This is a genomic window from Herbidospora daliensis (assembly GCF_001570585.1).
GTDB classification, from domain to species: Bacteria; Actinomycetota; Actinomycetes; order Streptosporangiales; family Streptosporangiaceae; genus Herbidospora; species Herbidospora daliensis.
Genome location: NZ_BBXF01000006.1, coordinates 266,383 through 381,725 on the forward strand (window position 1 = coordinate 266,383; position 115,343 = coordinate 381,725).

The window sequence follows — 115,343 nt, forward strand, 5'->3', positions numbered from 1 at the left end:
GGAATGGCCTTCTTGTCCTGGGGGGAGTTGGGCGGGGCGGGTGACAGATTGGGGGGCGGTTGTTTTGGGTGGAAGCCGCGAGTCTGTCACTCTTTGGGTGTTTTGTCATGATTTGCGTTCGTATGGTGTTATTTCGCATTTTCCGGTTGGCTGGGAATGGGGTGTCGGCCGCTCTCCTGCGCTTTCTTGGCGGGGCTCGGGTGCCGCTTGAGCGTTCCTCGGTGGGCTGAGGGTGGAGTGCGATGCTCGCCCGCACGCATTTCCCTGGGTGAGCGGAGGGTGAGGTCGGTCGCTCGCACGCCTCCGGGCCGGGGAAGCCAGAGTCGGTTTCTTCTTGTGCCCAGGCTGTGGAAGCGAGGTTGGCCTCGATCCGCGCAGGAGGAACGCTGGGCCGGTTCGCTGCCGGACAGCTGGCAGGAGGGGTTCGCTGGCGCTGGGGTGTAGGCGAGGGGGAGACCGCCATCGGCGGGAGCCTCGCGAGAGCCTGCAATGGCGCAGGAAGCTCACGGAGAACCCCGGGAACGCCAGGGCCTCCTGGGGTCGGGGGTCAGGAAAGGGAGCCTAGGAGGCCGGAAGGTCAAGAGTCCGGGAGCGCGGGAGGTTGGGAGACCCTGAAGATCGAGGCCAAGGGGCCAGAAGGTTCAGAAGGCCGGGCGGCCGAGAGCCTTAGGCCAGGAGACCTCGGAAGGTCGAGCCGTCAGGTACTTGGAGCCTGGAAGGCCGAGAGGCCAGGAAATCAGAGGGGTCAGAAGTCTCCGGAGGCCGAGAGCCTAGAGGGCCAGTAACCCAGGAGGCTGGGGGAGCCGGAAAGTCGAGACGTCAGTGGCTCGGGAGCTCGAAAATCCGGGAGGGCCGGGAATGCCGAGATGGCGGGGGTGGAGATGCCTGGGAGCCGCGAGCTCGGAAGGTCGGGACACCAGAGCCCCGGAGGCCGAGAGCCCTGAAAGTCGGGAAGCCAGGGGCTCGGGAGACCTGGGGTCGGGAGAGCCCGGAAGGCCGGAGAGCCAAGGGCTCAGGAGCCTGGGAGCCACGAGCCCGGCAGGTCGACTGGACAGAAGGCCCGAGGGTTCAGAAGTCCGCGAGCCCAGGAGCCCCGGAGGCCAACAGCCCATAGGGCTATGAGCCCAGGAAGGCGGAAATCGGGAGGCTGATAGAGCCCGGAGGGTAGAGACGGTGAGCGCTCAGGAGCCCGGGAGCCGCGAGCCCGGCAGGTCAAGTGGCCAGAAGGCCAGTGGCGCAAGAGCCCGCGAGGCCGAGAGCCCGACAGTCAAGTGCCCGGGAGCTCAGGAGCTCAGGAGGCCGGGAGGCCAGGAGCACGGCAGGTCAGGTGGCCAGGAGGCCACAGGGTTCAGAAGTCCGTGAGCCCAGGAGCCCAGGAGCCCAGGAGCCCAGGAGCTCAGGAGGCCGGGAGGCCGGGAGGCCGGGAGGCCGGGAGCACGGCAGGTCAGGTGGCCAGGAGGCCACAGGGTTCAGAAGTCCGTGAGCCCAGGAGCCCAGGAGCTCAGGAGGCCGGGAGGCCGGGAGGCCGGGAGGCCGGGAGCACGGGAGCACGGCAGGTCAGGTGGCCAGGAGGCCACAGGGTTCAGAAGTCCGTGAGCCTAGGAGCCCGGGAGCTCAGGAGGCCGGGAGGCCGGGAGGCCGGGAGGCCGGGAGGTCAGGAGCACGGCAGGTCAGGAGGCCAGGAGCCCCAGCGGCCAATAGCCCAAGAGGCTATGAGTCCAAGAGGGCGGAAATCGGGAGGCCGGTAGAGCCCGGGGGGGTAGAGACGGTGAGCGCTCAGGAGCCCGGGAGCCGCGAGCCTGGCAGGTCAAGTGGCCAGCAGGCCAGCGGCCCAAGAGGCCAGGAGCCAGGAGCCAAGAGCTGGCGAGGCGGAGAGCCCGGGAGCCCGGCAGATCAAGTGGCCAGGAGCCCAGGAGCCCAGGAGTCCAGGAAACGGGAGGCCGGGGAACGGGAGGCCGGGGAACGGGAGGCCGGGGAACGGGAGGCGGGGGAACGGGAGGCGGGGGAACGGGAGGCTGTGAGAGCCCGGAAGGGTCGAGACGTCGAGGGCTCAAGAGCCCGCGAGCCGCGAGCCCGGGAGTTTGGGAGACCAGAAGTCCGGAGGCCAGGAGGACCGCCCGTGTGTGGGCCGCAGCAGGCCGCCGGCATATCGGCCAGTAGGCACGCACCCAGGTCACGCGGCTGGTGCGTCGCAGCTTCTTCGTCGAGGAGTAGGCAGGTGGTGTGCGAGGCACCGCCGCTGCTGACCCCCCGAGAGCTCGCCGGAGCCTCTGCAGGAGCCTCGAAGCCCAGAAAATCCGAAACTGGGAGCCTTGGAAGAACCCGCAAGCCTCGCGGAGGTTTTGGCGCGCGTCGGCAGAGCTTTAGGTGGGCTCTCGGCGGGGGGTTTTGGGGCATGGAGGATGGTCTCCACAGGAGGTGGATGACCGGAAGAGTCCCTGGAAACCGTGAAAGGCCGGGGAAACCATTCTGATTGGCCTCAGGTCTAGCGGCAGTTTTTGCGCTAAGAGAGGCTGTATGGCCCGCCCACCCGGGGCCCAACCATCGTCCCCCGCGCCGCAGACACTCCGTCCACAAACCCTCATGCCCTGTGGATATCGCCGCGTCGCCGCCGGGCTCAGTGCGGGCAGGCTCCGAACCTCAGGTCCCCTTGGCCGCGAAGGCTGCTGACAGCCGGTCCAGGGCCCTTTCCAGGCGGGTCTTGAAAGCGGGCGTGAGGACCTGTTCCCTGAGTCGGTCGTCGAGTTTGGTGCGCAGGTTGCCGATCGCGTTCGCGTCGTTGTTGGCGATCATGTTGCGGAGTTCCAGCCGCAGGTCGTCGGCCGCCAGTACGCCGATGTGCCCCGCGTGCCTCCCCTCCGCCACCAGCCGGTCGAACTCCGCCGCCGCCGTCTTCACGGAAGGGGCGCCCGGCGGCGGGCTCGCGAGCGGGATGGGGCCCAGCGTCGACCCCGGGCGCGGGGTGGGCCGGGGTGGCGGGCTCTTCGGCGGGGGTTTGGGCTCGGCTTCCACGATCGGCGGGGAGCCCGCGTCGGTCGCCTTCGGCTCCTCGGTTTCCGGGGCCGGGTCGAGGACCGGGACGCTGTGGTCGGCCGGGGCGCGGGCGGTGGCCTGGCTCGTGGGGGTCACGTTCAGGGTGATGTCGGCGGCCAGGCCGGCGGGGGTGCCGGGTTGCTGGACGAGCAGGACGCCCAGCGCCAGCACCCCGGCCACCGCCGCTCCCCATTTCACCCAGCCGGGCTCGCGCTGGGCCTCGCCGGGGGTCAGGGCGGCGGCGACCTCGCGGGCACTGGGCCGTTCTGTCGGGTCAGGCGACAGACAGCGGCGGCAGAGGGCGGCGATCTCGTGGGGGAGGCCGGGTACGCCGTCGGGCCCCGGTGGGGGGCCGTCTCGGCGGGCCTGTTCGATGCCTTCCCAGGTCGTCTCGGGATAGGGCGGGCGGCCCTTGAGCATCTCGTACAGGAGGACACCCAGGGAGTAGACGTCGACCGCGGGGGCGGCGGGCAACTCCTTGAGGCGTTCGGGGGCGACGTACGGTGGCGTGCCGAAGTCCTTGACCAGCTCGTCGTCGGCCTCGCCGGCGAAGGCGGCGATGCCGAAGTCGAGCAGTTTGGCGCCCTCCGGGGTGAGGAGGACGTTCTCCGGCGTGACGTCGCGGTGCACGATGCCGCGTTCGTGGGCGGCGGCGAGCACCAGGGCCAGGCGGGCCGCCGTGGCGGCGGCCTCCTCCCAGTGGAGGGGGCCGTCGGCCAGGCGGTCGGCCAGGGAGCGGCCTTCGAGCAGGCGCATGACGACGTAGGCGGCCAGGCGTCCCCGGGGGGTGACCGTTTCGCCGTAGTCGTAGACCTCGATGGCGTCGGGGTGGATCAGCCGGGCCGTCGCCCTGGCCTCCCGGCGGATGAGTTCCCGGCCGGGGTTGTCGCCGTCGAGGGACGAATCGAGCAGCTTGATGGCGACGGTCCGCTGGAGAGACTGGTCGAACGCCTTCCAGATGACCGACATGCCGCCCGTCGCTATCCGCTCCTGGAGCAGATAGCGACGGGTCAGGACATCGCCTTCGGCCAGCTCAGGTCGATTCACGGACGATCAGTTCCGTGGGCAGGACGGGGTTCCCCTTGGGCGACTCGCCTTCGGCGAGCGCCATGAGGAGCATCCGGGCGGCCAGGGCCGCCTGTTCCTCTACGGGCTGGCGGACCGTGGTGAGCGTCGGCGAGGTGTGCCGGGCTATGGGGGCGTCGTCGAACCCGACCACCGCGACGTCGTCGGGCACCTTGCGCCCGGCTCGCCGCAGCGCCTGGATCGCGCCGGCCGCCATCACGTCGGACGCGGCGAACACCGCGTCCAGCCTGGGTGCGCGTTGGAGCAGCCATTGCATGGCGTGCGCGCCCGAGGCGTGGGTGAAGTCGCCGTACGCGACGGGCATGTCGGTGACCCCCGCGTCGCGGAGGGTCTCCCTGAACCCGTCGAGCCGGTCTCTGGCCGCCGGGAGAGTCGGCGGCCCCGCGATCGTGGCGATCACCCGGCGGTTGCCGAGCAGCAGGTGCTCGGCGGCCTGGCGGCCTCCGTCGCGATTGTCCATGTCGACGTACGGGAGGTCCACGCCGTCCGGCGGACGCCCGGCACTGCGGACCGGGATCCCCGAGGCGGCGAGCGTCACGGCGAGCGGGTGGCGGGCCCGCGCCCCGATCAGGAGCACCCCGTCGACGGCCCCCGCCACCAGCGGCGGAGCGGCGATCGCGGCGGTCGCCGGAGTGGCCGTCATGACCATGAGGGGGACCCCGTGGCCGGCGAAGACCTCTTCGGCGGCCGACAGCAGCCGTGCGTAGTACGGCTCGGTGAACAACCGAGGCGTCTGCTCACAGACCACTGCGGCGACGATCTGGTCCGTACGGCGCGCGGTGGAACCCCGGGGGGCTCTCCGGCGGACGTACCCCAGGCGCGACATGGCGTCGTGGACCTGTCGCCTGGTGCTTGTTGTCACTCTGACCGAGCCCGTCAGGACTCGGGAAGCGGTTGCCGGGGAGACGCCAGCAGCGGCGGCTACCTCTGCGAGGGTGGGAAGATCGGCCATCCGGTCTCCTCAGGCCCGAAGTGTGTTACGCGGCGGCTTGGGAGCGCTCCCAAGAACGTATCACTGTTTCGTGCGTGTCAACAGAGGTTTCAAGTGGATGAAACCTTTCATCGATTTTCCGCCCACTTGCGCATGATCGCAGGCTAGAACACGTGCACCGGAAGCGCATCATGGTTTGACCGAAAGAGTTAGGAGAGTTCGGTGAGTGGCACGATACGGGCGTTCCGTAACCGTTCGCCCTTTAGCTGAACACTCCCTTATGCGGGTTTCGGTAGGGTCTCGCCCCATGACGACCTTCCACCGGATCGCCCTGCCCGCCGTCGCGGTCATGGCGCTGATCTCCGGGTGCTCCTCCGAGGGTGGCACCGACGCCACGCCGCCCCCGGCCGCCGCTTCCTCCGCAGCTCCCATCCCCACCGTGACGGCGTCGCAGGAGCCCCAGGCGAGCGAGCCGGCCGAGGAGCCCACGGCCACCGAGGAGCCGGAAGCCGTCGCCGAGACCGGTCCGAACGAGACCGACAAGGCCTTCGCCTCGACCTTGATCACCCACAACCTGCAGGCCTACGACCTGACCGGCCTGGCCGGGACCGCCGCCGGCGACCAGTGGATCCGCGACTTCGCCGCCGAGATCCGGGCCGCCCGCGAGCCCGAGGTGGAGACCCTGAAGGGCTGGCTGGCCGACTGGAAGGTGGAGCCGCTGCCGCGCGGCAAGCCGATGCCGGGGCTGATCTCCGACAAGGACATGGCCGACCTGGCCGCGTCGGCGGGAGCCGTGTTCGACGAGCGTTTCGTGGCGTTGATGATCAAGCACCAGAAGGGCGCGCTCGCCCTGGCGCAGGAGGAGACGGCCGGCGGGGCCTACGGGCCGGGGGTCCAGATGGCGAACGCGATCATCGAAGCGGGCCAGAAGCACCTGAAGGAACTGCAGAAGTACCAGAAGTCGCTGAAGTAACTCATCGAATGACGAAAGGGGCGGCTCGGGCCGCCCCTTTTTTTATGCTTTGTTTTTGTACGCCACCACAAGACTCCTATGTCTCGTAGGTGTCGAGCCTCGGCGGCAGGGCGTTCCAGGTGCAGAAGGCCGAGGACTCCTTGCCGTCCTTCAGGAACGTGATGCGCAACCAGTAGGGCTCCGTCCACGTCTGGAGTTCCCAGCCCTCGGCCGGGGTGGCCGACACGATCCGGCAGTCGGTCTCGCCCACGGCGACCGTCGCCCGGCCGCCCTTGAGGGTGAAGGTGTGCATCTTCTCGTCCGCGACCGGAGAAGGAGACGCGCCCGCGGTCTGCTGGGCGCTGGGGGTCCGCGTCGCCGCCGGCTTCTTCCCCGCTCCGGGAGTCGGTGTGGACGTCGGCCCGGAAGTCGGAGCGGAGGCCGGTTCAGAGGTCGGCTTGGACGTCGGCCGGGGAGTCGGCCCCGGAGTTCGTCCGGGAGCCGGTCCGGGAGTCGTTCCGGGAGCCGAGGACTCGGAAGGACGAGAGGCGGACGACGCGGGGGTCGGGGTGGGCGCCGAAAGGAGCGGCTCGTCCTCCGGTGCGACGGGACGGTCACGCCCGACGCCCGACGCCAGGTCCGGGGCCGCGACCACCAGCGGGGTCAGCGGCTCCCCGTCGCCGAGGGCGGTCCGCAGGACGTCGCTCACGCCGAACCAGGCCACTCCCACGGCGAGGGCGGTGGCCCCGCACCAGGCCACGGTGTACCCGATCGCACGCATATGGCGGCATTATCCCCGAAAGACCATTGATCCGTGTCGTAACGTGTGGGGCCATGGCGACGGTTCTGGTGGTGGAGGACGACGAGTTCGTCCGGTCGGCGATCATCCGCGATCTGGGAGGCCGCAGCCACGCCGTGCGCAGCGCGGGCGGCGCGCTCGACGCGCTGCGCGACATCGCGCACTTCCCGCCCGACGTGGTCGTGCTCGACCTGGGCTTACCCGACCTCGACGGGGCCGAGGCGCTGAAGATGCTGCGGGCCATCTCCGACGTGCCGGTCATCATCGCCACGGCGCGCGACGACGAGGCCGAGATCGTCCGGCTGCTGCAGGACGGCGCCGACGACTACCTCGTGAAGCCGTTCTCCGGCGACCACCTCAACGCCCGAATCGAGGCGGTGCTGCGGCGGGCCCGGACCGTCCCGGCGTCGGCGGCGATCCGCGTCGGCGGGCTGACCGTCGACACGGCTCGGCGGGAGGCGGCGCTCGACGGGCGGCCGCTGGAGCTGACCCGCCGCGAGTTCGACCTGCTGGCCTATCTGGGAGCGAGGCCCGACCGGGTCGTCTCGCGCAAGGAACTGCTGACCGAGGTCTGGCGGCAGTCGTACGGCGACGACCAGACGATCGACGTCCATTTGTCGTGGTTGCGGCGCAAGCTCGGCGAGAGCGCGTCGAGCCCGCGTTACCTGCACACGGTGCGGGGGGTCGGGGTCCGGCTGAGCGCACCTCAGTAGGCGCACCGCACCGTGGCGTCGTTGAGTTCGACGTGGGCGCGGTGCGCGTGGGTGAACCGTTCGACCACGGCGAACCGCAAACGACGTTGGTGCGGTGCGCCGTCCAGGTGACCGTGTGGAGCTGCCGGGGCGATGTACTGCCAGGTGCCGGGGTCGATGAGCTCCAGGTTGAACCGGGTCGGCTCGTTCCAGAGTTGCGCGGGTGACGGTCCGGCCGAGCGCGCACCAGTTGTCGCTGTGGGAGTTGGCGATGTGCGCCGCAAGGAGGGCCTCCAGACGGGGTCGGCGTCTGCCTTATATTCCTGTCTCATGCGCAGGAGCCTGGCGCTCGTCGCCGTCGCCGTGACGGCCATGGTCGCGCTCGCGTTCCTGATCCCGCTGGCCGCCGCCGTCAAGCAGGCCGCCGAGAGCCGGGCGCTGAACGACGCCGAACGCCAGGCCAGCATGATCGTGCCGGCGCTCGTCGTCACCACCGACCCCGAACGCCTCGAACCGGCGCTGGCCAGCACCGCCGCCGGGGGTGCGAGCCGGCTGGCCGTGCACCTCGACGGCGGCTCGGTCGGGGTCAGCCGGGTCGGCGGGCTCGACCCCGCCACCGCGCGGGCGCAGACGATCAGGGTCGCGGGCGGGTTCGCGCTGCTCCGCCCGGTCGCGCTCGACCGGGGAGGCAGGGCGGTCATCGAGGTGTACGTCCCCGACGCCGCCCTCAGCAGGGGAGTGGCGGCCTCGTGGGCGGTGCTCACGGGGGTGGCCGTCGCGCTGGTCGCGGGCTCGGTCGTGGTGGCCGACCGGCTGGGGTCGCGGATGGTGCGGGCGACCCGGTCGCTGGGCGCTGCCGCGAGCGCCCTGGGCGCGGGAGACCTGTCGGTGCGCATTGCCCCGGCCGGGCCGCCGGAGCTGGTGGCCGCCGGGCAGGCGTTCAACACCATGGCCGACCAGGTCGCCGGGCTGCTCGCGGCCGAGCGGGAGCTCGCCGCCGACCTGTCCCATAGGCTGCGCACCCCGCTCACCGCCCTGCGCCTGCACGTCGGCAGCCACGGCCCGGCCGCCGAGCAGGTCGACCGGCTCGAACGCGAGGTCGACGCCATCATCGAGACCGCGCGACGGCCCTCCCGCCCGGTGCAGGGCTGCGACGCCGCCGCGGTGCTGACGGAGCGGCTGGCCTTCTGGTCGGCGCTGGCCGAAGACCAGGGCCGGCCGTGGGATCTGTACGGCGCCGAGGAGCCCGCCAAGGTGCCCGTCGCGGCGGCCGACCTGAGCGCCGTCATCGACGCCACCCTCGGCAACGTGTTCCGGCACACCCCCGAACGCACCGCGTTCACCGTCACCCTCCACCAGGGCTCCGGCATGGTCGGCATCCTGATCGCCGACGCCGGGCCGGGCATCGACGATCCGGCGGGCGCGCTGGAGCGCGGCCACAGCGGCGCGGGGTCGACGGGTCTGGGGCTCGACATCGCCCGCCGGCTGGCCGAGTCGACCGGCGGCCACCTCAAGGTCGACCGGTCGCCGCTCGGCGGCGCGGCCATCCAGATCTGGTTGCGCACGACCGGTCCGCGACCGGCGCGCCGCCTGCTTCGCAGAGCCGGACATTAGCCCTATTTTCGGTAGCATCCCCCAATGGAATTCCGGGTGCTCGGGCCCATCTCGGTGATCGGCGCCGACGGCGCCGCCCTTGACATCGGACCGCTCCAACAGCGGTCGGTGCTGGCGTTGTGCCTGCTGGCCTCACCCCGGCCGGTGACCGTGACGCGGATCATCGACGCCCTGTGGGACGAGGACCCGCCGGTCAGCGCGGTGAACACGGTGCAGGCGTACATCTCGAAGTTGCGGCGGGTGCTCGAACCGGGCCGGTCGCGCCGGGGGGCCGCGGCCGTGCTGGTCGGGCGGGCCGGCGGCTACGCGCTCGACATCCCCGACGGCGACGTCGACCTGCGCCGGGTCAACGGGCGGGTCGACGAGGGGCGGCGGCTGCTCGCGGCGGGCGACGCCGCGAAGGCGGCCCGGGAGTTCCGGCTGGCCCTGAGCGAGTGGCGCGGCGACGCGCTGACCGGGTTCGAGAACCTCCCCTGGGCGCGGGAGGAGCGCGTGGCGCTCGACGAACTGCGGCTGACGGTCGTCGAGGAGGCCAACGAGGCCGACCTGGCTCTGGGCCGGGGCTCGGAGCTGGTCCCCGGGCTGGTGCGGCTGGTGGCGGCGTACCCGACGAGAGAACGGGTCAGGAGACACGCCGCGCACGCCCTCTACCAGGCGGGCCGCCAGGCCGACGCGCTCGCCCTGCTGGCCGAGGGGCGGCGGCTGCTGATCGACGAACTGGGCCTCGACCCCGAGCCGCGCACCCGCGAGCTGGAGGCGCGCATCCTGGCCCAGGACGCCGCGCTCTCGCCGACGATCGCCGTGCGGGTGGCCGCGCCGCCCCCCGCGGCGGAGATCCTGGGCCGCTCGGCCGAACTGGCCCGGCTGGCGGCCGCCGTCGAGGCGCCGGGCCACCGGATCGTGCTGGTCGCCGGGGAGCCCGGCATCGGCAAGACGAGCCTGGTGGAGGCCGCCGCCCACCAGGCGACGAGTGCGACGGGCGCGCGGGCGGTCGTCGGCCGGTGCTGGGACGGCGGCGGCGCGCCGCCGTTCTGGCCGTGGGTGACGGCGCTGCGCGAACTGACCGGCCGCGACGGCGAGCTCGCCGAGATCACCGCCGCCACCGGCGAGTTCCCCATGTACGAGGCCGTCGCCCGCCTGGTCAACGCGGCCGGCCCGGCGGTGGTCGTGCTCGACGACCTCCAGTGGGCCGACGCCGCCTCGTTGCGCCTGCTCGACTTCCTGGCCACCACGCGTTCGTGCCCGGGGCTGACCGTGCTGGCGACCTACCGCGACACCGAGGTGGGCGAGCCGCTGGCCCGCGCGCTGGCGGCGCTGCGCCGGCTGCCCCACGTCGAGGGCGTGACCCTGGGCGGGCTGCCCGAGGACGCGGTGGCCGAATACCTGGCCCGCTCGGGCGGCGACCCGCTGCGGGCCGGGGTGGAGCTGCGGCGGACCGGCGGCAACCCGTTCTTCCTGGGCCTGGGCGACTCCCCGGGCGCGATGGCCGAGGTGCTGCGCGGACGGCTGGCCGCGCTGCCGCCGGGCGCCCACGACGTGCTGAGCGCCGCTGCGCTGATCGGCCGGGAGACCGAGCTGGGCGTGCTGCTCGACGTGCTGGACCTGCCGCAGGACCAGGTGCTCGACGTGCTCGACGCGGCGGTGCAGGCCCGGCTGCTGACCGAGCGGCAGTTCTTCCCGGAGACGACTCGCCTGGGCTACACCTTCAGCCACGACATCGTGCGCGACGTGCTGCGCGACGGGCTGGCCCCGCTGCGCCGCCGCCGCATGCACGCCCGGGTCGCGGCCGTGCTCGAAGCCCGCGGCACCCAGCCCGGGGAGCTGGCCTACCACTACCGCGAGGGCCTGGTCATCTCGGGCCTGGCCGCCAAGGCCGTCACCTACGCCCGCGCCGCCGCCCGGCACGCCGCCGGCCAGTTCGCCCACGAGGACGCCGCCGTCCACCTGGAGCACGCCGTGGCCCTCACGGGCCAGCTGCCCGTCACCGACCTGGCGCTCCGCTGCGACCTGCTGATCGAGCTGGCCGAGGCGCTGACCGTGGCGGGCCTCAACTCCCGGGTCCACCCGGTATTGGACGAGGCCGTCGCCGTCGCCGACGAACTGGGCGACGGCGAACGCCTCGCCCGCGCCGCGCTGGGCTTCTCCGACCCGCTGGTCTGGGCCATGTACGAGGAGCTGAACGCCACCGCCGTCCTGGTCGAGCGCATCGACCGGGCCCTGGCCGGGGCGGGCGCGCGCTGGCGCTCCATGCTCCTGTCGGCCTCGGCGATCATCGGCGCCTTCACCCGCCCGATGGACGACAGCCGCGCCCTGGCCGCCCAGGCCATCGAGGAGGCCCCCGACGACCGTTCGCTGCTGCGGGCGCTGAGCGCGGCCGAACTCCTGTCCCGAGGCGTCGCCCCCGTCGAGGAGCGGGCCGTGCTGCTCGACCGGATGCGCGGCGTCGGCGTCGACCTGGTCGACGAGTGGCTGGTCCAGGAGGCCTGGTACGTCGAGCTGTTCACCCAGGGCCGCTTCGACGAGGGCCGGCCGATCCTCGACTGGCTGCGCCGGACCGCCGCCGACCTGCGCCGCCCCGCCCTGGTGGGCCTGGCGGCCTGGCAGGCGGCGATCCGGGCGTACATGCTCGGCGACCTGGCCCTGGCCGAGGCCGAGGCGGCGGAGGCCGCCCGCGCCCACCCGGAGGGCGGCCGGGGCCCGAAGTCCCGCGCCGACCTGATGCGCGCCCTGCGGCTGCGCGCCGAGGGCGACTCGGCGGGGGCGCTGAAGATCGAGCACGAAGAGCAGATGTGGACGATCCTGCGCTGCGCCCTGCTGCTCGACGTCGGCCGGGAGGAGGAGTCGAGGGAGCTGTTCGCCGCCCTGTCGCGCGACGGCTTCGCCGTGCTGGTCGGCGACCTCGCCTACCGGATCGTGCCCGACATGCTCACCGAGCTCATCGTGGCCTTCGACGACCGGGAGGCGGCCCGCGCCCTCTACCCGCACCTGGAGGTCTGCGCCGGGCGGGTGCTCGGCTGGGCGGTGGCCGACCGCTGCCTGGCCCGCCTGGCCGACGTGCTGGGCCGCGACTCCGCCGCGTTGCGGAGGTCGGCCGACGAGTTCGCCCGCCGGGCCGGCATGCCGCACTGAGCGCCCGGCGGCCAAGTGCCCGGCAAGAAACGGCCAAGCCGGAGCCGCGACGCTGGACCCCATGCTCGAACCGCATCGCATCGCCCCCGACACCACGCTGGTGCCACGCCTCGTCCCGGCCGCCGACGGGTTCGGCTTCGTCAACACGATGGTGATCACGGGCCGGGAGCCGGTGCTGGTGGACACCGGCTCGGCCGTCCACGCCGACCAGTGGCGCGAGGACGTGTTCTCCGTGGTCGACCCGGGAGACGTCCGCTGGATCTTCGTCAGCCACGACGACGCCGACCACGTCGGCAACCTGACCGCCGCCCTGGAGACCTGCCCCCGCGCCACCCTGGTGACCGGCCGCCTGCGCCACCCGCCGCTCGACCCGCGCCGCCGGATCCGGCACATCCGCGACGGCGAGACCTGGACGGTGGCCGGCCGCACCCTGACGGCGGTCCGCCCGCCCCTCTACGACGCCTCGGCCACCCTGGGCCTCTACGACGGCCGCACCGGCGTCTACTGGTCGGCCGACTGCTTCGGCGCGGTGGTGCCCCACCCCACGGCCAACGCCGCCGACCTGCCCGCCGACGAGCACCTGGAGTCGGTCGACCGCTTCGCGTCGGGCCTGAGCCCCTGGCGGGCGTGGCTCGACCCGGTGGTCTTCGGCGGGTACGTCGACCAGCTCGCCGCCATGGAGCTGACCGCCCTCGCGACCGCCCACGGCCCGACGATCACCGGGCGGCGGATCAGGCTCGCCCTCGACGTGCTGCGCTAGCTGCCGCTGGAGGTCTCCGGGGGGAAGGTGTGGCCGGTGCGCAGGAACTCGCGCCACTTCTCCTGGTCGTACCGCTGGGGGTGGGTCGTCTTGACGAAGTCGACGACCGTCTCGACGAAACGCTCGGGCTGGTCGTGGTGGGGGAAGTGGCCGGTCTGGGGGAAGACGGCCAGCCTGCTGCCGGGCATGGCCTGGTGGGCGACCGACGCGTGGGTCGCCGGGATCACCGTGTCGTTGGCGCCCCAGATGATCAGGGTGGGCATGCCGGCCGTCAGGTAGCAGCGGTCGAGCATGGTGATCACCTGCCCGCGCATGTCGACGCCGGCCCGCAGGGTGCGCAGGAACGCCTGCCGGGCGGTCATGCTGGTCAGCCCCTGGTAGCGGGCCAGCACGTGATCGAAGTCGGGGCCCATCCGCAGGCCGCGCTTCAGCAGGGGGGCGGCCAGGCGTACCAGCTGCTGGACGGGGGGCGAGGTGGCGACGGCGAGGCCGGTCTCGGCGGCGAGCGGGCCGGTGGCGAGCCGGAGCAGGGGGTGGACCTCGCGGCCGACGCCGCCGCTGCTCACCAGGACCATGCGCTCGCAGCGTTCGGGGAACTGGTAGGCGAACTGCATCGCGATGCCGCCGCCGAGGGAGTGGCCGACCACGGTCACCTCGTCGACGCCCAGGACGCCGAGCAGGTCGCGCATGCCGCAGGCGTAGGCGGCCACGGAGTAGTCGGCGCGGGGGCGGTCGGAGTCGCCGTGGCCGAGGAGGTCGGGGGCGATCACGGTGTGGTGCTCGGCCAGCATGTCGATGACGGGCTTCCACGTCTCGGAGCTGTCGGCGATGCCGTGGATCAGCAGCAGAGGCGGCCCCGCCCCGGCTATCCGGTAGGCCCGCCTGTATCCGTGGACTTCAAGGAAGCGCACCTCGCTACTGTCCATACAAGATTGTTCTGCCAGGTTGTTGCTGGTTTGTAACGCGTCCGTTTCCCCACGAAACCGAGGTTTTCCCGGCCCGTGGGAGTAACTCGCGATATGCGGGCAAAGAGAGTCCCCGCGATGGAGCATATGAAGATGCGAGAGATCTGGCCGGGGGATCCTTATCCGCTCGGCGCGACATATGACGGCGCGGGCACCAACTTCGCGCTCTTCTCCGAGGTCGCCGATCGGGTCGACCTCTGCCTGTTCGACGACGACGGCAACGAGGAGTGCGTGACCCTCTCCGAGGTCGAGGGCCACGTCTGGCACTGCTACCTGCCGGGCATCCAGCCGGGGCAGCGCTACGGCTACCGCGTCCACGGCCCCTACGACCCCAAGCAGGGGCAACGCTGCAACCCGCGCAAACTGCTGATCGACCCCTACGCCAAGGCCATCGAGGGCTCGGTGACCTGGGACCAGGCGGTCTACGGCTACACCTTCGGCGACCCGGCCAGCCGCGACGACAGCGACTCGGCGCCCTACGTGCCGCGCAGCGTCGTCATCAACCCGTTCTTCGGCTGGGGCCACGACCGGCCGCCGCAGACGCCCTACCACGACACGGTCATCTACGAGGCCCACGTCAGGGGCCTGACGATCCGCCACCCGGGGGTGCCCGACCGGATCAAGGGCAGCTACGCCGCCATCGGCCACCCGGCGATCATCGACCACCTGACCTCGCTCGGGGTCACCGCGATCGAGCTGATGCCGATCCACCAGTTCGTCACCGACCACATCCTCGAGAAGCGCGGCCTGTCGAACTACTGGGGCTACAACACCATCGGGTTCTTCGCCCCCCACAACGCCTACTCCTCCTCGGGGGAGCGCGGCGGGCAGGTGCTGGAGTTCAAGGCCATGGTCAAGGCGCTGCACGAGGCCGGCATCGAGGTCATCCTCGACGTCGTCTACAACCACACGGCCGAGGGCAACCACCTCGGGCCGACGCTCAGCATGCGCGGCATCGACAACGCCAACTACTACCGGCTGGTCGAGAGCGACAACCGCTACTACATGGACACCACGGGCACCGGCAACAGCCTGCTCATGCGCTCGCCCCACGCCCTCCAGTTGATCATGGACTCGCTGCGCTACTGGGTCACCGAGATGCACGTCGACGGCTTCCGCTTCGACCTCGCCTCCTCGCTCGCCCGGGAGCTGCACGACGTCGACCGGCTGTCGGCGTTCTTCGACCTCGTCCAGCAGGACCCGGTGCTCTCGCAGGTCAAGCTGATCGCCGAGCCCTGGGACGTCGGCCCCGGCGGCTACCAGGTCGGCAACTTCCCGGCCCGCTGGACCGAGTGGAACGGGCAGTACCGCGACACCATCCGCGACGTCTGGCGCGGCGAGCCCGCCCGGCTGCCCGAGTTCGCCTCCCGGCTCACCGGGTCGAGCGACCTCTACCAGCTCGACTCCCGCCGCCCGGCGGCCTCCATCAACTTCGTCACGTGCCACGACGGGTTCACGCTGGAGGACCTGGTCTCGTACAACGACAAGCACAACGAGGCCAACGGCGAGGAGAACCGCGACGGCGCGAACGACAACCGGTCGTGGAACTGCGGGGTCGAGGGCCCCGCGACCGGGCCGGTCGCGCAGCTGCGCGAGCAGCAGAAACGCAACTTCCTGGCGACGCTGTTCCTGTCGCAGGGCGTGCCGATGCTCTCCCACGGCGACGAGCTCGGCCGCACGCAGGGCGGCAACAACAACGCCTACTGCCAGGACAACGAGATCGCCTGGGTCGACTGGACCGAGAACTGGCTCTTCCTCGACTTCACCCGGCGCATCTCCAAGCTGCGCCGCGAGCACCCGGTGTTCCGGCGGCGGCGGTTCTTCTACGGCCGCCCGGTCCGCGGCTCCGGCGACTCCCTGTCGGACATCGCCTGGCTGACCCCCTCGGGCACCGAGATGGAGGATCAGGACTGGAACAACGGCTACGCCAAGGCGCTGGCGGTGTTCCTCAACGGCGAGGCGATCACCGAGCCCGACAGCCGGGGCCGGCGCATCGTCGACGACTCGTTCCTGCTGCTCTTCAACGCCCACTACGAGGCGATCGAGTTCACCATCCCCAGCGACTACGGCGAGATGTGGGAGACCGAACTCGACACCGCGATGCCGATCGCGACCGGCACCCGGATGTGCCGGGCCGGCGAGGCGGTGCCGGTCGCCGGACGGTCCGTGCGGGTTCTGCGCCGCTTGTGACGTTTCTGCCCGCTGAGGAGCGGGGTAAGGGGCCATTCGTGACGTCGACCTACCGTGTCCAGCTCACGCCTGAATTCGGCTTCGGCGAGCTGTCCGAGCTGACCGGTTACCTGCGCCGTCTCGGCGTCGGCGGACTCTACCTGTCGCCGACGCTCCAGGCGGTCGCCGGGTCGCAGCACGGCTACGACGTCACCGACCACTCGCGCGTGCGCGCCGAGTTCGGCGGCGCCGACGGGCTGCGCAAGCTGGCCGGGCAGGGCTTCCGCATCGTCGCCGACATCGTGCCCAACCACATGACGGTGCCGGTGCCCGAGTCGGGCAACGCCCAGCTCTGGTCGGTGCTCCGGCTCGGCCCCGAGTCGCCGTACGCCGCCTGGTTCGACCTGACCTTCCCGGTCGCGCTGCCGGTGCTGGGCGAGAACCCCGAGTTCACCGTCGACGGCGAGGTGCTGCGCTACTGGGACCACGAGTTCCCGCTGCGGCCCGGCACCGAGGGGCTGCCGCTCGGCGAGCTGCTCGCCGCGCAGCACTACCGCCTCGTCCCGTGGACCGAGCCGCCGGGCTACCGGCGGTTCTTCGACGTCTCGTCGCTGATCGGCCTGCGGGTCGAGGACAACGAGGTGTTCGAGGCCACCCACCGGGTCACCCTCGACCTGATCGACGAGGGGGTGATCGACGGGCTGCGGGTCGACCACCCCGACGGCCTCGCCGACCCCCGCGGCTACCTGCGGCGGCTGCGCGACTTCACCGACGTGCCCGTGTGGGTGGAGAAGATCGTCATCGGCCGCGAGCGGCTGCCCGCCGACTGGCCCTGCGAGGGCACCACCGGCTACGAGGCCCTCAACGCGATCACCCGGCTGTTCGTCGACCCGGCGGGCGCCGACAAGCTGGTCAAGACCTTCACCCAGCGCACCGGCGTCTCCGCCGACTACGACGCGGTCCGCTACGAGGCCAAGAAGCACGTGTTGTCGCTGTTCTTCACGGGCGAGGTCGACCGCCTCGAAAGCGCCCTCGGCGAGCCGGGCCTGCGCGAGGCGGTCGTCGAGATGCTGGCCGCGATGCCCGTCTACCGCGCCTACGTCAACCCCGGCGAACCCCCGTCGGCCGAGGCGGTCAGGATCGTCGAGTCGGCCGCCGCCGAGGCGGGCCGCCGCACCGACCCCGGCGCCGTCGCCCGCGTCGCCCACCAGGTGTTGTACGGCCCCGCCGAGGCCGTGACCCGCTTCCAGCAGACCTGCGGCCCCGTCATGGCCAAGGGCGTGGAAGACACCGCCCTCTACCGCTGGTTCCCGCTGGCCTGCCTCAACGAGGTCGGCGGCGAACCCGACCACTTCTCGGTCACCCCCGAGGAGTTCCACGCCTTCTGCGCCGTGATGACCCCGACCGCCATGACCACCCTGTCGACCCACGACACCAAACGGTCCGAAGACGTGCGGGCGCGGCTGGCCGTGTTGTCGGAGCTGCCCGACGTGTGGGCCGACGCGGTCGAGTCGTGGAGCGGCCAGGTCAGGTTCGACCCGGCCCTCGACTACCTGGCCTGGCAGTCGCTCATGGCGGCCTGGCCGATCGACGTCGACCGGTTCACGAACTACCTGCTCAAGGCCGCCCGCGAGGCGAAGACCACGATCTCGTGGGTCAAGCCCGACCCGGTCTACGAGGCCGGGCTGCGCGACTTCTGCCGCAAGGCCGTCGAGGTCTGCGGCTTCTCGGTGGCCTCCTTCACCGCCGTCGTCGACCGCTACGCCCGCGCCAACTCGCTGGGCCAGAAGGTCGTCCAGCTGCTGATGCCGGGCGTGCCCGACCTCTACCAGGGCAACGAGACCACCGACTTCTCCCTCGTCGACCCTGACAACCGCCGGCCCGTCGACTACGCGTACCGGCGCGCCCTGCTGGAGGACCCCGACGACACCTGGGACGGGCAGAAACTCCAGACCGTGACCGCCTGCCTACGTGTGAGAAGCCGGTTCACGGCGAACGAGTCCTATACACCGATCGAGGCCGGCGGTAACGCCATCGCCTTCGCACGCGGTGACAAGGCGGTGGCCGTGGCGACGCGGCTGCCCGCCGCACTGGAGCGGCGCGGCGGGTTCGGCGGCGACACCCTCATGTTGCCGCCCGGCCGATGGAGGTGCCTGCTGACCGGTGCCGAACACACCGGCCGGGTGCCCCTGGCCCACCTGCTCTCCCGATTCCCCGTCGCCGTCCTGGAAGGCAGCTGAAACATGTTCGAGGTGTGGGCCCCCGCGGCGGGACGGGTCGAGATCGAGTACGACGGCGAACGCCGCGACCTGACCGCCGACGGCGAGTGGTGGCGCGGCCCCGACCTGCCCCACGGCGCCGACTACACCCTCTACGTCGACGGCGACGGCCCCTTCCCCGACCCGCGCACCCTCCGCCAGCCCTACGGCGTCGAAGGGGCCAGCCGGGCCTACGACCACGACCACTTTTTGTGGGGCGACCAGAACTGGCGCGGCCGCGACCTGCGCGGCGCGGTCGTCTACGAACTGCACATCGGCACGTTCACCCCCGGCGGCACCTTCGAGTCGGCCGTCGCCAAGCTCGACCACCTCATCGACCTGGGCGTCGACTTCATCGAGATCATGCCGGTGGCGCCCGTACCGGGAAAGCGGAACTGGGGCTACGACGGCGTCGACCTGTGGGCGGTGCGGGAGGACTACGGCGGCCCCGACGGCCTGAAGACCCTCGTCGACGCCTGCCACCGCAACGGCATCGGCGTCATCCTCGACGTCGTCTACAACCACCTCGGCCCCTCGGGCAACTACCTGAGCCGGTTCGGGCCCTATTTACACGACTACAAGGGCTCCTACTGGGGCGACGCGGTCAACCTCGACGGGCCCCGCTCCGACGAGGTGCGCCGCTACTTCATCGGCAACGCCCTCCAGTGGCTGCGCGACTACCACGTCGACGGCCTGCGGCTCGACGCCGTGCACGCCCTGCACGACAAGCGGGCCGTGCACTTCCTGGAGGAGCTGGCCGGCGAGGTCGAGCTGCTGTCGGCCATCCAGGGCCGCCCGCTCACCCTCATCGCCGAGTCCGACCTCAACGACCCCGGGCTGATCACCCGCTTCGGCCTGCACGCGACCTGGAACGACGACGTCCACCACGCCGTCCACGCCAACGTGACCGGCGAGACCCACGCCTACTACGCCGACTTCGGCGGCCCGGCCTCGCTGGCCAAGGTGCTGACCTCGGCCTACTTCCACGACGGGTCCTACTCGTCGTTCCGCGGCCGCTCGCACGGCCGCCCGGCGACCGGCCTGCCCGGCTGGCGGTTCGTCGTGTGCGCGCAGAACCACGACCAGATCGGCAACCGCCCCGCCGGCGACCGCATGACCGTCGACCAGCTGTGGGTCGCCTCGGGCCTGGTGCTGACCTCGCCCTTCACCCCCATGCTCTTCATGGGCGAGGAGTGGGGCGCCTCGACCCCGTTCTACTTCTTCACCGACCACTTCGACCCGGCCCTCTCCTCGACCGAGGGAGAACGCCGGGAGAAGGAGTTCGTCGACTTCGGCTACGACTGGAAGGCCCCCGACCCCCAGGACGAACAGACCTTCCTGCGCTCGAAACTCGACTGGGCCGAGAACACCGAGGAGGAACACGCCGCCCTGCTCGGCTGGTACCGCGACCTGATCGCCCTGCGCAAGTCCCACCCCGACCTGGCCGACCCCCGCTTCGAGCTGGTCCGGGTCGACTACGACGCCGACCGCAACTGGGTGGTCATCGAACGCGGCTCGATCCGCGTCGCGGCCAACCTGGGCGAGACCTCGGTACCGGTCAGGGTGCCGCCGGGCCGGATCCTGCTGGCCTCCGACGACGCGATCATGCTGACCGGCCAGGACCTCTACCTCCCGCCGCTGTCCCTGGCCGTCATCCAGGTGTCCTAAGGCTGGCATCACAGGATCGAATGTTCGTGCGATTTGGGTTGTGCGCTGTGGCACAGACAAGTACCGCTTCTACCCGTCTCCCGGGCAGGCTGAAGAGCTGTCGCGGACGTTCGGCTGTGTTCGCCTGGTTTACAACAAGGCGTTGGAGGCGCGGACCCGTGCCTACGAGGAAGGCCGAAGAGTCTCCTATGGGCAGAGCTCGGCAGCGCTCACCGCATGGAAGCGGACGGCGGAACTGGGCTTTTTGAATGAGGTGTCCTGCGTGCCTCTACAGCAGGCGTTGCGGCATCTGCAGGCGGCGTTTGAGAACTTCTTCGCCCGCAGGGCCCGGCGTCCGGTCTTCAAGTCGCGGAAGAAGTCTCGGGCTTCGGCTGAGTACACCCGCTCGGCGTTCCGTTGGCGCGAGGGCCGGCTGACGCTCGCGAAGATGGACGGGCCGCTGGACATCGTGTGGTCGCGGCCTCTTCCTGAAGGGGCGGAGCCGTCCATGATCACCGTATCCAGAGACGCGGCGGGGCGCTGGTACGTGTCGATCCGGGTGGAGGAGAAGATCGAGCCCCTGCCCGCGATCGAGGCCATGGTCGGTGTCGACATGGGCATCACCGCCCTGGTGACGTTCTCCACCGGGGAGAAGATTCTCAACCCCCAGTACGAGCGGGCCGACCGGAGGAAACTCGCCAGAGCCCAGCGGGCACTCGCCCGTAAGATCAAGGGCAGTGGCAATCGGGCCAAGGCCAGGTCCGTCGTCGCGCGAATCCATGCTCGGATGAGCGATCGCAGGCGAGACCATCTCCACAAGATCACGACACGGCTTGTTCGCGAGAATCAAGTGATCGCCGTGGAAGATCTGACCGTCCGGCACATGGTCAAGAATCGAAACCTGGCTCGCGCCATCAGCGATGCGAGCTGGCGGGAACTGCGGTCCATGTTGGCGTACAAGACAACCTGGTACGGGCGCGAGCTGCTGGTCGTCGACCGGTGGTTTCCGTCCAGCAAGTTGTGCTCGGAGTGCGGCGCCCGCGCCGCCTCGATGCCGCTGAGCGTCCGCGAGTGGGTGTGCGTGTGCGGCGCATCCCTCGACCGGGACGTCAACGCCGCTGAGAACATCCTCGCCGCAGGGCTTGCGGAGAGGCGAAACGCCTGCGGAGCCGGTGTAGGACCTTGATGAGATCTCTCTGACGGGCGACCGGCGGTGAACCAGGAACGTTCACGGGTGACCGTGATACCCCTTCCGCGTGGACGGGGCATGTCAACCAGGTGTGACGATGGCGAACCCCGGGTCGGGGTCGTCGAGCAGGCCCAGCAACCGGGTGAGCACGCCCAGGTCGCCCTCGTGGTCGGCCGGTTGCCGGCCGTTCAGGACCGCCAGGAACTCCGGTTTGGTGAGGCGGAGGCTGAGGTCGGCCGGGCCGCCCGGGCCGATGATCAGGGCGCCGTTCGACAACGTCGTGCGGCGCAGTTCGCCGGTGTCGGTGAGGTTCCAGTCGATCGACAGGGTCTCGTTCCACGCCTTCGGGCCGTTGACCCTGATCGCGACCGCGTCGAGGAGCTGGTCGAGGGTGAGGGCGGTCAGGACGTCGGGCGAGGCGGTCTCCGGGCCTGATCCGAGGGCCCGTTTGGCGGTCAGTTCGAGGGCGCCGGTCAGGTAGAAGTTGCGCCAGGTGCCGTTCTCGGCGCCCTGGCCGAGGCGGGTGTAGACCTCGGTCAGCCGGCGGCGGGCCTCGTGGTGGCCGGGGGCGGCGAAGACGGCGTGGTTGAGCAGGGTGGCGGCGAACCTGAGGTCGCCGTCCTGGATGTAGCGGGTGGCGCGGGCGACGGTGGCGTCGGGGCCGCCGAGGCACTCGACGTAGCGTCTGGCCTGTTCGACGGGCGGGTGTTCCCACAGGTGGGCGGGGTTGCCGTCGAACCAGCCGAGGTAGCGCTGGTAGATGGCCTTCACGTTGTGGCTGACCGAGCCGTAGTAGCCGCGGGCGCTCCAGGTGGTCTCCAGGGCGGGCGGCAGTTCGATGCGTTCGGCGATCTCCGGGCCGGTGAGGCCCTGGTTGATCATTCTGAGGGTCTGGTCGTGCAGGTACGCGTACAGGTCGCGCTGGGCGGTGAGGAAGGCGGCGATCTCGGCGCGGCCCCAGGTCGGCCAGTGGTGGGAGGCGAAGGCGACGTCGGCGTGGTCGCCGAACAGGTCGAGGGCCTGGGCGAGGTAGCGCGACCAGGTGCGGGCGTCGCGGACGACCGCGCCGCGCAGGGTCAGCACGTTGTGCAGGTTGTGGGTGGCGTTCTCGGCCAGGCAGAGCGCCCGTTTCTCGGGGAACAGGAAGTTCATCTCGGCCGGGGCCTCGGTGCCGGGGGTGAGCTGGAAGACGATCCTGACCCCGTCGACCGTTTCGAGCTGGCCCGTGGTCGTGACGTCGATCGTCGGCGGGAGCAGGCTGACGGTGCCCTGCGAGGCGGTCAGGCCGAGGCCGCAGCCGATTTGGCCCTCGGGGGAGGCGGGCAGCGGGGTGCCGTACATGTAGACGCTGCGGCGGGCCATGGCCGGGCCGGCGTAGACGTTCTCGGCGACGGCGTGTTCCATGAACCCGGCCGGGGCGATGATCGGGATGTCGCGGCCGTCGGTGACGCCGCGGACGCCGCCGTAGTGGTCGGCGTGGGAGTGGGTGTAGATCACGCCGGTGACCGGGCGGTCGCCTCGGTGGGCGCGGTAGAGGCCGAGGGCCGCCGCGGCGCATTCGGTGGAGATCAGCGGGTCGACGACGATCACGCCGCGCTCGCCCTCGACGACGGTCATGTTCGACAGGTCGAGGCCGCGTACCTGGTAGAGGCCCTCGGCGACCTCGTAGAGGCCCTGCTTGGCGCACAACCGGCCCTGCCGCCACAGGCTCGGGTTGGCCGAGTCGGGGGGTTCGCCGTCGAGGAACCGGTAGGCGTCGGAGTTCCAGACGATCCGGCCGTCGGCGGACCTGATCACCCCGGGTTCGAGCCGGGCCACGAAACCCCGGTCGGCGTTGTCGAAGTCGGTCTGGTCGTGGAAGGGAAGGTCGGCCATGAAACCGGCCATTCCCCGACAAAAGTAACGCTAGAGGTTCAATTCGGTACGTGGTTGCGGAGCCGCAGATCCGCCGGGAACGGCGCGAAGAAGGTCTGGTCGCGGACGTAGTCGGCCGCCTCGCCCTTGGCGTGGTGCAGCAGCAGGGTCATCGGCACGGTGATCGCCACCTGGTGCTCCTGGTAGGCCGCGATGACCTCCCGCAGGTCGGCCCGCCGGGCGTCGTCGAGCGCGTGGCCGACCATGCCCAGGCAGTGGTGCAGGGCGTTGACGTTGCGGCCGATCGACGACTTGCGCGACAGCGCGCCCTGGAAGGCGACCGTGTAGTCGCGCTCCAGCTCCTCGCGCGGGGCGCTGCCCGCCCGGGAGACCACCCGCCCGGCCGCCCGGTAGCCCTCGGGGTCGTGGGCGAGCAGCTGCATCTTGTGGCACGAGTGGAAGGCGACCAGGTCACGCGGCTTCCAGTCGCTCTCGAACAGGACGCGCAGCCGGGCGTGCGCGAAGATCCGCTCGACGAACTGCTCGCGCAGCACGGCGTCGTTGAGGCGGCCCTCGTCCTCGACGGGCAGCAGGGGGTAGGCGTCGATGATCCGCTGCGCGAACACGCCCTTGACCCGGCGGACGGGGTGGTCGTTCTCGTACACGGGGATGCCGTGGATGCCGCACGAGGGGCTCTTGGACTTGAAGACGTAGCCGTCGACCTCCAGGGTGGCGATGCGGCGGTCGGCGACCTCGCGCATGGTGGCGGTCAGGTCGACGCGGCTCTTGCGGAGCATCAGCCGTTCGGCCTCCTCCGGCCGCTGCTCCAGGCGGAGGGTCTCGCGCGGGGTGCCCAGGCCCGCCTCGACCTCGGGGCAGAACGGCACCCAGTCGACGTGGTCGGTCAGCTCGCCGGCCAGGAAACGGTCGCGGCTGTGCCCGCCGTTGAACCGGACCGGCTCCCCGATGAGACAGCTCGACACGCCGACCCGGGGTCTCATGCGGCCTCGGTCAGCACGGACGAGAGCTTGTGCAGCGCCCGCGCGGTGCGCGCCTTGACGGTGCCCAGCGGCACGTCGAGGCGTTCGGCGATCTCCCGCTGGGTCAGGTCGCCGTAGTAGGCCAGGGTGATCGCCTCACGCTGCACCTCGGGCAGGTGCCGCAGGGCGCGGCGGACCTGGTCGAGGTCGTCGAGCCGGCGGGCCGGGTCGACGTGGTCGCTCGGCTCGGGCACCCCGTCGAGCGGCACCGTCGCCGGGTGGCGGGCCCGCAGGTAGTCGATGGCCCGGTTGCGGGCGATGCCCAGCACCCAGCCTTCGAGGCTGCGGCTCGGGTCGTAGCGCCGGCGCGAGCGCCAGACCTCGCCGAACACGACCTGGAGCACATCCTCGACGTCCTGCTGCGGGATGAAATGCCGGAGATATCCGCGGACCAGCGGCGCGTGGCTTCGATAGCACTCCGTCACCGCCATCTCCTCGCCGTCCATGAGACCTCCCCGATTGAGAACTTACTCAAAACCTATTCACTCTCGGCCGTGAGGTGCAAGTAGTTCGACGGGAATATGCCCTGCTCAGCGCAGGACAGCGCAGATCGACGTGATGGCGTCGTCAAGAGATCGCAGGTGGACGACACCTGCGGGGAGATCACGCCACCCCGGCCCGCCCGTGAAAAGGGCGGACGCGGGGCGTAGCCGGGGCAGCTCGGCCAGCGGCGCGGGGTCGCCGGTGTCGGCCTGCTGCGACCACAGGAACACCGCGACCGGGGCGAGGCGCCTGATGGCGTCGCCGAGGGCGTCGTAGGGCATCCGGGCCCCCATGACGCGGCACTCCACGTGGTGTTCCACCGTCAGCGCGGCGGCCAGCGCGAACAGCGGGAGGCTGTGCTGCTCCTCCTCGGCGCAGGCCAGCAGGACCGGGCGCGGGCAGACCGGCGCGGCGGGCCGCTCGACCAGCGGGGCCAGGGCGGCCAGCACCCGTTCGGAGAACAGGTGCTCCAGGTCGATGCCCGCCCCGGTGTCGTCTTGACGGCGGGAGATCGCGGCGAAGACCGGGATCACGAGGTGGTCCCAGGTGCCGGCGACCCCGCGTTCGCGCAGCCAGTTCTCCAGGGCGGCGGTGACGAACCACGAGTCGAGGGAGAGCGCGGCCCGCGCGACCTGGGCGACGGAGTAGAGGGGCTCCTCCCACCCGGCGGGCGAGCGCCGGGTCTCCCGGGCCTTGGCCGTCGTGCCGGGCCGCAAGATCTTGAGCGCCACCTCGGCGGCCTCGGCCGCCGGCGCGCCCGACCGGACCAGGCGGTGCATCTCCTCGATCCGGCGCACGTCGAGTTCGGTGTAGCGCCGGTGGCCGCCCGCGGTGCGCAGGCTCGGCCCGAGGCCGTAACGCTGGTCCCAGGTGCGGAGGGTGGGGGCGGGCAGGCCGAAACGCCGGGCTACCGCGCCGATGCCGTAGCTCGGGGCTGTCGGTTCCCGTTCCGGCACAGTCCCGTACCTCCTCACCCGTGCTTTCGGGGGCGGTCGTCGTTCGGATGCAACCGGTCACGTGGAGTTCACGAAGGTACGGTCGTGCCGGACGTCATCATTCTCCTCTTCAACCGGGATCTCCGGGTCACCGACCATCCCGCGCTGCAGCAGGCGTGCCAGGACGCGCGCCAGGTGGTGCCCCTGTTCGTGATCGATCCGGCCATCCCGCCGCGCGGGCGGGCGGGCTTCCTGATCGAGTGCCTGAACGACCTGCGCGAGTCGCTCCGGGAGAGGGGCGCCGACCTGGTGGTCCGGCGCGGCGACGTGGTCGCCGAGACGATGAAGATCGCGGCCGAGACCGGCGCCACCGCGATCTACACCAGCGGCGACGTCAGCGCGCTGGCCCGCAGGCGGGAGGGCCGCTTCCGGCGGGAGAACATCGAGCTCCGCACCTTCCCCGGCATCACGATCGTGCCGCCCGCCCAGCTCAAGCCCGCGAGCGGCGACCACTACAAGGTCTTCACCCCCTACTTCCGCGCCTGGTCCGACGTCCGCTGGCGGCAGATCGTGCCGACCCCCGACACGATCGCGATGCCCGAGGTGCGGCCCGGCGACATCCCCCGGCCCCGCCGCAAGCCCCACCTGCCCGGCGGCGAACGCGAGGTGCGCCGCCGCCTCGACCTGTGGCTGCGCCACTGCCTGCGCGACTACGCCGCCGGCCACGACGACCTGGCCGGCGACCACACCTCCCGGCTCAGCCCCTACCTGCGGTTCGGCTGCGTCTCGCCGCTGGAGCTGGCGACCCGGTCGGGGGCCTCGGAGGAGTTCGTCCGCCAGCTCTGCTGGCGCGACTTCTACGCCCAGGTCGCGCTCGCCTTCCCGAACCTGCCGCGCGACGACTACCGCCCCGGCCGCCGCGAGTGGCGGCACGACAAGGAGGCCGAGGACGCCTGGCGCGAGGGCATGACCGGCGTGCCCATCGTCGACGCCGGGATGCGCCAGCTCGCCGCCGAGGGCTGGATGCACAACCGGGCCCGCATGATCGTCGCCTCGTTCCTGACCAAGACGCTGGGCCTCGACTGGCGCGTCGGGGCCGACCACTTCGAAGAGCTGCTCCTGGACGCCGACGTACCGAACAACTACGGGAACTGGCAGTGGGTGGCCGGCACCGGCAACGACACCCGGCCCAACCGGGTGCTCAACCCCGTCCGCCAGGCCAAGAAGTTCGACAAGGACGGCGAGTACATCCGCCGCTACGTCCCCGAGCTGGAGAACATCCCGGCGATGATGCTGCACGAACCCTGGCGCGCGCCGTCGCCGATCCTCGGGTACACCGCCCCCATCTGGCACGGTTAACGCCTGATGAATATCGGGTCATTGACTGTCTTTGACGCATAGTTCAAACGCTCCGACATATATGTCGGACTATGACTGGTGACCTGATTCTCCTGATCGTGGTTGTGATCACCGCGCTGTCGTTCGACTTCACGAACGGGTTCCACGACACCGCGAACGCGATGGCCACCTCGATCGCCACCGGAGCGCTGAAGCCCAAGATCGCGGTCGCCTTGTCTGCGGTGCTGAACTTCGTCGGCGCCTTCCTGTCCCTGAAGGTGGCGGCCACGATCGCCAACGGGATCGTCGAGAGCGGAGCGATCACCCTCACGGTCGTCTTCGCCGGGCTCGTCGGCGGCCTCGCCTGGAATCTGGTGACCTGGTACTACGGCATCCCGTCGAGCTCCTCGCACGCCCTGATCGGCGGCGTCGTCGGCGCCACCCTGCTCGCCTCGGGAATCAACGCCGTCAAAGGAGAAGGGCTGGTCTCCCACGTCATCATCCCGGCCGTGCTCGCGCCGCTCGCCGCCGTCCTCGTGGCGACCGTCGGCACCTACCTCGTGTACGTCCTGACCAGGAAGGTCGACGAGAAGACCCGCACCAGGGGCTTCCGGATCGGCCAGATCGGCTCGGCCTCGCTGGTGTCGCTCGCCCACGGCACCAACGACGCCCAGAAGACCATGGGCGTCATCACCCTCGCCCTGATCGCCAACGGCACCATCACCCAGCAGGACGGCACCCCCTTCTGGGTGATCGTGTGCAGCGCCACCGCCATCGCCGCCGGCACCTACGTCGGCGGCTGGCGGGTCATCCGCACCCTCGGCAAGGGCCTGACCGAGATCGAGACCCCGCAGGGCTTCGCCGCCGAGGCGTCGTCGGCCACGGTCATCCTGACCTCGACCCACTTCGGCTTCCCGCTCTCCACCACCCAGGTGTGCACCGGCTCGGTCATCGGCGCCGGCCTCGGCAAGCGCCTCGCCCAGGTGCGCTGGGGCGTCGCGGCCCGCATGGGGGTCGCCTGGCTGATCACCCTCCCGGCCGCCGCCCTCGTCGGCGCGGTCGCCTTCGGCGCGGCCCAGCTCATCGGCGGCGCCCTCGGCGTGATCGTCGTCTTCACGGCGGCCGTGGTCTTCGCCGCCCTGCTCTACCTGGCGTCCAGGAAGACGGCCGTGCACGCCGGCAACGTCAACGACGACTGGGTCGGGCGAGGCACGCCCACCCAGGTGAGGACCCCGGTATGAGCTACGTCGACGGCGACGCCCTGTGGCGGGTCCTGGTCGCCTCGCTGATCGGCGGCGTGGGGATCGCGGCGCTGTTCTCGGTCGGCCTCATCGGCGTCTCCTCCGGCAGGGTCGTCGGCCGCGTCGCGGGCGGCGTCTGCTTCCTGCTCGTGGTCGCGGGCGTCCTGCTGGGCGTGTACGTCATGCTGGACAAGTAGTCGGTCTTCAAGGGGAAGGACGCCGGGTGGGATCCATCGAAGCGGTCAGCAGATCGCAGCAGTACACCTTCAGCAAACCCAACGAGGGTGTCATCAGGCTGGTCCCCGGGCTCGGCGTCGAAGGCGACGCCCACTACGGCGAGAAGGTGCGCCACCGCAGCCGGGTGGCCCGCACCCCCGACGCGCCCAACCTGCGCCAGGTCCACCTCATCCACGCCGAACTCTTCGAGGAGCTCGCCGGCCGGGGCTTCGCCGTGGCCCCCGGCCAGATCGGCGAGAACGTCACCACCCGCGGCCTCGACCTGCTCGGCCTGCCCACCGGCACCCTGCTGCACCTGGGCCCGGAGGCGGTCGTCGAGGTCACCGGCCTGCGCAACCCCTGCGTCCAGCTCGACGGATTCCGGCCGGGCCTGATGAAGGCCGTGCTCGACCGCGACGACGAGGGCGGGCTCGTGCGCAAGGCGGGGATCATGGGGGTGGTCGTGACGGGCGGCGAGATCCGCCCGGGAGATCAGATCAGGGTGACCCTGCCCGACGGGCCCCATCGAAAGCTGGAGCCCGTCTGACAGGGAGTGGCTCACACGTGGTCGTGATCGTGGTCGTGCTCGTCCTCTTCGTCTTCAAGGGCGCCGTCTGACGGCTCGACACCCAGCATCGCCTCACGCGGCTCGACCTCGTCGATGTGCTCGACGAGGCTGAGCACGTGGTCGGGCTCGATCAGCCACTGCAGGGCGGCGGCGCCCGTCTCGTCCGCGTTCACCAGGTCGATCTGCTCCTGGCGCTCGGACTCCTCGAGGTCGGACTCCGGGCTGCGGATCTCCTTCAGCGCGGCGGCCTGGAGGGCGCCGACATCGGTGACTTCAACCACGAGATCCACCGTGAGACGGAGATAGCGTGCGGTATCCGTAACATCGCTCATGGTCGCAGATCCTAGGGGAGTTTCCAGTCGACAGGGGTCGCGCCCTGCCGCTCCAGCATCTCGTTGGCCTTGCTGAACGGCTTGGAGCCGAAGAAGCCGCTCCGGGCCGACAGCGGGCTCGGGTGGGCCGACTCGATGCACGGGACCTGGCCCAGCATCGGGCGCAGGTTCCGGGCGTCGCGGCCCCACAGGATGGCCACGAGCGGGCCGCCGCGCTCGACGAGCGCCTTGATGGCCTGTTCGGTGACCTCCTCCCAGCCCTTGCCCCGGTGGGAGGCCGGCTTGCCCGGCATCACCGTGAGGACGCGGTTGAGGAGCAGGACCCCGTTCTCGGTCCACGGGGTCAGGTCGCCGTTGGAGGGCTTGGGCAGGCCCAGGTCCTCCATCAGCTCGGTGTAGATGTTGCGGAGGCTTCCCGGGATCGGCCGGACGTCTTCGGCCACCGAGAAGCTGAGTCCGATGGGGTGCCCGGGGGTCGGGTAGGGATCCTGACCCATGATGAGCACCCGCACGTCGGCGAAGGGCTGTTTGAAGGCCCGCAGCACGTTCTCGCCCGCGGGCAGGTACTGCCTGCCTTCCGCGATCTCATTCCGGAGGAAGTCGCCCATCTCGGCGATCTTGTCCGCGACCGGTTCGAGGGCCTTCGCCCACCCCGGTTCCACTAGCTCGTTTAAGGGACGGCCTGCCATGGCGCGAAAGCCTAGTCCTCCCGCTCGGTGAGCGAGAACCAGAAGAAGCCGTGGGAGGGCAGCGTCAGCAGGTAGGGCAGGTCGCCGATCACCGGGAACGGCACGCCGCCGCGGCACTCGACGGGGGTCAGGCCCATGAAACGGCGCAGGTCGAGCTCGACCGGCTGCGGGTGGCGGGACATGTTGTTGACGCACAGCACCCGGTCGTCGCCGTCTTCGCGGAGGAAGGCGAGGATGGCGGGGTTGTGCGACCAGAGCTCGATGTACTCGCCGGTGCCGAAGACGGGGTGCTCGCGGCGGATCTGCAGCATGCGGCGGGTGAAGTGGAGCAGCGAGCTGGGGTTCTTGAGCTGGGCCTCGACGTTGACGGCCTGGAAGCCGTAGATCGGGTCCATGACCGTCGGCAGGTAGAGGCGGCCGGGGTCGGCCTTGGAGAAGCCGGCGTTGCGGTCGGGGCTCCACTGCATCGGGGTCCGGACCGCGTCGCGGTCCTCCAGCCAGATGTTGTCGCCCATGCCGATCTCGTCGCCGTAGTACATGACCGGGCTGCCCGGCATCGACAGCAGCAGGGCGGTGAACAGCTCGATCTGGTCGCGGTCGTTCTCCAGCAGCGGGGCGAGGCGGCGCCGGATGCCGAGGTAGGCCCGCATGCGCGGGTCCTTGGCGTATTCGGCGTGCATGTAGTCGCGCTCTTCCTCGGTGACCGTTTCGAGGGTGAGCTCGTCGTGGTTGCGCAGGAAGATGCCCCACTGGGCCGTCTCGGGCAGCTTCGGGGTGCGCGACATGATCTCGGAGATCGGCTCGCGCGACTCGCGCCGCACCGCCATGAAGATGCGCGGCATGAGCGGGAAGTGGAAGGCCATGTGGCACTCGTCGCCGCCGACCGACGGGTCGCCGAAGTACTCGACGACGTCCTCGGGCCAGCCGTTGGCCTCGGCCAGCAGCACCCGGTCGGGGTAGAGGCGGTCGACCTCGGCGCGGACCCGCTTGAGGTAGGCGTGGGTCTCGGGCAGGCCGGAGCACTGGGTGCCCTCGCGCTCGAACAGGTAGGGGACCGCGTCGAGCCGGAAGCCGTCGACGCCGAGGTCGAGCCAGAAGCGCAGGACCTCCAGCATGGCCTCCTGGACGGCCGGGTTGTCGTAGTTGAGGTCGGGCTGGTGGTGGAAGAAGCGATGCCAGTAGTACTGGCCGCGGACCGGGTCGTAGGTCCAGTTGGAGTCTTCGGCGCCGACGAAGATGATCGGCACGCCCTCGTACGTCGTGGGGTCGTCGGTCCAGACGTAGAAGTCGCCGTAGGGGCCCGTGGGGTCGTGGCGGGAGGCCTGGAACCAGGGGTGCTTGTCGCTGGTGTGGTTCATCACCAGGTCGGTGATGACGCGCAGGCCGCGCTCGTGGGCCGCCTCGATCATGGCCACGAAGTCGGACAGGTCGCCGAACTCCGGGAGGATCTTGAGGTAGTCGCTGATGTCGTAGCCGCCGTCGCGGAGCGGGGACTCGTACAGGGGCAGGAGCCACAGGCAGTCGACGCCGAGCCACTGGAGGTAGTCGAGCTTGCCGACCAGGCCGCGCAGGTCGCCGGTGCCGTCGCCGTTGGAATCGTGGAAGCCGCGGACGAGGATCTCGTAGAAGACGGCCTTCTTGTACCAGGCGGGGTCCTGGACCTCGAATTCCTCAATCGGCTCTGACACGGGTTCAGGGCAGGGCGCAGCCGCAGTCATCAGACCTCGCTCCACGGGGAAAGAATCGGGTATGTCCGCAGCTCAGCGCGGCCTTCCGCAGAAGGTACCACCCGGTAGCCCCTGACAAAGAACGGTTACGTAGCCCTTACTGCGCGCTTTCCATCGGTTGTCGTGCGGACACGTACCGTGACCTAACGAGAGCTCCACGGAGGTGTGAGGTCGCCGAGGACCTCGTCGTAGTCGGTGAGCCAGGCGCCGAAGAGCGCCAGCCCGCGCAGCCAGAACCGGGAGTTCCACGACCCGAACGCGGCCAGCGCGTCGGGGCCGCCCTCGACCACCTCGGCCATCTGGGGCGACAGCAGGCCGGGCACCCGGGCGACCCGGCGGAGCATGGCGTGGTTCCACTCGCGGGCCCAGACCGAGGCCGAGCGCAGCGGCACGCGGCGGTGCGGCAGGCCGCCGTTGGTCGACGGAAGCGAGGCGACCCGGGGGTTGGCGGCCCACAGGATCTCGCGGTAGAACCTGCCGCCCTCCTTGCGGGCGACCGGCACCGACAGGGCGGCGTCGAAGAAGCCGGGGTGCAGGAACGGGAAGACCGGGGTGGCCTCGGGGCCGACGAGGTTGACGGGGGAGCGGGCGATGCCCCGGGCGGTGCGGGTGTGCAGCACGCTCAGGGCGAGTTCGCTGCGGTGGCCGTTGAGCATCGAGGTGGCCTGCGCGAACGTGGTCTCGACGACGTCGTCCATCCAGGCCAGCGCGCCCTCGCCGAGCACCGGGATGTGGGCGTCGCCGGTGGTCATCGACTTCAGCAGCGCCTGGCGGCGTTCCAGCGGGGTCGTGGCGGCTGCGGCGGCCGACATCAGGAAGTTCTTCATCAGCGGGCCGCCGGCCAGGCCGTCGACCACCGGACGGCCGCCCTCGTGGACCTCGCGGGCGAACGGCGAGTACCAGGCGTGGTGGCTGGTCAGGAACTCCAGCCTGCGGGCGGCCCACAGGGCCTCGGCCGGGAAGTCGGCCGCGTTCTGGTCGACGACCCGGTGAGGGATGCCGAGCTCGCGGGTGACCGCGACGGCGAAGTCGATGTCGTTGTCGAGGCCGTCGTCGGGGCTGGTCGTCCACGAGACGACGTCCTTGCCCTGGGCCACGGCCACGCTGGCCAGCAGCCGCGAGTCGTAGCCGCCGCTGACGGGCACCAGCACCTGCTCGTACGGCTTCAGCGACTCGTGCAGCAGGCTGACGATGTCGTGGGCGGTGACCCCGTGGTCGAACGGCTCCTCGCGCACCCAGCGGGGGGCCCGCTTGTCGACCGACAACCGCCGCCGGTCGCGCGACCACGACAGGGCGGTCGCCCCGGGGAGGCGCTTGACCTCGGCGTAGGGGGTGTCCTCGAGCAGCGGGTACGTCAGCTTGAGGATCGCCGCCCAGGCGTTCCAGTTCACCACGTAGGGCTTGCGCGCCAGCGCGAGCAGCGGCTCGATCAGGCCCGAGAAGTAGACCGCGTCGCCGTCGGTCAGGTAGTAGACGTCGATCAGGCCGAACGCGCCGGTGTGCAGGGTGACGGAGGCGGGCTCGTCGATGAAGCCGGGGGCCTCGTAGTGCTCGGCCACGTGGAGCCAGTCGCCGCCGGCGATCGGGGTGCGGTCGCCCCACGAGAAGGCGGCCATGGTGGGCGAGGAGTCGTACATGGTGAGCGGGCCCGACGACAACACGGCGGCGTCACGCGTGACGTAGGCGGTCTCCACATGGGGCCCCGACCTGGCCAGCAGGTCGAGCCGCTCCTGGGAGAACGGCCCGAAGGCGCCACAGACGTACGGCCTCGCCCGGAACGACGGCCACTCTCCCTTGCGCACCCCAGGTCCCTCCCCGATCGGTGGTTTCCGACGAGTTTACGGACGTCAGGTGGACTCTTGGTGCCTTAATGACGGTTTCCATGCAGGTAGACCATGATCTGAGAATATGGTGACTGTCGCCGTTACCTGGAGGAGTGGGCGTTTATGAGTGAGCTGGAGAGCCTGCGGCGGGCGCTGGCACAGGCCGTGGAGAAGGCCGAGGGCGCCGCCGAACTGGCCCGCCTGCTCGCCGACTACCAGGCCCGGCTGGACGAGGCCGCCCGCACCGAGGCCGAGGCCCTCACCCGGGCCCGCGACGCCGAGACGGCCCGCAGAGCGGCCGAGAAGCAGGCCGACCGCCAGATCACCCAGCTCGCCAAGCAACTGGCCGAGCAGAGGTACCAGACCGCGGTGGCCGAGTGGAAACTGGCCAAGCTCCAGGGCAACCGGTGGATCAAGATAGGGGAGGCCGTCCAGGCGAAGAAGCCCGGTTCGGTGGCTCGCGCGGTGCGGGCCTCCTCCCCGAACGCGGGCAAGGCCCCCAAGCGCACCGACTTCCCGGTCGAGAAGCCCGCCGCCCCGGAGAAGCCGGCCGCCGAGAAGGCCCCGCCGGTCGAGCCCGACCCCCGCGCGCCGCTGTTCTCCACGCCGCTCACCGAGTACTTCGCGGTGCCGAAGGGGCCGCTGACCCGGCCGTACATGACCGTCGCGGCGATCGTCGACCGGCGCACCGAGGCCCTGCTCCGCTACGAATGGCGGCAGGTCACCAACTTCGGCCCGGACGACTGGCCGAAGATGCTCGACTCCTACCGGCCCTCGATGTTGTTCGTCGAATCGGTGCACGCCGGGCCGCGCCAGGGCAACGGCGGTCGCTGGCTCGACTCGATGGCGGGCAAGGACCGGGCGCTGCGCGACCTGGTGGAGGCGTGCAAGAAGCGCGGGATCAAGACCGTCTTCTGGCACTCGGGCGGCTCGCTCGGCAAGGCGGTGCCGGTCGCCGAGCTGTTCGACCTGGTGCTGGCCACCACCGAGCAGCGGGCCCGCGAGTGGCGGGCGGCCCTGCGGCACGACCGCGTCGAGGTGCTGCCGCACAGCGTGCAGCCCCGGGTGCACAACACCTTCCGCGCCGAGGGCGGCCGGACGGCGGGCGTGGCCACGCTCGGCACCGCCGAGGGCGGCGACCCGCTGCCGGCCCAGGGCGACGACAAGACCGGCTACGACGACTTCCTGACCGCCGTGCGCAGGGTCGAGGTGGTCGTCGCGGGGCCCGACGCGAACGACCGCGAGATCGCCGAGATCGAGGCGTGCGGCACCCCGGTCGTCGCCACCGGCGCGGCCGAACTGGCCGCCGACCCGCAGGAGCGCGACCGCCGCGCCCACCTGGCCTGGCGGGCGACCGTCCCGGTCACCGCGCGCCTGGAGCCGGTGTTCTCCGCCGTCGGGCTGCCCGACGTGCGCAACACCCAGGTGGTGACGGCGCTGGTGGCCGTACGCGACCAGATGGAGCTCGACCAGGCGATCACCCAGATCGTGGGGCAGCGCCGGCGGCCCGACCAGCTGGTCGTGGTGGCCGAGGGCGTCGACGCGGGGGTGGTCGAGAAGACCGCGCGGCAGGCCGTCGAGGCTCGCGAGGAGGGTTACAACAAGGGCGTGCTGCCCGAGCTCGTGGTGCGGTCGGCGTCGTTGTCGACGCGGGGGGCCGCGCTGGCCCACGCGCTGCTGCTGGCCGACGGCGACTACGTGGCGATCGTCGACCCGCGCGACCTCTACGGGGAGCACTACCTGGCCGACTCGCTGCGCCGGTTCGCCGAGGTCGAGACCGAGATCGTCGGCAAGGCCGCGTTCTACGCCCACGCGGCCGGGGCGACCCTGCTGCGCCAGCCCGACGCCGAATACCGCTTCCTGCCCGAACTCGGCGGCGGCACCGTCGTGGCCCGCCGGTCGGTGCTGGTCGACCTGGGCATCGCCGACCTCAGCGAGGAGTGGGACGAGACGCTGATGCGGCAGTGCCGCTCCGGCGGGATCCGGGTCTACTCGGGCGACCGCTTCTCCTACGTGTGCGTGCGCGCCCGCGCGGAGGGCCGCCTGTTCGGCTCAGCTCGTCTGGAGGGGTACGTCCCCGCCGGTCCCCTCGCCCTGATCTAGCCGGCCGTCTTGATCGGCGGAGGCCGACCCGACCATGATGGGTTGTCCGTCGCCGCTCCAGCCCGCCACGACGTCGGCCACGACACACGTGATGTTGTCGGGGCCGCCGCCCCGGTTGGCCAGGTCGACGAGGGTCGTGACCAGCTGGTCGAGGTCGGCGACGGAGGTGAGCAACTCGTGCAGCGTCTCGGGCGACACCACGCCCGCCAGGCCGTCGGAGCACAGCAGGTAGCGGTCGCCCGCGAAGGCGGCCCGGTGCGACACGTCGGGGCTCACGTTGCCGGTGCTTTCGAGCGCCCTCATCAGCATCGACCGGCGCGGGTGCTCGGCCGCCTGCTCGGGGGTCATCCGGCCGTCGTCGACGAGCGACTGCACCAGCGTGTGGTCGTGGGTGATCTGGTAGAGCACGCCGTCGCGCAGCATGTAGCCGCGCGAGTCGCCCACGTGGGCCAGGGCGAAGCCGCTGCCGTCCCACAACATCGCGGTCAGGGTGGTGCCCATGCCGTTGAGCGCCGGGTTGGCGTCGGCCATGCCCTTCAGGGTCTGCGCCGCCTGCTGGATGGCGCCTTCGAGCGCGACCACGGGGTCGCCCTCCAGATGTGCGCCGGACAGCACGCGGATCGCGGTCGCGCTGGCCACCTGGCCGTAGTTGTGGCCGCCCATGCCGTCGGCGACGACGAGCAGCCGAGGACTGGCGTAGGCGGCGTCCTCGTTCTCCGGGCGGCGCTGGCCGACGTCGGATCGGGCGGCGTACCGGAGGCCCAGCGTGCTGTGGTTCATGTCCACAGTAAAACATTGGTTGAAGCACTTCACAAGTGGACGCTTCGTGTAGAGTAACCACGTGACTTACGTGAACGCCGGTGACATCGCTCGCCTCGCCGACGTCGGCCGGGCCGCGGTGTCCAACTGGCGTCGCCGTCACGACGACTTCCCCCAGCCGGTCGGCGGAACCGCCGCCAGCCCGCTGTTCTCGCTCACCGAGGTCGAAGAATGGCTGCGCCGCAACGGCAAGCCGTTCTCGTTGTCGGCCGCCGATCTGGCCTGGCAGCGCCTCCGGGCCAGCGGCGATGACCTGAGGCTAGGGGAGCTGGTGGCGGCCGCGGGCGATTTCCTCGAAGGGCGCCCCTCGGCGTTGCCCCGCGAGGTCACCCAGCTGGTCGCCGGGCTGGCCGAGGAACGCGGGCGGCTGGAGGCCTTCGAGTTCCTCTGCGAGCGCTACGTCGAGGCCCACTCCCGCCAGCTCGCGATCACCCCGCCCGAGCTGGCCGACCTGATGGTGCGCCTGTCGGGCGGCGGGGTGCTGCTCGACCCCGCCTGCGGCCTGGGCACCCTGCTGCTCACCGCCAAGGCCGCCCGTGGCCAGGACGTCTCGGGCTCCGCCGCCCGCATCGCCGCCACCCGGCTGCGGATGCGCGGCGTCGCCGCCACCGTCGCGACCGGCGACTCGCTGCGCGCCGACCGGCTGCCCGGCGGGGCCGACGCGGTCGTCTGCGACCCGCCCTTCAACGAGCGCACCTGGGGCTACGAGGAGCTCACCGCCGACCCCCGCTGGGAGTTCGGCCTGCCGCCGCGCGGCGAGTCCGAGCTGGCCTGGGTGCAGCACTGCCTGTCGCGGGTGCGTCCCGGCGGGACCGTCACCGTCCTGATGCCCCCGGCCGCCGCCGCGCGCCGTCCGGGCCGCCGCATCCGGTCGAACCTGCTGCGGGCGGGCGCGCTGCGGGCCGTGATCGCGGCCGGGACCAGCGACGTCTGGCTGCTGCGCCGCCCCGAGCCGGGGGAGCGCGCGCCGTCGCGGGTGCTGCTCTTCGACGCCGCCGGCGACCTCGGGTCGGTCGAACCGGCCTGGCGCGAGTTCCAGCGGACCGGCCGGGGCGGCACCAGCGTGCTCGACCTGCTCGACGACGAGGTCGACGTCAGCCCGCTGCGCTTCGGCGCCGCCGCCGGGCCGCCCGACTACGCGGGCGCCCGCGCCCGCTTCACCTCCGCCCTCGACGCCCTGACCGGCACGCTGCCCGCCCTCGACCCGGTCGACCCGCCGCGCGAGCCGCCCATGACGACCATCGCCGAGCTGGCCAGGGGAGGTTCGGTGGCGATCCACCACTCCGCGGCCCGCCTCGGGTCGGGCGAGCAGCCCGTGCTGACCGCCGACGACCTTGTCGCCGGCGGCCCCCCGACCGGCTGGACCGAACCCGGCCCCGGCCTGGTCATGATCGAGCCCGGCGACGTGGTCGCCACCCCGACCGGCGCGGTCCGCGTCGTCGAGGAGCCCGGCTGGGCCCTCGGGCCCCAGCTCACCCTCTACCGGGTCGACCCCGCCCGCCTGGACGCCGACTTCCTGGCCGGATTCCTGCGCGCCGGTTCGAGCGTGTCCCGGGGCGCCAGCCGCCTCGACGCCCGCCGCACCAAGGTCCCCCGGCTGCCCCTGGCCGAACAGCACGAATACGGCCGGTCCTTCCGCCGCCTCGCCGACCTCGACACCGCCCTGAACGAGGCCGGGAGAAGAGGCCAGGAACTGATCCGCCTCGCCTTGGACGGTCTGGCGGCCGGACATCTGCGATAGAACAGGCGCGGCATGCCGAAGGGACCGACGGGGCGGACATCTGCAATAAAGTTGCGGCATGGTCATCGGTGACCGCTATGAACTGGACGACCTCCCGCTCGGCCAGGGCGGGATGGGCGCCGTGTACGGCGGCCACGACAGACATCTCGACCGCAAGGTGGCGGTCAAGTTCCTCCGTCCCCCCGGCGGCCCCGACCGGGAGCTGGAGCGCCGGTTCATCCGCGAGGCCCGCATCCTGGCCCGGCTCGACCATCCCGGCGCGCCCGTCCTCTACGACTTCGGCACCCACGAGCAGCGGCTCTTCCAGGTGATGCAGTTCATCGAGGGCGTCACCGTGGCCGACGTGGTCAGCGAGCACGGGCCGCTGCCCGTCCCGTGGGCCGCCGCCATCGCCGCCCAGGCGTGCGCCGTGTTGTCGGCCGCCCACGCGTTGTCGATCTGCCACCGCGACCTCAAGCCGACCAACCTGATGCTCTGCCCCGACGGCACGGTCAAGGTGCTCGACTTCGGCCTGGCCATCCTGCGCGAGGCCGACGCCGGGCAGTTCACCCGGACCGGCCAGATCCTCGGCACCCCCGCCTACATGGCCCCCGAGCAGATCAAGCGCGGCCTGGCCGACCCGCGCAGCGACCTCTACGCCCTGGGCTGCGTGCTGCACGAGATGCTCACCGGCCGCCAGCTCTTCACCGGCCCGACCGACTACGCCGTCTACGAACGCCAGGTCAAGGAGCGCCCGCCGAGGGTGCGCGACATCCCGGCCGGGCTGGCCGACCTGGTCGGGGCGCTGCTGGAGAAGTCGCCCGCGCAGCGCCCGCAGACCGCCGACGCGCTCTACACCGACCTCCAGCGCTACGCCGTCGACCTGCCGGCCCTGCCGGGCTTCCTGACGGCCGCGGTGGCGCCGACCCGGATGTACGCCCGCGTGGTCGGCCGGGTGCCCGGATGATCCCGGTCGGCGACTGGGCGGGCCAGGCGACCTATCTCGTCCGGGGCGAGCTGGTCATCGGGGAGTATCCCTGGGACCAACTCGCCAAGGTTCCGGAAAATCTGGCCGCCGAGACCTGGCCCGACTTCCCCCGCACCTGGGCCAACCCCGGCTTCGTGGTCCGCTACGCGTATGCCCGCGCCCGCTGGGCCCATCGGTGGGCGCAGGCCGCCGAGCCCGACTGGGAGTCGCTGCCGGTCGAGTGGCGGGCCGTGGTGCGGCTGCTCGCGGAACTGCCCAGTCGTTCGCGGAGCCGTAAAGGAAAGTGGAGGACCTTCGCCGAGCACCTCGCCGAGCGCTATCACGACGCGTTCGAGGCCGCGAACCCCCTGCCAAGGGGGGACGCGCCGGTCACGGGAGCGTCGGCGGCGCGGGTGGCGACGGGCGACGCGGTCGCGGCGGTGCTCGCGGCGATCAGCGCGGAGCGGCTGTCCGAGAGGATCTAGGAGATCTTCCGGACATGATGGGCTCAGACGACCGTATTTCCACTTTTCGTCACGTCTCGCTACGTGAGCACCTGTCTCGGGAGACACCCCGAGTCGGATAGCCTGCTTCGGGTGAGTCGATTCGCCCATCCCGCCGGTGACCGGCATGCCGAGGTGCTCCCGGAGGACCGTCCTCCCCATGCGCCCGCCGACCTGAACTCCATCGACCCGGTCATCTGGCCGCGAACGTCCGAACGGATTGCGGGATCGCTCACGATCGGCGGGCTCGACGTCCGTGACCTGGCCAAAGAGTTCGGAACACCGCTCTACGTCCTCGACGAGCACGACTTCCGCGCCCACGCCGTCGACTTCCGGCAGGCCTTCCACGACGGCGACGTCCACTACGCCGGCAAGGCGTTCCTGTGCCGCGAGGTCGCCCGGTGGATCATGCAGGAGGGCCTCGGCCTCGACGTGTGCAGCGCCGGTGAGCTCGCCGTCGCGCTGAGCGTCGGCTTCCCGCCCGACCGGATCACCATGCACGGCAACAACAAGTCGATCGCCGAGCTCGAGAAGGCCGTCACGGTCGGGGTCGGCCACGTCGTCGTCGACTCCTTCGAGGAGATCGCCCGCCTCGGCTACCTGGCCGAGAAGCACGGCGCGCGGCCCAAGGTCCTCATCCGCGTCACGGTCGGCGTCGAGGCCCACACCCACGAGTTCATCGCCACCGCCCACGACGACCAGAAGTTCGGCCTGTCGCTGAGCAGCGGCGCCGCCGCCGAGGCCGCCCGCCGCATCCTCGCGATGCCGTCGCTGGAGCTCGTCGGCCTCCACAGCCACATCGGCTCCCAGATCACCGACACCGCCGGCTTCGAGGTCGCCGCCCGGCGGCTGGCCACCCTGCTGGTGCAGATCCGCGACGAGCACGGCGTCGTGCTGCCCGAGCTCGACCTCGGCGGCGGCTACGGCATCCCCTACGTCGACGGCGACGAGTCGCCCGACATGAAGGTCATCGCCGACGCGCTGCGCGAGATCGTCTCGACCGTCTGCCGGGGCAAGGGCCTGCCGGTCCCGCGCCTCACCGTCGAGCCCGGCCGCTCGATCGTCGGCACCGCCGGGGTGACGCTCTACGAGGTCGGCACGGTCAAGGACGTCGAAGGTCTGCGCACCTACGTCTCGGTCGACGGCGGCATGAGCGACAACGTCCGCACCGCCCTCTACGGCGCCGACTACACCGCCCGCCTGGCCTCCCGCGAGAGCGCCGCCGCGCCGATGTTGTCGCGCCTGGTCGGCAAGCACTGCGAGAGCGGCGACATCGTGGTCCGCGACCTCTACCTGCCCGCCGACCTGGTGCCCGGCGACCTGATCGCGGTGGCCGGGACCGGCGCCTACTGCCGGTCGCTGGCCAGCAACTACAACTACCTGCCCAAGCCCGCGGTCGTCGCGGTCGCCGGCGGCAAGGCACGAGTCATCGTGGCGCGCGAGACCGAAGAAGATTTGCTCAGGGGGCAGTTGTGAGTAAACCCGTCAAAGTGGCGCTCCTGGGCTGCGGCGTCGTCGGCTCCCAGGTCGCCCGCCTGCTCCAGGAGCAGGCCGACGACCTGGCCGCCCGGGTGGGCGCGCCGCTGGAGCTCGCCGGGGTGGCCGTCCGCAAGATGAGCCGCAAACGCGACGTCGAGCTCGACCCGGCGTTGCTCACCACCGACGCCCACGCCCTGGTCACCCGCCCCGACGTCGACGTCGTCGTCGAGGTGATCGGCGGCATCGAGCCCGCCCGCGGCCTGATCCTGGCCGCCATGGCCGAGGGCAAGTCGATCGTCTCGGCCAACAAGGCCCTGCTCGCCGAAGACGGCGCGACCCTCCACGCCGCCAACAAGGCCGACCTCTACTTCGAGGCGGCCGTCGCCGGGGCGATCCCGCTGATCCGCCCGCTGCGCGAGTCGCTGGCCGGCGACCGGGTCCACCGGGTGCTCGGCATCGTCAACGGCACGACCAACTACATCCTCGACAAGATGGACTCCACCGGCGCCTCGTTCACCGACGCGCTGGAGGAGGCCCAGTCGCTCGGCTACGCCGAGGCCGACCCGACCGCCGACATCGAGGGCTTCGACGCCGCCGCCAAGGCCGCCATCCTGGCCGGCATCGCCTTCCACAGCCGGGTCACCGCCGCCGACGTCCACCGCGAGGGCATCACCGAGGTGTCCGCCTCCGACGTCGCCTCGGCCAAGGCCATGGGCTACGTCATCAAGCTGCTGGCCATCTGCGCCCGCTCCGACGACGGCCGCACGATCGGCGTCCGGGTGCATCCCGCGATGATCCCGCGCACCCACCCGCTGGCCGGGGTGCGCGAGGCCTACAACGCCGTGTTCGTCGAGGCCGAGTCGGCGGGCCGCCTCATGTTCTACGGCGCCGGCGCCGGTGGCGCGCCGACCGCCTCCGCGGTCCTGGGCGACATCGTCGCGGTCGCGCGCAACCGCATCGCCGGCACCCGCGGCCCGTCCGAGTCCGTGTACGCCTCCCTCTCGGTCCACCCCATGGGCGAGACGGTGACGCGCTACCACGTGTCGCTCGACGTGGCCGACAAGCCGGGCGTGCTCGCGACCGTGGCCGAGATGTTCTCCCGCCACGACGTGTCGATCCAGACGGTCCGCCAGGAGGGCCGCGGCGACGACGCCCAGCTGGTCCTGGTCACCCACCGGGCCTCCGACGCGGCGTTGTCGTCGACGGTCGAGGGCCTGCGCGAGCTCGACATCGTGCGCGCGGTGGCCAGCGTCATGCGGGTCGAAGGCGACGAAGCGCCCTGACCGCCTCGACCAGCGCCTCTTCGGGGTCGCCGGCGTGGTAGCGGCGCTCGGAGGGCTCGATGCCGTCCAGGAACTCCTGGTACCGCACGGCCTGCCCGAGCATCGCCAACGGCGCGGCGACCTCCAGCGCCCTGCGCGGGTCGGCCCCCGGCAGTGACCAGGCCGCGACCCACGCTTCGGCGTCGCCGGTCCACTCCCGCAGCCTGATGCCGTCGGCGGCCGGATGACCGAGGTGCGCGTCGGCGAAGTCCAGCACCACGGCGGGCCCGGTGGGTGCCGCCCGCCAGTTGCCGGGGTGGAAATCCCCATGAACCAGCGTGTACGGAACCCCGCAGGCCGCCAGCTCCTCCTCCAGGGCAGGAACCCGTTCGAGCAGCTCATCTGACCCAGGGACCCGGGGGAGCCGCCCGGTGGCGGCGAGAACGCTCCGCCGATCGATAAGCCCGGGTAGGGCCGGTTCTGCGCCGATCGCCCCAGACATCCGGATGCCGAGCTCCCGCTGGGCCCGCGCGAACCTTGTGACCGTGTCGGTCACCAGATCAGGGGCCGCTTTCCAGCAGTCCTGGCCCGGGATGTGCTCCAGCAACGTCCAGCCACGACCGGGATCGGCGCCCAGCACCTTCGGGACGAGCGTCGGATCCACCTCCGCCAGGGCGGCGATGACCGACGCCTCGGGGGCGGCGAACGGGGGAGTGGTCTTCAACCAGGCGTTCGCGCCCGGCAGATGGAAGAGCCCGGCCAGATTCCAGGTCTTGACCTGCCGGATCTCACTCGGCCCGGTGATGCCCAGCGCCCAGTCGAGGGCCGCGCGCAGCCCGTCGCGGGTCGCCCACGATGCCCGGAGCGGCTCGTCGTCCCAGAGCTCGGCCGGAAGGCCCGACGGGTGTTCGCGCGTGCCGACGTCAGGAAGGCCCACTGGCACCGGTGGAACTGGTTTTTCCCTCCGCTCATCGGCCGGAAAGCCCGCCTGTAGATTCGGCGGAAGGCCGGCTCGCAGATTTGGCAGCAGGTCTGTCCGCAGGTTCGGCGCAAGATAGGCCGGGGGTTCTTCCAGGGCTTCCGCGTGGTAGGTCGCGTGGCCGTCTCGCATCATCGCGCCGCCCTCGACGTCGAGCAGCCGTAGGACCACGACCGGTGCGCCCACCGCCTCCGAGAGCCAGGTCGTCACCGGTCCCACGTCGTTCCACCATGGGGAGGGCATCTCCGCCGGGCCGTACCGGCCGTGGGTTCGGTCGCCGCAGGTCACCACCGCGCTCGCCTGACGCATCCGGACAGTCTGTCATTTGCACCTCTTGCTGGCCTTACGCCAAGGTAAGACGGTGCTTGCCCGACCTGTCCCCCTGCTCGGCCTGGTTGCGCTGGGTTATCTCGTGCTGCAGGCCCTGCTGGTCCCGGCGGACATGACGCTCGAATGGGACGAGGCCGTCTACACGAGCCAGGTCGCCCCCGGGGTGCCCGACGCCGTCTTCTCCGCCCCCCGCGCCAGGGGCGTCACCTGGCTGGTCGCGCCGATCGTCCAGGTCACCACCGATCCGGCCGCGATCCGCTGGTGGATGATGGTCCTCGCGGCGGCGGGGCTGTTCCTGGCCTTCCTGCCGTGGACGAAGCTGCTCAGGCCACCCGTGCTCGTGCTGGCCGCCGGGTTGTTCGCCACCTTGTGGGTGACCGTCTGGTACGGCCCCCAGGTCATGCCCAACCTCTGGGTCGCCTACGGCGCGGTGCTGGCGATCGGGTCGTTGCTGATCGTCCGGGAGTCGGCGTGGGCCTATGCCGGGCTCGCGGCCGGGTTCGCCGGGGTGGCGATGTTGCGGCCGAGCGACGTGTTGTGGCTCGGGGTGGTCGCCGGGCCGGCCGCGCTGCTCTGGCGGAGGTGGGCCGCCGCCGCGACCATCCTCGTCGCGGCGGCGCTCGGGTCGGTGCCGTGGGTGGTGGAGGCGTACACGAGCTTCGGGTCGCTGCTCCAGCGGTGGGCGGCGGCGGGGGAGGTGCAGGGCGGCATCGCGCCCGCGCCCGGATTCTGGTACGAGTTCAAGGCCGCCAACGGGCCCGCCTTCTGCCGCCCGTGCGACATCCCGCTCGACCGGCCCTACCTGCTGATCTGGTGGCTCGCCCTGCCGGTGCTGGCGCTGGTCTCGGCCAGACGGCACCCCGTCCCGCTGCTGGCGGGGCTGGCGATGGCCGCGCCGTACCTGTTCCTGGTCGACTACGCCGCACCCCGGTTCCTGCTGCCCGCCTACGCCCTGCTGATGATCCCGGCCGCGGCGACGGCGGCGCGGTTCCGGCCGCCGTTCGCGGTGCTGCTGGCCGCCTACCTGGTCGTGCAGTTCGTGGCGTTCACCGGGGTGAAGGGGCAGGACTACCCGCTGCGGCAGTTCCAGGCCGCGTTCGTGCGGAAGATGATCGACGCCGGGGTGACCCGGCCCTGCACCCTCGTGGGCGTCTCGGTCAACCCGGCCCACCAGTTCCTGACCGGCTGCGACGTGCGGATCGTGAAACGCGGGGAGTCGGTCGCCGAGGCGGTCGAGGGCATCCCCGGCGTCGTCGCGACCCTCAGCCAGAAGACGCCGCCGACCGGCGCAGAAGGATGGGACCGGCACGTCCTGGCCAGTAGTGGTGGCAATCCGACCTGGATCGCCATGATCCGCCCCACCCGATGAACCGGACCGACCTCGCGATCCCGCTCGCGGCGGGCGCGGCAGGCACGGCGGCGATGGTCGCGGGCATCTCCACGCCCTCGCTCTGGAACGACGAACTGGCCACCTACAGCGCGATCACCCGGTCGTTCGGCGGCCTGTGGCAGCTGGCGCAGAACGTCGACGCGCACTTCCTGCCCTACTACGCGGTCATGCACGTCTGGGCGGAGTTCGGCGACGCCCTGTGGTGGTTGCGGCTGCCCGCCGCCCTCGCCGTCGGGGCCACCGCCGGGCTGCTGGCCGACCTGGGCCGCCGCCTGGGCTCCCGGGCCGCCGGGATCTGGGCGGCGGCCGCCTTCCTGCTGCTGCCGTTCGCCTCCTACCACGGGCAGAACGCCCGCCCCTACGCCTTCGCCGCCCTGGCGGCCGTGCTCTCCTGCTGGGCCCTGCACCGGGCGGTCGAGGGGAGGGGGCGGCGGCCGTGGCTGACGTACACGCTGACCGTGCTTTTCCTGGGCTGCACCCACCTGATGGCGGTGCTGGTGCTGCCGGCACACCTGCTGGTGGCCTGGCGCACCGGGCTGCTGCGGCGGTTCCTGCCCGCCGTCGCGGCCGGGCTGGTGCCGTGGGCGGGGCTGGCCGTGCTGGGCGTCATGCAGAGCGAGGCGGTCAGCTGGATCGAACGGCCCGAATGGACGGCGCTCACCGGCCTGCCCAGCGCGCTGACCGGGTCGGCCACGTTGTCGCTGCTGCTGGTCGGCGCGGCCGTGGCCGGGTCGGGGGCGGCGCCGAAACCGTGGCTCGCCGGGCTCTGGACGTGGCTGCTGCTGCCCCCGCTGCTGCTGTTCGCGGTCTCCCGGGTGGCGATGCCCCTGTACGTCGACCGTTACTTCTTCGCCGCCGCCCCCGCCCTCGCCCTGCTGGCCGGCCTCGCCCTGGCCCGCGTCAGGCCACCGGCCGCGCTGGCGCTGCTGCTGTTCGGGGGCGTGCTCGCGCTGCCCGAGCTCACCCTCAACCGGTCGCCGGACGGCCGCCGGGAGAACTATCCCCTCGTCGTCGAGACCATCGCCCGCGAGTACCGGCCGGGCGACGTGCTGATCTACGGCGCGGCCCCGCAGCGGGAGGGCGTGCTCTACTACCGGCGCACGCCGGAGGGCTTCCCGCCCGACGTGCTGCGGCGCGGCACCGGGAACTACCCCGGCACGTTCGGCTTCGTCGAACGCGGCGACCTCAACCACGTGCTGAGTCAGGCCACCCGCGTGTGGGCGGTCTGGCGCGGCAACCCCGCGCTGGGCGTCGACGACCTCGGCCGGGCCGCCCCGGCCAAGCTGAAGTCGCTGAAGGTGCTCGGCTTCGAACCGGTCCGGACGTGGGAGCCGGACCGGTCCCCGGGTCTGGTTCTGGTGCTGTTCGGCCGAAAGTGATGCGTGTGTACCGATTGGGTCTAGCAGCCGGTTTCCGGGGCAGGAGCCGCTAGCCTGGTCACCTTCCCCTCCACATTTGAAGACAGGAGTCGGTCATGCGGTCTTCGCTCCGGTTAGGAGCAGTGGGCGTCCTTTTGGGAACGCTCCTTCCGATGCTGCTGGTCACCACGCCCGCGCAGGCCGCTCGCCCGAAAGCCAAGGTCAAGACGGTGGTCGCGCTCGGTTTCGACGACGGCGACGCCACCCACTTCACCGCCGCGAAGATCCTGAATTCACACGGCGTACGCGGAACGTTCTACATCAACAGCGGCGACCTGAACACCAAGGGAAAACTGAGCGTCGGCCAGGTCCGCACGCTCGCCCGGCAGGGCCACAAGATCGGCGGGCACACCCTCCACCACGTGCGGCTGACCGACCTGACCGCCATCGACCAGCGGGTCGACATCTGCGCCGACCGCGCCGCCCTCCTCAAGCTGAAGATCCCGGTCACCACGTTCGCCTACCCCTTCGGCGCGAACAACGGCGACTCCCAGGCCGCCGCCCGCTTCTGCGGCTACAACGCCGCCCGCACCGTCGGCGGCCTGGCCCTCGGCAGCGCCCCCGTCGAGTCGACGCGACCGGCCCTGCTCTACTCGGTCCGCACCTACGGCTCGGTCAACCACGACACCACCCTGAACGACCTCAAGAAGCAGGTCACCGCGGCCGAACGGGCCGGCGGCGGGCTGCTCCCCGTCGTGGTCCACAAGGTGTGCGTGCGCGTCTGCGGCGACTACTCGACCACCGAGAAGCTGCTCGACGAGTTCCTGACCTGGCTCGACTCCCGCAAGAAGCACGGCACGACGGTCCGCCCGCTCGAAGACGTGATCGGCGGCCGGTCGCGCCCGGTGCCCCCCGAGTCGGCCTGGCAGGAGTTCTAGGGCCTGCTTCTAGGGCCGGCGCAGCACCACGAAGCCGCCCTCGTCGAAGACCGTCACGTAGCCGGTGGCGCGCAGCCGCGCCACCTCGGCCACCTGCTGTTCGACGCTGTCGAACGGCGTGGTCTTCCAGCGGGTGAAGGCCACGATCCACGGCGGGTTCTCGTAGCCGGGCTCCGGCTCCCACAGGATCACCGGGTTGCGCGCCGTCAGGCTCGCGCCCACCCCCAGCGCCGCCGCGACCGCCGGTCCCGGCGGCACCGCCGCGACCGCGCGGCGGGCGACCGCGACATAGGCCGGCTCGGGGCCCAGTTCGGTCTTCACGATCGTCCCGTACGCGAACATCGGCGCCGTGACCAGCCCGGTCACCAGCACCCCGGCCGCCCACGTCACCCGGGTGCGGGGCCCGAAGCGGGCGATCCCGTCGACGGCGGCCAGGAACAGCGGGATCGCCAGGAACGCGTTGTAGTGGAACGGCACCCCCCACCAGTGGGGATACGACGACAACATGCGCTCCGCGAGCAACGGCAGCGACAGCAGGGCCAGCGGCGACAGCAGGCACGCCCCCAAGACCATCAGCAGCAGCCAGCCCATCGTGACCAGCTTGTCGGGCGGGCTGCCGAGCAGGGCCAGCGTCTGCACCGGGTGCGTCAGCACGTGGGCGAGCGCGGAGAACGGGCCGTCGCCGAGGTCCTCGTAACGCCAGTAGAAGCCGTCGCGCCCGCCGAAGAACGGGATGAGCACCTTGGTCGCCACCAGCACGGCCGCGACCCCGCCGCCGACCAGCAGCGCCCCGGCCCGGAACCGCCCTCTGGCCGCCAGGTAGAGGCCGAAGCCCGCGACGACCAGGCCCATGTCCTCCTTGGTCAGCAAAAGCAGGCCGCCCATGACCACGGCGGTGCGGATCCGCCCGGCGTCGTACCGCTCGACCATCCAGGCGATCAGCGGCGGCGCGAACGCCACCTCGTGGAAGTCGAACTCGACCGCCTGCGCGACCGGCCAGCAGACGACGTACGCGAGCGACACCAGATACGCCGCGGCGGGCCCGAGGCGGCGGCGGGTGAACAACCAGAGCGGCGGCACCGCCAGCGCGAAGAGCACCCCCTGCGCGAACAGCAGCGACATCGGGCCGTCGTTGATCCAGTAGAGCGGCGCGAGCAGGGCGAGGATCGGCGACCAGTGGTCGCCCAGCAGCGAGAACCCCTCGTCGTGGAAGCCGTCGAGGTACTCCTTGGTGACCGACTCGGGCAGCCGGAACTCCGAGTAGCTGCGCACCCCCTGGTCGAAGATGGCCAGGTCGAGCACCCCGGCGCGCATGCCGCGCAGCTCCAGGTAGCCGACCAGGGTGTAACCGGCGGCCGCGACCGCCACGATCAGGCCGACCCACGGGCCGTGAACACGAGCGGCCCCCCGCACCGGGAGGCCGCGACTCGCCGTCAGGGTCATCAGCCGAGCAGCCGCCGGGCCTTGCGCAACGCCCGCTTGAACACCGTGCGCTCACCGCGCCGCTGCAACCGCACCGTCTGCACCCGCCAGTTCTCCGCCTTCGCCTGCCAGCGCGCCGTGTCGGCGCTGCCCTTGGCGGCCTTCTTCTCCAGGAGCGCGACCTGCCGTTCGAGCGCGTGGACCTGCTTCTCCAGCCGTCCGGCGGCGATCTTACGGTCGATGGCCAGCGCCCGCCAGTGGGCGGCCTCGGTGTTCCGGCTCACGATGGGCGGCTTGACGCGGGGGTCGACCGGGGCGAAGCCGAGTTCCTCGCCGTCGAGCCATTCGGAGCCGTAGAGCTCGTGGACGACGTCGTCGAACTCCTCGCCGTCCTTGATCACGTGGAGGGCGCGGGCGATGGCGGCGGTGCGTTCGAGCCGGGCGGTGACGATGCCCTCGTGGGTCTCGGTCAGCGCGATGTGCAACAGCCCCAGGTCGGCCTTGTCGGCCTTCTCGATGAGGGTGGCCAGGGTCTCGGCGGCGATCGTCCAGCCGGGCGGGCAGACCAGCCGGAACGGGACCGGGGCCGACGTCGGACCGGCGTCCTCGACGAGGCGGACGCGGCCGTCGTGCTGGTAGCCGCCCTTGATCAGGCGGGCGTCGAGGCGGGGGTCGTCGAAGGCCGAGCGGCGGCCGTCGTGCAGTTCCGGCCAGTCGCCCACCAGGCTCACCCGCACGTCGGGCAGCGTGCTGACCAGCGCCGCGTCGGCGCCGCCGCGTACGTTCTCGTAGCTCGCGCCCCGGGTGTCGACGACCACGTCGACGTAGGGCACCAGCCACTGGCGGCCGCCCTCGGTGCGCAGGAAACGCCGGTAGGGGATGCGGTCGGCGACGAACGGCGCGTTGTAGCGCTTCACCTCGGCCTGGCGCCGCATCAGGGTCGACCGGCCCAGGTGCCAGGCCGGCGCCTCCAGTTCGGGCACGAACACCGCGCCCGCCTGGGTGAGCCGGTAGCCGAGGTCGGTGTCCTCGGCCAGCACGAGCGAGGTGTCGATGCCGCCGGCCTGCGTCCACAGGTCGTGGTGCTGGGAGACGCTCGCCCCGACGTGCAGCCGGTGCAGGACCGGGCTGGGGGCCCGCCGGAGGCCGTCGTGCTCGCCGATGAGCTTGTGCCACCAGGCGTGGCCCTCGCACTCCTCGAACAGCGCGGCCTCGCGCCCCGCGCGCACGGCCTCGCCGAGCGCCCCCGGCGACGGCAGGTCGGTCTCGGACGCGGTGAACCGCAGGTCGCCCAGGACCACCAGGTAGTCGGCCGCGTGGTGCCAGCGCATGTGGGCGCTCACGTGGCCGCGCGAGGGCACCACGTCGGCGTCGAGCCGCAGCACGACCTCGCCGGTCGCCTGGCCGAACCCGGTCTTGACCGCCCACGCGATGCCCCAGCCCTCGTTGGGCACCAGGCGTACGCCCGGCGGCACCGCGAGCGGCCCGCCGTCGTTGACGACGATCACCTCCACGAGGTGGGCCGGGTAGTCCTGCTCGGCCAGCGCGGCCAGCGTCAGGTCGAGTTTGCGCTGGCAGTCGCGGGCGGGGATGACGACCGACACGGTCTTGGCGGGCCGCCAGGAGCCGGGACACGGCGGCACCAGCACGCCGTAGTCGTTGCGGGGTACGCGAGCCGTCATGACCTGCCTCCCGGGAGCTCCATCAGCGCGTTGGGCCGGAACCCGCGCCACTGCCGCTTGTTGCGTTTGAGGAAGGTGCCGATCGGCTCCCGCCAGGTGTGCTCGGCGGCCTTGCCGCGCCGCAGGATGTAGCCCAGGCCGTGACCCCGGTAGATGGTGCCCCCGGCGACCTGGACCGCGTGCTGGAACTGGGTGTCGACCGAGCGGGGCAGCGGACGGAAGCCGCCCACCGCGTCGAAGGCCGAGCGGGTGGTCAGGATGGTCCCGCCGGCGATGAAGTTGGTGACCTGTTCGGTGATCTGCTGGTGGTGGACGGTGACGTCGATGGCCGCCAGGTAGACGAACTCGGGCGAGGTGCCCAGCACGTCGGCGCCGGTGTAGGAGTGGGCGAGCAGCAGGTCGGCCAGGAAGTCGGGGCCGTACCAGTCGTCGTCGTCCATCTTCAGCAACATCGACCCCGACGCCCGTTCGGCGGCGGCGTTCAGCACCGACCCGAAGACCTGGGCGTGCGGCGCCTGGTAGACGGTCAGCGGCCGGTCGAACTTCTCGATCGCCGCCGCGACCCCGGGGTGCTCGCGGGGCACGCCGTGCAGCGCCAGCACCACTTCGAGGTCGGCCTCGCGCTGCCGGCCGGCCTGTTCGAGCGCGAACGCGACCTGGTCGGGCCGCCGCGTGGCCAGCAGGATCGAGGTCGTCGGCAGGTACGACCCGACCGCGCCCATTCGCGCCCAGCGTTCCTTCACCCCGTGGTCGCGCAGGGCGCGCCGCCGCAGCCGGATGCTGTGCTCCTCGCGGGTGAGGTCGTCGTCGAGCACGCTTGCGGGAGCCGCGTCGAGCAGGGCGACCAGCCCGGGGCCGAGCGCCCCGGCCCAGGCCGGGACGTGGTCGCACACCAGCGGCACCCCGGCCGCCGCCAGCCCGGCCACCACTCTCACGGCGGTCAGCGGGCCGGTGTGGCCGCGCCGCCAGTCGATCGTGACGCCGCGCAGCTTGCGGACCCGGTTGACGTCCATGACCGTCACCGCGCCCGACGCGGCGATCCGGGTGAGCACCGCGCCGTCGTACCGGATCACCCAGGCGTCGTCGACCACGGTGAGCTCGCCGACCCCCTGGGTCGGCACGCTGACGAACCCGATCGGGTTGACCGACCGGTCGTCGACCGGGGGCACCAGCGCGGGGTCGGTCAGCCCGGCGGCCAGCAGCTTCTCGCCGCCCGGACGCCCGATCTCCTCCCAGCTCGGCGAGCCCGACCGGTCGGCGAGCACGGCGTCGCCCGCCCAGGGGACCGACACGTCGGTGCGCACCACGAGATCGCCCGCGGGGGCCCCGATGCGGATCGGCATCGGGCCCGCCGGGTCGGCGACGGCCGCGTTGGGGTCGCCCGGCCGCCAGTGGGCCGCGCCCGGACCGGCCACCACCGGCACCGGCGAGGCGATGGCCTCCAGCCGGTTCCCGGAGAACGCGCGGGCCACCGCCGTGACCACCCGGCCCGAAGGCGTCGGGGCGTTGAAGGTGACGTCGACCTGCCAGCCCGACCCCTTCTTGAACGTGCGGACCTCGGTCAGCGCCCGCCACCGGTGGGCCGGGGTGAGCGACGGGTTCGGCGCGGTGAACCAGTAGGGGGCCTCCGCGATCACCACCGACACCTTCGACGCCTTGGGCAGCGTCGACTGCAGGGTCATCGCCCGGCGCAGGTCGGTGGGGGTCTTGGCGACCACCGTCACCTCGGCGACCTCGGCCTCGGGATCGAGGCGGAGCCCGCCGTCGAGGTCGTCGCCGCCGTCCTCGAAGCCGATCGTGTACGTCGTCATCGGCCCCTCCATCGGCGCTTGGCCGGCGGCTGGGCGGCGAGCTTCTCGGCCTCCGCCTTCCACCGCTCGGCCTCGGCCCGGTGCTTGCGCGCCTCGGCCTTGTGCTTCTCGGCCAGCGCCCGCCAGGTCTGGGCGTCGCCCTTGATCGGCTCGGCCGCCGCCGGCGGCACGATTCCGAACTCGGCCCCGTCGACCCAGTGGGCGCCGAACAGCTCGTCGACCACGTCGTCGAGGTCCTCCCCGGGGAACAGCCGGGCCCGGTTGTAGGCGGCGGTCTTCTCCAGCCGGGCCGTCGCCACGCCGTCGGGCGTCTCGGCGAGGGCGGCGCAGAGCAGGCCGTACCCCTGGGTCTCGGCGAGCTTGACCAGCCGGGCGACGCTGTCGGCGCCGAGCGACCAGCCCGCCGGGAGGGTCAGCCGGTAGGGGGCCTGCACCACGCGGTTGACGCGGGGTTCGCCGGCGTAGAGGTTGCCGAGCAGCCGCAGGTCGAGCATCGGCTCGTCGAGCGAGGCCCGGCGGCCGGTGGGCAGCTCGTGCCAGGGGCCCTCGATCGTGACCGAGAGGTCGTGGACGGTCTGGGCCAGGGCGCTGTCGACGGTTCCCCTGGTCTCCTCGTAGGTGGTGGCGGCGACGACCACCTCGACGTACGGGACCGAATAGACCCGCCGAGGATGGGTGCGCAACCAGCGAAGATCCGGGATGCGGTCGGCGAACAGGGTCCAGTTGTGCCGGTGCACCTCCTTCTCGCGCACCATCACGGTCGACTTGCCGACGTGCCAGCTCAGCGCTTCGGCGTCGGGGACGAACACGGCCCCCGCCTGGGTCAGCCGATAGCCGAGCTCGGTGTCCTCGCCCATGTTCATCGTCACGTCGACCCCGCCCGCCCGCGCCAGCATGGCGGCCCGCACCGACGTGGTCGCGCCCGAGTGGAGCCGCGACGGGTTCGACCGCGCGTCGCGCAGGTGCCGCGTCTCGGCGAGCGTCTTCTCCAGCCACACATGAGGGTGGACGTCCGCCCCCGGGAACAGGTTGGCCGACCGTCCGGCCGAGACCTCGGCGTAGACGTGGCCGGGGGAGGGCTGCTCGGCCGAGACGAACCTGATCGTGCCGTGCACGACCACGTATTCGGCCAGGTGGTGCCAGCGCATGTGGGCCTCGACGTGCTCGCGGTCGAGCAGCATGTCGGCGTCGAGCCAGTGGATCACGTCGCCGGAGGCGGCCGAGGCCCCGGTCTGCCGGGCGGCGCCGCGCCCCCACGAACCGGCGGGCACCCGGACGATCCTGGTGTTGTGGGGGGCCAGCGGCGGGAGCCGCAGCGCGGGCGTGCTGCCGTCGTCGGCGACGACGACCTCGGTCAGGTCGGCGGGGTAGCTCTGCGCCGCGAGCGCGGCGAGGGTGCGGTCGAGCGCGTCCTGGCACTGGTAGGCGGGGACGACCACGCTGACCGACAGGCGCGGGGTCCAGGCGCCCAGCGGCGCCGGGCGCAGGGAGCCCCAGTCGTTGTGCCTGATCCGCGCCGTCAACGCTCGCCCACATCGGTCCGCACCCGGGGCGGCGCCCCGGTGATGCGGCGGATCTCCTTGATCTCGGCCTCGACCTCGTTGCGCAGGAACATCGCGTTGACGCGGTCTTCGCCCAGGGCGGCCAGCACGGCGCGCAGGTCGTCGTCGCGGCGGGCGGCGCCCTCGGCCAGCAGCCGGGAGGCGCCCGCCAGCTCGGCGGAGACGGTGCCCAGCGTCTCGGTGACGCGGGCGAGGTTGGTCTCGAGCTTCTTCACGCGGGTGTCGATGCGCTGGGTCTTGCCGTCGAGCCGCCGCACGCTGAACAGCAGCAGCGCGAGCGCGGCGAGGGTTCCCCCCGACAACACCAGTATCAGGGCGTCGACCACGGGGAGCACGCCCATCAGGACGAGGGCGGCGAGGGCGGCCAGCGCGACCGTTCCGGCTGCTGCGCCGAGCATCGCCAGACGGCGGAGCGTGGGCATCTTTTGTCAGCCTCCGTGTCAACAAGGAATGGATCGGGATTCTATTGGAAGATCTCTCACGATTCGTTGGCCGGAATACCGACATCTTGCCGTCGAATCGACATGTCATGACGTCAAACGGCGAAACAACCCTAGCCCTCGACGCTTCTCCTCCGGCCTGTCCGAACCGGGATCGGGGCCCGGCCAGAACAGCCCGGGGGCGGCCCGTCTGACTCCATGTGTCTGGCGGATGACATCGTGTGGAGTTTCGCCGGGACCGGCCAGCAACAAGGCGCGCGAAACCGCTTCGGTACGTTCCATGACGGCCTCGGTCCCGGCCGGCGATTCGGTCACCAGAACGCCCAGCCGGCCGTCGGTCATCGTGCGTGTCATACGTTCGAGGGTCTCGGGGGCGAGCGGCGCGTGCACCGATCCGCGGTAGCGGAACGGGACGGGGAAGGCCGTCGCCGGGGCCCGGTCGGCCAGGTGGACGCGGGGGTCGCCGCGCATGCTCTCGCTGATCAGCCGCAGCTCGAACTCCTGGCCCGCCATGGCCTCGCCGCGCCCCCTCTTGACCGACGACCACGGGGCGGTGAGCACCACCCGCACGTCGGTGATCGACCCGGTCAGCGCCGACTCGACCGCGTCGCGCACCTCCCGCTCGCTCGCCTTCGCCACGTCGAACACCACCTCTATGTACGGCGTGTGCCACGTACGCCCCCGCTGTTTGCGCAGATCGCGCCGGAGCGGGATGCGCTGGGCGTGATAGGGCTCCACGGCCTTCACGGTGGCGGTCCGGTTCCGCTTCTGGGCCGGCACCCCCATGTGGACGGCCCGCGCCGACAGGTCGGGCACGAACACCGCGCCACCCTGGGCCAGCCGGTAGGCGAACTCGGTGTCCTCGCCCCGGTGCACCTCGGCGTCGAGCCCGCCGACCGCCTCCAGCAGGTCGCGGTGGAGCGACAGGGTCGGGCCGGTCACCACGTGGTAGGGGTTGCGGCTCTTCTTCATGCCGTCGAGCCGCAGGATGGTGCGCTCGGTGCTGCTCGGCGTCGCCGCCGACAGGTCGATCAGGTCGCTGAGCCGGTCGTTCGCCACGGCGTCGACGATCTGCGCGGGGGTGAGCGCGGGCGGCTCGACGAAGACCTTGGCGCCGATCGTGACCAGGTAGTCGGTGAGGTGGTGCCAGCGCAGCAGGCGTTCGAGATGGTCGCGGTAGACGACCATGTCGGCGTCGAGCCGCTGGACGACCGTGCCCTCGGTCGCCGCGATGCCGGCGTTCAGCGCGAAGGCGGGCCCCCACCCGCCGGGCCCCGAGCGGATGACCCGGGTGTTCTCCGGCCTGATCTTCGGCAGCCGCAGCGGTGGCAGGCTGCCGTCGTCGACCACGACGACCTCGGTCAGGTGGGCGGGATAGGTCTGCGCAGACAGGGCGGCCAGGGTGAGGTCGACGAGCGGCTGGTTGCCGTGGGCCGGGATGACCACGCTCACCGGCAGGCGCGGCGTCCAGTGACCGGGCTCCGGCGGCGACAGCGGCGAGTAGTCGTTGTGGCGGATCCGGGGCCGGGCGGCGGTGCCCGTCACGATGCCTTCTCCTTCGCGCGATCGCCGGTCTTCTGCGGAACGGTGATCGACAATAGTCAACCTCCCTGGCAGATTCCTGAGAGCGTATTAGGCGGACAAAAAGGGCGTGCTACCCCGTATTCGGGGGTCTGTCCCACCTGGCGGACGCCGAATCCCGGATCTCGAACGTTTGCCCGTAGACTCGGTGCCCGATAACGCAGGTGACATGGAGGATCCGCATGTCCAGGGTTTGGCGTGGACTCATCGAGGAATACCGCGACCGGCTTCCCGTGAGCGCGACGACGCCCGTGGTCACCCTTCTCGAAGGTGGCACCCCGCTGGTTCCGGCGCCGAAGGTCTCCGCGCTGGTCGGCTGCGACGTGTTCCTCAAGGTCGAGGGCCTCAATCCGACGGGCAGCTTCAAAGACCGCGGCATGACCGTGGCGATCAGCAAGGCCGTCGAAGAGGGCGCCCAGGCCGTCATCTGCGCCTCCACCGGCAACACCTCGGCCTCGGCGGCGGCCTACGCCGTACGCGCCGGGCTGACCTGCGCCGTGCTCGTGCCGCGCGGCAAGATCGCGATGGGCAAGCTGGCCCAGGCGCTCGTCCACGGCGCGAAGCTGCTCCAGGTCGAGGGGTCCTTCGACGACTGCCTCGAGATGACCAAGAAGCTGGCCGAGAACTACCCGATCGCGCTGGTCAACTCGGTCAACCCGCACCGCCTCCAGGGCCAGAAGACGGCCGCCTTCGAGATCGTCGACGCCCTGGGCTCCGCCCCCGACGTCCACTGCATCCCGGTCGGCAACGCGGGCAACATCTCCGCCTACTGGATGGGCTACCAGGAATACGCCGCCAAGCCGCCGAAGATGTTCGGCTTCCAGGCCAGCGGCTCGGCGCCGATCGTCAACGGCGCCCCGGTCACCCACCCCCACACCATCGCCACCGCCATCCGCATCGGCAACCCGGCGTCGTGGAAGCTCGCCGAGGCCGCCCGCGACGAGTCGGGCGGCGTCATCCAGGCCGTCACCGACCGCCAGATCGCCGCCGCCTACAAGCTGCTGGCCCAGGGCGAGGGCGTGTTCGTCGAGCTGGCCTCGGCCGCCAGCGTCGCCGGCCTCCTCCAGGCCCACGAGCAGGGCCTGCTCCAGCCGGGCCAGCGGGTGGTCTGCACCGTCACCGGCAACGGCCTCAAAGACCCCGACTGGGCCATCTCGGGCGCCCCGGCCCCCGTGACCATCCCGATCGACGCCTACGCGGCGGCGGCCGCACTCGAACTCGCCTGACCTGCGGGAGCACCCTTTGACCGTTCTGGTGCGCACACCGGCGACCAGCGCCAACCTCGGCCCCGGATTCGACACCCTCGGCCTGGCCCTCGACCTCCACGACGAGGTGACGGCCTCGATCGGCGCTCACCAGACGGTCGTCGAGGTCGACGGGGCGGGCGCCGGCGAGGTCGACACCGGCGAGGGGCACCTGATCGTGCGGACCATGCGCCGCACCTTCGACGAGATGGGCGTCGCGCAGCCCGAGGGAATCCGGCTGACCTGCGTCAACCGGATCCCCCACGCGCGCGGCCTGGGCTCGTCGTCGGCCGCGATCGTGGCCGGCATCCTGGCCGCCCGCGCCCTCTCGGGGGCCGCCTTCGACGACGACAAGACCCTCGCGCTGGCGACGGCCATCGAGGGCCACCCCGACAACGTCGCGCCCTGCCTGCGCGGCGGGCTGACCATCTCCTGGGACTCCGGCGTGTGCCGGCTGCTGCCCCATCCCGGCATCCGGCCGGTGGTCCTGATACCCCCGTTCCGGTTGTCCACAGAAGAGGCGCGTGGGCTGCTCCCGGAGAAGGTGCCCCATTCCGACGCCGCCGCGAACGCCGGCCGGGCCGCGCTGCTCGTCGCCGCGCTGACCGGAAAGCCGGAGAACGCGGTGCTCCTGGCGGCGACGGAAGATCGTCTCCACCAGGGATACCGCGCGCCCGCCATGCCGCAGACCGCGGATCTGGTAGAACGTCTGCGGTCCAAGGGGGTGCCCGCGGTCGTTTCGGGAGCGGGCCCCACGGTTCTTGCGTTTTCCACGCCGGATACGCAGGATTTGATCGAGCCCGAAGTGGGTATCGACTGGCAAATCCAGCCACTGAACGTCGACCCTTCCGGTGCGACCGTTCAGTTTCCCGAGACACGCTGATGCCTCTTCGACCTTCAGGGAATAGCTGTGTGCGCCGGTGATGTTAGGCTGATAGCCGCACCAGGTGCCCCCGTGTTGGGTGCGTGCTTGTCATTCGTACATCGCGGTTCCTCGCACAGCCGAAGCCGCCGTGGCGATTTCCCTGAACCCACCTCCTCCATCCGCCGACGCGGCAGGGGGCGGCGTGTTCGGAGACATGCGCGTTCGAGCCACCTCGACATCTGGTCGGTCGTGGCATCCCAGGGGGTCTCCCCTGGAAGCCTGCCGCTCGTGATTCTCGGCACCCGGCTCGACCGCACGAGATCCACGAAGCCCGACCCGGTCTGTCCCGCCGGGTCGCATAACCGGGACGGCGGAATCAGACAGTCCGGCGCCCGACCCCTGGGAAGGACCCTTAGTTGAGCGACACCACCGAACTCCTCGCCGACGCACCCGTCGGCGACGCCCCCACGACCGCGCGCCGTCGCCGCTCCGGCACCGGCCTGTCGGCCATGGTTCTCCCCGAGCTGCAGGCGATGGCCTCCGGTCTCGGCATCAGCGGCACCGGCCGCATGCGGAAGAGCCAGCTCATCGCGGCCATCCAGGAGAAGCAGGGGGCGACGGCCCAGCCCGCCGCGGAGAGCAAGCCCGAGCCCAAGAGCGAGCCCAAGGCGGAAGCCGCCCCGGCTGAGCGGCCCACCAGAGCCCGTCGGGAACGTTCCTCCGCCCGCGCCGCCGCCGCGGCGCCCGCCGAGGCCCCGGCCGAGGCTCCCGCAGAGCGTGTCGAGTCCGCCCCGCCGGCAACCCTCGAGCCTACGGTGCAGACGACCCCGACCGTCGTGGAGCAGTCCGAGGCCCCGTCCGAAGGCCGTGAGCAGCGCGGCGACCGCCGCGAGCGTCGTGGCCGAGGTGAGCGTGGCGAGCGCGGCGAGCGCCGTGAGCGCGGCGACCGTCAAGACCGCGGCGACCGCCAGGACCGTCAGGACCGCGGCGACCGCAACGAGCGTGGCGACCGTGGGGGCCGCAACGACCGTCAGGACAGCCGGCCCGACAACCGCCAGGACCGGCAGGACCGTCAGGACAGCCGGCAGGACGGCCGTCCCGACAACCAGGGCCAGAACCAGGGCGGTCCCGGCCAGGGCGGCCCGCAGGACGACGACCCGCGCGGCCGTCGTGGCCGCTTCCGCGAGCGCAACCGCCGCGGCCGCGACCGTTTCGGCGACGCCAACGAGCCCGTGGTCAGCGACGACGACGTCCTGATCCCGATCGCCGGCATCCTCGACATCCTCGACAACTACGCGTTCGTGCGCACCAGCGGCTACCTGCCCGGCGCCAACGACGTCTATGTGTCGCTGGCCCAGATCCGCCGCAACGGCCTGCGCAAGGGCGACGTCATCACCGGCGCCGTCCGCCAGCCGCGCGACGGCGAGCGCCGCGAGAAGTTCAACGCGCTGGTCCGCCTCGACACCGTCAACGGCATGGAGCCCGACCAGGCCCGCCAGCGCCCCGACTTCAACAAGCTCACGCCCCTCTACCCGCAGGAGCGCCTGCGGCTGGAGACCGAGCCGAACATCATGACCACGCGGATCATCGACCTGGTCAGCCCGATCGGCAAGGGCCAGCGTGGCCTGATCGTGTCGCCGCCGAAGGCCGGCAAGACGATGGTCCTCCAGGCCATCGCCAACGCGATCACCCGCAACAACCCCGAGTGCCACCTGATGGTCGTCCTGGTCGACGAGCGTCCCGAAGAGGTCACCGACATGCAGCGGTCGGTCAAGGGCGAGGTCATCCACTCGACCTTCGACCGTCCGGCCGAAGACCACACCACCGTCGCCGAGCTGGCCATCGAGCGCGCCAAGCGCCTCGTGGAGCTGGGCCACGACGTGGTCGTCCTGCTCGACTCGATCACCCGCCTGGGCCGCGCCTACAACCTGGCCGCCCCCGCGTCGGGCCGCATCCTGTCGGGTGGTGTCGACTCCACGGCCCTCTACCCGCCCAAGCGCTTCTTCGGCGCCGCCCGCAACATCGAGAACGGCGGCTCGCTGACGATCCTCGCGACGGCCCTGGTCGAGACCGGCTCGAAGATGGACGAGGTCATCTTCGAGGAGTTCAAGGGCACCGGCAACATGGAGCTCAAGCTCAACCGCTCCCTGGCCGACAAGCGCATCTTCCCCGCGGTCGACGTCGACGCGTCCGGCACCCGCAAGGAAGAGATCCTCATGGGCAAGGACGAACTCCAGGTCATCTGGAAGCTGCGCCGTGTGCTCCACGCACTCGACATGCAGCAGGCCCTTGAGCTCCTCCTGGAGAAGATGAAGGAGACCAAGAGCAACGTCGAGTTCCTGATGCAGGTCCAGAAGACCACCGTCAGCAACGACCGCGACTAGCACCTCTTACGGCGATCTCCACGATCGCCGGGCGAAAGACCCCGGGCACCGTCCGGGGTCTTTTTCTTGCTTCCGTTACGGCTCCCGCCTACCCCGGCCCCGCCCGCCGTCTCCGCCCCTGTGCCGCATCCGGCGCCAACCGGCCGCACCCGGCCCACACCGCAACGACCGCAGATCAGCGGTATTCGTTGGCGGCCTGCTCCCGAAACGCGTCTTCGGTGACGGTGTTTCGACAGGCGTCCATTAAGACGCCCTTATGCGCACCGCCCCGGCGCCCATTTCCGGCTTCACCCGACATCACCGGGCAAACCGGGGGGTTACCCCCACCCCGTTCGCTCCATACCCCCGGCACGCTGCCCTTTGGCATCCTCGACCCCATGGAGCGAAGGTTGCGGGACAGGGTCCCCTTCGGCCCGTGGGGCCCTCTGGGCATCGCCGTCGACCCGGACACGTGGAAGGCGGCGCCCTACTTCATCGTCGCCCCCGCCCTCGGCACCGCCTGTTTCGTCGGCCTCGGCCTGGCGTTGCCGCTTTCCCTGGTCCTGGTCCTGGTCTGGGTCGGACTGCCCATGCTCGCGGTGCTGATCCTGCTCTGGCGGGCGGTCGCCTTCGCCGAGCGCCGGCTGGTCCGCTGGACGCTCGGCGTCGACATCCCCGACCCCTACCGCCCCCGCCCCGACGGCGGCCTCTACGCCCACCTGCGGTGGCTCTTCGTCGACCTGGCCACCTGGAAGGACCTGGGTTACGTCCTGCTGCTCTGCCCCCTGGGCCTCCTGGAGTTCCTCGTCGTCTTCGGCCTGTGGTCACTGGGCCTGGAACTGCTGTTCCTCCCGCTGCCGATGGTGCTGACCGACCGCACGATGACCGCCTGGTTCGTCGAGGTCTCGACGGTCCCGGAGGCCGTGCTGGTCATGCTGATCGGCGTGGTCACCCTGGTGGCGGCCCTGTACGCCCTCAAAGCCGCCGCACTGGCCCACGGCTGGGTGGCCAGGGCGCTCCTGGGCACCGACGACCGCAAGCTGCTCCTGGCCCGCAACGAGGATCTGAGGGCCAGCCGAGCCCGGGGCGTCAACGCCGCCGAGTCCGAACGCCGCCGCATCGAACGCGACCTCCACGACGGCGCCCAGCAGCGCCTCCTCGCGGTCGCCCTCGACCTCGGCCGCGCCCAGGCCAAGTTCGACGACGACCCCCAGCAGGCCAGAATCCTGGTCGAAAGCGCGGCGGCGGGCGCGAAGGCGGCCATAGCCGAACTGAGAGACCTGGCCAGAGGCATCTACCCGGCGATTCTCACCGACCGCGGCCTCGACGCCGCCCTCTCATCCCTGGCCGCCCGCGCCCCGGTGAGGGTCGAGGTGACCGTGGAGATCACCGACCGCCCCCCGGCGGCGGTCGAGAGCATCGCCTACTTCGTCGTGGCCGAAGCGCTCACCAACATGGCCAAATACTCCGAAGCCACCGAGGCGAGCGTGAAGGTGAGCAGAGCGGTCGACAGGGTGGTCGTGGAGATCGCCGACAACGGCATCGGTGGCGCGGTCGTCCGCCCAGGTGGGGGCCTCAACGGCCTGGCCGACCGCGCGGCCACCATCGACGGCGTCCTGACCGTCGACAGCCCGCCCGGCGGTCCCACCCGCATCAGAGCCGAGCTGCCGTGCGTATGGTGACCGCATGCGTGTCGTGATCGCCGAAGACTCGGTCCTGCTGCGCGAGGGCCTGTCGCGGCTCCTGGCCGACGGCGGAATCGAAACCGTGGCGGCGGTGGGCGACGGCCCTTCGCTGGTGGAGGCGGTGGACGTACACAACCCCGACCTGGCCGTCGTCGACGTGCGCATGCCCCCTTCCCACACCGACGAGGGCCTGCGCGCCGCCCTGGAGATCAGATCCCGGCGTCCGGCCTTCCCGATCCTGGTCCTGTCGCAGTACGTGGAGGAGCGCTACGCCACCGACCTGCTCGGCGCCGGCGCCCAGGCGGTCGGCTACCTGCTGAAGGAGCGCGTGGCCGAAGTGGCCGAGTTCCTCGACGCCGTCCGCCGCGTCGCGTCGGGCGGAGCGGTGATCGACCCCGACGTGGTAGTCCAGCTCCTGGGCCGCCGCCGACTCCCACACGAACGCCTGACCGCCCGCGAAACCGACGTATTGGCCTTGATGGCCGAAGGCCGCTCCAACAGCGCCATCGCGGCCCGCCTGGTCGTCTCGGAGGGCGCCGTCGAGAAGCACATCTCCAGCATCTTCCTCAAACTGGCCCTCGACCCGGCGCCCGACGACCACCGGCGCGTCCTGGCAGTACTGGCCTATCTCGGGCACCGTCCCTGAAAATCCTTCTTCCGTTACGGCTCCGCCCACCCCGGCACCGCCCGCCGTCTTCACCGCGCCCCGCATCCGGCGCCACCCGGCCGCGCACGGCAGACCCCGAAACGCCGCGGAACTTTGGCGCGAAACGGCAATACGGACGGGCGTGGATGATTACGCCCAAGAATGCGCCCGAACGACAGACCCGACCATGCCCGGCGACCAAGACGATCCACTCGTGATTGCTTGTAGCGGACACGGGTCAAAGCGCCTGCCAAAGCGACTCGCGCCGAGTTTCTGCGACAGAGGCGATCAGGCGCGGCGAAGACGATTCGCCCCGAGCGACTGCGGCGAATCCGGGCCATGGACGCCAGGGACTATCTGGGGCAAGTGCGATCTTGTTTAGCGGCGAAAAACGATTCGCATCGAACAGTTCTGGCGGGCACGGGTTACATGCGCGGCCGCCAAAGCGACTCGGTCACCGCGGCGACCGGGAGCGGCCCGTAGATGTGCGTGAACTCGAAGATTTTGCGTGGCAGAGGCGTTGGAGTCGTGACCAGTGCGACTTGCGAAGTTCCTGCTGCAGACGGCGTCGTGAGCAGACATCGAGGTGAGTCGTCGGGAGTTGTGCGGCGGACATGGTCGTGTGCATAGGCGAACGCGACTTGCCCGGAGTCCCGGACCGGACCCGGTCATGCGCGGCTGCTGAGTCGATCCTGCGGCCGACCTGTTCAGGGAAGCCGGCTGAGGCGGCTCACGTGAAAATCTGGGGCGACCCGGTCGAGCGCAGCCGTTGAGGCGACCCGCGTGGGGGACCCTGCGATGACCGGAGCGAAGACAGCTGTAGACGCGACCGGTGCGGGGTTTCTGCGGCGGATGCGGTCATGCGGCTGCTTGAGCGGCTTGCCGGGAGACTCAAGGGCGAACCAGGTGCTGTGCGGCGAATCAGGTGACCCGCCCGGAGTATCTGTGGCGGACATGTATAGGGCGGCGAATGAGGTGTCCGCCCGGTCTCTGCGGTGGGCAAGGTCATGGGCGGCTGCTGAGGTGCTTCACCCTGAGCTTCTACGACGGCCGTGGCCGAGTGCGACCGCTGAGGCGGCCCGCCCGAGCCCGCCCACCCGGGAGCCGGATCAGCTTCGCCCACAGGACCGACGTTTCCGCGCCGCTCACCCAGGTCTGTGGAAAACCCCTCAGCACCGGCTCAGGCACCAAGCCGTCCCACTGCAAGGCTGCAGGTGGCGATGCCGTGTCGCCCACGCCTCGCCCTCCAACCTGCTCCCGCGCAGTCGCGTCGGTCCTCGGGCTCAGGACCCCCGGAGGCGTGTCGGCCTTCGGCTCAGGATTCGCGCAGGCGCGCCGCCTTCAGGCACAAGACCCACGCAGGCGCGCCGCCCTTCAGGCACAAGACCCGCGCTGGCACGCCGGCCACCCGCTCTGGCACGCCGGCTTTCGGGCACAAGACCCGCGCAGGCAAGGCCGCCCTTCGGGCGCGAGAAAGGGGCGCCCCTTCCGGGACGCCCCTTTCGCATGAAGCCTTATGCGTGCCTAGGACGACGTCAGCGGACGTCGACCAGCTTGTACGCCGACAGCGACGAGTTGGTCGCGCTGGTGCTGGTCGCCTGAAGGCGCCAGTAGCCGTCGTACTTGGGCTTGACGGTCTTGCTGTACTTGCCCGTCGAGTTGGCGCCCACGTAGCCGACGAACTTCCAGGTCTTGGTGCCCTTCTTCTTGAAGTAGAGCTTGAGGATCTTCTTGGACCACGCGCCCCACTTGCTGGTGCCGCGGTAGACCTTGCCGTAGATCTTGACCGTCTTGCCCTTCTTCACCTTCGAGGGCGAGACGGCGATGGTGATCTTCGACTTGGCCTTGGCGGCCTTGGTGAAGCCGTCGACCGAGAAGCCCTTGACGAAGCTGTAGCTCTTCGAGCCGCGGGTCACGTTGACCTTGAGCTGCCAGCTGCCGGTCGGCGCCTGGTCGTCGAACGAGGCCGAGCCGTGGTAGCTGTCGTCGGCCTCGAGGCCGCTGCTCAGCGAGTAGTAGTCGCCGGAGGAGGCGTGCTCGAAGCGGACGCCGGTGACCTTCTCGTCGCCGTACTTCTCGAGCTTGAAGTTGGCGAAGACGTCGACCTCGTCGCCCTTCTTCAGCTTGACCGGGTCGGGGTCGACGTTCGCCGAGCTCACCCGGGTCGCCGCGACGACGGTGATCGTCTGCCAGGTGGCCGGGTAGTTCGGTGCGGTGGTCACGCCGTTCTCGGTGTAGGCCGTGCGGTACTTCCAGGTGCCCGGCTTGTCGTTCGACGCGACCGGGATGGAGGCGGCGACCTCAACGCTGCTGGCCGGAGCGGGCGTCGCGCTGACGACCGGGATGTCGGCAGCGGTGCCCGCGTGGGCGCTGGCGTCGGCCTCGTCCGGCTTGAGGAACTGGACGTGCACCTTGCCCGGCTTGTCGCCGCCCTTGTCGTAAGGGTTGGTCACCTTCAGCTTGAAGGGGATCTTGTCGCTGCCCGACGGCGGAATGAACAAGTCGGTGAAACCGGTGCCGACCGCGTCGACGGATCCGTCGGCGGCGTAGGCGGGTGCGGCGATGACGGCGCCGGTGGCGAAGAGAGCCGCCCCCGTGGCGGCCGCGACCATGAGCCGCAGGCTCTTGCGCATGTAAGGCCCCTTACATGAGTGATTATTGGGAGAAATGTAGCTTGTGAGAATAACGTGACATGGGCCCACGTGTGCACACGTGGGCCCATTCGTCACCTATACGGCTTGCGTCAGGGGTTGATGGCGCGAGCCGTACAGATCAGCGAACGTCGACGAGCTTGTACGGCGAGTACGAGGACTTCGTCAGGGAGGTGGCGGTCGCCGCCATCCGGAAGTAGCCGTCGTACTTGGGCTTGATCGTCTTGCTGTACTTCCCGGAGTTGTTGGCACCGACGTAGCCGACGAACTTCCAGCTCTTGGTGCCCTTCTTCTTGAAGTAGAGCTTGAGGACCTTCTTCTTCCAGACGCCCCACGACTTAACGCCGCGGTAGACCTTGCCGTAGATCTTGATCGACTTGCCCTTCTTCACCTTGGTGGGTGCGATGGACATCGTGATCTTCGACTTGGCCTTCGCCGCCGGAGCGGAGGTCTTGCTGACGGTGAAGCCCTTGGTGAAGGCGTAGGTCTTCGTGCCGCGCGTGATCGTGAACTTGATCTGCCAGGAGCCGGCCGGAGCGTCGGTTCCCATCGTCACGAAGTTGTAGTAGCTCTTGTCGTCGCCCTCGAGCGAGGTGCCGAGCGAGTAGTACTCGCCGCTCGACGGGTGCAGCGCGCGGACCTGCTTGAGCGTCTCGCCGCCGAACTTCTCGATCGTCGCGCTGAAGCCGACGTCGGTCGCGCCCTTGAGCACGACGGGGTTCGGGTCGATGCCGACGTTCGTGACCCTGGTGGCCGGGGTGACCGTGAAGGTCTTCACTTCCTGCCAGGTGTCCGGCGCGGCCGTCGCGGTGGGAGAAGGCGACGGAGACGCCGTCGTCGGGGCCGCGATCGGCTCCGCCGAGATCTGCAGCCTCCAGCGGTCACCGGGCTTGTCGTTGTTCTGCACGGTGAAGTTGCCGGAGATCTTCGAGGTCGCGCCCGGCTGGGTGGTGACCTTGGCGAGCTGGGTGACGCTGGCGGTCCGCCAGTTCACCGTGACGCCCGCGCCGGGGTTGTAGTCGGGGGTGACTCGCGCCCAGATCTTGTACTTGGGAGCCCAGGAGTCGCCGAACTTCCCGTGATAGGCGTCTGCCACATCGAACGAGAACGACATGATGTCCTGGGTGACCGGCGGGATGAACGTGTCGTTGACGACGGCGTTCGTCACCGTGACGGTCGCAGCTGAAGCGGGGGAAGCGGCGATGGCCACACCGCTGGCGAAGAGTGCCACCCCGCTGGCGCCTGCAATGAGCAGTCGCAGGCCTTTCCTCATCGAATCCCCTAACTAAGGTAATTTTGAGGGAAAAGCTCGGGTTTGAGCAGGGCGAGCCTAGTGGGGCCCCTGTGACCAGTCCACATGCGCGGTGACCTTCTCACGGACTTCCCAGGCATCGTTCAGCGACGACCCCGGGAATGCGCGATGGCCTGGGAGGGTTCTCCGATCTGGCACACTGGTAGCCGAACCGTTGCGGTTCCGGTTCCCGCCCCCCTGGACTCCAGGCTGACAGAGGCGATCCGGCGACCGCGCCCCGGAGAGGAAATAGGTATGAAGGCCGACATCCACCCCACCTACGTCGTCACCAATGTGACGTGTTCGTGCGGTAACACGTTCACCACGCGCAGCACCGCCAAGAACGGCACGATCCACGCGGACGTCTGCTCCGCGTGCCACCCGTTCTACACGGGCAAGCAGAAGATCCTCGACACGGGCGGCCGCGTGGCGCGCTTCGAGGCCCGGTTCGGCAAGAAGGCCGCGGGCAAGTAGCTCCTTCCCAGACGCCGGCTCGGAACCGTCCTCCTCTCGCAGGAGACGCGCCCGGGTCGGCGTTCGTGGTGAAAGGGCCTACTCGATTCGACCAGCAGGAGGGGACGCGCGGTGAACCTCGACGAGCTCATCAGCGAATACGCCGATCTCGAGCTGAAGCTCGCTGACCCGGCCGTGCACGCCGACCAGGCGAAGGCCAGGCAGTTCGGGAAGCGTTACGCCCAGCTCACGCCGATCATCGGCACCTACCGCGAGCTCGGCCAGGTGCGCGACGACATCAAGGCGGCCCGCGAACTCGCCGGCGAAGACCCCTCGTTCGCCGAGGAGGCGGCCGAGCTGGAGGCCCGCGTCCCCGCTCTGGAGGAGCGGCTGCGCCACCTGCTGGTGCCCCGCGACCCCAACGACGACAAAGACATCATCATGGAGATCAAGGCCGGCGAAGGCGGCCAGGAGTCCATGTTGTTCGCCGGCGACCTGCTGCGCATGTATCTCCGGTACGCCGAGCGCATCGGCTACAAGACCGAGATCATCGACGCCCAGCACTCCGATCTGGGCGGCTACAAAGACGTCACCGTCGCCATCAAGGGGCGCGAAGGCGCCTGGGGGCGGCTCAAGTTCGAGGGCGGCGTCCACCGCGTGCAGCGGGTGCCCGCGACCGAGTCGCAGGGGCGCATCCACACCTCCGCCGCCGGGGTGCTCGTCTACCCCGAGGCCGAGGAGGTCGACGTCCAGATCGACCCCAACGACCTGCGGATCGACGTCTACCGCTCCAGCGGCCCCGGCGGCCAGAGCGTGAACACCACCGACTCCGCGGTGCGCATCACCCACATCCCGACCGGCGTCGTGGTGTCGTGCCAGAACGAGAAGAGCCAGCTCCAGAACAAGGAGTCGGCGATGCGCATCCTCCGGGCGCGGCTGCAGGCCATCGCCGAGGAGGAGGCCAACGCCGCCGCGATGGCCGAGCGCAAGTCGCAGGTCCGCACGGTGGACCGGTCCGAACGGGTGCGCACCTACAACTACCCGGAGAACCGCATCTCCGACCACCGGGTCGGGTTCAAGGCCTACAACCTCGACCAGGTGCTCGACGGCGACCTCGACGCGGTGATCCAGGCCCTGCTCGACGCCGAGCTCGCGGAGAAGCTCGCCGCCGCCGCCACCTGAGCCGATGACCTTCCTCCTGGACGAGATAGCGCTGGCCACCGCCCGGCTCGCCGAGGCAGGTGTGCCGTCGCCGCGCGCCGACGCCGAGGAGATCGCGGCGTTCGTCCACGGCGTGACCCGCGGCACCCTCCACACGGTGAAGGACTCGGAGTTCGACGCCCTCTTCTGGGAGGGCGTCTCCCGGCGCGAGTCGCGCGAGCCGCTGCAGCACATCACCGGCCGCGCCTACTTCCGCTACCTGTCGCTCGAGGTCGGCCCCGGTGTGTTCATCCCGAGGCCCGAGACCGAGGTCGTCGTCCAGTGGGCCATCGACCGGCTCAACGAGATGGACGTCGCCTCGCCGATCGTCGTCGACCTCGGCACCGGATCGGGCGCGATCGCGTTGTCGATCGCCCAGGAGGTCGCGCTCGCGCAGGTGCACGCCGTGGAGATCGACCCGGCCGCCTACCGCTGGGCCAAGCGCAACATCCTCGAACACGGACAGGGCCGGACCTCCCTCCACCCGGAGGACCTCACCGACTGCCTGCCCGAGCTCGAAGGCCAGGTCGACCTGGTCATCAGCAACCCGCCCTACATCCCGCCGGGGGCGGTGCCTCGCGACCCCGAGGTGCGCGACTACGATCCTCGCCGTGCCCTCTACGGTTCGGGCGACGACGGCCTGGGAGAGGTCCGGGCGGTCGAAGCCACGGCCCGCCGCCTCCTGCGGCCCGGCGGCCTGGTCGCGGTGGAACACGCCGACGAGCAGGGCAACGCGGTCTACTGGTTGTTCCCCGAGGGCAACGGCTGGCGCGACGCCCGCCTGCGCCAGGATCTGACCGGCCGCGACCGCTTCGTGACGGCCAAGTACGGCCTGGAGTGACAAGGGAGATCACATGACCCGCCGATACCTCTGTTCCAACCCCGGCGAGCGCGAGTCGGGCCTCATCGACGCCGCGTCGGTCATCAGAGCCGGCGACCTGATCGTCCTCCCGACCGACACCGTCTACGGCATCGGCGCCGACGCCTTCACGCCCTCCGCCGTGCGGGCGCTGCTGACCGCGAAGGGCCGCGGCCCCGACATGCCGGTCCCCGTTCTGGTCGGTACGGTCAGGGCCGCCGGCGCGCTGGTGGAGTCGCTCGGCACCCACGGCCAGGACCTGATCGACGCCTTCTGGCCGGGCCCGCTGACGCTCGTCTTCAAGGCCAACCGCTCGCTCAAGTGGGACCTCGGCGAGACCAAGGGCACCGTGGCCATCCGCATGCCGCTCCACCAGGTCGCCCTCGACCTGCTCAAGGAGACCGGCCCGATGGCCGTCTCCAGCGCCAACCGGTCGGGCAACCCGCCCGCCACCACGGCGGCCGACGCCGAGGAGCAGCTCGGCCAGTCGGTGGCCGTCTACCTCGACGCGGGGCCGTGCAACGACAACACCCCGTCGACCATCCTCGACCTGACCACCTCGGTGCCCCGGGTGCTGCGCAAGGGGGGCATTCCGGTCGACAAGATCCGGGGTGTCGTGGGGTACCTCGCGACCGAGGAGTAGATCCATACCGTCTGGCTATCGCACCGGGTCACCGGGGGCGTGGCGGCCTAGCGTGAGTCGAGGTTTTCGACCCCGGGAGGCTGGCGCATGCCCAAGATCGATGGGATGGACCCCAAACTGGTCCGCGATCTCCTGGCCGAGCTGCGAAGCGCGGCCAAGGAGATGGAGACCATCGAGGCCAAGGCGACCACCACGGTCCGCAACGCGGGTGTGCCCGCCGCGGTGACCTACCGGCCCTCGGCGGTGGCCGACGCCATCGCCGAGATGGACAAGGACGTCACCGCCCGCCTGGCCCTCCTGGAGAAGCGCGAACGCGAACCGGGCACCCACCCGACGACGTCCGGCGACGCCAACCCGGCCCCCAAGCCGACCGCGGGCGACACCGACCCACCCCCGAAGAAGCCTGCGGGCGAAACCGAACCGCCCAAGCAGCCGTCGGGCGACACGGATCCCCCGAAGAAGCCGACGGGCGAGACGGAACCCCCGAAGAAGCCGGCGGGCGAGACGGAACCCCCCAAGAAGGGCGACACCGAGACCCCGGCTCCGAACCGGGGCGACGACTCGAACCCGCCGCCGAAGAAGAGCGACGGGGAGACCGAGCCGCCGAAGACGGGCGACACCGAGACGCCCGCTCCGAACCGGGGCGACGACTCCAACCCGCCCCCGAAGAAGAGCGACGGCGAGACCCCGCCTCCGAAGCAGGAGCCGATCGACACCCCGAAGAAGGACCATCCCGACGACATCGACCAGACGAAGGGCCGGGTCGAGCTCGAGGTCGACGGGACGAAGGTGGTGTCCTACCCGCTCAATCAGGACATCGAGGTGGTCCGCCCGATCGACGACGCGCAGCCCCCGCAGGGCCCCCAGCCCGACGGGAAACCGGGCTACGTCGAACCGCTGGAGCCGACGGTCAAACACCCCGCCCCCCAGCAGGGCCTCGACCCGGGCGACCCCATGGGCCCCTACGTGGGCACGGCGGCCGACAACGTGACGGAAGACCCTTTCCTCAAGAACAACCCCGCCGCCGCCCAGCCCGCACCGCAGCCGGGCCTCGCCCCCGGCGACCCCAACGGCGCCTATGTCGGCACGGCGGCCGACAACGTGACGGAAGACCCGTATCTGAAGAACAACCCGGTCACTCAGCCGGCGCCGCAGCCGGGTCTGGCCCCGGGCGACCCCAACGGCGCCTATGTCGGCACGGCGGCCGACAACGTGACGGAAGACCCGTATCTGAAGAACAACCCGGTCACTCAGCCGGCGCCGCAGCCGGGTCTGGCCCCGGGCGACCCCAACGGCGCCTATGTCGGCACAGCGGCCGACAACGTGACCGAAGACCCGTTCCTGGCCTCCGCTCCACAACTGCCCGCCGACACGACCCTGCTGGTGAACGGCGACGCCGTCGACCCGAAGGCCCTGGCCGCCGCGCAGCCCGGCGACGTGCTGTCGGCCCCGGCGAACCCCATCTCCGACCAGGCCCTCGGCGCGCTCCTCGGCAACGACTCCCAGATCGGTTCGCAGGGCATGCCGACGGCCACCGACGGAAGCGGATCGCCCTCGGGCGCGGGCGGCAACCCGCCCGCCACCATCACCGACGGCGGAAACTCGGGCAACTCCCATAGCAGCGCAGGCGATACGACCTCACCCGCCGGAGGAGGAAACGACGGCCAGTGCGCTCCGAAGGGCGACGGCGGGCCCTCCGGCCAGCAAGGCTCCACCGCCGGGCAGGCAGGGCTCACGAGCGGTCCGACCATGGCCCACTACGGTCCTGCGGGCCTCACGGCCGACGGCCAATACGGCCCCGCAGGCCAAGCCGGTGCGACCGGCCACTCGGGGTTGGCAGGCCAGTCCGGGCCCGCCGATCAGGCCGGCCCTACGGGTCACGCCGGGTCCTCGGGCCTGGCCGGGGCCGAGATCGATCCCAAGAAGCTCGCCGCCGAGCAACCGGGTGACGTCCTGTCCGCCCCGGCGAACCCGATCTCCGACCAAGCCCTCGGCGCGCTGTTGAACATCGATTCGCAGATCGGTCCGCAGGAGATGCCGTCCATGACCGATGGCGGCTCGGGCTCGGAGGGCGGCCCCGCTCAGGGCCCCGGCGCGAATGGTTCAGACCAATCCGCGTCAGGCCCCGCCGCCCAGACGCACTCGTCGGGCGGCGACCTCGACCCCAGGAAGCTGGCCGCCGACCAGCCCGGCGACGTCCTGTCCGCCCCCGCCGATCAGCTCTCTGACCAGGCACTAGGCGCTCTGCTCGGGTTCGACGACCAGATCGGCCCGCAGGAGAGCCCGTCCATGGCCGCCGCGGGTTCCGGCTCGGAGGGCGGTCCCGCGCAGGGCCCCGCAGGGGACGGGTCAGGGCAGGCGTACACCAGTGGTCCAGACCAATCCGACCCCCGGCGGCTGGCCGCCGAGCAGCCCGGCGACGTTCTGTCCGCTCCCGCGAAGCCGGTCTCGGATGAGGCGATTCTCGCGCTGATGGACGTCCACGCGCAGATCGAGCCGGTCGACATGCCGAGTGTCTCCGTACCGGCAGGGGAGTGGGGCACGGGCGCGTGGGTGCCCGAGGACATCGAGCCCGACGGCCCCGCCGGTTCCGTCGCTCCCGGTCAGCCCGCGTAAGGAGATCCGATGAGTTATCTCGACCCGCCCGCGCCCCGGCCGCTGCAGCCGGGGGAGACCCCGCCCGCCGCGAACGGGAACGACCTGCTGATTCCGGGCGGCCAGGCGACGACCTGGGTGTTCAATCCCGAATACCAGCGCCTGGTCGACCTCTGGTTCCAGGTCATGCCGCTGATGGAGAAGATCTCGACGCTGCTCGACCGGCCCTACACGCTCGCGCGGAGCACCGACACGTGGAACGCCGACGTCGCGAAACGGTACGTCCAGCAGATCTCCGAATGGCGCACCCGCCTGGGCCTTTACCGCCAGGCCGTGCTCACGTCGATCAGCGACGAGGCCGCCGACACCCCCCGGTGGGTGCCGAGCAAGGCCGGCGCACCGCACGCGTACTCGTAAAGCTGCGCTAGCGTCGTCGTAAAGAGACGGTCTGGGTACTTCGCCCGTCTCAACTGGTCCGTTGATCCGGGAAACTGGTGCCGTGCGCGAATACTTCTTCGTGGGCCTTGTCACTGCCGTTGTCACCTACCTGCTGGTGCCTCCGGTCCGGGCCTTCGCGCTGCGCATCGGCGCCGCTCCCGAGGTCAGGGAGCGCGATGTGCACAAGGTGCCGACCCCCCGGCTGGGTGGTCTGGCCATGTTCGGCGGCATGGCCGCCGGGCTGCTGGCCGCCTCCCACCTGCCGTGGGTCGGCGACGCGCTCAATCTGGAACAGTCCGGTCAGACCACTCCCGCGCTGCTCGCGGCGGGCGGGCTGATCGTGGTGACCGGCTTCCTCGACGACTGGCTGGGCATGGACGCCCTGGTCAAGCTCGGCGGCCAGGTGGCGGCGGGTGGTCTGCTGGTCTACTACGGGGTGTCGCTGCGGTCGCTGCCGCTGCCCGAGAGCATGGGCGGCAACGTCTTCCTCGACACGAACCTCCAGGCCGTGATGACGATCCTGGTCGTGGTCGTCGCCATCAACGCGGTCAACTTCGTCGACGGGCTCGACGGCCTGGCGGCCGGCATCGTCGGCATCGCGGCCATGGCCACATTGGTCTACTCCATGGTGTTGTCGCAGGACCAGCAGCAGACCCGCATCAACCTGACCGCCGTGGTCGCGGCCCTGCTGGTCGGCATGTGCCTGGGTTTCCTGCCCCACAACTTCAACCCGGCGAAGATCTTCATGGGCGACACCGGCTCGATGCTGATCGGGCTGGTCCTGGCCACCTCGCTGGTGACCATCACGTCGTCGGTGCCGACGACCGCGCTCGACGTCAACCGGTTCGCGCTGGTGTTGCCGCTGCTGCCGCTGGCGGTGGTCGTGTTGCCGCTGACCGACCTGATCATGGCGGTGATCCGGCGCACGAGTGAAGGTTTGTCGCCGTTCGCGCCCGACCGGGGCCACCTGCACCACCGGCTGCTCGACATCGGCCACTCCCACCGGCGGAGCGTCCTGATCATGTACGCCTGGACGTTCATCTTCGCGTTCACGATCGTGGGCCTGTCGCTCGAAGGGGTGCCGCTGATCCTGTTCCCGCTGATCAGCGGGGTCGCGATCGCGGTGCTGGTGGTGTTGTCGAGGCCCAAGGGGCGCAAGGGCGCCCACGCCGCCGACCGGCCGGAGAACCCGCAGGCGAGCCACCACCGGGCGACAACCGGGTGAATTCGCCGCGAAAAGCCAGGTAAAGCCCGTCCCGCGGAGCTTGTGATAGCTTTCACTAACAGCAACCCATAGCCTGGGCGAAGCAAACGCTCGGTTGACAACATGTTCTGGAGTCGTCCATGCAGGCCAACGACGTGCGCGTTCTCAAGGGCGCCGCCGTGCCAACGGTGGCGGTCGGGGTCATAGCGGTCATCGTGTCGGCGATCTTCGCCGGATTCGCGGGGGCGCTCGGCGCCGTCATCGCCCTGGGCCTGGTGGCCGCCTTCTTCACGATCGGGCTCATCGTGGTCACCTGGGCGGGCCGGATCTCGCCGATGGCCATGTTCGCTTCGGCGGTTTTGAGCTATCTCGTCAAGGTGATCGCTATCATGATCACTCTTAGGGCATTCGAGACGACCACCGTCTTCAACCCCAGGGCATTCGCGCTGAGCGTGATCGTCCTCACCGTCGTGTGGACCTTCGGCGAGATGCGCGGCTTCATGAAGCTGAAGCTCCTGTACGTCGAACCCGACTCCAAAGTTCCCGGTCAGGGCAACTGATGGGGTCCGATATGACTAGTCCTTGCGGTGCCTGCTATCGTCGTGCCCGCGATGAGCGAGAAGCAGCGCAGGCCCGAGGACGACGGCCGCGACTTCGCCGACGCCGCCTGGTCAGTACCCAGCTATCTGCTGTCGGGAATGCTGCTTTGGGGTGGCCTCGGCTGGTTGCTGAGCCATTGGACGGGCGTGCACGCGTTCATCCCCATAGGTGTGGTTATCGGGGTAGGGCTGGCCTGCTGGCTCGTCTACCTCAAGCACGGCCGCTGAACGCGCCCGCACAAGCTCTGATTCTTCCAATGATGGTCCACGACGTTGAAGGGAACGCCGCGTGACTACGCTGACGCTCCTCGCCGCTGACGGAGAATTCCAGGCTCCCGGGCCGGAGATCTTCAATTTCCCGCCGCTCTACTCCGGGGCCCCGGTCTGGCTCAACAAGCCGGTCCTCCTCGCGGTGATCGGCGCCCTGATCATCTGCGTGCTCGCCTGGACCGCTTTCGCCAAGCCGAAGCTGGTGCCGCGCGGCATCCAGAACATCGGCGAATACGGCTACACGTTCGTCCGCGACCAGTGCGCCCGCCCGTTCCTGGGCAAGGACGCCGAGCGCTGGATGCCCCTGCTCCTCTCGCTGTTCCTGCTGATCCTGCTGTGGAACTTCTTCGGTGTGATCCCGGTGCTGCAGATCCCGGTGAACTCGCACATCGCCTATCCGATCATCTTCGCGGTGACGATCTACGTCATCAAGGTCTACCTGGGCATCAAGCACCAGGGCGGGATCGGATACTTCAAGAACATGATGTTCCCGCCCGGCCTGCCGAAGGGCGTCTACGTCCTGATGGCGCCGCTGGAGCTGATCTCGAACCTCGTTCTCGCGCCGTTCACCCACGCGGTCCGACTGTTCGCCAACATGTTCGCCGGCCACCTCATCCTGGCCTTCTTCGCCAGCGTCGGCTTCCACTTCCTCTTCGAGCAGCTCACCCCGCTTGGTGCGCCGCTCGGCCTGGTCGGTTTCCTCATGACGACGCTGATGACCGGCTTCGAGATCTTCATCCAGTTCCTGCAGGCGTTCCTGTTCACCATGCTGGCCGCGATGTACATCGGCGGCTCGCTGCACGCCGAACACTGAAAACCTCTCACTGACGTGACCAGACCGGTGAGTAAGAGAACTCACCGGCCGACCAGTAAAGGAAACCGCAATGAGCGTTCTCGCTGAAGTCACCGGCAACATCGGCGCGATCGGTTACGGCCTCGCGGCGATCGGCCCCGGCGTCGGCGTGGGCATCATCTTCGGCCAGGGTGTGCAGGCCATCGCCCGCCAGCCCGAGGCCTACGGCCTCATCCGTCAGAACATGCTGCTCGGCTTCGTTCTGACCGAGGCCCTCGCCCTGATCGGTCTTGTCGCGCCGTTCATCTACCCGACCTCCTGACGCGTTATCCCATCTGACGGAAGGCTGCGCCCATGACTCTGGCAGCTACGGTTCTGGCGGCGGAGGAGAACAACCCGCTCCTCCCGCACACCTACGAGCTGGTCGTCGGCGGTCTCGCGTTCCTGCTCGTCTTCCTCGTCGTCGGTAAGATCCTCACCCCGCGCATCCAGAAGACTCTGGCCGAGCGCACCGAGGCGATCGAAGGCGGGATCCAGAAGGCGGAGAACGCCCAGGCCGAGGCCCAGGCTGTGCTCCAGCAGTACCGCGACCAGCTCAACGAAGCCCGCCAGGAGGCCGCCCGCCTCCGGGAAGAAGCTCGTGAGCAGGGCGCGCAGATCAAGGCCGACCTCCGCGAGGAGGCCCAGGCCGAGGCCCGGCGCATCGTCGAGGCCGCCCACGCCCAGATCGAGGCCGACAAGGCGCAGGCGCTCGCGCAGCTGCGTTCCGAGATCGGCCGCCTGTCGACCGACCTCGCCGGCCGTATCGTCGGCGAGTCGCTGGAGGACGAAGCCCGCCAGCGTCGCGTCGTCGACCGGTTCCTCGAGGAGCTCGAGGGCTCCGGGACGACGGCGGTCCGCTGATGCAGGGCCTGAGCAGGACCTCTCTGGTCGACGTCGAGGAGCGTTTCAACAGCGTGGCCGGGTCTGCCGACCTGGGCACGCTGGCCGATGAGCTCTTCGCGGTCGCCTCGCTTTTCGACCGGGAGCCCGGTCTGCGCCGTTCGCTCTCCGACCCGTCGCGTCCGGCCGAGCAGAAGGCGCAGACCATCCGCGCCCTGCTCGAGGGCAAGGTCTCGACGGCGGCGCTGGAGACGACGGTGGCCGCGGTCGAGGCCAAGTGGTCGCGCTCCGGTGACCTCGCCGACGCCGTCGAGCGTCTCGGCGTGATCGCCGCCGCGAGCGAGGCCGAAGCGGCCGGCCGTCTCGACGACGTCGAAGACGAGCTGTTCCGGTTCGGCCGCATCCTCGCCGCCAACGCCGATCTGCGCCGCGTGCTGGCCGACCCGGCCGCCGTCGGCAAGGAGACGCTCCTGGCCGACCTGCTCGGGGCCAAGGTCGCACCGACCACCCTGCGCCTCGTCTCCCAGGTCGCCGCACACCCGCGCGGACGTAGCCTGGAACGAGGCCTGGAGGAGTTCGGCCGCCTCGTCGCCCTGCAGCGGCAGCGACTGGTGGCGGTCGTCACCAGCGCGGTGCTGCTGTCCGACGCGCAGAAGCAGCGGCTGGCGAACTGGCTGCGGGCCACCTACGGCCGTGACGTCCACCTGAATGTCGAGGTGGACCCGAAGGTGCTCGGTGGGTTCTCGATCAAGATCGGGGACGAGATCATCGACACCACCATCGCCGCACGTATTGAAGAAGTCCGCCGCCGGTTGGCCGGCTAGGCGAATAGGGAGACAGGAAGAGATGGCGGAGCTGACGATCCGGCCGGACGAGATCCGGGACGCGCTTGAGCGCTTCGTCCAGGCGTACGAGCCGGAAGGCGCGGCACGTGAGGAGATCGGGACCGTCGTCGACTGTGGCGACGGTATCGCCCATGTCTCCGGCCTTCCCTCGACGATGGCGAACGAGCTGCTCGAGTTCGAGGACGGCACGCGTGGCCTGGCACTGAACCTGGACGTCCGGGAGATCGGTGTCGTTATTCTGGGCGACTTCAGCAAGATCGAAGAGGGTCAGTCGGTGCGCCGCACCGGCCAGGTCCTCTCGGTCCCGGTGGGCGACGGCTTCATGGGCCGCGTTGTCGACCCGCTGGGCAACCCCCTCGACGGCAAGGGCGCGATCGAGGCCGAGGGCCGTCGTGCCCTCGAGACCCAGGCGCCGTCCGTCGTCCAGCGGCAGCCGGTGAAGCAGCCGCTGCAGACCGGCCTTAAGGCGATCGACGCCATGACGCCGATCGGCCGCGGCCAGCGCCAGCTGATCATCGGCGACCGCGGCACAGGCAAGACGGCCATCGCGGTCGACACGATCCTGAACCAGAAGGAGAACTGGCTCTCCGGCGACCCCGAGAAGCAGGTCCGCTGCGTCTACGTCGCCGTCGGCCAGAAGGGTTCGACGATCGCCCAGGTGAAGGGCCGCCTCGAAGAGGCCGGCGCGATGGAGTACACCACCATCGTGGCCGCTCCGGCGTCCGACGCCGCGGGCTTCAAGTACCTCGCCCCCTACACCGGTTCGGCCATCGGCCAGCACTGGATGTACCAGGGCAAGCACGTCCTCATCATCTTCGACGACCTGACCAAGCAGGCCGACGCCTACCGCGCCGTCTCGCTGCTGCTGCGTCGTCCGCCGGGCCGTGAGGCGTTCCCCGGCGACGTCTTCTACTTGCACTCGCGGCTGCTCGAGCGTTGCGCCAAGCTCTCGGCCGACATGGGCGGCGGCTCGATGACCGGTCTGCCGATCATCGAGACCAAGGGCAACGACGTCTCGGCGTTCATCCCGACCAACGTCATCTCCATCACCGACGGCCAGTGCTTCCTGGAGACCGACCTGTTCAACGCCGGCGTCCGCCCGGCGATCAACGTCGGTGTCTCGGTCTCCCGAGTCGGCGGTTCCGCGCAGATCAAGGCGATGCGCAAGGTGGCCGGCACGCTCCGTCTGTCCCTGTCGCAGTACCGTGACCTGGAGGCGTTCGCCGCCTTCGCGTCCGACCTCGACGCGGCCTCCCGCGCCCAGCTGGAGCGCGGCGCCCGCCTCGTCGAACTGCTCAAGCAGCCGCAGTTCTCCCCGTTCCCGGCCGAGAAGCAGGTCGTCTCGGTGTGGGCGGGCACCTCCGGTGAGCTCGACGAGGTCCCGCTGGAGGACATCCGCCGCTTCGAGTCGGAGTTCCTCGACTACGTCGGCAGCACCCAGAAGGGCGTCTTCGACGGCATCCGCGAGAGCGGCGAGCTCTCCGACGACACCGTCACCGTGCTGAAGGACTCGATCACCGAGTTCAAGAAGGGCTTCACCACCTCGTCCGGCGACCTGCTGGTCAAGGACGAGCCGGTGGCCCCGCTCGGTGCCGACGAGGTCGGCCAGGAGAAGATCGTCAAGCACGTGCGGAAGCCGGAGGCGAAGTAGCCGATGGGCGCCCAGCTTCGACTGCTGCGGCGGCGGATCAAGTCGGTCAAGTCCACGGCGAAGATCACCCGCGCGCAGGAGCTCATCGCCTCGTCGCGCATCGTCAAGGCTCAGCAGCGCATGCAGGCCGCGGTGCCCTACGAGCGGGAGATCACCCGCGCCGTCACCGGTGTCGTCAGCAACACCTCCTCCGTCGACCACCCGCTCACGGTGGCCAAGGAGAACCCGGCCCGCGCCGGCGTGCTGATCATCACCAGTGACAGCGGCTTCTGCGGCGGCTTCAACGCCAACCTGCTGCGCGAGGCCGAGGCCCTGCGCGGCCTGCTGGAGTCGCGCGGCATCCGGGTCACGCCCTTCGTCTCCGGACGCAAGGGCGTGGGCTGGCACGCGTTCCGCCAGCGCGAGATGGGCGGCCAGTGGGTGGGCTTCTCCCGTAAGCCGTCGTACACCGACGCCAAGGAGATCGCCGACACGCTGATCGAGTCGTTCAAGGCCGAAGACGGGATCGACGAGATCCACATCGTCTCGACCGAGTTCGTCTCGATGCTGACGCAGAACGTGGTGGTGAACCGCATCCTGCCGCTGGAGGTCGTCGAGACGACCGAGGCGCCCAAGGACGGCCCGCTGCCCTACTTCGAGTTCGAGCCCTCGGCCGGTGCCGTGCTCGACTCGCTGCTGCCGCGCTACGTGGAATCGCGCATCTTCTCCGCGCTGCTGCAGTCGGCCGCCTCCGAAGAGGCCGCCCGGCGCCGCGCGATGAAGTCCGCGACCGACAACGCCAACGAGCTCATCCGGGTTTTCACCCAGAAGATGAACCAGGTTCGTCAGGCGGAGATCACCCAGGAAATCAGCGAGATCGTCGGCGGCGCGAACGCGCTCGCCGACTCCGCCGCGGGGAAAGAGTGAAATGACCGCACAGACTGTTGAGACCGGCGTGGGCCGCGTCGCCCGTGTCACCGGTCCCGTCGTCGACGTGGAGTTCCCCGTCGAGGCGATGCCGGACATCTACAACGCGTTGAACGTCGACGTCACCCTCGAAGTCGACGGTGAGTCGCAGACCAAGACCCTGACGATGGAGGTCGCCCAGCACCTGGGTGACAACCTGGTCCGGGCCATCTCGATGCAGCCCACCGACGGCCTGGTCCGCGGTGCGGCGGTGTCCGACTCGGGCGCGCCGATCTCGGTGCCGGTCGGCGACGTCGTCAAGGGCCACGTGTGGAACGCCCTCGGCGAGTCGCTCGACGTGCCGACGTCGTCCATCAAGGTCACCGAGAAGTGGGGCATCCACCGCCCCTCTCCCGCCTTCGACCAGCTCGAGTCGCGCACCGAGATGCTGCCCACCGGCATCAAGGTCATCGACCTGCTCACCCCTTACGTCAAGGGCGGCAAGATCGGCCTGTTCGGCGGCGCGGGCGTCGGCAAGACGGTCCTCATCCAGGAGATGATCCGTCGAGTCGCGCTGAAGTTCTCGGGCACCTCGTGCTTCGCGGGCGTCGGCGAGCGCACCCGTGAGGGCAACGACCTCTGGCTGGAGATGGAGGAGGCCGGCGTCCTCAAGGACACCGCCCTCGTCTTCGGCCAGATGGACGAGCCCCCGGGCACCCGTCTGCGCGTGGCGCTGTCGGCGCTGACGATGGCGGAGTACTTCCGCGACGTGCAGAAGCAGGACGTGCTGCTCTTCATCGACAACATCTTCCGCTTCACCCAGGCCGGTTCCGAGGTCTCCACGCTGCTCGGCCGCATGCCCTCCGCCGTGGGTTACCAGCCGACGCTGGCCGACGAGATGGGCGTGCTCCAGGAGCGCATCACCTCGACGCGCGGTCACTCGATCACCTCGATGCAGGCGATCTACGTGCCCGCCGACGACATCACCGACCCGGCCCCGCACAACGCGTTCGCCCACCTCGACGCTCAGACGGTTCTGTCCCGTCCGATCTCCGAGAAGGGCATCTACCCGGCGGTCGACCCGCTCGACTCCACCTCCCGCATCCTCGACCCGACCGTGGTCGGCGAGGAGCACTACGCGGTGGCCCAGGAGACCAAGCGGATCCTGCAGAAGTACAAGGAACTGCAGGACATCATCGCCATCCTCGGCATCGACGAGCTCTCCGAAGAGGACAAGGTCACCGTTCAGCGGGCCCGCCGCATCGAGCGTTTCCTGTCCCACCCGATGTACGCCGCCGAGGCGTTCACCGGTCAGCCGGGCGAGTTCGTCCCGCTGGACGAGACCATCGCCTCCTTCAAGGGCCTGTGCGCGGGTGAGTACGACCACCTGCCCGAGCAGGCGTTCTTCATGGTCGGCGGCATCGAGCAGGCCATCGCCAAGGCGAAGGAACTGACCCGCTAATCATGCGGCGCCGGCGCGGCCTCCTGGCCGCGCCGGTGTTCTTGGAGGGAAGAGATGGCAAAGCTGCAGGTGGGCGTGGTCTCACCGGAGCGTGAGATCTGGTCTGGCGAAGCCGACATGGTGATTGCCAAGACCGTCGAGGGCGAGATCGGTATTATGCCGAATCACGCGCCCGTTATCGGCGTCCTCGTCGAGGGTGGCGTGCTTCGCGTCAAGCGTGACGGCAACGCCGACCTGGTCGCCGCCGTACACGGGGGCTTCATCTCGGTCGCCGCCAACGAAGTGTCGGTGCTCGCCGAAGCGGCCGAGCTCGGTTCCGAGGTCGACGTGGCCGCGGCCAAGGACGCTCTCCAGAGGGCCCAGGCCGCGATCGAGTCCAGCCAGGACGACGCGGACGCCCAGCTGGAGGCCAAGCGCAACGCGGCCCGCCTCCGGGCGGCCGGCGAAGAGGTCTGAGTTTCAGAAGGAGGGGCAGCGGTGGAGCTACTCATAGGGTTGGCTCTGCTCGCTGCCCTGTTCTGCATTCGTGTCATCGCCCTGGCCTCCCGCCGGGGGACGGTGGTCTGTTGTGTACGAACCGGCACCCGGAAATGGCAGAGCGGAGTAGCCCGCTACGCCGGAGGAGAGCTCCACTGGGTGCCTTTCGCCGGAATCCGTCTGAGGCCGCGCCACGCGATTGCGAGGCGCGGCCTCGTCGTTTCCCGCCGCCGCCCGCTCGACGCGGGTGAAGGTCCCGAGGGCTACTGGACGGTCGAGGCCGGCGCGGTCAGCATCGCGATGAGCGAAGACGCGCTCACGGGCTTCCTGGCCTGGCTGGAGTCAGCCCCCCCGAGCGCCCACCTCGACGCGGTCTAGGTTCCAGGTCGCGAAGGTCACCGCGAGCCTGCGCGCCCCCGCCACCAGGAGCGGCAGGGCGATGAGCCAGCACCGGAAGGCGGCGACGGCGCCCTGGTTCACGTGCTGACCGTTGCCTTGGACCGGCGGGGCCAGGTCGCTGGCGACCACGGGCGCGAGACAGAGCACGACGACCGTGAGCACGAGGACCGCGCCCGCGCCGATCGTCTGGGTCCGCCGATGAGCGCGGACCGCCAGCAGGGTGATCGCCCCCGCGCACACCAGGGCCGGTGAGACCTCTTTGGTCACCCAGTGGACCAGCATCGTCGTGCCGAACCACTCGCTGTCGGGCATCGGGTCCTCGAAGTAGAGGATCGCGTCCGGTGCGCCCTTGAGGTCCTTGTAGGTGCCGCGCCAGACGCCGCCGGTGAACGCGGTCAGGAAGACGCCCCAGGTGCCCGCGCGCAGGGCCGCCGCGATCACCGCGGCGCCGGCCGCGAACATGCCCAGGACGACGCCCTTGGTCAGTCCGTTGGTGAACGGGATCCACTGGTTCCACGGGTAGTTGTCGACCGTCAGGGCGGTCCAGGCGCCGACCGCGCCCCAGGCCACCACGCCCGCGGCGATCCCGGTGGCGAACAAGTTGCCGATCCGGTTCCTGGGCAGCATGTCAGCGGGTGCCGCCGGGCTTCCAGAGGATCTCGTTCCCGTCCGACGACACCCGGCACAGGATGAACAGCAGGTCGCTCAGCCGGTTCAGGTAGGTCGCCGTCAGCGGGTTCATGTCGTCGTGGACCTCCAGGGCCGCCCACGTCGAGCGTTCGGCGCGGCGGACGGCCGTGCGGGCGACGTGCAGCAGGGCGGTGCCCGCCGAGCCGCCGGGCAGGATGAACGAGCGCAGCGGCTTCAGCCGGGCGTTGAACTCGTCGCACTGCGACTCCAGCCACTCAACGTAGGACGCCTCGACCCGCAGCGGAGGGAACTCGGGGTCGGGCACGACCGGCGTGCACAGGTCGGCCCCCACGTCGAACATCTCGTTCTGGACGCGCAGCAGCACCGCCCCGATCTCCTCCGGCGGGCTGCCCATGGCGAGGGCGACGCCGATGGCCGCGTTGGCCTCCTCGACGTCGGCGTAGGCCGCGAGCCTCGGGTCGGTCTTGGCGGTGCGGGACATGTCGCCGAGGGCGGTCGTGCCGTCGTCGCCGGTCTTCGTGTAGATCTTCGACAGCACCACCGGCTGGTCGTTCCTGTCAGGCGTCATGCCGCCAAGCGTAGTCATGTGGCAAATGTCATCTCGTTCGGCTGCGGAATCCCCGGCCGACCGTTGATTTCCACGTCTACAGGTCATCGACCGGCAAAGCCAAGATGGTGTCATGTTGGAAATCAAGGGACTGCGCAAGATATTCGGGGCGGGCAAGGTCGCCCTCGACGGGGTGAGCTTCGAGGTCCCGGCCGGGCAGATGTTCGGCTTCGTGGGCGCCAACGGGGCCGGGAAGACGACGACGATGCGCATCGTCATGGGCGTGCTGCAGGCCGACGAGGGCGAGGTGCTCTGGAAGGGGCGCCCGCTGACGTTCGCCGAGCGGCGCACCTTCGGCTACATGCCGGAGGAGCGGGGCCTCTACCAGAAGATGCGGGTCGGGGAGCAGATCGACTACTTCGGGCGGCTCCACGGCATGGACGCGGGGGCGGTCGGCAAGGCCCGCGACGAGCTCATCGCGCGCCTCGGGCTGACCGAGCGGGTCGGCGACACCGTCGAGTCGCTCTCGCTGGGCAACCAGCAGCGGGTGCAACTGGCCGTGGCCCTCATCCACGACCCCGAGCTGCTCATCCTCGACGAGCCGTTCTCGGGCCTCGACCCGATCGCGGTCGACGTCCTGGCCGAGGTGCTGCACGAGCGGGCGCGCGGGGGCGTGCCGGTCATCTTCTCCAGCCACCAGCTGGAGCTGGTCGAGCGGCTCTGCGACTCGGTCGGGATCGTGGCCGGCGGCCGCATGATGGCGAGCGGGTCGGTCGAGGAGCTGCGCGACGCCGAGGGGCGGCGCCTGCGGGTGGTCGTCCGCGACCCCAAGCCGGGCTGGGCCGACGGCCTGCCGGGCGAGCTGAGCAGGGACGGCGACCGCGACGTGCTGACGGTCGTCGGCGGCGACGACCAGACCGTCCTGCGGCGGGCCGTCGACGCCGGGCACGTCGAGTCGTACGGGGTCGAGCGGCCCACGCTGGTCGAGATCTTCAGGGAGGCAGTGGCATGAAGGGCCTTTTGATGGTGGCCGGGCGCGAGATCCGCACCCAGGTCAGGACGCGGGCGTTCGTGATCGGCCTGATCGTGTCGGCGCTGCTGACCGGCGGCATCGCGTTCGCGCCCAAGTTGTTCGGCGGGCCCGACGAGTACAACCTCGGCCGGGTCGGCGGCCAGGAGCTGGCCGTCCAGGCGCTCGCCCCCGAGGCGAAGATCACCTGGAAGACCTATCCCGACGAGCGGGCCGCCACGACGGCGGTCCTCGACGGCGACGTCGACGTCGCGCTGGTCGACGGGACGCGGGTGCTGACCAACGGCGACATCGACGACCAGCTCGGGCTGCTGCTGCAGAGCGCGAACCGCGAGGCGCAGATCGGCGCGGCCGGGGTGACCCTGACGCCGCTGGAGATGACGTCGGTCGGGGCCGACACCCGCTACGAGTCGGCGCGGCAGGGCATCGCGACCGTGGTGGTGCTGCTCCTGTTCTTCATGATCATGAGTTCGGTCATGGTGGTCGCCATGGGCGTCGTCGAGGAGAAGGGCAGCCGGATCGTCGAGATCCTGCTCATCTCGATCAGGCCCTGGCAGCTGCTCGGCGGCAAGATCTTCGGGCTCGGGGTGGTCGGGTTCATCAACCTCACGGCGGTGGTGGCCGCCGGGCTCGTCGGGGCGTTCCTGTCCGGGTTCGCCACCGACTTCCCGCCCGGCATGGCCGGCATCGTGGTGAGCGCGATCGCCTGGTGGATCCTCGGTTACGCCTTCTTCGCCGCCCTCGCCGGGTCGCTCGCCTCGCTGGTGTCGCGCCAGGAGGAGGTCGGCAACGTGCTCCAGCCGATGATGATGCTGTTCCTCATCTCGTACGGCGTCTCGTTCTTCGCCTCCAACAGCCCCGACCACCCGGTGGCCGAGATCCTCTCGTTCGTGCCGCCGTTCTCGTCGATGATCATGCCCGTGCGGGTGGCGGCCTCGGAGGTGGCCATCTGGGAGGTGCTGCTGTCGGGCGGCTTGATGGTGCTCGCGGTGGCGGGGACGCTGATGGTGGGCGGGCGCATCTACGAGCGCGCGGTGCTGCGTACCGGCAGGCGGTTGAAGGTTTCCGAGGTTCTGCGCACGAAGTGACCCACCTAAGATGGGCAGGCGATGATGGACAAAGCGATCAAAAGAGTGCGGCGAGTCGTCCGGTGGACGCTCAACACGACTCTTGGGCTGGTCTGGTTCGTCGTCGCGCTCGGCCTGGTCAGCGGCCAGGAGAACGGACCGGTCGACTGGTGGCGGCTCGGCCCCGCGCTGGCCCTCGTCGTGGTGTTCACCGTCCTGTTCCTCCGGGTCACCAAGGCCATCCTCGACCGGCGCTACGCCAAGCGTGAGCTGATCGCCGGAGCGGTCATCGCGCTGGTGGTGGCGGTCGTCGGCCCCGGCGCCCCGACCTCGTGGTCGTTCGTCGCCTTCGCCTGGTTGTCGATCGCCGCGATCGGGGTGCGGGTGCGCACCGCCTGGATCCTGTCGATCGCCACCCTGGCGGTGATGGGGCCGCTCAACGGCTACCAGATGATCGTGTTCACGGCCGAGGCCGACTCGGCCACCCGGGCCGGGATACTCGTCGGCTCCTTCGCCTACACGGCCCTGATGTGCGCCACCCTGCCGTGGGCCAACCGCCTGTGGGTGTGGATCTGGCGCATCGCCGAGGAGGCCCACGAGGGCCGTGAGGCGCAGGCCCGCCTGGCGGTCGCCGAGGAGCGCCTGCGGTTCGCCCGCGACCTCCACGACCTGGTCGGCCACCAGCTCTCGGCCATCGCGGTCAAGAGCGAGCTGGCCGTCCGGCTCGGCGGCGACACCCCGGCGAGCGCCGAGATGGCCGAGGTGCGCGGCCTGGCCCGCACCGCCCTGCGCGAGCTGCGCGAGGCGGTCAAGGGCTACCGCCAGCTCGACCTGACCGCCGAGCTCGCCAGCGTACGGGGGGTGCTGGAGGCCGCCGGCATCGCCTGCGACCTCAAGCTGCCCTACCGCGAGGCCCCCGGCGACACCGCCCCGGTGTTCGCCTGGGTGGTCCGCGAGGCGGTCACCAACGTGCTCCGCCACAGCACCGCCACCACCTGCGAGATCACTCTCCGGCTCACGTCGGAGGAGACGATCCTGGAGGTGCGCAACAACGGCGTCCAGAAGGACGCCGTGAAGAACGGCGAGGGCAGCGGCCTGGCGGGGCTGGCCGAGCGGCTCGGCGCGGTCGGCGGGAAGCTGACGGCCGAGCCCGACCGGAAGGGCGGCTTCGTGCTGAGGGCCGCCGCCCCGGCGGCGCGCGAACCGGCGCTGGCGGGCCGGTCGTGATCCGCGTCCTGCTGGCCGACGATCAGCACCTCATCAGGCAGGCCATCGCCACCCTGCTCGACCTGGAGCCCGACATCACCGTCGTGGTCCAGGTCGGCAGGGGAGACGAGGTGGGGCCCGCCGTGGCCGAGCACACGCCCGACGTGCTGGTGCTCGACGTGGAGATGCCCGGCCTCGACGGCCTGAGCGTCGCCGAGTCGATGCCCGGCCAGGCGATGCTGATCCTCACCAGCTTCGGCCGCCCCGGCTACCTGCGCCGCGCGCTGGCGGCGGGGGTGCGCGGCTTCGTCCCGAAGGACGCCTCCGCCGAGGAACTGGCCGCCGCCATCCGCAAGGTGCACGCCGGCGGCCGTTACCTCGACCCCGAGATGGCCGCCTCGGCGATGATGGCCGGGGAGTCGCCGCTGACCGACCGCGAGCGCGACGCCCTCGCGCTGGCCGCCTCCGGGGCCTCGGTCGGCGAGATCGCCGCGTCGCTGCATCTGAGCGAGGGCACGGTGCGCAACTACCTGTCGAACGCGATCGCCAAGCTGGGCGCGGTCAACCGCATCGGGGCGATCCGGACTGCTCAGGACATGGGCTGGATCTGACGGGTCGTTCCGGGCTCGTGACGGCTTTCTGTGTCATGGTGTGACTACGGAACGTGATCTCGTTTCGCCCGCTCCGGGGCGCCGGTCCCGGTGTTCACATATTTGCGGCCCCTGGCCCCCTCACAGATCCTTTCTGCAGGCGGGCCAGGGTCCGCGGACGCCCGGTCACGACTGGAACGACCGCCGGAACACGTGCACGGCGGTGGCGACCAGCAGGTCCTTCTCCGGCCGGTCGTCCGACAGGACCCACTCGATGAGCAGCTCGGTGAGCGCCCCTATCAAGGCCAGCGCGAGCAGGTGGAGCTCGGCGGGCAGCTCTTCCTGCAGCCCCTTCAGCGAGCTCTCGATCATGTGGGTGAACCCGGCGACCGCCTTCTGCCGCGACCCCGACAACACGTCGCCCGCGCGGCGCACCTCTAAGTGCATGATGCGGGCCCGGCGGACGTCGAGCGTCACGAAGCGCACGTACTCCGTTATCCCGGCGACGATGCGCCCTTCCAGGGTGGGCGGCGCGTTCTCGATGGCGGCGCCGACCGCGTTGAGGGTGTCGTCGACGCAGCGTTCGTAGACGGCCCGCATCAGCTCCTCGCGGCCCGCGAAGCACTCGTAGAACGCGCGGTTGGAGATGTGCGCGGTCGAGCAGAGCCGCTCGATCGTCGTCGCGTGGAAGCCGGGATTGGCGAACAGGCCGTAGGCGGCGCTGATGAGCCGCTCCCGGCGGTCGGCGACCCGTTCGGCCGCCGACATCCCCCGATATTCTCGTCCCGTCACCGTTTCACCTCGCCGTCCTGGCCCCCCCAGAAGGCACCATTATGGACGCAAGATCTTTTTAACGGAAGTATCGGGAAATTAGCTTCTTTTATGCAAGTTGGTTATCGGATGTCACTAAAGCAGGCCACGGTTGAGCGCGGTGGTGACGGCGGCGGTGCGGTCGGAGACGCCCAGCTTCCCGAACACCCGCAGCAGGTGGGTCTTGACGGTCGTCTCACTGATGAACAACTCCCGCCCGATCTCCGCGTTGGTCAGCCCGCGTGCCACCAAAGACAGTACCTCGGTCTCCCGGGGTGACAGCGACTCGATTACGGGCGCCCTCATTCGGGTGACCAGCCGGGTCGCCACACTGGGGGAGAGCACCGTCTCGCCGCGCGCCGCCGCCTTGATCGCGCCCAGCAGGTCGGCCCGCGAGGTGTCCTTCAGCAGATAACCGGCCGCGCCCGCCTCGACCGCCCGCACGATGTCCTGATCGGTCTCGTACGTGGTCAGCACGATGACCCGGGCCCCCGGCTGACCCGCGAGGATCCGGCTGGTCGCGCCGACGCCGTCGCCGCCGGGCATGCGCAGGTCCATCAGCACCACGTCGGGCGTGAGGTCGCGGGCCCGGACGACGGCCTCGTCGCCCGAACCGGCCTCGCCGACCACCGTGATGCCCTCGTTGCCGTCGATCATCCCGCGCAGGCCCTCACGGACCACCGGGTGATCGTCGACGATCATGAGCCGGATCATCTCTCTCCCATCGGCAGCGTCACGTGGACCGTGGTCCCCTCACCGGGCGCGCTCACGAGATCGAGACGCCCGCCCTGCTGTTCGATTCTGGCCCGCATCCCGCGCAACCCGAACCCGGCCCCCGCGGCGGGATCGAAGCCGGCGCCGTCGTCGGCGACGGCCAAAGTGACGTCATTACGGCCATAGCCGAGCGTCACCCGGACCGACGCCGCCGCCGCGTGCTTGCGGACGTTGGCCAGCGCCTCCTGGGTGGTCCTGATCAGCACCACCTCGCTGCTCGGCGGCAGCTTGCGCGACTCGCCCTCGACCGTGTGCGCCACCGTGACGCCGATCTCCTCCGCCAACCGCAGCGAGAGCCGGCGTACCGCGTCGTCGAGCGTCGAGCCGTCGAGCGGCGCCGGGCTGAGCGCCGCGACCAGCGCGCGGGCCTCGGCCAGGTTCTCCCGGGCCGTCTGTACGGCCAGACCGAGGTGCCGCGCCGGATCGCGCCCGGCCTGGGCCGCCTGGATGAGCATGATGATGCTGGTGAACCCCTGGGCGATCGTGTCGTGGATCTCCCCGGCGAGCCGCTCGCGCTCGGCCAGCGCGCCCTTCTCGACCGAGAGCCGCCGCACCTCGGCCTCGCTCGCCTCCAGCTGCCTGATCAGGTCGGCCCGCTCGGCGCTCTGGCGGATGATCCGGGTTATCCACGGCCCGAACACCAGCGAGAAGGTCAGCGCGATCAGGGTGGTGCCGGTGAACCTGACCAGGTCGGGGAACTCCAGATCGGTCTGCCCGATGAACCACGCCACGGGCGACACGTTGAGCAGCACCACCACCGCGGCGGCCAGCCGCCCGCTGAGCAGCATGAACACCTGCGGGCAGAGGGTGAACAGCCCGAACGACGCGTTCGGCACGATCAGCGTCGCCGGGATGAACGCCAGGCAGAGCAGGGCGACGTAGAGGATCGCCCGGGGGCTGTCCTCCTCGTCGCCGATGATCAGCTTCCGGCCCATGAGCAGGTAGGCCGCCGCGCACAGGAGCATCAGCCCGATGGTGACGGCCCGCTGCACCGGGGTGGCCACCTCGTCGTACAGGACGAAGAGCAGGGCCGTCGTCCAGGCCAGGCCGAAGAGGATCTCCCAGCCCCGGAACGACTCCCACGCGTTGGTCTCCTCGGGGAAGGCGGCCCGGACCTCGGGCCGCCTGCCCATGAAGGCCCTCAGCTTTCGCCGCGGTTGGTCCACCGGAACGTCGCCAGGCAGAGCACCAGCCCGCCTGCCAGCCACAGTCCCAGCACCATCGCCACCTTCGGCAGTTCGTACGACCCCGTCAGCTCCAGGGCGGCCCCAGCGTCGCCGAGGAACACCGACCGCAGGCCCTGGCACATCCACTTCAGCGGGAAGACCGCCGCGACGTTGTTCAGCCATGAGGGAAGCTCCGTGAAGGGGATGTAGACGCCGGAGATGAACTGGAGCAGCACGTAGGGCATGGAGACCACGGCGGCGGCGCTCTTGGCGTTGCGCGGCAGGCTGCTGACCGCGATCCCCAGGAGAGCCGCGCCCGCCAGGCCGAGCGTGAGCACCCAGACAAGTGTCGCCCATCGGCTGAAATCGGTGGGAAGTTCGAGGTCGAACAGCAGCACCGCGACCAGCAGCAGCAGCGCCACCTCGATGGCCGAGAGCACCAGCGAGCTGACCAGCTTCCCGACGAAGTAGGCCGCGCGCGGCATCGGGGTGCCCGCCAGGCGCTTCAGCGTGCCGTCGTCGCGGTCGATGGCGATGCCGATCGCGAGGTTCTGGAACGCCACGCCCATCACGCCGGCGCCGATCAGCCCGGCCGAGTAGAGCTGGGCGACCGTGATGCCGGTGCCCTCCAGGTCGCCTTCGAAGATCGAGCCGAACAGCACCAGCAGGATGATCGGGAAGGAGAAGGTGAAGATGACGGCGTCGCGCTGGCGGAAGAAGAGCTTGGTCTCCAGCGACGCGCGGGCGAGGCCGATGGTCAGGGTGGCGGTCATTGGGCGTCCCCGATCAGGTCCAGGTAGATGTCTTCGAGGGAGGGCCGCACGATCTGCAGGCCCGGGATCTCGCCGTCGTACTTCTCGGCGAGGGTGCGCACCAGCGCGGTGGGGGTGCCGGTCTCGGCGTAGCCGTCGGCCCAGGTGACGCGGGCGCTGGCGGTGGCCCGCCCGCCCAGCGTGCTCGGGGTGCCCTCGGCGACGATGCGTCCCCGGGCGATGACCGCCACGCGGTCGGCGAGCGCCTCGGCCTCGTCGAGGTAGTGGGTGGTCAGCACGATCGTGGTGCCCTCGGCCGACAGCGACCTGATCAGGTCCCAGAACTGGCGGCGGGCCTCGGGGTCGAAGCCGGTCGTGGGCTCGTCGAGGAAGAGCAGCTCGGGACGGCCGACGATGCCGAGGGCGACGTCCACCCTGCGGCGCTGGCCGCCGGAGAGCTGGCGGATGCGGGCGCCGGCCTTCTCGCTCAGCCCGACCTTGGCGATGACCTCGTCGGGGTCCTTGCTGTCGGGGTAGTAGCGGGCGAAGTGGCGGACCGTCTCGCGGACGGTGAGCTCGGCGGCGTCGTTTGCGGTCTGCAGCACGATGCCGACCCTGGCCCGCCACGCGGTGGTGGCCTGCCCGGGGTCGACGCCGAGGACGGAGACCTCGCCGGCGTCGCGCTTGCGGTAGCCCTCGAGGATCTCCACCGTGGTGGACTTCCCGGCGCCGTTGGGGCCGAGGATGGCGAACACCTCGCCGGTGCGTATGTCGAGGTCCAGGCCCCCGACGGCCTGGACCTCACCGTAACGCTTGGTCAGGCCGCGAACGTGGATCGCTGTCGTCATGGGTAAAGCGTCGCCAAAACCGCGCCCGCCGGGGACCTCCTCCCGGTCGACCGCCCTGTCCTCCGAACGATGGACATCTAGGGTGGCGATGTGACGAAGTCGGAGATCTGGCCACGTGTCCACGCGGAACGGGCCGCCCTGGCGGGCGACCTCGACGGCCTCGACGACGACCGCTGGGAGACCCCCTCGTTGTGCGCCGGCCTGACCGTGCGCGAGGTGCTCGCCCACCTCACCGCCGGGGCGAGCCTCGGGCCGGTCCGCTGGATGGCCGGGGTGCTCCGCAAGCGCTTCGACTTCGACGCGATGGTCGCCTACCGGCTGGCCCAGCAGCTCGGCGCCTCACCGCGGGAGACCTTCGACCGGTTCCGGCGGGTGGTCACCAGCACGGTCAAGGCGCCGATCCCGGTCGAGGCGGTGCTCGGGGAGGCGATCGTGCACGGCGCGGACATCCGCCGCCCCCTGGGCATCGTCCACGACAGCCCGATCGCGACGCTGACCCTGGTGGCCGGCTATTACGCGGGCAGCGACATGGTCGTCGAGGCCAAGGGGCGCATCGTGGGCCTGCGGCTGCAGGCCGACGACGGCGACTTCGCGACCGGTTCGGGCCCGCTCGTCACCGGGCCGACCCTGGCGCTGATCATGGCCATGACCGGCCGTCCGGTCTTCCTGGACGATCTCGACGGCCCCGGCGTCGCGACCCTGCGCGAGCGGTCGGGCTGAGGCGTCAGAAGAGCGTGGGGTTCTCGGGCTCGATGCCGCGCAGGCCGTCGTAGTCGAGGGTCACGCAGTCGATGCCCCGGTCCATCGCCAGCACCTTGGCCTGGGGCTTGATCTCCTGGGCGGCGAAGACGCCGCGTACGGGCGCGAGCAGGGGGTCGCGGTTGAGCAGTTCGAGGTAGCGGGTGAGCTGCTCGACGCCGTCGATCTCGCCCCGGCGCTTGATCTCGACGGCGACCGTCGCGCCGCTCTGGTCGCGGCAGAGGATGTCGACCGGGCCGATCGCGGTCATGTATTCACGCCGGACCAGCGTGTAGCCCGCGCCCAGGGTGGTGATGTGCTCGGCGAGGAGCTCCTGGAGGTGCGCCTCCACGCCGTCTTTCTGCAGGCCGGGGTCGACGCCGAGCTCGTGCTTGGAGTCGTGCATGATCTCGTCCATCGTGAGGATCAGCTTCTCGCCGGTCTTGCTGTGGGTGACCGTCCAGGTGCCTTCGTCCTCGCGGATCTTGCAAGGCGGGTTCATCCAGTTCAGGGGCTTGAAGGCGCGGTCGTCGCAGTGGATCGACACGCTGCCGTCGGCCTTGATGAGGATGAGCCTGGGCGCCATCGGCAGGTGTGCCGTCAACCGTCCCACGTAATCCACGCTGCATCGCGCGATGACCAGCCGCATGCCCGAACCTTACCGGCGAACGCGGCTCTGGGAGACTCGGAGCCGGAGGTGGTCTCGTGGAGACGGTTGGGGTGGCCGGGCTCGGCACGATGGGGGCGGGCATCGCCGAGGTGTTCGCCCGCGCGGGGCTCGCGGTCGTCGGCGTGGAGGCCGACGAGGCGGCGCTGGCGCGGGGCCGCGGGCACCTGGAGCGGTCGACCGGGAAGGCCGTCGAGAAGGGGCGGCTCACCGCGGCGGAGCAGCGGGCGATCCTCGATCGGATCACCCTGGCGACCGACCGGGCCGCCTTCGCCGGGGCCGATCTGGTCGTCGAGGCGATCCCCGAGCTCATGGAGCTCAAGCTGCCGCTGTTCGCCGACCTCGACCGGATCTGCAAGCCGTCGGCGATCCTGGCCACCAACACCTCCTCGCTGCCGGTCACCGAGATCGCCCTCGCGACGGGCCGGCCCTCCCACGTCGTGGGCATGCACTTCTTCAACCCGGCGCCGGTCATGCGGCTGGTCGAGGTCGTCGGCACACCCCACAGCACCGTCGCCGAGGAGGTCGCGGCCCTGGCCCGCCGGATCGGCAAGCGCCCGGTGGTCGTCGGCGACCGGCCCGGCTTCGTGGTCAACCGGCTGCTGCTCGGCTACCTCAACCACGCCTGCCGGCTGCTCGACCAGGGGGTGGCCTCCAAGGAGGCGATCGACACCGCGATGGTCGTCCAGGCCGGGCTGCCGATGGGCCCCTTCGCCCTGCTCGACCTGATCGGGCTCGACACGGCGTACGAGATCTGCGGCGTGCTGCACCGCGACGGCGGCGACCCCCGGCACGAGCCGGCGCGGTCGCTGGAGAAGCTCGTCGAGCAGGGCCGCCTGGGCCGCAAGACGGGCGGCGGCTTCTACGACGGGAAACCGGGCACCGAGGAGGGCTTCGACGCCATGGTGCTGCTGCGGCCCTACCTGGTCGACGCCATCGAGATGGCCAACAGCGGCTACGCCTCCCAGGACGACGTCGACGAGGCCATGAAGCTGGGCTGCGGATATCGGTCGGGGCCGTTCGAGACCATCGGCGCCCTCCGGATGCGCTCGCTCGACGATTTCCCGGAGCTGGAAGAATAGGACGTATGAGCCCCCGCCGCGCCCGCCGCGCCGACGAGTCCCCCAAAGGGCCGATCCGCCCTGCGGGGATCGACCGCGTCGAAGAGGCGGCCGACGGCGACTGGGTGGTCCGCACGGTCACCGGCGGTTCCGCCGACCGGCCCTACCGCTGCCCGGGTTGCGACCAGTCGATCCGCCCGGGTGTGCCCCACATCGTGAGCTGGCCCCATTGGGCCGGCGGCGAGGAGGAGCGCCGCCACTGGCACACCGCCTGCTGGCGCAACCGCCTCAACCGCGGCCCCGGCCGCACCCGCTACTGAAGAGGAGACGACGACAGTGGAGATCCGGGCGTCGACGGTGCTGCCGGCCCGCCGCACCGACATCGAGCTGCAGACCGCCGACGAGCTGACCCTGGTCGGTGAGCTGGCGCTGCCCGAGAGCACGCCGCCGGTCGCCACGCTGATCTGTCTCCACCCGCTGCCGACCCACGGCGGCATGATGGACAGCCACGTGCTGCGCAAGGCGTCGTTCCGGCTGCCCGCCCTGGCCGACATCGCGGTGTTGCGGTTCAACACCCGCGGCACCTCCTCCGAACGCGGCACCTCCCAGGGCGAGTTCGAAGACGGCGTGGGGGAGCGGCTCGACGTCGCCGCCGCGCTGGAGTTCGCCGAGTTCAACGACCTGCCCCGGCCGTGGCTGCTCGGCTGGTCGTTCGGCACCGAACTGGCGCTGCGGTGGGGCCGCGACCCGCTGGTCGAGGGGGCGATCCTGCTGTCGCCGCCGCTCAGGCGGGCCGGCGACGCCGACCTCGACGCGTGGGCCGACTTCGGCCGGCCGCTGGTCGCCCTGGTGCCCGAGTTCGACGACTACCTGCGTCCCGCCGAGGCGGCCGACCGCTTCAAGCGGGTGCCGCAGGCCGAGGTCGTCGGCGTCGACGGCGCCAAGCACCTGTGGGTGGGGGAGCCCTATGTCCGGATCGTGCTCGATCACATCGTCGAGAGGCTGAACCCGGCGGCGGCGCCCCTCGCCACCGAAGTACCGTGACGACGTGAGGTTGTATACCCGGACGGCCGGAAGCGGCCTCCCCCTCGTGCTGCTGCACGCCTTCCCGCTGTCGTCGGCCATGTGGCTGGCCCAGCGCGGCGGCCTGGCCGCCGGCTGCCAGGTCGTCACGCCCGACCTGCGTGGCTTCGGCGGCTCCCAACTGGGCGACGACGAACCGTCGCTCGACGCCATGGCCGACGACGTGGCCGAGCTCCTCGACGGCCTCGGCGTCGAGAGGGCCGTGGTCGGCGGCCTGTCCATGGGCGGCTACGTGGTGATGGCGCTGGCCCGCCGCCACCCCGAACGGCTGGCGGGGGTGATCCTCGCCAACACCAAGGCCGCCCCCGACACCCCGGAGGCGGCGGCCAACCGCGAGACGGTCGCCCGGCGGCTCCTCGACGGCGGCGACCTGCTCGACACGGTGCCCAACCTGCTCGGCCCGACGTCGCTGGAGCGCCGCGGCATGGTCGTCGGCCGGGTACGCGGCCTCGTCGGCGCCGCCCCGGCGCAGGCGGCGGCCTGGGCCCAGCGCGCGATGGCCGCCCGCCCCGACTCCTTCGACACCCTGCGCGGCCTGACGGTCCCGGCCCTGGTCATCGCGGGCGACGAAGACAAGATCACCCCCACCGCCGAGGCCGAGGCCATGACCAAGGCGATCCCCGACGCCCGCCTGGTGGTGATCGGCCACGCGGGCCACCTGTCGGCGATCGAGACCCCAGAGACCTTCAACCGCGCGGTGGCGTCCTTCCTCACCGACCTGTCGTGAGGCTCAGCCCGTTCAGCGTCTCAGGACCATGACGTCGGCGAGCATCGTGTCGGGGGCCGGGCGGCAGGTGCCGGTGATCTTCCAGCCCCAGTGTTCGTAGATGTCGTGGGCGGCCGCCTCGGGCAGGGACAACAACGTCGCGTAGGGCTCCTCGCGGCCGTGGAGGAGTTCGGCGAGGAGGCGTCTGCCGATGCCGCGGCCCCGGTATTCGGCCCGCAGGTTGAGTTCGACGACCGCGAACTTGTCGGCCGCGACGACCTCGGGCGGGCCGGGGGTGCTGTCGCCGCCCCACCAGCGGCCGGCCGGCATGGTGAAGCCGAAGGCGAAGCCCGCCAGCGTCGGGCCGTCTTCGACGGCGACCAGAGTGAAGCCGGGGCGGTCGAGCTGGTTGCCCGTTCGTTCGCGGTAGCGGTCGGGGTGGTAGAGGGGGCCCGAGTTGTACGGGGGTTCGGCCCTGATGAGGGTGTAGACGGCGGTGTAGTCGTCGTCGACGACGACGGCCGCGTCGGGGCCGGTCAGGTGGGTGAAGATGACGTTCACGACATGCCTCCGCGTAAGCCGGCCACCCGGTCGCGGAAGGAGCGCAGTGCCTCGTGTCCGGCGGGGGCCTGATCCGCGACCATAGTCGCCAGTTGCCCCACATAGTGGGAATATCCGGCAGATTGCGCGACCGTCAGCGCCCTCTCCGCGTGCGCCAGCCCGGCCTCGACCTCGCCGCCGCGTACGGCCGACATCGCCTCGTGCAGCCGGATCTGGGCGACCGGCCTGATCGCGCCGGGCGCGTAGGCCGCGACGGCCTCCGCCTGGGCGTTCGCGGCGCCGGGATGCCCGGCCAGGGTGTAGACGAGAGAACGGGTGTGCAGCAGGCGGGTGGCCGGCCAGCCCTCGGCCGAGGCGGCGTCGCCGGTGACGTCGGCGGGCAGCCGGTCGAAGACCCGGGCCTGCTCGTCGAGGTCGGCGTAGGCCGCCGCGAGGTCGCCCAGCAGCACCTTCGCGTGCGCCCGTGCGCCCAGGGCGCGGGCTCGCGCGACCGACGGCCGGTCTGCCGCGAGGGCCTCTCCGGCCCGCGCGAGCACCAGGGTGAGCGGCCTCTTCTCGTACAGGGCCTGGATGGCCTCCTGCGCGACGACGAACGCCCGCATGTCGTCGCCCGCGGCGACGGCGGCGCGGCGGGCGGCTGCCCACCAGTGGCGCGACTCGTGCTCGCGCCCGGCCGAGCCGAGCGCGTAGGCCAGCAGGTAGAGCAGCCGGGTGCGCACCCGGGCCCAGGCGGGCGGGTCTCCCTTGACGTGGGTCAGCGCCGTCTCCAGCGCCAGGACGTCGGCCGACAGACGCCCTATTCCGTCGGTGGCCGGGTGGGCGCCGACCCCGTGGGCGTGCTCCCACGCGACCTCCTCCCAGAAAGCCAGGTCGGGACCGCCCAGGCGGCGTTCGACCAGCATCCGGATCCGTTCCAGCCCGTCGGTCGCCGGAAGGGCCCCGGACGCGCCCCCCAGCACGATTCCGATCAGGCCGAGCGCCTCTCGTCGTTCCGTCGGACCCACCTCCACGTCGTGCAGCCTGATCAGTTCGCCGCCGGCTCCCAGCGCGGCGTCCAAGGCCGACACCACAGCCGAACTCGGGATGTTCTTCCCGAATTCGAGCGCGGAAATGTAGCTGGGAGAACAGTTGGCCCGGCGGGCGAGGCCACGAATGGAGAGGTCACCTCTCAGGCGGCGAAGGGCCTCCCCGAATGACTCCATAGTGCGCACAGCTCCCTGCCCTCAGGGGGGAACGCTGTCCTGTCCTTGACCGGACACGACTGGACAGCCGGTGAATGGACGCTGACCCCGAGTGTAGGGATGCTTACGCTCAGGCATATGGCAAGCGGCGGAATGTAATTCTCGAGGCAAATGTCGTAGAACGAGGCTTACGACGGGCGGGCGGTATGCGCACATGGCACTCGAAGTCGCGACGCGATACGAACTGTTCCCCGCGCAGCCGAGATCGGCCGCCCTGGCCCGCGACCGGGTCCGCGCCCTGCTCGCCGACTGGGGCCTCGACGACCTGGCCGAGACGACCGAGCTGGTCACGGCCGAACTGATCTCCAACGCGGTGAAGGTGAGCGAGCCCGGCGGCCGGGTCGGCCTGGGCGTCTACCGATCGGGCGGCGCGGTCGTCGTGGAGGTCTGGGACGGCGAGCGCCTGCCGCCGCGCCTGCTCGACCCGGGCCCCGACGACATCGGCGGCCGGGGGCTCATGCTCGTCGGGGTGCTGACCCGGCGCTGGGGCTACCGCTGGCCCGTGACCGGCGGCAAGGTCGTCTACGCGGTGGTCGACGCGGCGATGTGAGGCCGGGCCCGCCGGTGAAAAAGAACGGCCGGCGCCTCCCTCAACGCCGGCCGAACCTGTCTTCCTCCCTCTAGGACCGGCGCGACCGGTCTGAAGACGCTTCAACCATGACGTGAATTCAGCGTGGATTGCGTGAATTGCGGTGGCCGGTACCGGTCAGTGACCGGAATCTGCCAAGGTTGTCCCATGTGGGAAGCCATCGGACTGAGCTCCCTCGAAGAGCGTCTCTACCGGCTCCTCCTGCGTGACCCGAAGATCACGCCGGACGAGGCGGCCCGCCGCCTGGAGTCCTCCGCCGAGACCGTCGGGGCCGCGCTGGCGCGTCTGCAGGAGACCGGCCTCATGGAGTCCGACCCCCTCGCGGGCTTCCGCCCCGCCGACCCTCGCATGGCCATCGGGTCGGCGATCAGGCGCCGCCGGGCCGAGCTCGACCGGCTCGCCGTCGAGGCCGAGGAACTGGCGACCGACTTCCAGGAGGGCCTGCTGCGGGCCGACCCCGGGCGGGTCATCGAGGTCGTCGAAGGGGCCGCCGCCGCCGGGCGCAAGGTCGCCGAGCTGCTCGCGCAGGCGCAGGAGGAGATCCTCGCCATCGACACCCCGCCCTACGCCACCAGCGGCGCGTCGATCGCCGCCGAGTCGGCCGCGCTCGCCCGCGGCGTGCGGGTGCGGGCGCTCTACTCCTCGCTGGTGCTCGACATCCCCAAGAAGCTCGACGAGATCCGCCAGGTGACCGCCCGGGGGGAGCAGGCCCGGATCCTGGCCGAGGTGCCCATCAAGCTCATCCTGGTCGACCGTTCCACCGCGCTGCTGCCGCTGACCGACCGGGAGGAAGGCGTCCGGTTCACCTCGGTCGTGGTCGGACGCAGCGCCCTCACCAACGCCCTCGTCGCCCTCTTCGAAACGTTGTGGCGCGAGGCGTCGCCGGTCTGGGGCAACGGCACCGGCGCGATCGACGGCGTCGACCAGCAGATCCTCGAACTGCTCGCGGTCGGCATGAAGGACGAGGCGATCCTGCGCCAGCTCGGCATGTCCGAGCGCACCCTGCGCCGCCGCATCGCCACGCTCCTGAGCAGGCTGGGCGCGACGGGCCGCTTCCAGGCGGGGGTGCAGGCCGCGCGCAAGGGCTGGATCTAGGTCTTCCGTTACGGCTCCGCCCACCCCGGCGCCGACCACCGCCCGGGGTGCGCGCCGCACCCGGCGCCAACCGGCCGCGCGGGCGGGCGTACAGACGAGAAAGGCCCGGCGGAAACCCGCCGGGCCCTTCTCGTGTCCTGTAGCCGTTCGCCCCGAGTCGATCCGAGTGTTACTCCTGCCACCACTCCGCGTCGTCGTCGGCCTTGGCGGCCGCAACGGGCTCGGCCGGCTTCGGCACGGGCTTGTGCTCGACCGGCGGGGCCGCCGACAGGGCGGGCTTGACCGGCGCGGCCACGACGGGCGCGGGCTCCGGCTCCATGCCCGGGAGGGCGGCGCCGCCGAGCAGCTGGCGGAGCTGCGCGAGGTGGCTGGTGATGCTGTCGCGCTGACGGGTCAGCTCGTCGACCTGGCGCTGCATGGCGGTGCGGGTGCGCTCGGCCTCGTTCTTCGCGTCGGTCGTGATCGACTCGGCGCTCGTCTTGGCCTCGGCGACCAGCTGGTCGGCGTTCTTGCGGGCGTTGGCGAGCAGCTGCTTGGCGTGGGTGTCGGCCTCGCGCCGGGTCTGCTCGGCCTGCTGGGTGGCCTTGGTGGCGCGCTGCTCGGCGGTGGCAGCGCGCTGCTCGGCTTCGGCGACCAGCTTCTGGGTGTTGGCCTGCGCGGTGGCGTGGCGCTCGGCCTCCTGGCGCTCGGCCTCCTCGCGGCGGCTGGCGAGCTGGATCTCGAACTCGGCCTCGTCCTGCGCGCGCTTGGCCTCGGACTCCTCGAGCACCCGCTGGGCCTGGGCGCGCATCTCGTCGGCCTGGCGCTTGGCGGTGGTGAGGATCTCGTCGCGCTCGCGCTTGGTGCTGGCGCGCAGCTGGGCGACCTCACGCTCGGTGGTGGTGCGCAGCTTGGCGATCTCGCGCTCGGCGTCGGCGCGCTTCTCGGCGACCTCGTGGTCGGCGGTGGCGCGCTGCTTGGCGACCTCGCGCTCGGTGGTGTTGGTCAGCTCGTCGGCCTCACGCTTGGCCGTGCCCCGGATCTCCTCGGCGTCGCGCTCGGCGGCCGTGCGCATCTCGTCGGCCTCACGCGTCGCGAGCGCCCGCTTCTCGGCGGCCTCGTTCTCGGCGGCGGCCCGGGTGTCGGCGGCGTCGACCTTGGCGGCGGCCTTTATCTCGTTGGCCTCCGACCGCGCCGCCTGCACCAGCTCGGTGGCCTGCTCTTCAGCGAGACGAAGGAGCTGCTCGATCCGGGCGCCGAGGCCCGAGTAGGTCGGACGCTCCTGCTCCTGCAACTGACGCTGCGAGTCGGACAACTCGCGCTGAAGCGAGCCGACCTGCTCGCGCGCCTGCCGCAAATCGGTGTCGAGCTGCTTCAAGTGGTCGTGGACCTGGTGCCGGTCATAGCCGCGAAGCACCACGTCGAATTCCCGGGAGGGGGCGTCTTCGAAGAAATTGTTGAGCTGGGCATCGATGTCGGACTGCATGAGGCTCGATCCTGGGTTGTCGAGACGGCTACACGGGCCGGACGGGGGGTTTGGGACATCCGAGGCGAGGAGCCCAATAGGGTGGGATCCACGTCCGGTGGAAGGCCAGCGTACTCCGAGCGTGCGCCGTTGGAGGCCTCCACGGACTTTCTGCGCGACTTGTTACGTATGAACCTTTCTTACGTTCCATTACTGCCTCGGAGCCTCGACCAGCTCTGTCAGCACTCCTCCCACATCCTTGGGGTGGAGAAACACGATTGAGCTGTTCATAGAGCCATGACGTGGACTTTCATCGAGAAGCCTGATGCCCTTCCCGGCGAGTTCACCCATGGCTCCTCTCACATCGCTAACTCCATATGCGATGTGATGCACACCTTCGCCCCTTTTGGCGAGGTACTTGCCCACCGGCGTGTCGGGACCGAGCGGTTCGAGCAACTGGATGTAGGATCCTCCGCCCTCTCCGTCGGCGATGTGCAGCATGGCCTCCCGTACGCCCTGCGCCTCGTTGACCTCGCGATGGACGACCTGTACGCCGAAGGTCTCCTCGTAGAACTTGATCTTCTCCTCGAGGTTGTGACACGCGATGCCCACATGGTCGATGCGCAGAAACATTGCCCGGCCCTCCTTGACTATCGGCTGAACGCTGCTGGGTATGGTGACACCGTCGCCCCCATATCGTGTAGGAGGCCCTCCAATGTCCGGTTCCGTCATCGTCGCCGGAGCTCGCACGCCCATCGGCCGCTTGCTCGGCGCCCTCTCCGGTCTGTCCGCCGTCGAACTCGGCGGCGTCGCGATCAAGGCCGCACTTCAGCGGGCCGGTGTCGCCCCCTCCGACGTACAGTACGTGATCATGGGGCAGGTCCTCCAGGCGGGCGCGGGGCAGCTTCCGTCCCGTCAGGCCGCCGTGAAAGCCGGCATCCCCATGAGCGTGCCGTCGCTCACGATCAACAAGGTCTGCCTTTCCGGCCTCGACGCCATCGCCCTGGCCGACCAGCTCATCCGCGCCGGCGAGTTTGACATCGTCGTCGCCGGCGGCATGGAATCGATGTCCAACGCGCCGCACCTGCTGCCGGGTCTGCGCAAGGGCGTCAAGTACGGCTCCGCCGAGATCCTCGACTCGATGGCGTTCGACGGCCTCACCGACGCCTACGACCAGATCGCCATGGGCGAGTCGACCGAGCGCCACAACGCCCGCCTCCAGATCTCCCGCGAAGACCAGGACGCCTACGCCGCCCGCTCCCACCAGCTGGCCGCCGCCGCCATCAAGAACGGCGTCTTCGACGACGAGATCGTCGCGGTCGACGAGTTCACCACTGACGAAGGGGTGCGCCCCGACACCACGGCCGAGAAGCTGGCCCGGTTGCGTCCGGCGTTCACGAAGGACGGCACCATCACCGCGGGTTCGGCCTCGCAGATCTCCGACGGCGCGTGCGCGGTCGTCGTCATGTCGAAGACTAAGGCCGAGGAGCTGGGCCTGACCTGGCTGGCCGAGATCGGCGCCCACGGCAACGTCGCGGGCCCCGACAACTCGCTCCAGTCGCAGCCCGCCAACGCCATCGCCCAGGCGCTGGCCAAGCAGGGGCGCACCGCCGCCGACCTCGACCTCGTCGAGATCAACGAGGCGTTCGCCCAGGTCGTGCTCCAGTCGGCCAAGGAACTCGGGCTCTCCCTCGACCAGGTGAACGTCAACGGCGGCGGCATCGCGCTCGGCCACCCGATCGGCGCCTCGGGCGCCCGGATCGTGCTGGCCCTCGCCCACGAGCTGCGCCGCCGGGGCGGCGGCCTCGGCGCGGCGGGCCTGTGCGGCGGCGGCGGACAGGGCGACGCCCTGATCATCAGCGTCCCCGCGTGAACGACCTCGTCGAGAAGGCGCGCGCCGGCAACGTCCGCGCGGTCGCGCGCCTCATCTCGCTGGTCGAGAGCGGCTCCGACGACGAGCTGCGGGAGGCGGCGAAGCTGCTGCGGGCGCCGGGGCGGGCCCGCGTCGTCGGCCTGACCGGATCGCCCGGCGTCGGCAAGTCGACCTCGACGGCCGCGCTGGTCAAGGCGCTGCGCGCGCGGGGCGACCGGGTGGGCGTGCTGGCCGTCGACCCGTCGTCGCCCTTCACCGGCGGCGCGCTGCTCGGCGACCGGGTGCGCATGCAGGACCACGCGCTCGACGACGGCGTCTTCATCCGGTCGATGGCCACGCGCGGCCACCTGGGCGGCCTGTCGTGGGCGGTGCCGCAGGCGCTGCGGGTGCTCGACGCGGCCGGGTTCGACGTCGTGCTCGTCGAGACCGTGGGGGTCGGGCAGGCCGAGGTCGACGTCCGGGCGCTGGCCGACACCACGATCGTGCTGCTGGCCCCCGGCATGGGCGACGGGGTGCAGGCCGCCAAGGCGGGCATCCTGGAGATCGCCGACGTGTTCGTGGTCAACAAGGCCGACCGCGACGGCGCCCAGTCGACGGTGCGCGACCTGCGCAACATGATCGCGCTCGGCGGCGCCGCCTGGCGGCCCCCGGTGGTGCCGACGGTGGCCGTCCGCGAGGAGGGAATCGGCGACCTCCTGAAAGCGCTCGACGACCACGCCCGTCATCTGAGTGAAACCGGAGAAGGAAGGGCCAGACGTCTTGTGCGGGCCCGTGACGAAATCACCGCGATCGCCTTGCGCGCATTGCGGGACAGATTCGGTGATCCGGCCCGTGACCTGCGGCTATACCGCCTCGCGCAAGACGTGTTGGACGGCCTTGCCGACCCTTATACTGCGGCTGACGATTTGATTGCGGAGCTTTGACGACTTCGCGGTTTCCCAGTCGACGTTCACCCTCGATTAACTTGGTGTCCCTACGTTGCCAGCCATGAAGTGGAAGCAAGTGGTCAATACGACCCTTGAGGGCGTGACCGGTTATACGATCCAGCGTCAGAAGTTGCCCGCGCGGCCGGTTGCGCCGCCGAAGCCCATGACGCCCCCGCTGCCGGCCCGACTCGAGGGCGACGTCGCGCGTCCCCCCGCCGACCTGGAATCAGACCGGTTGTTGCGCGCGCCGGTGTTCATCCTGTCGCCGCCCCGCTCGGGGTCGACCCTGCTGCGGTCGATGATGAACAGCCACTCCCAATTGCACTCGCCCATCGAGACCCACTTCCGGCGCATCTCGACCAACCTGAACACCGATCCGGTCCGCCAGGCCGTCGTGGCGCTCGGCCACAACCAGAGTGACGTCGAGCACCTGCTGTGGGACCGGCTGCTGCACCGGGAGCTGATCCGCTCGGGCAAGCCGACCCTGGTGGAGAAGACCCCCAGCAACGTGTTCGCGTGGAAGCGCCTGTCGATCTGCTGGCCCGACGCGCGGTTCGTCTTCCTGTTGCGCCACCCGCTCTCGATCGCCCGTTCGTGGCACGAGGCCGACCCGGTCAAGCGCCCGATGCACGAGGCGGTGCGGCACACCTTCCAGTACATGAAGTACCTGGAGGAGGCCCGCCACCGGCTGCCCGGCCACGAGATCACCTACGAGAACCTGACGACCGACCCCGAGACCGAGCTGCGGGCGTTGTGCGCGAGCCTGCGCATCCCGTTCGAAGACGGCATGCTCGACTACGGCCGCCACAACAAGCCGACCGACTTCACCAAGGGCATCGGCGACTGGCGCGACAAGATCCAGAGCGGCCGGGTGCAGCCGGGCCGAGAGCTGCCGGCCCCCGAGGAGATCCCCGAGATGCTCCGCGACGTCGCGGAGAAGTGGGGCTACGTCTGACGCCGGTGGGAAGGCCCCCGGCCGGGGGCCTTCCCGTCGTCACGGCTGGGGGCCGTACTTCACCGTGACGTTGGTGAAGCCGAGGGCCTTGAGCATGCCCTCGATGGCCGCCTTGGTGTTCTGGTCGGCGCGGTTGCGCAGGTCGCTGGCCGTGGCCGCCTCGGTGATCTTCTTCTCGGCCAGGAGGTAGAGCTCCTTCTGGTCGGGCGGGTTCGACGACAGGAAGTCCTGCGCGCGGTCGATGAGGCCGCGTTCCTGCGCGTAGACGTAGGAGCGGCTGTTGTCGAGGCTGGGCTTCTCCAGCGCCGCGTGCGGCAGGGTCACGGTCACCGACTTGCGGTCTTCGGAGACCGAGATCGCCTCGCCGGTGAGGCCGCCGAACTCGACGTAGGCGTCGACCGTGCCGGCGCCGACGAACAGGGTGCGGGTGCCCTTGACCGCGTCGGGCAGGAAGGCGGCGTCCTTCTCGAGGTCGACGATGACCTGGAAGTTGCCGGTGGCCGCCTGGTAGCGGCTCATGTTCTGGATCGACTGCAGCAGCGCGGGCTGGCTGCGGTCGATGCTCTGCTCCCCGAACGGGTCGAGCCACGTCCAGGCCAGCCGGCCGCCCACCACGAGGAGCAGGGCGGCGAACAACAACCCGGCGAGCCAGCGCCAGGCGCGGCGGGGGCCGCGCCGCACGGGGGCCGGGTGAGCGAGCGGTGCGCGAGTCTGTCCGGTCACGGTGGGACATCTTCCCGCAAAGCCCGCCGTTTCACCTCGCCTGCGGGCCAGACATCACCGTAGGGCTCGGCACGGGATGGGTGTACGCCGCCGCGCCGAAGTGGGCGGCCTGCAATCGGCAGTTGGCGAAGTCGGCGTAGTACATGCGCAACCACTCGCGGCGCTGCTGCTCGGTGAGCACCGCGAACCAGGCCGAGGCCGTCTGGTGCTCCGGGTAGTCGCCCGGCGGGAGCGGCTCGCCGCGCAACCAGGCCAGCACGATCTCGCGGTAGCCGGCCGACCGCTGCGCCGGGCACGGCCGCGAGAGGCGCTCGACGAACTCGCGGGCCGCCCGGTCGGCGTAGCCGGTGTCGAGGTCGTCGACGTGGATCGGCACCACCCCGCCCTGGAGGGTCTCGCCGGTCTTGCGGGAGTGCTGCTCGACCCGGTTGAACGCCGCCGGGGTGCCGCTCAGCCGGGCCGCGATGCCGGTGAAGGTGGTGCCCAGCTCGGGCAGGCCCTCTTTCATGCCGGGGTGCACACACACCGTGATCGGCCAGTCTTGGCACGAGTAGGCCACCTGACCGGGGTGGGGACGGTGGTCGGACACCAGCCGGGCCACCCCGACCCCCGCCGTCAGCACCGCGACCATCGCCGCCGCCAGCGCCACCGAGTGGCGGGTGACCGCGGCCGTCCAGCCCATGAGCAGGGCGAAGCTGAGGCCCAGCAGCCAGAGGGTCTGGTCGACGAAGGCGGTGGTGCTCAGGCCCTCGAACAGGTCGTAGGGCTCGCGGGTGCCCGGCGCGAGCCGGTCGGCCCAGGTGGTGCGGGCCGAGATCCAGGTGAAGGCCGCGTAGACGGTGAACCCGACCAGCAGCGGCGTGATCGAGTAGGGGATCAGCCAGCCGGCGACCCAGCCGAGCACGACGTACAGGACCAGACCGGCCGCGCCCATGGCCAGGCCGCTGGGCAGCAGCCTGCCGGCCTGCTCGTCGGCGACGGCCCGCAGCGACAGCACCATCACGGTCGCCCCGAACGAGCCGGTCACGACCGCGAGGATCGCCATCGGGGCCTTCAGCACCCGCCACGACTCGGGCCGGTTCTTCGACCGGCGTTTGCGCACCGCCACCCACGCCGCGAACGCGCACGCCACCGGGCCGGTCAGCCGGACCGAGCCGATCACCGCGATCACGATGTTGTCCCAGGCCATCACCCCGGGGATGAGCACCGTCCAGGCCGTCACCAGACCGAGGGCGAGCAGCACGGTGACCGTCACGACCGCGCTCTGCTTCAGCTCCTCGCGTGACACGCCCTTGTGCTCACGCCCCATGTGGACCCCCCGTCGAACCCCGATAATCATAACGGAGCGTAATGTTTGGGGGGTGCTTCTTCTGGTCAGGGACTGAGTTTGGTCACGGTGCGTGAAGTCCCAAAGCGGACTGTCGCCGCGCTACGGTAGGCGCGTGCCCCTCAACCTGCCGTTCGACCCCATCGAGCGCGCCGCCGAGACCTGGCGAGAGCGGTTCGGTCCGTCGTCCGCCATGGCCGCGGTCACCTCGATCATGAGAGCCCACCAGATCCTGATCGCGCAACTTGACGCGCTGCTCAAGCCCTATGACTTGACCTTCGCCCGCTACGAGGCGCTGGTGCTGCTCACCTTCAGCCGGACCGGCGCGCTGCCGCTGTCGAAGATCGGCGAGCGCCTCATGGTCCACCCGACGAGCGTGACCAACACCGTCGACCGTCTCGAGAAGGCGGGCCTGGTCCGGCGCATGCGCAACCCCAACGACGGGCGCGGCGTGCTGGCCGAGATCACCGACGCCGGGCGCGCGGCCGTGCGCGGGGCCACGGCCGACCTCATGGGGGCCGAGTTCGGTCTCGGCATGTATGACGACACGGCCCTCAAGGAGATGTTCGGCACCCTGCGGACCCTGCGCGTGGCGGCCGGCGACTTCCACGAGCTCCACGAGTGAGAAAGGCCCGCCCCGCGGTGGCGGGACGGGCCTGTCTTGGCAGGGCCGACGGGCTTAGTGGCCCACGGCCCGCAGCGCGTTCACGATGCCCGCACCGTAGAAGCCGTTCCGGAGGGGGTTGCCCTCACAGGTGTGCGTCGCGGTGACGGTGTTGCCGGCCGGCAGGTGCCGGGTGTAGGTGTAGCTGCCGCCGGGCGGGCACGGCGTCTTCACCGCGGTCGCCTTCAGGCGGGCCTCCACCACGTCGGGGTCGAGGCCGAAGCCGCCGCCCCACGTCGGGCGGCCGTACTTGCTGACGATCAGGGCGGCGACGCCGGCGGCGCGCGGCGAGGCCATCGAGGTGCCCTGGAGGTACTGGTAGTAGGCGCAGGTCGAGCCCTTGCAGTCGCGCACCACGTAGTCGACTGTCGGCACGCCGTTCTCGTCGATCTCCTCGTTGGCGCGGGCCAGCGACTCGGGGTAGGCCGACAGGGTCGCCCGGGTGACGTCGCGGGTGTTGCCCGGCGTGTCGTAGGTGTCGCCGCCGGGGGCCGCCACGTCGATGTACCCGTTGCCGTAGCTGGAGTAGTACGACTTGCGCTTGCTGATGCCGGTCGACGCCACGGAGATCACGTGCTCGCCCTCACCCGGCATCGAGATGCAGCTCGGCGGGATCGTGCGCTCGTAGGCGACCTCGCCCGGCTCGCTGGCGAAGTCGGGGCTGCCCGAGTCGACGTTGGTCTTGGTGTAGTCGATCGCCTCGTTGCCGGCCGCGCCCACCAGGGTGACGCCCTTGCGGTGCGCGTAGTTCAGCGCCCGCTGGGTGGCCTTGATGATGGTCGCCTGCTCGGCCCGCGCGGCGGGGGAGTCGGCCGGGTTGTCGACGCAGTTGAACAACCACGGGTCGATGTAGTAGCTCATGTTGACGACGTCGACGCCGATGTCGCCGGCGTAGGTGAGGGCGTCGACCGAGGGCTGCAGGAAGAAGTAGCCCGAGTCCTGGCCGGCCCGGATGTTGACGATCGTCACGTTCGGGGCCACGCCCCCGATGCCCAGCTTGTTCAGCGGCGAGGCGATCGACGAGGCGACGTGGGTGCCGTGGCCGTCTTCGTCGACGTTCGCCGGGTCGTTGCACGACTGGTCGGGCTCGGCCTCACACGGACCGTCGATCGAGTCGCCGTTGGCGTCGACCGGGACGTCGGTGGTGAAGTTGCGGCTCAGCCGGTTGCTGAAGTTCGGCGCGATGTCGGGGTGGGTGCCGTCGACGCCGGTGTCGAGGATGCCGACGAGGACCCGCTTGTCGCCGGTCTCGTACTTGTGCGCCTCGTTGGCCTTCATCTGGTCGAGGTCCCACTGGGCCTCGTCGAGCGGCTCGGCGGAGGGCTTCTTGCCCCACTTCTTGTTGATGTGGCCGCCGTGGTTGCGGCCTTCCTTCTCAAGGGCGCGCGACTCGACGACCTTCTTGAGCGCGGCCTTGGCGCGGGCGTTGACCTCGGGGGCATGGCCGATCACCCGGTTGTGGGCGACCCCCTCGATCAGCGGGCTGGCCGCGACGGCGGCGGCGAAGCCGGCGTTGGTGGTGCTGACCGTGGCGACGCCGACGGCGGTGTTGACCTTCACGACGGAGCCGCCGGCCGCCTGGACGGCCTTCTGGGCCTCGCCGGCGTCGGCGCCTTCCTTGTAAAGGACGACGTACTCACTAGCGGTGTCGGCCGCGACGGCGGGCACGTGGGCCTGGGCCGTCGTGGCGGGCGCCGTCAGCGCCGCCGCGGTTAACACCACAGCGGACGCGATGACGATGCTGCGCTTCACTGCCACCTCCCTGTAGGCAGATCTGGGACGCAGCTCATATTTCGGGATGCGCGCTTCCCGTCATAGCTCTGAGGAATTTCGCTACCAATGTGTGACATTGGGGTGTTGATCTACTTAACTCTGGCCATAACTAGTAGGACGTCCTAGTATCTGGGCGGGAGGTCACATGGACGAGATCAACTCCGGCCGGGCGCGGTGGCAGGCGAGATTCGACGCGGCGCCCAAACGCGACCGCGAATTCCGCACCCTGTCGGGGCTTCCGGTCGACCCGGTCTACGGCCCTGACGCGCCCGATCCCCGCTTCGAGCGCATCGGCTGGCCGGGGGAGTTCCCCTTCACCCGCGGCCTCCACCCGACCGGCTACCGGGGCCGGCCCTGGACCATCCGCCAGTTCGCCGGCTTCGGCAACGCCCGGCAGACCAACGAGCGCTACAAGATGATCCTCGGCGCGGGCGGCGGCGGCCTGTCGGTCGCCTTCGACATGCCGACCCTGATGGGCCGCGACTCCGACGACGCCCGCTCGCTCGGCGAGGTCGGCCACTGCGGCGTCGCGATCGACAGCGCCCTCGACATGGACCTGCTGTTCGACGGCATCCCGCTCGGCGACGTCACCACCTCGATGACCATCAGCGGCCCGGCGGTGCCGATCTTCTGCATGTACGTCGTCGCCGCCGAACGCCAGGGGGTGCTCGCGCGGGCCCTCAACGGCACCCTGCAGACCGACATCTTCAAGGAGTACATCGCGCAGAAGGAGTGGCTGTTCGCCCCCGAACCCCACCTGCGCCTCATCGGCGACCTGATGGAGTACTGCGCCGCCGAGATCCCCGCCTACAAGCCGCTGTCGGTCTCCGGCTACCACATCCGCGAGGCCGGCTCCACGGCCGCGCAGGAGCTCGCGTTCACCCTCGCCGACGGGTTCGGCTACGTCGAGCTCGGCCTGTCGCGCGGCCTCGACGTCGACGTGTTCGCGCCCGGCCTGTCGTTCTTCTTCGACGCCCACATCGACTTCTTCGAGGAGATCGCCAAGTTCCGGGCCGCCCGCCGCATCTGGGCCCGCTGGATGCGCGACGTCTACGGCGCCACGACCGAGAAGGCGCAGTGGCTGCGTTTCCACACCCAGACGGCCGGGGTGTCGCTGACGGCCCAGCAGCCCGACAACAACATCGTCCGCACCGCCATCGAGGCCCTGTCGGCGGTGCTCGGCGGCACCCAGTCGCTGCACACCAACGCCCTCGACGAGGTGCTCGCCCTGCCCTCGGCCAAGGCCGCCGAGATCGCGCTGCGCACCCAGCAGGTGATCATGGAGGAGACCGAGGTCGTCAACGTCGCCGACCCCCTGGGCGGCTCCTGGTACGTCGAGGCGCTCACCGACCGCCTCGAAGAGGAGGCCGAGGCGATCTTCGCCAAGATCCGCGAGATGGGGCCCGACGGCACCATGACCGGCGGCATCCTGCGCGGCATCGAAGACGGGTGGTTCATGTCGGAGATCGCCGAGGCGGCCTTCGACTACCAGCGGAAGCTGGAGAAGGGCGAGAAGAAGATCGTGGGGGTCAACTGCCACACCGCCACGACCGAGGAGCCGCTGGAGATCCTGCGGATCAGCCACGAGGTGGAGAAGGAGCAGAACCGGGTGCTCGCCGCCCGGCGCGCCTCGCGCGACCAGGCCGCGGTCGACGCCTCCCTCCGCGAGCTCGTCGAGGTCGCGCGGGGGACCGGGAACATGGTTCCGGCCATGCTCGAATGCGCCCGCCGCGAGGCCACCCTCGGCGAGATCTGCGACGTCCTGCGTGACGAGTGGGGCACCTACACCGAACCGCCGCGCTTCTGATCGGCCAGGTCTCGCCGTCGTGACGGCGGAACGCCGGAGCGGTGCCTGCCGCCTTGGGCGGCGGGTGCGCCGCGGCGGCGGGGGGTGGCCGGGGTGGGCGGAGCCGTAACGGAGCGGAGGTTTTCCGGGGTGCGGAGTGGGAGCCCTCGCCGATGCGGCAGGATTGGGCTTATGGCAGCGGACTTCTCTCGACCCGGATCGCTCTACGGCGCCATCGACCTCGGCGCGCGCAAGCAGGCCCTCGACGCGCAGGCCCGGCGGGAGGCCGCCGCGCAGAACCCGGCCGCCCCCGGCGCGGGGCCCGAGATCATCGACGCGACGGCCGCGACCTTCACGACCGAGGTCGTGGAACGGTCGATGGGGGTGCCGATCGTCGTCGAGGCGACGGTGCCGCGGGCCGCCCAGGTGCAGGAGTTCAGCCGCGCGATCGAGAAGCTCGCCGGCGAGGCCAAGGGCGCCTGGCTGCTGGCCAGGGTCGACGTCGAGGCCAACCCCGAGCTGGCCCAGGCGCTGCGCATGCGCGCCATCCCCACCGTCTACCTGGCCTTCCAGGGGCAGCTCATGCCGCTGTTCGAGGGCCCGCTGTCCGAGCCGCAGCTGCGCCAGGCCGTCGCCCAGGTCTTCGAGCAGCTCGGCGTCGCACTGCCGCCGCCCGGTGAGGGGGACGACGAGGCCACCCCGCAGGAACCGGCCGTCGACCCCGACCTGCTGGCCGCCGACATGGCCATCGAAGACGGCGACCTCGACGCCGCCGCCCAGGCGTTCCAGCGGCTGCTGGCCCGCCAGCCCGGCAACGAAGAGGCCAAGATCGGCCTCGCCGGGGTCGGCCTGCTCTCCCGCACCCTCGACCTCGACCCGGTCGACGTGCTGAAGCGGGCCGCCGCCGCGCCCGCCGACGTCGCCCTCCAGCTTCAGGCCGCCGACGTCGAACTGCTCGGCGGTCAGGTCGACGCCGCCTTCGACCGGCTCATCGCCACGGTCCGCCGCAGCGCCGGAGACGACCGCGACAAGGCCCGCGTCCACCTGTTGAGCCTGTTCGAGACCCTGCCCGCCGACGACCCCTCGGTGGCCAAGGCGCGCCGCGGTCTCGCCTCCGCGCTCTTCTGAACCGGGCATATCACCTGCTGGATGGTGGCACGATTGGACGCACACCCAATGCGCAAAGGAGCGGATTGACGTGGCTACCGTGCCCAGCGTGTCCTATTCGATCACCGTCCGTCTGGAAGTGCCCGCAGGGGGCAAGGCGGTGAGCCAGCTCACCCATGCGGTCGAGAACGCCGGCGGCGTCGTCACCGCCCTCGACGTGACCAACGCCGGGCATGAGAAGCTGCGCATCGACGTGACCTGCGCCGCCCGTGACACCGACCACGCCCAGGCGATCGTCGACCGCCTGGGCGAGGTCGAAGACGTGGCGATCCACAAGGTCTCCGACCGGACCTTCCTGATGCACCTCGGCGGCAAGATCGAGATGAAGTCGAAGGTGCCGCTGCGCAACCGCGACGAACTCTCGATGGCCTACACGCCGGGTGTCGCGCGGGTCTCCATGGCGATCGCCCGCAACCCCGAAGACGCCCGCCGCCTGACGATCAAGCGCAACTCGGTCGCCGTGGTGACCGACGGCTCGGCCGTCCTGGGCCTCGGCAACATCGGCCCCGCCGCCGCCCTCCCCGTGATGGAGGGCAAGGCGGCCCTGTTCAAGCGGTTCGCCGGCATCGACGCGTGGCCCATCTGCCTCGACACCCAAGATGCCGACCAGATCGTCGAGATCGTCCGGGCCATCTCGCCCGGCTTCGGCGGCATCAACCTCGAAGACATCTCGGCCCCCCGCTGCTTCGAGATCGAGCGCCGCCTGCGCGAACTCGTCGACATCCCCGTCTTCCACGACGACCAGCACGGCACCGCGATCGTGGTGCTCGCCGCGCTCACCAACGCGCTGCGGGTCGTGAAGAAGGAACTGCCCGACGTCCGCATCACGCTCGCCGGCGCGGGCGCGGCCGGCACCGCCGTGCTGCGGCTGCTGCTCGCCGCCGGAGCCAAGAACGTCATCGTGTGCGACTACCTGGGCGCCGTCCACCGAGGCCGCGACGACCTCGACGAGTCGCTGCGCTGGATCGCCGAGCACACCAACGCCGAGGGCTACAGCGAAGACCTGCGCGGCGCGGTCAAGGGCGCCGACGTGTTCATCGGCGTGTCCGCCCCCGGCATCCTGACCGGCGACGACATCGCGACGATGAACTCCGACGCGGTCGTCTTCGCCCTGGCCAACCCCGAGCCCGAGGTCTCCCCCGACGACGCCCGCGAACACGCGGCCGTGGTCGCGACCGGCCGCTCCGACTACCCCAACCAGATCAACAACGTGCTGGCCTTCCCGGGAGTGTTCCGCGGCCTCCTCGACGCCCAGGCCGACGGGGTCACCCAGGAGATGCTCCTGGCGGCGGCCCGAGCCCTGGCTGCGGTGGTCTCACCGGAGGAACTCGGCCCCAACTACATCGTGCCGAGCGTGTTCCACCCAGACGTGGCGGGCGCGGTGGCGGCGGCAGTCCGCGAGTCGGCGGGCGGCAAGGCACGCGGCTTCACGGAGGCGTAGTCCCGGCGGGAACTGGTCTTTGGTTGGCGGGCGGTGACGCGTGCGGCTTCACCGAGGCGAAGGCCCTGCGGGACCTGGTTTTCGGTGGCGGGTGGCACTGCGCGGAGCTTCACCGAGGCGTAGTTCCGGTGAGACCCGGTCTTCGGTCGGCGGACGGCAACGCGTGGGGCTTCACCGAGGTGTAGGTGCCGGTGGGCCCCGGTCTTGGTGGGCGGCTCCACTGAGGTGTAGGCGCCTGCGCGACCCGGTTGGCGGGCGGTGACGCGGCTCCGCCGGGGTGTAGGGCCCGGTCATGGGTTGGCGGGTTGATGCCTGACCTTGTATCGCTTCGTTGGCGTGTCATCTTCCTGACGGCCGGGTGGCATTAAGCGTGCGGCCCGGTCTGGCTTCCAGACCGGGCCGTCTTCGGCTGGGGCGGGCGCGTCTCGGTCTAGCGCGGGGTCACCGGGAAGGTGCGGCGGGGCCAGATGCGGGCCAGCCACCAGAAGACGCCGCCCATGACGACCAGGCCGCCGGCCGTGGCGACCTTGCCCCACAGGTCGGCGGGCGGGCCGGTGTAGGGGAGCACGTCCTCGTCGTGGACGCGGTCGCGGTTCCACCAGCCGATGCTCTCGGCCTCGCGCTCGGGCTCGTGGTCGTCCTCACGGCCCCACCAGTCGTTGTCGTGGCCGCCGTCCCACCAGCCGCCGCCGTGGTCGCCGTGGCGGTGGCGGTCGTCGCGGCCCCACCAGTCGTTGTCGTGGTGATGGTGGTGGTCGCGGTTCCACCAGTTGTGCTCTTCACGGTTCCACCAGCCACCGCCGTGATGGTCGCCGTTCCACCAGCCGCCGTGGTGATCCCCATGGTCCCGCCAGCCGCCGCCGTGATGGTCCCCTCGGTCCTGACCCCACTTGCCGAAGTCGAACAGGCCGTGGTGGCGCTCGCCGCCCTCGCCCCGATCTTGGCCCCACTTGCCGAAGTCGAAGAGACCCCCCTGGCGGTCGCCGCCCTCCTCCCGGTCTTGACCCCATTTGCCGGAGTCGAACAGGCCGCCGCCTTCGCTTCGGTCGTTCCGGTTCTCGTCACGGTCCTGACTCCATCTGCCGGAGTCGCCGCCTTCGTTGCGGTTCTCCTCGCGGTCCTGGCCCCACTTGCCGAAGTCGAACAGGCCGTGGTGGACGTCGCCACCCTGGTCGTTCTGTTTCTGCAGGCCGGCCGTGCGGGTGGTGGTGGCGGGGCGGCAGGCGTCGATCCAGCGTTCGGAGACCTGTTCGCCGTCGCCGTGCACCTTGAGGCGGGCGCTCCGGGTGATCCGGACCGACTCCTCGACGGTCTCGTTGGGCGCCGACCGGCCGCGGGCGATGACGTCGTTGTCGCGGTAGAGGGTGAACTCGTGGGCGTCGGGACCCTGGTTGGTGATGCTGACGAGGACGTCGCCGGACTCGCAGTCGATCTTCTCGTACTTCACCTGGAGCGGAGGCGTGGCCGCGGCCGCCTGGGCGGGCAGCAGCAGCGCCGCCGCCATCGGTGTGGCGAGCAGCGCGAACGCCCTGCGTGCCGGTGTCGTCTGTCCCACGGGTCCCCCTCGCCCAAGATCCTTCTGGTACGGAGAGTTCCCATGTCCCCCAATTTCGTAACTCAGAGTAACGGGGTGGGGTGACGTGCGCGAATCGGCCTTCCTGCCGCATGATGGAGGGTATGGCGGAGTCGATCTACGTCGGTGGGCTGCTGGTGGCGACGCCACTGCTCGACGATCCGAACTTCCGACGTAGTGTCGTCCTCATCCTGGAGCACGACGAAGACGGCGGCACGCTCGGTGTGGTGATCAACAGACCCAGCGACATCAGCGTCACGTCGGTACTCCCCACCTGGGACCCTCTGGTGACC

The 115,343-nt window shown here is 70.7% G+C and carries 103 protein-coding genes (1 of these 103 running past the window's edge); 64 read left to right on the forward strand and 39 right to left on the reverse strand.

The annotated features are described in order from the left end of the window. Positions 1–2,640: 2,640 nt before the first annotated feature. Entirely contained in the window at positions 2,641–4,080 is a 1,440-nt protein-coding gene (locus AW274_RS29470) for a serine/threonine-protein kinase (RefSeq protein ID WP_157520790.1), read from the reverse strand. Continuing rightward, complete coding sequence (locus tag AW274_RS29475) at positions 4,067–5,071, reverse strand: LacI family DNA-binding transcriptional regulator (RefSeq protein WP_062438750.1); 1,005 nt, start codon at positions 5,069–5,071, stop codon at positions 4,067–4,069. The genes AW274_RS29470 and AW274_RS29475 overlap by 14 nt, the downstream gene beginning before the upstream one ends. Before the next feature lie 286 nt (positions 5,072–5,357). On the opposite strand from AW274_RS29475, the gene AW274_RS29480 reads away from it, so the two are divergent. Then, complete coding sequence (locus AW274_RS29480; protein WP_062438755.1) at positions 5,358–6,023, forward strand: DUF305 domain-containing protein; 666 nt, start codon at positions 5,358–5,360, stop codon at positions 6,021–6,023. Positions 6,024–6,099: 76 nt separating this feature from the next. Here AW274_RS29480 and AW274_RS40645 read toward each other — a convergent pair whose 3' ends face one another. After that, positions 6,100–6,783: a hypothetical protein gene (locus AW274_RS40645; protein WP_157520791.1), complete on the reverse strand. Its 684-nt coding sequence runs from the start codon at positions 6,781–6,783 to the stop codon at positions 6,100–6,102. A 53-nt stretch (positions 6,784–6,836) separates the two neighbouring features. On the opposite strand from AW274_RS40645, the gene AW274_RS29490 reads away from it, so the two are divergent. Beyond that, positions 6,837–7,514 carry a response regulator transcription factor gene (locus AW274_RS29490; RefSeq protein ID WP_062438765.1) on the forward strand — a complete coding sequence of 226 codons (678 nt, stop codon included), beginning with the start codon at positions 6,837–6,839 and terminating at the stop codon, positions 7,512–7,514. On the opposite strand, the gene AW274_RS40650 is transcribed toward AW274_RS29490, so the two are convergent. Next, positions 7,508–7,777, reverse strand: a complete 270-nt coding sequence (locus tag AW274_RS40650; protein ID WP_157520792.1) for a hypothetical protein — start codon at positions 7,775–7,777, stop codon at positions 7,508–7,510. The two genes, AW274_RS29490 and AW274_RS40650, sit on opposite strands and share 7 nt — an antisense overlap. Before the next feature lie 46 nt (positions 7,778–7,823). Here AW274_RS40650 and AW274_RS29495 point away from each other — a divergent pair, with 46 nt between their 5' ends. From AW274_RS29495 to AW274_RS29505, 3 genes are all read left to right on the forward strand, one after another. After that, the gene (locus AW274_RS29495; RefSeq protein ID WP_062438768.1) at positions 7,824–9,107 is read left to right on the forward strand and encodes a sensor histidine kinase; all 1,284 of its coding nucleotides are present in this window, start codon (positions 7,824–7,826) and stop codon (positions 9,105–9,107) included. Between the two features lie 24 nt (positions 9,108–9,131). Beyond that, positions 9,132–12,236: an ATP-binding protein gene (locus AW274_RS42745; RefSeq protein ID WP_062438771.1), complete on the forward strand. Its 3,105-nt coding sequence runs from the start codon at positions 9,132–9,134 to the stop codon at positions 12,234–12,236. Between the two features lie 61 nt (positions 12,237–12,297). Further along, the gene (locus AW274_RS29505) at positions 12,298–12,996 is read left to right on the forward strand and encodes an oxygen-binding di-iron domain-containing protein (RefSeq protein WP_062438774.1); all 699 of its coding nucleotides are present in this window, start codon (positions 12,298–12,300) and stop codon (positions 12,994–12,996) included. Here AW274_RS29505 and AW274_RS29510 read toward each other — a convergent pair. Beyond that, on the reverse strand, positions 12,993–13,907 hold the full coding sequence (locus AW274_RS29510; protein ID WP_232320475.1) for an alpha/beta fold hydrolase: 915 nt from the start codon (positions 13,905–13,907) through the stop codon (positions 12,993–12,995). The two genes, AW274_RS29505 and AW274_RS29510, sit on opposite strands and share 4 nt — an antisense overlap. A 147-nt stretch (positions 13,908–14,054) precedes the next feature. On the opposite strand from AW274_RS29510, the gene glgX reads away from it, so the two are divergent. From glgX to AW274_RS29530, 4 genes are read left to right on the forward strand one after another with little or no spacing between them, the layout of a single operon-like run. Then, on the forward strand, positions 14,055–16,151 hold the full coding sequence (gene glgX / locus AW274_RS29515; RefSeq protein ID WP_062439488.1) for a glycogen debranching protein GlgX: 2,097 nt from the start codon (positions 14,055–14,057) through the stop codon (positions 16,149–16,151). Positions 16,152–16,189: 38 nt separating this feature from the next. After that, entirely contained in the window at positions 16,190–18,370 is a 2,181-nt protein-coding gene (gene treY, locus AW274_RS29520; RefSeq protein ID WP_063813692.1) for a malto-oligosyltrehalose synthase, read from the forward strand. Positions 18,371–18,373: 3 nt separating this feature from the next. After that, complete coding sequence (gene treZ, locus AW274_RS29525; RefSeq protein WP_062438781.1) at positions 18,374–20,056, forward strand: malto-oligosyltrehalose trehalohydrolase; 1,683 nt, start codon at positions 18,374–18,376, stop codon at positions 20,054–20,056. A 40-nt stretch (positions 20,057–20,096) separates the two neighbouring features. Then, positions 20,097–21,221, forward strand: a complete 1,125-nt coding sequence (locus AW274_RS29530; RefSeq protein WP_232320476.1) for an RNA-guided endonuclease InsQ/TnpB family protein — start codon at positions 20,097–20,099, stop codon at positions 21,219–21,221. 84 nt (positions 21,222–21,305) lie between these two features. Here the strand turns inward: AW274_RS29530 and AW274_RS29535 are convergent, their stop codons facing one another. From AW274_RS29535 to AW274_RS29550, 4 genes are all read right to left on the reverse strand, one after another. Continuing rightward, positions 21,306–23,099, reverse strand: a complete 1,794-nt coding sequence (locus tag AW274_RS29535; protein WP_062439495.1) for an alkyl/aryl-sulfatase — start codon at positions 23,097–23,099, stop codon at positions 21,306–21,308. A gap of 38 nt (positions 23,100–23,137) precedes the next feature. Next, positions 23,138–24,079, reverse strand: coding sequence for a YbgA family protein (locus tag AW274_RS29540; protein ID WP_062438788.1), 942 nt, complete (start codon positions 24,077–24,079; stop codon positions 23,138–23,140). Next, positions 24,076–24,564 (reverse strand): RNA polymerase sigma factor, encoded by a 489-nt coding sequence (locus tag AW274_RS29545; RefSeq protein WP_062438791.1) that lies wholly within the window; start codon positions 24,562–24,564, stop codon positions 24,076–24,078. Before AW274_RS29545 ends, AW274_RS29540 begins: the two co-directional genes overlap by 4 nt. Positions 24,565–24,648: 84 nt before the next feature. Beyond that, entirely contained in the window at positions 24,649–25,557 is a 909-nt protein-coding gene (locus AW274_RS29550; RefSeq protein WP_062438796.1) for a MerR family transcriptional regulator, read from the reverse strand. 84 nt (positions 25,558–25,641) lie between these two features. Between AW274_RS29550 and AW274_RS29555 the strand changes: the two genes are divergently transcribed. The 4 genes from AW274_RS29555 to AW274_RS29570 all read left to right on the forward strand — a co-directional run bounded on the left by AW274_RS29555 (position 25,642) and on the right by AW274_RS29570 (position 28,878). Further along, on the forward strand, positions 25,642–26,895 hold the full coding sequence (locus AW274_RS29555; RefSeq protein WP_062438798.1) for a cryptochrome/photolyase family protein: 1,254 nt from the start codon (positions 25,642–25,644) through the stop codon (positions 26,893–26,895). Positions 26,896–26,993: 98 nt separating this feature from the next. Next, entirely contained in the window at positions 26,994–28,115 is a 1,122-nt protein-coding gene (locus tag AW274_RS29560) for an inorganic phosphate transporter (protein ID WP_232320478.1), read from the forward strand. Continuing rightward, entirely contained in the window at positions 28,112–28,312 is a 201-nt protein-coding gene (locus AW274_RS29565; protein WP_063813694.1) for a hypothetical protein, read from the forward strand. Before AW274_RS29560 ends, AW274_RS29565 begins: the two co-directional genes overlap by 4 nt. A gap of 26 nt (positions 28,313–28,338) precedes the next feature. Continuing rightward, positions 28,339–28,878, forward strand: a complete 540-nt coding sequence (locus AW274_RS29570; RefSeq protein ID WP_062438803.1) for an MOSC domain-containing protein — start codon at positions 28,339–28,341, stop codon at positions 28,876–28,878. A gap of 11 nt (positions 28,879–28,889) precedes the next feature. On the opposite strand, the gene AW274_RS29575 is transcribed toward AW274_RS29570, so the two are convergent. The 4 genes from AW274_RS29575 to AW274_RS29590 form a co-directional block, all read right to left on the reverse strand. Continuing rightward, on the reverse strand, positions 28,890–29,180 hold the full coding sequence (locus tag AW274_RS29575; protein WP_232320480.1) for a hypothetical protein: 291 nt from the start codon (positions 29,178–29,180) through the stop codon (positions 28,890–28,892). Positions 29,181–29,242: 62 nt separating this feature from the next. Beyond that, positions 29,243–29,920: a uracil-DNA glycosylase gene (locus AW274_RS29580; protein WP_062335744.1), complete on the reverse strand. Its 678-nt coding sequence runs from the start codon at positions 29,918–29,920 to the stop codon at positions 29,243–29,245. Positions 29,921–29,931: 11 nt separating this feature from the next. After that, positions 29,932–31,638, reverse strand: coding sequence for a maltose alpha-D-glucosyltransferase (gene treS, locus AW274_RS29585; protein ID WP_062438809.1), 1,707 nt, complete (start codon positions 31,636–31,638; stop codon positions 29,932–29,934). Between the two features lie 152 nt (positions 31,639–31,790). Beyond that, complete coding sequence (locus tag AW274_RS29590) at positions 31,791–33,449, reverse strand: asparagine synthetase B family protein (protein ID WP_062438812.1); 1,659 nt, start codon at positions 33,447–33,449, stop codon at positions 31,791–31,793. Between the two features lie 144 nt (positions 33,450–33,593). On the opposite strand from AW274_RS29590, the gene AW274_RS29595 reads away from it, so the two are divergent. Continuing rightward, positions 33,594–35,573, forward strand: coding sequence for a hypothetical protein (locus AW274_RS29595; protein ID WP_062438817.1), 1,980 nt, complete (start codon positions 33,594–33,596; stop codon positions 35,571–35,573). Here the strand turns inward: AW274_RS29595 and AW274_RS29600 are convergent. Beyond that, positions 35,523–36,353, reverse strand: coding sequence for a PP2C family protein-serine/threonine phosphatase (locus AW274_RS29600; protein WP_083975061.1), 831 nt, complete (start codon positions 36,351–36,353; stop codon positions 35,523–35,525). The two genes, AW274_RS29595 and AW274_RS29600, sit on opposite strands and share 51 nt — an antisense overlap. Positions 36,354–36,414: 61 nt before the next feature. Between AW274_RS29600 and AW274_RS29605 the strand changes: the two genes are divergently transcribed. The 5 genes from AW274_RS29605 to AW274_RS29625 all read left to right on the forward strand — a co-directional run bounded on the left by AW274_RS29605 (position 36,415) and on the right by AW274_RS29625 (position 42,344). Next, positions 36,415–38,133: an HsdM family class I SAM-dependent methyltransferase gene (locus AW274_RS29605; RefSeq protein ID WP_062438821.1), complete on the forward strand. Its 1,719-nt coding sequence runs from the start codon at positions 36,415–36,417 to the stop codon at positions 38,131–38,133. A 58-nt stretch (positions 38,134–38,191) separates the two neighbouring features. After that, positions 38,192–39,079 (forward strand): serine/threonine-protein kinase, encoded by an 888-nt coding sequence (locus AW274_RS29610; protein WP_062438826.1) that lies wholly within the window; start codon positions 38,192–38,194, stop codon positions 39,077–39,079. Next, complete coding sequence (locus AW274_RS29615; protein WP_062438829.1) at positions 39,076–39,564, forward strand: hypothetical protein; 489 nt, start codon at positions 39,076–39,078, stop codon at positions 39,562–39,564. Before AW274_RS29610 ends, AW274_RS29615 begins: the two co-directional genes overlap by 4 nt. A gap of 111 nt (positions 39,565–39,675) precedes the next feature. Continuing rightward, positions 39,676–41,058 (forward strand): diaminopimelate decarboxylase, encoded by a 1,383-nt coding sequence (gene lysA, locus AW274_RS29620; protein WP_062438833.1) that lies wholly within the window; start codon positions 39,676–39,678, stop codon positions 41,056–41,058. Further along, on the forward strand, positions 41,055–42,344 hold the full coding sequence (locus tag AW274_RS29625; RefSeq protein ID WP_062438837.1) for a homoserine dehydrogenase: 1,290 nt from the start codon (positions 41,055–41,057) through the stop codon (positions 42,342–42,344). The genes lysA and AW274_RS29625 overlap by 4 nt, the downstream gene beginning before the upstream one ends. On the opposite strand, the gene AW274_RS29630 is transcribed toward AW274_RS29625, so the two are convergent. After that, entirely contained in the window at positions 42,313–43,611 is a 1,299-nt protein-coding gene (locus tag AW274_RS29630) for an aminoglycoside phosphotransferase family protein (protein WP_062438841.1), read from the reverse strand. The genes AW274_RS29625 and AW274_RS29630 overlap by 32 nt on opposite strands. A 52-nt stretch (positions 43,612–43,663) precedes the next feature. Here AW274_RS29630 and AW274_RS29635 point away from each other — a divergent pair, with 52 nt between their 5' ends. From AW274_RS29635 to AW274_RS29645, 3 genes are all read left to right on the forward strand, one after another. After that, positions 43,664–45,001 carry a glycosyltransferase family protein gene (locus AW274_RS29635; protein ID WP_157520793.1) on the forward strand — a complete coding sequence of 446 codons (1,338 nt, stop codon included), beginning with the start codon at positions 43,664–43,666 and terminating at the stop codon, positions 44,999–45,001. After that, on the forward strand, positions 44,998–46,401 hold the full coding sequence (locus AW274_RS29640; protein WP_062438848.1) for a glycosyltransferase family 39 protein: 1,404 nt from the start codon (positions 44,998–45,000) through the stop codon (positions 46,399–46,401). Before AW274_RS29635 ends, AW274_RS29640 begins: the two co-directional genes overlap by 4 nt. Positions 46,402–46,553: 152 nt before the next feature. Beyond that, positions 46,554–47,318, forward strand: coding sequence for a polysaccharide deacetylase family protein (locus AW274_RS29645; protein ID WP_062438851.1), 765 nt, complete (start codon positions 46,554–46,556; stop codon positions 47,316–47,318). Positions 47,319–47,327: 9 nt separating this feature from the next. Here AW274_RS29645 and AW274_RS29650 read toward each other — a convergent pair whose 3' ends face one another. From AW274_RS29650 to AW274_RS29675, 6 genes are all read right to left on the reverse strand, one after another. Continuing rightward, the gene (locus AW274_RS29650; protein WP_083975011.1) at positions 47,328–48,761 is read right to left on the reverse strand and encodes a DUF2079 domain-containing protein; all 1,434 of its coding nucleotides are present in this window, start codon (positions 48,759–48,761) and stop codon (positions 47,328–47,330) included. Beyond that, complete coding sequence (locus AW274_RS29655; protein ID WP_062438859.1) at positions 48,761–50,422, reverse strand: glycosyltransferase family 2 protein; 1,662 nt, start codon at positions 50,420–50,422, stop codon at positions 48,761–48,763. The genes AW274_RS29650 and AW274_RS29655 overlap by 1 nt, the downstream gene beginning before the upstream one ends. Then, a complete protein-coding gene (locus AW274_RS29660) occupies positions 50,419–52,233 on the reverse strand; it encodes a glycosyltransferase family 2 protein (protein ID WP_062438863.1) in 1,815 nt (604 codons plus the stop codon). Before AW274_RS29660 ends, AW274_RS29655 begins: the two co-directional genes overlap by 4 nt. After that, a complete protein-coding gene (locus AW274_RS29665; protein WP_062438866.1) occupies positions 52,230–53,756 on the reverse strand; it encodes a glycosyltransferase family 2 protein in 1,527 nt (508 codons plus the stop codon). The genes AW274_RS29660 and AW274_RS29665 overlap by 4 nt, the downstream gene beginning before the upstream one ends. Next, positions 53,753–54,217 carry a hypothetical protein gene (locus AW274_RS29670; protein WP_062438870.1) on the reverse strand — a complete coding sequence of 155 codons (465 nt, stop codon included), beginning with the start codon at positions 54,215–54,217 and terminating at the stop codon, positions 53,753–53,755. Before AW274_RS29670 ends, AW274_RS29665 begins: the two co-directional genes overlap by 4 nt. 105 nt (positions 54,218–54,322) lie before the next feature. Next, positions 54,323–55,780 carry a glycosyltransferase family 2 protein gene (locus AW274_RS29675; protein ID WP_062438872.1) on the reverse strand — a complete coding sequence of 486 codons (1,458 nt, stop codon included), beginning with the start codon at positions 55,778–55,780 and terminating at the stop codon, positions 54,323–54,325. Positions 55,781–55,998: 218 nt separating this feature from the next. On the opposite strand from AW274_RS29675, the gene thrC reads away from it, so the two are divergent. The 5 genes from thrC to AW274_RS29700 all read left to right on the forward strand — a co-directional run bounded on the left by thrC (position 55,999) and on the right by AW274_RS29700 (position 62,619). Further along, positions 55,999–57,042, forward strand: a complete 1,044-nt coding sequence (gene thrC / locus AW274_RS29680) for a threonine synthase (protein ID WP_062335784.1) — start codon at positions 55,999–56,001, stop codon at positions 57,040–57,042. A gap of 16 nt (positions 57,043–57,058) precedes the next feature. Continuing rightward, on the forward strand, positions 57,059–57,943 hold the full coding sequence (gene thrB / locus AW274_RS29685; RefSeq protein WP_232320484.1) for a homoserine kinase: 885 nt from the start codon (positions 57,059–57,061) through the stop codon (positions 57,941–57,943). A gap of 398 nt (positions 57,944–58,341) precedes the next feature. Continuing rightward, entirely contained in the window at positions 58,342–60,309 is a 1,968-nt protein-coding gene (gene rho / locus AW274_RS29690; protein WP_062438876.1) for a transcription termination factor Rho, read from the forward strand. Positions 60,310–60,686: 377 nt separating this feature from the next. Next, the gene (locus AW274_RS29695) at positions 60,687–61,970 is read left to right on the forward strand and encodes a sensor histidine kinase (protein ID WP_083975014.1); all 1,284 of its coding nucleotides are present in this window, start codon (positions 60,687–60,689) and stop codon (positions 61,968–61,970) included. Between the two features lie 4 nt (positions 61,971–61,974). Then, positions 61,975–62,619, forward strand: a complete 645-nt coding sequence (locus AW274_RS29700; protein ID WP_062438879.1) for a response regulator — start codon at positions 61,975–61,977, stop codon at positions 62,617–62,619. 1,535 nt (positions 62,620–64,154) lie between these two features. Here AW274_RS29700 and AW274_RS29705 read toward each other — a convergent pair. Both AW274_RS29705 and AW274_RS29710 read right to left on the reverse strand, forming a co-directional pair. Further along, the gene (locus AW274_RS29705; RefSeq protein WP_062438882.1) at positions 64,155–65,252 is read right to left on the reverse strand and encodes a hypothetical protein; all 1,098 of its coding nucleotides are present in this window, start codon (positions 65,250–65,252) and stop codon (positions 64,155–64,157) included. 139 nt (positions 65,253–65,391) lie between these two features. Beyond that, complete coding sequence (locus AW274_RS29710; protein WP_062438885.1) at positions 65,392–66,438, reverse strand: hypothetical protein; 1,047 nt, start codon at positions 66,436–66,438, stop codon at positions 65,392–65,394. A gap of 378 nt (positions 66,439–66,816) precedes the next feature. On the opposite strand from AW274_RS29710, the gene rpmE reads away from it, so the two are divergent. From rpmE to AW274_RS29800, 18 genes are all read left to right on the forward strand, one after another. Further along, the gene (rpmE, locus tag AW274_RS29715) at positions 66,817–67,035 is read left to right on the forward strand and encodes a 50S ribosomal protein L31 (RefSeq protein WP_062335800.1); all 219 of its coding nucleotides are present in this window, start codon (positions 66,817–66,819) and stop codon (positions 67,033–67,035) included. A gap of 111 nt (positions 67,036–67,146) precedes the next feature. Then, positions 67,147–68,196 (forward strand): peptide chain release factor 1, encoded by a 1,050-nt coding sequence (gene prfA / locus AW274_RS29720; protein ID WP_062438888.1) that lies wholly within the window; start codon positions 67,147–67,149, stop codon positions 68,194–68,196. A 4-nt stretch (positions 68,197–68,200) separates the two neighbouring features. Continuing rightward, entirely contained in the window at positions 68,201–69,055 is an 855-nt protein-coding gene (gene prmC / locus AW274_RS29725; RefSeq protein ID WP_062438892.1) for a peptide chain release factor N(5)-glutamine methyltransferase, read from the forward strand. Positions 69,056–69,068: 13 nt separating this feature from the next. After that, the gene (locus tag AW274_RS29730) at positions 69,069–69,716 is read left to right on the forward strand and encodes an L-threonylcarbamoyladenylate synthase (protein WP_062438895.1); all 648 of its coding nucleotides are present in this window, start codon (positions 69,069–69,071) and stop codon (positions 69,714–69,716) included. Between the two features lie 87 nt (positions 69,717–69,803). After that, positions 69,804–72,332: a hypothetical protein gene (locus AW274_RS29735; protein WP_062438898.1), complete on the forward strand. Its 2,529-nt coding sequence runs from the start codon at positions 69,804–69,806 to the stop codon at positions 72,330–72,332. A 9-nt stretch (positions 72,333–72,341) separates the two neighbouring features. Further along, a complete protein-coding gene (locus AW274_RS29740; protein ID WP_062335810.1) occupies positions 72,342–72,728 on the forward strand; it encodes a hypothetical protein in 387 nt (128 codons plus the stop codon). An 82-nt stretch (positions 72,729–72,810) separates the two neighbouring features. Then, positions 72,811–73,974 carry a glycosyltransferase family 4 protein gene (locus AW274_RS29745; protein ID WP_062438903.1) on the forward strand — a complete coding sequence of 388 codons (1,164 nt, stop codon included), beginning with the start codon at positions 72,811–72,813 and terminating at the stop codon, positions 73,972–73,974. Positions 73,975–74,093: 119 nt separating this feature from the next. Then, the gene (locus tag AW274_RS29750) at positions 74,094–74,513 is read left to right on the forward strand and encodes a Cg1360 family ATP-synthase-associated protein (RefSeq protein WP_062438906.1); all 420 of its coding nucleotides are present in this window, start codon (positions 74,094–74,096) and stop codon (positions 74,511–74,513) included. A 51-nt stretch (positions 74,514–74,564) separates the two neighbouring features. Next, positions 74,565–74,780: a hypothetical protein gene (locus AW274_RS29755; protein WP_051759411.1), complete on the forward strand. Its 216-nt coding sequence runs from the start codon at positions 74,565–74,567 to the stop codon at positions 74,778–74,780. Between the two features lie 61 nt (positions 74,781–74,841). After that, a complete protein-coding gene (gene atpB / locus AW274_RS29760; RefSeq protein ID WP_062438910.1) occupies positions 74,842–75,636 on the forward strand; it encodes a F0F1 ATP synthase subunit A in 795 nt (264 codons plus the stop codon). Between the two features lie 70 nt (positions 75,637–75,706). Continuing rightward, on the forward strand, positions 75,707–75,937 hold the full coding sequence (atpE, locus tag AW274_RS29765) for an ATP synthase F0 subunit C (RefSeq protein WP_062335818.1): 231 nt from the start codon (positions 75,707–75,709) through the stop codon (positions 75,935–75,937). A 32-nt stretch (positions 75,938–75,969) separates the two neighbouring features. Next, positions 75,970–76,518 (forward strand): F0F1 ATP synthase subunit B, encoded by a 549-nt coding sequence (locus AW274_RS29770; protein WP_062438912.1) that lies wholly within the window; start codon positions 75,970–75,972, stop codon positions 76,516–76,518. Continuing rightward, entirely contained in the window at positions 76,518–77,321 is an 804-nt protein-coding gene (locus AW274_RS29775) for a F0F1 ATP synthase subunit delta (RefSeq protein ID WP_062438916.1), read from the forward strand. Before AW274_RS29770 ends, AW274_RS29775 begins: the two co-directional genes overlap by 1 nt. Before the next feature lie 22 nt (positions 77,322–77,343). Then, complete coding sequence (gene atpA / locus AW274_RS29780) at positions 77,344–78,993, forward strand: F0F1 ATP synthase subunit alpha (protein WP_062335825.1); 1,650 nt, start codon at positions 77,344–77,346, stop codon at positions 78,991–78,993. A gap of 3 nt (positions 78,994–78,996) precedes the next feature. Further along, positions 78,997–79,899 (forward strand): F0F1 ATP synthase subunit gamma, encoded by a 903-nt coding sequence (locus AW274_RS29785; protein ID WP_062438919.1) that lies wholly within the window; start codon positions 78,997–78,999, stop codon positions 79,897–79,899. A 1-nt stretch (position 79,900) separates the two neighbouring features. After that, entirely contained in the window at positions 79,901–81,340 is a 1,440-nt protein-coding gene (atpD, locus tag AW274_RS29790; protein WP_062335829.1) for a F0F1 ATP synthase subunit beta, read from the forward strand. A gap of 54 nt (positions 81,341–81,394) precedes the next feature. Further along, a complete protein-coding gene (locus tag AW274_RS29795; protein ID WP_030450992.1) occupies positions 81,395–81,796 on the forward strand; it encodes a F0F1 ATP synthase subunit epsilon in 402 nt (133 codons plus the stop codon). A 21-nt stretch (positions 81,797–81,817) separates the two neighbouring features. Next, positions 81,818–82,195 carry a DUF2550 domain-containing protein gene (locus AW274_RS29800; protein ID WP_062438922.1) on the forward strand — a complete coding sequence of 126 codons (378 nt, stop codon included), beginning with the start codon at positions 81,818–81,820 and terminating at the stop codon, positions 82,193–82,195. Here AW274_RS29800 and AW274_RS29805 read toward each other — a convergent pair. Both AW274_RS29805 and AW274_RS29810 read right to left on the reverse strand, forming a co-directional pair. Next, positions 82,160–82,843 carry a hypothetical protein gene (locus AW274_RS29805; RefSeq protein ID WP_062438925.1) on the reverse strand — a complete coding sequence of 228 codons (684 nt, stop codon included), beginning with the start codon at positions 82,841–82,843 and terminating at the stop codon, positions 82,160–82,162. The two genes, AW274_RS29800 and AW274_RS29805, sit on opposite strands and share 36 nt — an antisense overlap. Position 82,844: 1 nt before the next feature. Further along, positions 82,845–83,435 carry a cob(I)yrinic acid a,c-diamide adenosyltransferase gene (locus tag AW274_RS29810; protein WP_062438928.1) on the reverse strand — a complete coding sequence of 197 codons (591 nt, stop codon included), beginning with the start codon at positions 83,433–83,435 and terminating at the stop codon, positions 82,845–82,847. A gap of 112 nt (positions 83,436–83,547) precedes the next feature. On the opposite strand from AW274_RS29810, the gene AW274_RS29815 reads away from it, so the two are divergent. Genes AW274_RS29815 through AW274_RS29830 form a run of 4 tightly spaced genes read left to right on the forward strand, consistent with a single transcriptional unit; the run spans position 83,548 to position 87,328 of the window. Beyond that, positions 83,548–84,426 carry an ABC transporter ATP-binding protein gene (locus tag AW274_RS29815; RefSeq protein ID WP_062438932.1) on the forward strand — a complete coding sequence of 293 codons (879 nt, stop codon included), beginning with the start codon at positions 83,548–83,550 and terminating at the stop codon, positions 84,424–84,426. Next, complete coding sequence (locus AW274_RS29820; protein WP_062438935.1) at positions 84,423–85,532, forward strand: ABC transporter permease; 1,110 nt, start codon at positions 84,423–84,425, stop codon at positions 85,530–85,532. Before AW274_RS29815 ends, AW274_RS29820 begins: the two co-directional genes overlap by 4 nt. Positions 85,533–85,577: 45 nt before the next feature. After that, on the forward strand, positions 85,578–86,738 hold the full coding sequence (locus AW274_RS29825; RefSeq protein ID WP_198169483.1) for a sensor histidine kinase: 1,161 nt from the start codon (positions 85,578–85,580) through the stop codon (positions 86,736–86,738). Next, positions 86,735–87,328, forward strand: a complete 594-nt coding sequence (locus AW274_RS29830) for a response regulator transcription factor (RefSeq protein WP_062438941.1) — start codon at positions 86,735–86,737, stop codon at positions 87,326–87,328. Before AW274_RS29825 ends, AW274_RS29830 begins: the two co-directional genes overlap by 4 nt. 165 nt (positions 87,329–87,493) lie before the next feature. On the opposite strand, the gene AW274_RS29835 is transcribed toward AW274_RS29830, so the two are convergent. The 5 genes from AW274_RS29835 to AW274_RS29855 all read right to left on the reverse strand — a co-directional run bounded on the left by AW274_RS29835 (position 87,494) and on the right by AW274_RS29855 (position 91,657). Then, positions 87,494–88,099: a TetR/AcrR family transcriptional regulator gene (locus AW274_RS29835; protein ID WP_232320486.1), complete on the reverse strand. Its 606-nt coding sequence runs from the start codon at positions 88,097–88,099 to the stop codon at positions 87,494–87,496. A 114-nt stretch (positions 88,100–88,213) separates the two neighbouring features. Next, positions 88,214–88,831, reverse strand: a complete 618-nt coding sequence (locus AW274_RS29840; RefSeq protein WP_062438947.1) for a response regulator — start codon at positions 88,829–88,831, stop codon at positions 88,214–88,216. After that, positions 88,828–90,024 (reverse strand): sensor histidine kinase, encoded by a 1,197-nt coding sequence (locus AW274_RS29845; RefSeq protein ID WP_062438950.1) that lies wholly within the window; start codon positions 90,022–90,024, stop codon positions 88,828–88,830. The genes AW274_RS29840 and AW274_RS29845 overlap by 4 nt, the downstream gene beginning before the upstream one ends. 8 nt (positions 90,025–90,032) lie before the next feature. After that, entirely contained in the window at positions 90,033–90,830 is a 798-nt protein-coding gene (locus AW274_RS29850; RefSeq protein ID WP_062438953.1) for an ABC transporter permease, read from the reverse strand. Next, positions 90,827–91,657 (reverse strand): ABC transporter ATP-binding protein, encoded by an 831-nt coding sequence (locus AW274_RS29855; protein ID WP_157520795.1) that lies wholly within the window; start codon positions 91,655–91,657, stop codon positions 90,827–90,829. Before AW274_RS29855 ends, AW274_RS29850 begins: the two co-directional genes overlap by 4 nt. A gap of 90 nt (positions 91,658–91,747) precedes the next feature. On the opposite strand from AW274_RS29855, the gene AW274_RS29860 reads away from it, so the two are divergent. Next, positions 91,748–92,377, forward strand: coding sequence for a maleylpyruvate isomerase family mycothiol-dependent enzyme (locus AW274_RS29860; RefSeq protein ID WP_062438956.1), 630 nt, complete (start codon positions 91,748–91,750; stop codon positions 92,375–92,377). Positions 92,378–92,381: 4 nt separating this feature from the next. Here AW274_RS29860 and nucS read toward each other — a convergent pair whose 3' ends face one another. Beyond that, a complete protein-coding gene (nucS, locus tag AW274_RS29865) occupies positions 92,382–93,044 on the reverse strand; it encodes an endonuclease NucS (protein ID WP_062438959.1) in 663 nt (220 codons plus the stop codon). Between the two features lie 56 nt (positions 93,045–93,100). On the opposite strand from nucS, the gene AW274_RS29870 reads away from it, so the two are divergent. The 4 genes from AW274_RS29870 to AW274_RS29885 are packed head-to-tail and all read left to right on the forward strand — an operon-like array spanning position 93,101 to position 95,933. Further along, complete coding sequence (locus tag AW274_RS29870) at positions 93,101–94,144, forward strand: 3-hydroxyacyl-CoA dehydrogenase (protein ID WP_062438962.1); 1,044 nt, start codon at positions 93,101–93,103, stop codon at positions 94,142–94,144. 5 nt (positions 94,145–94,149) lie between these two features. After that, positions 94,150–94,443 carry an Rv1322 family protein gene (locus AW274_RS29875; RefSeq protein WP_062438964.1) on the forward strand — a complete coding sequence of 98 codons (294 nt, stop codon included), beginning with the start codon at positions 94,150–94,152 and terminating at the stop codon, positions 94,441–94,443. Between the two features lie 16 nt (positions 94,444–94,459). Then, on the forward strand, positions 94,460–95,167 hold the full coding sequence (locus AW274_RS29880; RefSeq protein ID WP_062438967.1) for an alpha/beta hydrolase: 708 nt from the start codon (positions 94,460–94,462) through the stop codon (positions 95,165–95,167). Between the two features lie 4 nt (positions 95,168–95,171). Beyond that, positions 95,172–95,933, forward strand: a complete 762-nt coding sequence (locus AW274_RS29885; RefSeq protein WP_062438970.1) for an alpha/beta fold hydrolase — start codon at positions 95,172–95,174, stop codon at positions 95,931–95,933. 12 nt (positions 95,934–95,945) lie between these two features. Here the strand turns inward: AW274_RS29885 and AW274_RS41555 are convergent, their stop codons facing one another. Beyond that, complete coding sequence (locus AW274_RS41555) at positions 95,946–96,473, reverse strand: GNAT family N-acetyltransferase (RefSeq protein WP_062438972.1); 528 nt, start codon at positions 96,471–96,473, stop codon at positions 95,946–95,948. Continuing rightward, the gene (locus AW274_RS29895) at positions 96,470–97,675 is read right to left on the reverse strand and encodes a helix-turn-helix domain-containing protein (protein ID WP_083975016.1); all 1,206 of its coding nucleotides are present in this window, start codon (positions 97,673–97,675) and stop codon (positions 96,470–96,472) included. The genes AW274_RS41555 and AW274_RS29895 overlap by 4 nt, the downstream gene beginning before the upstream one ends. A gap of 193 nt (positions 97,676–97,868) precedes the next feature. On the opposite strand from AW274_RS29895, the gene AW274_RS29900 reads away from it, so the two are divergent. After that, entirely contained in the window at positions 97,869–98,264 is a 396-nt protein-coding gene (locus AW274_RS29900) for an ATP-binding protein (protein WP_062438978.1), read from the forward strand. 186 nt (positions 98,265–98,450) lie between these two features. Beyond that, positions 98,451–99,398, forward strand: coding sequence for a LuxR C-terminal-related transcriptional regulator (locus AW274_RS29905; RefSeq protein ID WP_062438981.1), 948 nt, complete (start codon positions 98,451–98,453; stop codon positions 99,396–99,398). Between the two features lie 169 nt (positions 99,399–99,567). Here the strand turns inward: AW274_RS29905 and AW274_RS29910 are convergent, their stop codons facing one another. Together AW274_RS29910 and mce are read right to left on the reverse strand one after the other, a co-directional pair. Beyond that, complete coding sequence (locus AW274_RS29910; protein ID WP_062335875.1) at positions 99,568–100,863, reverse strand: DivIVA domain-containing protein; 1,296 nt, start codon at positions 100,861–100,863, stop codon at positions 99,568–99,570. 189 nt (positions 100,864–101,052) lie between these two features. After that, positions 101,053–101,475, reverse strand: coding sequence for a methylmalonyl-CoA epimerase (gene mce / locus AW274_RS29915; RefSeq protein ID WP_062438985.1), 423 nt, complete (start codon positions 101,473–101,475; stop codon positions 101,053–101,055). Positions 101,476–101,557: 82 nt separating this feature from the next. On the opposite strand from mce, the gene AW274_RS29920 reads away from it, so the two are divergent. From AW274_RS29920 to AW274_RS29930, 3 genes are all read left to right on the forward strand, one after another. Continuing rightward, positions 101,558–102,715: an acetyl-CoA C-acetyltransferase gene (locus AW274_RS29920; RefSeq protein ID WP_062438987.1), complete on the forward strand. Its 1,158-nt coding sequence runs from the start codon at positions 101,558–101,560 to the stop codon at positions 102,713–102,715. Beyond that, the gene (meaB, locus tag AW274_RS29925) at positions 102,712–103,638 is read left to right on the forward strand and encodes a methylmalonyl Co-A mutase-associated GTPase MeaB (protein ID WP_062438988.1); all 927 of its coding nucleotides are present in this window, start codon (positions 102,712–102,714) and stop codon (positions 103,636–103,638) included. Before AW274_RS29920 ends, meaB begins: the two co-directional genes overlap by 4 nt. A gap of 64 nt (positions 103,639–103,702) precedes the next feature. Next, positions 103,703–104,596: a sulfotransferase family protein gene (locus tag AW274_RS29930; protein WP_062438990.1), complete on the forward strand. Its 894-nt coding sequence runs from the start codon at positions 103,703–103,705 to the stop codon at positions 104,594–104,596. A 39-nt stretch (positions 104,597–104,635) separates the two neighbouring features. Here AW274_RS29930 and AW274_RS29935 read toward each other — a convergent pair whose 3' ends face one another. Then, positions 104,636–105,319, reverse strand: coding sequence for a DUF4230 domain-containing protein (locus AW274_RS29935; RefSeq protein ID WP_083975020.1), 684 nt, complete (start codon positions 105,317–105,319; stop codon positions 104,636–104,638). Between the two features lie 31 nt (positions 105,320–105,350). Beyond that, entirely contained in the window at positions 105,351–106,628 is a 1,278-nt protein-coding gene (locus AW274_RS29940) for a hypothetical protein (RefSeq protein WP_062438996.1), read from the reverse strand. A 133-nt stretch (positions 106,629–106,761) separates the two neighbouring features. Between AW274_RS29940 and AW274_RS29945 the strand changes: the two genes are divergently transcribed. Then, a complete protein-coding gene (locus AW274_RS29945; RefSeq protein WP_062438999.1) occupies positions 106,762–107,271 on the forward strand; it encodes a MarR family winged helix-turn-helix transcriptional regulator in 510 nt (169 codons plus the stop codon). Between the two features lie 54 nt (positions 107,272–107,325). On the opposite strand, the gene AW274_RS29950 is transcribed toward AW274_RS29945, so the two are convergent. After that, positions 107,326–109,062, reverse strand: a complete 1,737-nt coding sequence (locus AW274_RS29950) for a S8 family serine peptidase (protein WP_062439001.1) — start codon at positions 109,060–109,062, stop codon at positions 107,326–107,328. 166 nt (positions 109,063–109,228) lie between these two features. On the opposite strand from AW274_RS29950, the gene icmA reads away from it, so the two are divergent. The 3 genes from icmA to AW274_RS29965 all read left to right on the forward strand — a co-directional run bounded on the left by icmA (position 109,229) and on the right by AW274_RS29965 (position 113,477). Continuing rightward, positions 109,229–110,890 (forward strand): coenzyme B12-dependent isobutyryl-CoA mutase large subunit, encoded by a 1,662-nt coding sequence (gene icmA / locus AW274_RS29955; protein WP_062439003.1) that lies wholly within the window; start codon positions 109,229–109,231, stop codon positions 110,888–110,890. A 171-nt stretch (positions 110,891–111,061) separates the two neighbouring features. Continuing rightward, the gene (locus tag AW274_RS29960; RefSeq protein ID WP_062439006.1) at positions 111,062–111,997 is read left to right on the forward strand and encodes a tetratricopeptide repeat protein; all 936 of its coding nucleotides are present in this window, start codon (positions 111,062–111,064) and stop codon (positions 111,995–111,997) included. Between the two features lie 70 nt (positions 111,998–112,067). Next, positions 112,068–113,477, forward strand: coding sequence for an NAD-dependent malic enzyme (locus AW274_RS29965; protein ID WP_062335901.1), 1,410 nt, complete (start codon positions 112,068–112,070; stop codon positions 113,475–113,477). A gap of 430 nt (positions 113,478–113,907) precedes the next feature. Here AW274_RS29965 and AW274_RS29970 read toward each other — a convergent pair whose 3' ends face one another. After that, positions 113,908–115,032, reverse strand: a complete 1,125-nt coding sequence (locus AW274_RS29970) for a hypothetical protein (RefSeq protein WP_062439008.1) — start codon at positions 115,030–115,032, stop codon at positions 113,908–113,910. Positions 115,033–115,154: 122 nt separating this feature from the next. Here AW274_RS29970 and AW274_RS29975 point away from each other — a divergent pair, with 122 nt between their 5' ends. Beyond that, positions 115,155–115,343 carry the 5' end (the start) of a YqgE/AlgH family protein gene (locus AW274_RS29975; protein WP_062439010.1) on the forward strand. The gene runs 390 nt beyond the window's last position, so only the first 189 of its 579 coding nucleotides appear in the window; the start codon lies at positions 115,155–115,157; the stop codon falls past the right edge of the window.

Coding starts and splice junctions, on each gene's coding strand:
- AW274_RS29875 (WP_062438964.1), top strand. CDS start 94,150: ATGAGCCCCCGCCGCGCCCGCCGCGCCGACGAGTCCCCCAAAGGGCCG.
- AW274_RS29545 (WP_062438791.1), bottom strand. CDS start 24,564: ATGGACGGCGAGGAGATGGCGGTGACGGAGTGCTATCGAAGCCACGCG.
- AW274_RS29480 (WP_062438755.1), top strand. CDS start 5,358: ATGACGACCTTCCACCGGATCGCCCTGCCCGCCGTCGCGGTCATGGCG.
- AW274_RS29630 (WP_062438841.1), bottom strand. CDS start 43,611: ATGCGTCAGGCGAGCGCGGTGGTGACCTGCGGCGACCGAACCCACGGC.
- AW274_RS40645 (WP_157520791.1), bottom strand. CDS start 6,783: ATGCGTGCGATCGGGTACACCGTGGCCTGGTGCGGGGCCACCGCCCTC.
- AW274_RS29610 (WP_062438826.1), top strand. CDS start 38,192: ATGGTCATCGGTGACCGCTATGAACTGGACGACCTCCCGCTCGGCCAG.
- AW274_RS29940 (WP_062438996.1), bottom strand. CDS start 106,628: ATGGGGCGTGAGCACAAGGGCGTGTCACGCGAGGAGCTGAAGCAGAGC.
- AW274_RS29840 (WP_062438947.1), bottom strand. CDS start 88,831: ATGATCCGGCTCATGATCGTCGACGATCACCCGGTGGTCCGTGAGGGC.
- icmA (WP_062439003.1), top strand. CDS start 109,229: ATGGACGAGATCAACTCCGGCCGGGCGCGGTGGCAGGCGAGATTCGAC.
- AW274_RS29910 (WP_062335875.1), bottom strand. CDS start 100,863: ATGCAGTCCGACATCGATGCCCAGCTCAACAATTTCTTCGAAGACGCC.
- AW274_RS29645 (WP_062438851.1), top strand. CDS start 46,554: ATGCTGCTGGTCACCACGCCCGCGCAGGCCGCTCGCCCGAAAGCCAAG.
- AW274_RS29600 (WP_083975061.1), bottom strand. CDS start 36,353: ATGAACCACAGCACGCTGGGCCTCCGGTACGCCGCCCGATCCGACGTC.
- AW274_RS29770 (WP_062438912.1), top strand. CDS start 75,970: ATGACTCTGGCAGCTACGGTTCTGGCGGCGGAGGAGAACAACCCGCTC.
- AW274_RS29565 (WP_063813694.1), top strand. CDS start 28,112: ATGAGCTACGTCGACGGCGACGCCCTGTGGCGGGTCCTGGTCGCCTCG.
- AW274_RS29815 (WP_062438932.1), top strand. CDS start 83,548: ATGTTGGAAATCAAGGGACTGCGCAAGATATTCGGGGCGGGCAAGGTC.
- AW274_RS29900 (WP_062438978.1), top strand. CDS start 97,869: ATGGCACTCGAAGTCGCGACGCGATACGAACTGTTCCCCGCGCAGCCG.
- AW274_RS29505 (WP_062438774.1), top strand. CDS start 12,298: ATGCTCGAACCGCATCGCATCGCCCCCGACACCACGCTGGTGCCACGC.
- AW274_RS29490 (WP_062438765.1), top strand. CDS start 6,837: ATGGCGACGGTTCTGGTGGTGGAGGACGACGAGTTCGTCCGGTCGGCG.
- AW274_RS29540 (WP_062438788.1), bottom strand. CDS start 24,079: ATGAGACCCCGGGTCGGCGTGTCGAGCTGTCTCATCGGGGAGCCGGTC.
- AW274_RS29670 (WP_062438870.1), bottom strand. CDS start 54,217: ATGCCCACGCTCCGCCGTCTGGCGATGCTCGGCGCAGCAGCCGGAACG.
- AW274_RS42745 (WP_062438771.1), top strand. CDS start 9,132: ATGGAATTCCGGGTGCTCGGGCCCATCTCGGTGATCGGCGCCGACGGC.
- AW274_RS29855 (WP_157520795.1), bottom strand. CDS start 91,657: ATGACGACAGCGATCCACGTTCGCGGCCTGACCAAGCGTTACGGTGAG.
- AW274_RS29845 (WP_062438950.1), bottom strand. CDS start 90,024: ATGGGCAGGCGGCCCGAGGTCCGGGCCGCCTTCCCCGAGGAGACCAAC.
- atpE (WP_062335818.1), top strand. CDS start 75,707: ATGAGCGTTCTCGCTGAAGTCACCGGCAACATCGGCGCGATCGGTTAC.
- atpA (WP_062335825.1), top strand. CDS start 77,344: ATGGCGGAGCTGACGATCCGGCCGGACGAGATCCGGGACGCGCTTGAG.
- AW274_RS29805 (WP_062438925.1), bottom strand. CDS start 82,843: ATGCTGCCCAGGAACCGGATCGGCAACTTGTTCGCCACCGGGATCGCC.
- AW274_RS29495 (WP_062438768.1), top strand. CDS start 7,824: ATGCGCAGGAGCCTGGCGCTCGTCGCCGTCGCCGTGACGGCCATGGTC.
- treS (WP_062438809.1), bottom strand. CDS start 31,638: ATGACTGCGGCTGCGCCCTGCCCTGAACCCGTGTCAGAGCCGATTGAG.
- AW274_RS29755 (WP_051759411.1), top strand. CDS start 74,565: ATGAGCGAGAAGCAGCGCAGGCCCGAGGACGACGGCCGCGACTTCGCC.
- AW274_RS29580 (WP_062335744.1), bottom strand. CDS start 29,920: ATGGCAGGCCGTCCCTTAAACGAGCTAGTGGAACCGGGGTGGGCGAAG.
- AW274_RS29615 (WP_062438829.1), top strand. CDS start 39,076: ATGATCCCGGTCGGCGACTGGGCGGGCCAGGCGACCTATCTCGTCCGG.
- AW274_RS29595 (WP_062438817.1), top strand. CDS start 33,594: ATGAGTGAGCTGGAGAGCCTGCGGCGGGCGCTGGCACAGGCCGTGGAG.
- AW274_RS29535 (WP_062439495.1), bottom strand. CDS start 23,099: ATGGCCGACCTTCCCTTCCACGACCAGACCGACTTCGACAACGCCGAC.
- AW274_RS29740 (WP_062335810.1), top strand. CDS start 72,342: ATGAGTTATCTCGACCCGCCCGCGCCCCGGCCGCTGCAGCCGGGGGAG.
- thrC (WP_062335784.1), top strand. CDS start 55,999: ATGTCCAGGGTTTGGCGTGGACTCATCGAGGAATACCGCGACCGGCTT.
- AW274_RS29475 (WP_062438750.1), bottom strand. CDS start 5,071: ATGGCCGATCTTCCCACCCTCGCAGAGGTAGCCGCCGCTGCTGGCGTC.
- AW274_RS29650 (WP_083975011.1), bottom strand. CDS start 48,761: ATGACCCTGACGGCGAGTCGCGGCCTCCCGGTGCGGGGGGCCGCTCGT.
- AW274_RS29810 (WP_062438928.1), bottom strand. CDS start 83,435: ATGACGCCTGACAGGAACGACCAGCCGGTGGTGCTGTCGAAGATCTAC.
- AW274_RS29785 (WP_062438919.1), top strand. CDS start 78,997: ATGGGCGCCCAGCTTCGACTGCTGCGGCGGCGGATCAAGTCGGTCAAG.
- AW274_RS29775 (WP_062438916.1), top strand. CDS start 76,518: ATGCAGGGCCTGAGCAGGACCTCTCTGGTCGACGTCGAGGAGCGTTTC.
- treZ (WP_062438781.1), top strand. CDS start 18,374: ATGTTCGAGGTGTGGGCCCCCGCGGCGGGACGGGTCGAGATCGAGTAC.
- AW274_RS29735 (WP_062438898.1), top strand. CDS start 69,804: ATGCCCAAGATCGATGGGATGGACCCCAAACTGGTCCGCGATCTCCTG.
- AW274_RS29655 (WP_062438859.1), bottom strand. CDS start 50,422: ATGACGGCTCGCGTACCCCGCAACGACTACGGCGTGCTGGTGCCGCCG.
- AW274_RS29930 (WP_062438990.1), top strand. CDS start 103,703: ATGAAGTGGAAGCAAGTGGTCAATACGACCCTTGAGGGCGTGACCGGT.
- AW274_RS29705 (WP_062438882.1), bottom strand. CDS start 65,252: ATGCGCAAGAGCCTGCGGCTCATGGTCGCGGCCGCCACGGGGGCGGCT.
- AW274_RS29960 (WP_062439006.1), top strand. CDS start 111,062: ATGGCAGCGGACTTCTCTCGACCCGGATCGCTCTACGGCGCCATCGAC.
- AW274_RS29905 (WP_062438981.1), top strand. CDS start 98,451: ATGTGGGAAGCCATCGGACTGAGCTCCCTCGAAGAGCGTCTCTACCGG.
- AW274_RS29750 (WP_062438906.1), top strand. CDS start 74,094: ATGCAGGCCAACGACGTGCGCGTTCTCAAGGGCGCCGCCGTGCCAACG.
- nucS (WP_062438959.1), bottom strand. CDS start 93,044: ATGCGGCTGGTCATCGCGCGATGCAGCGTGGATTACGTGGGACGGTTG.
- AW274_RS29695 (WP_083975014.1), top strand. CDS start 60,687: ATGGAGCGAAGGTTGCGGGACAGGGTCCCCTTCGGCCCGTGGGGCCCT.
- AW274_RS29820 (WP_062438935.1), top strand. CDS start 84,423: ATGAAGGGCCTTTTGATGGTGGCCGGGCGCGAGATCCGCACCCAGGTC.
- AW274_RS29700 (WP_062438879.1), top strand. CDS start 61,975: ATGCGTGTCGTGATCGCCGAAGACTCGGTCCTGCTGCGCGAGGGCCTG.
- AW274_RS29795 (WP_030450992.1), top strand. CDS start 81,395: ATGGCAAAGCTGCAGGTGGGCGTGGTCTCACCGGAGCGTGAGATCTGG.
- prmC (WP_062438892.1), top strand. CDS start 68,201: ATGACCTTCCTCCTGGACGAGATAGCGCTGGCCACCGCCCGGCTCGCC.
- atpD (WP_062335829.1), top strand. CDS start 79,901: ATGACCGCACAGACTGTTGAGACCGGCGTGGGCCGCGTCGCCCGTGTC.
- rpmE (WP_062335800.1), top strand. CDS start 66,817: ATGAAGGCCGACATCCACCCCACCTACGTCGTCACCAATGTGACGTGT.
- mce (WP_062438985.1), bottom strand. CDS start 101,475: ATGTTTCTGCGCATCGACCATGTGGGCATCGCGTGTCACAACCTCGAG.
- glgX (WP_062439488.1), top strand. CDS start 14,055: ATGCGAGAGATCTGGCCGGGGGATCCTTATCCGCTCGGCGCGACATAT.
- AW274_RS29730 (WP_062438895.1), top strand. CDS start 69,069: ATGACCCGCCGATACCTCTGTTCCAACCCCGGCGAGCGCGAGTCGGGC.
- AW274_RS29640 (WP_062438848.1), top strand. CDS start 44,998: ATGAACCGGACCGACCTCGCGATCCCGCTCGCGGCGGGCGCGGCAGGC.
- AW274_RS29660 (WP_062438863.1), bottom strand. CDS start 52,233: ATGACGACGTACACGATCGGCTTCGAGGACGGCGGCGACGACCTCGAC.
- AW274_RS29895 (WP_083975016.1), bottom strand. CDS start 97,675: ATGGAGTCATTCGGGGAGGCCCTTCGCCGCCTGAGAGGTGACCTCTCC.
- AW274_RS29850 (WP_062438953.1), bottom strand. CDS start 90,830: ATGACCGCCACCCTGACCATCGGCCTCGCCCGCGCGTCGCTGGAGACC.
- AW274_RS29920 (WP_062438987.1), top strand. CDS start 101,558: ATGTCCGGTTCCGTCATCGTCGCCGGAGCTCGCACGCCCATCGGCCGC.